General features: G+C 73.7%; 87 protein-coding genes, 2 rRNA genes, 1 pseudogene and 3 riboswitches (1 of these 93 only partly in view). Of the genes and pseudogenes, 48 read left to right on the top strand and 42 right to left on the bottom strand.

The window, feature by feature from the left end:
* From ACWDD9_RS14375 to ACWDD9_RS14315, 13 genes are all read left to right on the top strand, one after another.
* Window positions 1-93 (top strand): 23S ribosomal RNA (locus ACWDD9_RS14375); the annotation flags it as partial.
* Between the two features lie 82 nt (window positions 94-175).
* Window positions 176-292: ribosomal RNA gene (gene rrf / locus ACWDD9_RS14370) — 5S ribosomal RNA — on the top strand.
* A 100-nt stretch (window positions 293-392) separates the two neighbouring features.
* Window positions 393-1,013: a CDP-alcohol phosphatidyltransferase family protein gene (locus ACWDD9_RS14365; RefSeq protein WP_449811755.1), complete on the top strand. Its 621-nt coding sequence runs from the start codon at window positions 393-395 to the stop codon at window positions 1,011-1,013.
* Between the two features lie 124 nt (window positions 1,014-1,137).
* Complete coding sequence (locus ACWDD9_RS14360; RefSeq protein WP_049653268.1) at window positions 1,138-3,633, top strand: mannose-1-phosphate guanyltransferase; 2,496 nt, start codon at window positions 1,138-1,140, stop codon at window positions 3,631-3,633.
* 196 nt (window positions 3,634-3,829) lie between these two features.
* Window positions 3,830-4,909, top strand: a complete 1,080-nt coding sequence (locus ACWDD9_RS14355) for a DUF881 domain-containing protein (RefSeq protein ID WP_449811754.1) — start codon at window positions 3,830-3,832, stop codon at window positions 4,907-4,909.
* Entirely contained in the window at window positions 4,906-5,238 is a 333-nt protein-coding gene (locus ACWDD9_RS14350; protein WP_030062488.1) for a small basic family protein, read from the top strand. Before ACWDD9_RS14355 ends, ACWDD9_RS14350 begins: the two co-directional genes overlap by 4 nt.
* Before the next feature lie 283 nt (window positions 5,239-5,521).
* Window positions 5,522-6,424 carry a DUF881 domain-containing protein gene (locus ACWDD9_RS14345; RefSeq protein WP_449811760.1) on the top strand — a complete coding sequence of 301 codons (903 nt, stop codon included), beginning with the start codon at window positions 5,522-5,524 and terminating at the stop codon, window positions 6,422-6,424.
* A 229-nt stretch (window positions 6,425-6,653) separates the two neighbouring features.
* Window positions 6,654-7,535: an FHA domain-containing protein gene (locus ACWDD9_RS14340; protein ID WP_449811753.1), complete on the top strand. Its 882-nt coding sequence runs from the start codon at window positions 6,654-6,656 to the stop codon at window positions 7,533-7,535.
* A gap of 179 nt (window positions 7,536-7,714) precedes the next feature.
* Entirely contained in the window at window positions 7,715-8,410 is a 696-nt protein-coding gene (gene ftsR, locus ACWDD9_RS14335; RefSeq protein WP_198959445.1) for a transcriptional regulator FtsR, read from the top strand.
* Window positions 8,411-8,507: 97 nt separating this feature from the next.
* Window positions 8,508-8,984, top strand: a complete 477-nt coding sequence (locus ACWDD9_RS14330; RefSeq protein WP_030303568.1) for a bifunctional nuclease family protein — start codon at window positions 8,508-8,510, stop codon at window positions 8,982-8,984.
* 223 nt (window positions 8,985-9,207) lie between these two features.
* Window positions 9,208-9,852 (top strand): MerR family transcriptional regulator, encoded by a 645-nt coding sequence (locus tag ACWDD9_RS14325; protein WP_049653260.1) that lies wholly within the window; start codon window positions 9,208-9,210, stop codon window positions 9,850-9,852.
* 94 nt (window positions 9,853-9,946) lie between these two features.
* On the top strand, window positions 9,947-10,669 hold the full coding sequence (locus ACWDD9_RS14320; protein WP_388046396.1) for a SanA/YdcF family protein: 723 nt from the start codon (window positions 9,947-9,949) through the stop codon (window positions 10,667-10,669).
* Window positions 10,670-10,741: 72 nt separating this feature from the next.
* On the top strand, window positions 10,742-12,169 hold the full coding sequence (locus ACWDD9_RS14315) for a DNA polymerase IV (RefSeq protein ID WP_380742353.1): 1,428 nt from the start codon (window positions 10,742-10,744) through the stop codon (window positions 12,167-12,169).
* 141 nt (window positions 12,170-12,310) lie between these two features.
* On the opposite strand, the gene ACWDD9_RS14310 is transcribed toward ACWDD9_RS14315, so the two are convergent.
* Together ACWDD9_RS14310 and ACWDD9_RS14305 are read right to left on the bottom strand one after the other, a co-directional pair.
* Window positions 12,311-13,807 carry an MFS transporter gene (locus ACWDD9_RS14310; protein ID WP_063780197.1) on the bottom strand — a complete coding sequence of 499 codons (1,497 nt, stop codon included), beginning with the start codon at window positions 13,805-13,807 and terminating at the stop codon, window positions 12,311-12,313.
* Between the two features lie 216 nt (window positions 13,808-14,023).
* Window positions 14,024-15,292 carry a PRC and DUF2382 domain-containing protein gene (locus ACWDD9_RS14305; protein WP_449811752.1) on the bottom strand — a complete coding sequence of 423 codons (1,269 nt, stop codon included), beginning with the start codon at window positions 15,290-15,292 and terminating at the stop codon, window positions 14,024-14,026.
* Between the two features lie 151 nt (window positions 15,293-15,443).
* Window positions 15,444-15,547, top strand: a riboswitch (glycine riboswitch).
* A gap of 1 nt (window position 15,548) precedes the next feature.
* Window positions 15,549-15,681: riboswitch (glycine riboswitch) on the top strand.
* Window positions 15,682-15,784: 103 nt separating this feature from the next.
* Here ACWDD9_RS14305 and gcvP point away from each other — a divergent pair.
* A complete protein-coding gene (gcvP, locus tag ACWDD9_RS14300; RefSeq protein ID WP_449811751.1) occupies window positions 15,785-18,685 on the top strand; it encodes an aminomethyl-transferring glycine dehydrogenase in 2,901 nt (966 codons plus the stop codon).
* 118 nt (window positions 18,686-18,803) lie between these two features.
* Here the strand turns inward: gcvP and ACWDD9_RS14295 are convergent, their stop codons facing one another.
* Both ACWDD9_RS14295 and ACWDD9_RS14290 read right to left on the bottom strand, forming a co-directional pair.
* Window positions 18,804-18,995, bottom strand: coding sequence for a DUF5999 family protein (locus tag ACWDD9_RS14295; protein WP_049659119.1), 192 nt, complete (start codon window positions 18,993-18,995; stop codon window positions 18,804-18,806).
* A 412-nt stretch (window positions 18,996-19,407) separates the two neighbouring features.
* Window positions 19,408-19,980: a hypothetical protein gene (locus tag ACWDD9_RS14290; RefSeq protein WP_449811750.1), complete on the bottom strand. Its 573-nt coding sequence runs from the start codon at window positions 19,978-19,980 to the stop codon at window positions 19,408-19,410.
* Between the two features lie 378 nt (window positions 19,981-20,358).
* Between ACWDD9_RS14290 and ACWDD9_RS14285 the strand changes: the two genes are divergently transcribed.
* Window positions 20,359-21,864 (top strand): glutamate--cysteine ligase family protein, encoded by a 1,506-nt coding sequence (locus ACWDD9_RS14285; protein WP_049655516.1) that lies wholly within the window; start codon window positions 20,359-20,361, stop codon window positions 21,862-21,864.
* A gap of 95 nt (window positions 21,865-21,959) precedes the next feature.
* Complete coding sequence (locus tag ACWDD9_RS14280) at window positions 21,960-22,748, top strand: CPBP family intramembrane glutamic endopeptidase (RefSeq protein WP_449811749.1); 789 nt, start codon at window positions 21,960-21,962, stop codon at window positions 22,746-22,748.
* Here the strand turns inward: ACWDD9_RS14280 and ACWDD9_RS14275 are convergent.
* The 6 genes from ACWDD9_RS14275 to ACWDD9_RS14250 form a co-directional block, all read right to left on the bottom strand.
* Window positions 22,726-23,253, bottom strand: coding sequence for an HAD domain-containing protein (locus ACWDD9_RS14275; RefSeq protein ID WP_375875370.1), 528 nt, complete (start codon window positions 23,251-23,253; stop codon window positions 22,726-22,728). The genes ACWDD9_RS14280 and ACWDD9_RS14275 overlap by 23 nt on opposite strands.
* Window positions 23,254-23,353: 100 nt before the next feature.
* The gene (locus ACWDD9_RS14270) at window positions 23,354-24,616 is read right to left on the bottom strand and encodes an MFS transporter (RefSeq protein ID WP_234348529.1); all 1,263 of its coding nucleotides are present in this window, start codon (window positions 24,614-24,616) and stop codon (window positions 23,354-23,356) included.
* Between the two features lie 163 nt (window positions 24,617-24,779).
* Window positions 24,780-25,481 carry a dienelactone hydrolase family protein gene (locus ACWDD9_RS14265; RefSeq protein ID WP_449811748.1) on the bottom strand — a complete coding sequence of 234 codons (702 nt, stop codon included), beginning with the start codon at window positions 25,479-25,481 and terminating at the stop codon, window positions 24,780-24,782.
* Window positions 25,482-25,538: 57 nt separating this feature from the next.
* Window positions 25,539-26,951: a sugar porter family MFS transporter gene (locus tag ACWDD9_RS14260; protein WP_074004470.1), complete on the bottom strand. Its 1,413-nt coding sequence runs from the start codon at window positions 26,949-26,951 to the stop codon at window positions 25,539-25,541.
* Between the two features lie 117 nt (window positions 26,952-27,068).
* Window positions 27,069-27,806 (bottom strand): FMN-binding negative transcriptional regulator, encoded by a 738-nt coding sequence (locus ACWDD9_RS14255; protein WP_449811747.1) that lies wholly within the window; start codon window positions 27,804-27,806, stop codon window positions 27,069-27,071.
* Window positions 27,807-27,820: 14 nt separating this feature from the next.
* Window positions 27,821-28,492, bottom strand: coding sequence for a pyridoxamine 5'-phosphate oxidase family protein (locus tag ACWDD9_RS14250; protein ID WP_449811746.1), 672 nt, complete (start codon window positions 28,490-28,492; stop codon window positions 27,821-27,823).
* Window positions 28,493-28,526: 34 nt separating this feature from the next.
* Between ACWDD9_RS14250 and ACWDD9_RS14245 the strand changes: the two genes are divergently transcribed.
* Together ACWDD9_RS14245 and ACWDD9_RS14240 are read left to right on the top strand one after the other, a co-directional pair.
* The gene (locus tag ACWDD9_RS14245; protein ID WP_449811745.1) at window positions 28,527-29,864 is read left to right on the top strand and encodes an aminotransferase class I/II-fold pyridoxal phosphate-dependent enzyme; all 1,338 of its coding nucleotides are present in this window, start codon (window positions 28,527-28,529) and stop codon (window positions 29,862-29,864) included.
* Window positions 29,865-30,118: 254 nt separating this feature from the next.
* A complete protein-coding gene (locus ACWDD9_RS14240; RefSeq protein WP_449811744.1) occupies window positions 30,119-31,357 on the top strand; it encodes a GDSL-type esterase/lipase family protein in 1,239 nt (412 codons plus the stop codon).
* 63 nt (window positions 31,358-31,420) lie between these two features.
* Here ACWDD9_RS14240 and ACWDD9_RS14235 read toward each other — a convergent pair whose 3' ends face one another.
* Complete coding sequence (locus ACWDD9_RS14235) at window positions 31,421-32,779, bottom strand: NAD(P)/FAD-dependent oxidoreductase (RefSeq protein WP_049652402.1); 1,359 nt, start codon at window positions 32,777-32,779, stop codon at window positions 31,421-31,423.
* Between the two features lie 182 nt (window positions 32,780-32,961).
* Here ACWDD9_RS14235 and ACWDD9_RS14230 point away from each other — a divergent pair, with 182 nt between their 5' ends.
* The 3 genes from ACWDD9_RS14230 (at window position 32,962) to ACWDD9_RS14220 (ending at window position 34,670) form a co-directional block, all read left to right on the top strand.
* Window positions 32,962-33,717 carry a HipA family kinase gene (locus ACWDD9_RS14230; protein ID WP_049652400.1) on the top strand — a complete coding sequence of 252 codons (756 nt, stop codon included), beginning with the start codon at window positions 32,962-32,964 and terminating at the stop codon, window positions 33,715-33,717.
* Window positions 33,714-34,130, top strand: a complete 417-nt coding sequence (locus ACWDD9_RS14225) for a DUF3037 domain-containing protein (protein ID WP_049652398.1) — start codon at window positions 33,714-33,716, stop codon at window positions 34,128-34,130. Before ACWDD9_RS14230 ends, ACWDD9_RS14225 begins: the two co-directional genes overlap by 4 nt.
* 84 nt (window positions 34,131-34,214) lie before the next feature.
* Window positions 34,215-34,670 carry a MarR family winged helix-turn-helix transcriptional regulator gene (locus ACWDD9_RS14220; protein ID WP_049652396.1) on the top strand — a complete coding sequence of 152 codons (456 nt, stop codon included), beginning with the start codon at window positions 34,215-34,217 and terminating at the stop codon, window positions 34,668-34,670.
* Window positions 34,671-34,710: 40 nt separating this feature from the next.
* Here the strand turns inward: ACWDD9_RS14220 and ACWDD9_RS14215 are convergent, their stop codons facing one another.
* A complete protein-coding gene (locus tag ACWDD9_RS14215) occupies window positions 34,711-36,837 on the bottom strand; it encodes a HelD family protein (RefSeq protein WP_449811743.1) in 2,127 nt (708 codons plus the stop codon).
* 119 nt (window positions 36,838-36,956) lie between these two features.
* Between ACWDD9_RS14215 and purB the strand changes: the two genes are divergently transcribed.
* A complete protein-coding gene (gene purB, locus ACWDD9_RS14210; protein WP_049652391.1) occupies window positions 36,957-38,387 on the top strand; it encodes an adenylosuccinate lyase in 1,431 nt (476 codons plus the stop codon).
* A 7-nt stretch (window positions 38,388-38,394) separates the two neighbouring features.
* On the opposite strand, the gene ACWDD9_RS14205 is transcribed toward purB, so the two are convergent.
* Window positions 38,395-39,876 carry an MFS transporter gene (locus ACWDD9_RS14205; RefSeq protein WP_117492711.1) on the bottom strand — a complete coding sequence of 494 codons (1,482 nt, stop codon included), beginning with the start codon at window positions 39,874-39,876 and terminating at the stop codon, window positions 38,395-38,397.
* A gap of 414 nt (window positions 39,877-40,290) precedes the next feature.
* Window positions 40,291-40,428: riboswitch (cyclic di-AMP (ydaO/yuaA leader) on the top strand.
* A 2-nt stretch (window positions 40,429-40,430) separates the two neighbouring features.
* Here ACWDD9_RS14205 and ACWDD9_RS14200 point away from each other — a divergent pair.
* Both ACWDD9_RS14200 and ACWDD9_RS14195 read left to right on the top strand, forming a co-directional pair.
* Complete coding sequence (locus tag ACWDD9_RS14200) at window positions 40,431-41,411, top strand: M23 family metallopeptidase (protein ID WP_449811742.1); 981 nt, start codon at window positions 40,431-40,433, stop codon at window positions 41,409-41,411.
* A 346-nt stretch (window positions 41,412-41,757) separates the two neighbouring features.
* Entirely contained in the window at window positions 41,758-43,308 is a 1,551-nt protein-coding gene (locus tag ACWDD9_RS14195) for an APC family permease (protein ID WP_380741342.1), read from the top strand.
* Window positions 43,309-43,365: 57 nt separating this feature from the next.
* Here the strand turns inward: ACWDD9_RS14195 and ACWDD9_RS14190 are convergent, their stop codons facing one another.
* From ACWDD9_RS14190 to ACWDD9_RS14175, 4 genes are all read right to left on the bottom strand, one after another.
* Entirely contained in the window at window positions 43,366-44,085 is a 720-nt protein-coding gene (locus tag ACWDD9_RS14190) for a DUF2470 domain-containing protein (RefSeq protein ID WP_049652387.1), read from the bottom strand.
* A 150-nt stretch (window positions 44,086-44,235) separates the two neighbouring features.
* Window positions 44,236-44,664, bottom strand: a complete 429-nt coding sequence (locus ACWDD9_RS14185) for a RidA family protein (protein ID WP_049652385.1) — start codon at window positions 44,662-44,664, stop codon at window positions 44,236-44,238.
* Between the two features lie 28 nt (window positions 44,665-44,692).
* Window positions 44,693-45,442 carry an IclR family transcriptional regulator gene (locus ACWDD9_RS14180; protein ID WP_049652384.1) on the bottom strand — a complete coding sequence of 250 codons (750 nt, stop codon included), beginning with the start codon at window positions 45,440-45,442 and terminating at the stop codon, window positions 44,693-44,695.
* A 31-nt stretch (window positions 45,443-45,473) separates the two neighbouring features.
* Window positions 45,474-46,613, bottom strand: a complete 1,140-nt coding sequence (locus tag ACWDD9_RS14175) for a sugar kinase (RefSeq protein ID WP_388046381.1) — start codon at window positions 46,611-46,613, stop codon at window positions 45,474-45,476.
* Window positions 46,614-46,855: 242 nt separating this feature from the next.
* Here ACWDD9_RS14175 and ACWDD9_RS14170 point away from each other — a divergent pair, with 242 nt between their 5' ends.
* The 5 genes from ACWDD9_RS14170 to ACWDD9_RS14150 all read left to right on the top strand — a co-directional run bounded on the left by ACWDD9_RS14170 (window position 46,856) and on the right by ACWDD9_RS14150 (window position 53,586).
* On the top strand, window positions 46,856-48,157 hold the full coding sequence (locus ACWDD9_RS14170) for an amino acid deaminase (protein ID WP_449811741.1): 1,302 nt from the start codon (window positions 46,856-46,858) through the stop codon (window positions 48,155-48,157).
* A complete protein-coding gene (locus ACWDD9_RS14165; protein WP_449811740.1) occupies window positions 48,157-49,830 on the top strand; it encodes an N-acyl-D-amino-acid deacylase family protein in 1,674 nt (557 codons plus the stop codon). The genes ACWDD9_RS14170 and ACWDD9_RS14165 overlap by 1 nt, the downstream gene beginning before the upstream one ends.
* On the top strand, window positions 49,827-50,504 hold the full coding sequence (locus tag ACWDD9_RS14160; protein ID WP_449811739.1) for a bifunctional 4-hydroxy-2-oxoglutarate aldolase/2-dehydro-3-deoxy-phosphogluconate aldolase: 678 nt from the start codon (window positions 49,827-49,829) through the stop codon (window positions 50,502-50,504). Before ACWDD9_RS14165 ends, ACWDD9_RS14160 begins: the two co-directional genes overlap by 4 nt.
* Before the next feature lie 213 nt (window positions 50,505-50,717).
* The gene (locus ACWDD9_RS14155) at window positions 50,718-52,322 is read left to right on the top strand and encodes an alpha-amylase family glycosyl hydrolase (protein ID WP_449811738.1); all 1,605 of its coding nucleotides are present in this window, start codon (window positions 50,718-50,720) and stop codon (window positions 52,320-52,322) included.
* A 211-nt stretch (window positions 52,323-52,533) separates the two neighbouring features.
* On the top strand, window positions 52,534-53,586 hold the full coding sequence (locus tag ACWDD9_RS14150) for an ABC transporter permease (protein WP_117492371.1): 1,053 nt from the start codon (window positions 52,534-52,536) through the stop codon (window positions 53,584-53,586).
* Between the two features lie 224 nt (window positions 53,587-53,810).
* On the opposite strand, the gene ACWDD9_RS14145 is transcribed toward ACWDD9_RS14150, so the two are convergent.
* Window positions 53,811-54,968 (bottom strand): CaiB/BaiF CoA transferase family protein, encoded by a 1,158-nt coding sequence (locus ACWDD9_RS14145; protein ID WP_449811759.1) that lies wholly within the window; start codon window positions 54,966-54,968, stop codon window positions 53,811-53,813.
* Between the two features lie 68 nt (window positions 54,969-55,036).
* Complete coding sequence (locus tag ACWDD9_RS14140; protein ID WP_449811737.1) at window positions 55,037-56,575, bottom strand: APC family permease; 1,539 nt, start codon at window positions 56,573-56,575, stop codon at window positions 55,037-55,039.
* A 298-nt stretch (window positions 56,576-56,873) separates the two neighbouring features.
* Here ACWDD9_RS14140 and ACWDD9_RS14135 point away from each other — a divergent pair, with 298 nt between their 5' ends.
* Both ACWDD9_RS14135 and ACWDD9_RS14130 read left to right on the top strand, forming a co-directional pair.
* On the top strand, window positions 56,874-57,626 hold the full coding sequence (locus tag ACWDD9_RS14135) for a FadR/GntR family transcriptional regulator (protein ID WP_234348498.1): 753 nt from the start codon (window positions 56,874-56,876) through the stop codon (window positions 57,624-57,626).
* Between the two features lie 140 nt (window positions 57,627-57,766).
* Window positions 57,767-58,528, top strand: coding sequence for a cache domain-containing protein (locus tag ACWDD9_RS14130; protein WP_449811736.1), 762 nt, complete (start codon window positions 57,767-57,769; stop codon window positions 58,526-58,528).
* Between the two features lie 52 nt (window positions 58,529-58,580).
* On the opposite strand, the gene ACWDD9_RS14125 is transcribed toward ACWDD9_RS14130, so the two are convergent.
* A complete protein-coding gene (locus ACWDD9_RS14125; protein ID WP_449811735.1) occupies window positions 58,581-59,363 on the bottom strand; it encodes a (2Fe-2S)-binding protein in 783 nt (260 codons plus the stop codon).
* A gap of 161 nt (window positions 59,364-59,524) precedes the next feature.
* Window positions 59,525-60,139, bottom strand: coding sequence for a hypothetical protein (locus ACWDD9_RS14120; RefSeq protein WP_375875388.1), 615 nt, complete (start codon window positions 60,137-60,139; stop codon window positions 59,525-59,527).
* A 160-nt stretch (window positions 60,140-60,299) separates the two neighbouring features.
* Here ACWDD9_RS14120 and ACWDD9_RS14115 point away from each other — a divergent pair, with 160 nt between their 5' ends.
* Complete coding sequence (locus ACWDD9_RS14115) at window positions 60,300-61,586, top strand: sensor histidine kinase (protein ID WP_449811734.1); 1,287 nt, start codon at window positions 60,300-60,302, stop codon at window positions 61,584-61,586.
* Between the two features lie 63 nt (window positions 61,587-61,649).
* On the opposite strand, the gene ACWDD9_RS14110 is transcribed toward ACWDD9_RS14115, so the two are convergent.
* Entirely contained in the window at window positions 61,650-63,236 is a 1,587-nt protein-coding gene (locus tag ACWDD9_RS14110) for a purple acid phosphatase family protein (protein WP_449811733.1), read from the bottom strand.
* A gap of 88 nt (window positions 63,237-63,324) precedes the next feature.
* Here ACWDD9_RS14110 and ACWDD9_RS14105 point away from each other — a divergent pair, with 88 nt between their 5' ends.
* The gene (locus tag ACWDD9_RS14105) at window positions 63,325-64,017 is read left to right on the top strand and encodes a response regulator transcription factor (protein ID WP_449811732.1); all 693 of its coding nucleotides are present in this window, start codon (window positions 63,325-63,327) and stop codon (window positions 64,015-64,017) included.
* Between the two features lie 343 nt (window positions 64,018-64,360).
* Here ACWDD9_RS14105 and ACWDD9_RS14100 read toward each other — a convergent pair whose 3' ends face one another.
* Both ACWDD9_RS14100 and ACWDD9_RS14095 read right to left on the bottom strand, forming a co-directional pair.
* Complete coding sequence (locus ACWDD9_RS14100; protein WP_449811731.1) at window positions 64,361-66,025, bottom strand: peptide-N4-asparagine amidase; 1,665 nt, start codon at window positions 66,023-66,025, stop codon at window positions 64,361-64,363.
* A gap of 217 nt (window positions 66,026-66,242) precedes the next feature.
* The gene (locus ACWDD9_RS14095; RefSeq protein ID WP_449811730.1) at window positions 66,243-67,145 is read right to left on the bottom strand and encodes a LysR family transcriptional regulator; all 903 of its coding nucleotides are present in this window, start codon (window positions 67,143-67,145) and stop codon (window positions 66,243-66,245) included.
* A gap of 138 nt (window positions 67,146-67,283) precedes the next feature.
* Here ACWDD9_RS14095 and ACWDD9_RS14090 point away from each other — a divergent pair, with 138 nt between their 5' ends.
* Together ACWDD9_RS14090 and ACWDD9_RS14085 are read left to right on the top strand one after the other, a co-directional pair.
* Window positions 67,284-68,276, top strand: coding sequence for a pseudouridine-5'-phosphate glycosidase (locus tag ACWDD9_RS14090; RefSeq protein ID WP_449811729.1), 993 nt, complete (start codon window positions 67,284-67,286; stop codon window positions 68,274-68,276).
* Between the two features lie 3 nt (window positions 68,277-68,279).
* Window positions 68,280-69,158, top strand: a complete 879-nt coding sequence (locus ACWDD9_RS14085; RefSeq protein ID WP_074004488.1) for a carbohydrate kinase family protein — start codon at window positions 68,280-68,282, stop codon at window positions 69,156-69,158.
* Between the two features lie 52 nt (window positions 69,159-69,210).
* Here ACWDD9_RS14085 and polX read toward each other — a convergent pair whose 3' ends face one another.
* Window positions 69,211-70,941 (bottom strand): DNA polymerase/3'-5' exonuclease PolX, encoded by a 1,731-nt coding sequence (polX, locus tag ACWDD9_RS14080; RefSeq protein ID WP_388046358.1) that lies wholly within the window; start codon window positions 70,939-70,941, stop codon window positions 69,211-69,213.
* A gap of 58 nt (window positions 70,942-70,999) precedes the next feature.
* On the bottom strand, window positions 71,000-71,713 hold the full coding sequence (locus tag ACWDD9_RS14075; protein WP_449811728.1) for a sensor histidine kinase: 714 nt from the start codon (window positions 71,711-71,713) through the stop codon (window positions 71,000-71,002).
* A 292-nt stretch (window positions 71,714-72,005) separates the two neighbouring features.
* Between ACWDD9_RS14075 and ACWDD9_RS14070 the strand changes: the two genes are divergently transcribed.
* Window positions 72,006-72,629 carry an ArsR/SmtB family transcription factor gene (locus ACWDD9_RS14070; protein ID WP_449811727.1) on the top strand — a complete coding sequence of 208 codons (624 nt, stop codon included), beginning with the start codon at window positions 72,006-72,008 and terminating at the stop codon, window positions 72,627-72,629.
* A complete protein-coding gene (locus ACWDD9_RS14065) occupies window positions 72,626-74,056 on the top strand; it encodes an MFS transporter (RefSeq protein ID WP_449811726.1) in 1,431 nt (476 codons plus the stop codon). The genes ACWDD9_RS14070 and ACWDD9_RS14065 overlap by 4 nt, the downstream gene beginning before the upstream one ends.
* An 18-nt stretch (window positions 74,057-74,074) precedes the next feature.
* Here ACWDD9_RS14065 and ACWDD9_RS14060 read toward each other — a convergent pair whose 3' ends face one another.
* Both ACWDD9_RS14060 and ACWDD9_RS14055 read right to left on the bottom strand, forming a co-directional pair.
* Entirely contained in the window at window positions 74,075-74,746 is a 672-nt protein-coding gene (locus ACWDD9_RS14060; RefSeq protein ID WP_449811725.1) for a DUF6629 family protein, read from the bottom strand.
* A 6-nt stretch (window positions 74,747-74,752) separates the two neighbouring features.
* Window positions 74,753-75,751, bottom strand: a complete 999-nt coding sequence (locus ACWDD9_RS14055) for a DMT family transporter (protein WP_449811724.1) — start codon at window positions 75,749-75,751, stop codon at window positions 74,753-74,755.
* 268 nt (window positions 75,752-76,019) lie between these two features.
* On the opposite strand from ACWDD9_RS14055, the gene ACWDD9_RS14050 reads away from it, so the two are divergent.
* Window positions 76,020-76,283, top strand: a complete 264-nt coding sequence (locus ACWDD9_RS14050; RefSeq protein ID WP_049655929.1) for a dsRBD fold-containing protein — start codon at window positions 76,020-76,022, stop codon at window positions 76,281-76,283.
* Between the two features lie 167 nt (window positions 76,284-76,450).
* Here the strand turns inward: ACWDD9_RS14050 and ACWDD9_RS14045 are convergent, their stop codons facing one another.
* Complete coding sequence (locus ACWDD9_RS14045) at window positions 76,451-77,224, bottom strand: hypothetical protein (protein WP_449811723.1); 774 nt, start codon at window positions 77,222-77,224, stop codon at window positions 76,451-76,453.
* Between the two features lie 577 nt (window positions 77,225-77,801).
* Complete coding sequence (locus ACWDD9_RS14040; RefSeq protein ID WP_449811722.1) at window positions 77,802-78,776, bottom strand: transposase; 975 nt, start codon at window positions 78,774-78,776, stop codon at window positions 77,802-77,804.
* A 228-nt stretch (window positions 78,777-79,004) separates the two neighbouring features.
* Here ACWDD9_RS14040 and ACWDD9_RS14035 point away from each other — a divergent pair, with 228 nt between their 5' ends.
* Window positions 79,005-79,724, top strand: a complete 720-nt coding sequence (locus ACWDD9_RS14035) for a DinB family protein (protein WP_449811721.1) — start codon at window positions 79,005-79,007, stop codon at window positions 79,722-79,724.
* A gap of 516 nt (window positions 79,725-80,240) precedes the next feature.
* Here ACWDD9_RS14035 and ACWDD9_RS14030 read toward each other — a convergent pair.
* Window positions 80,241-80,519 (bottom strand): annotated as a pseudogene (locus tag ACWDD9_RS14030) (transposase); the annotation flags it as partial.
* Between the two features lie 491 nt (window positions 80,520-81,010).
* Window positions 81,011-81,880: an alpha/beta fold hydrolase gene (locus ACWDD9_RS14025; protein WP_449811720.1), complete on the bottom strand. Its 870-nt coding sequence runs from the start codon at window positions 81,878-81,880 to the stop codon at window positions 81,011-81,013.
* A gap of 170 nt (window positions 81,881-82,050) precedes the next feature.
* On the opposite strand from ACWDD9_RS14025, the gene ACWDD9_RS14020 reads away from it, so the two are divergent.
* On the top strand, window positions 82,051-82,485 hold the full coding sequence (locus ACWDD9_RS14020; RefSeq protein ID WP_049659353.1) for a MarR family transcriptional regulator: 435 nt from the start codon (window positions 82,051-82,053) through the stop codon (window positions 82,483-82,485).
* 20 nt (window positions 82,486-82,505) lie between these two features.
* On the opposite strand, the gene ACWDD9_RS14015 is transcribed toward ACWDD9_RS14020, so the two are convergent.
* Window positions 82,506-83,432, bottom strand: a complete 927-nt coding sequence (locus tag ACWDD9_RS14015; RefSeq protein WP_449811719.1) for an AEC family transporter — start codon at window positions 83,430-83,432, stop codon at window positions 82,506-82,508.
* A gap of 289 nt (window positions 83,433-83,721) precedes the next feature.
* Here ACWDD9_RS14015 and ACWDD9_RS14010 point away from each other — a divergent pair, with 289 nt between their 5' ends.
* Complete coding sequence (locus ACWDD9_RS14010) at window positions 83,722-84,180, top strand: HD domain-containing protein (protein WP_449811718.1); 459 nt, start codon at window positions 83,722-83,724, stop codon at window positions 84,178-84,180.
* Window positions 84,181-84,429: 249 nt separating this feature from the next.
* Here the strand turns inward: ACWDD9_RS14010 and ACWDD9_RS14005 are convergent, their stop codons facing one another.
* Both ACWDD9_RS14005 and ACWDD9_RS14000 read right to left on the bottom strand, forming a co-directional pair.
* Entirely contained in the window at window positions 84,430-84,804 is a 375-nt protein-coding gene (locus tag ACWDD9_RS14005) for an aggregation-promoting factor C-terminal-like domain-containing protein (RefSeq protein ID WP_241853055.1), read from the bottom strand.
* Between the two features lie 531 nt (window positions 84,805-85,335).
* Window positions 85,336-86,859, bottom strand: a complete 1,524-nt coding sequence (locus ACWDD9_RS14000) for a carboxyl transferase domain-containing protein (RefSeq protein ID WP_449811717.1) — start codon at window positions 86,857-86,859, stop codon at window positions 85,336-85,338.
* A 387-nt stretch (window positions 86,860-87,246) separates the two neighbouring features.
* On the opposite strand from ACWDD9_RS14000, the gene ACWDD9_RS13995 reads away from it, so the two are divergent.
* Complete coding sequence (locus ACWDD9_RS13995; RefSeq protein WP_049650667.1) at window positions 87,247-87,579, top strand: ribonuclease; 333 nt, start codon at window positions 87,247-87,249, stop codon at window positions 87,577-87,579.
* A 129-nt stretch (window positions 87,580-87,708) separates the two neighbouring features.
* On the opposite strand, the gene ACWDD9_RS13990 is transcribed toward ACWDD9_RS13995, so the two are convergent.
* On the bottom strand, window positions 87,709-88,527 hold the full coding sequence (locus tag ACWDD9_RS13990) for an MOSC domain-containing protein (RefSeq protein WP_449811716.1): 819 nt from the start codon (window positions 88,525-88,527) through the stop codon (window positions 87,709-87,711).
* A 143-nt stretch (window positions 88,528-88,670) separates the two neighbouring features.
* Here ACWDD9_RS13990 and ACWDD9_RS13985 point away from each other — a divergent pair, with 143 nt between their 5' ends.
* Both ACWDD9_RS13985 and ACWDD9_RS13980 read left to right on the top strand, forming a co-directional pair.
* The gene (locus tag ACWDD9_RS13985) at window positions 88,671-89,348 is read left to right on the top strand and encodes a TetR/AcrR family transcriptional regulator (protein WP_117492341.1); all 678 of its coding nucleotides are present in this window, start codon (window positions 88,671-88,673) and stop codon (window positions 89,346-89,348) included.
* Between the two features lie 256 nt (window positions 89,349-89,604).
* Window positions 89,605-90,129 (top strand): universal stress protein, encoded by a 525-nt coding sequence (locus tag ACWDD9_RS13980; RefSeq protein WP_074004499.1) that lies wholly within the window; start codon window positions 89,605-89,607, stop codon window positions 90,127-90,129.
* Between the two features lie 2 nt (window positions 90,130-90,131).
* Here the strand turns inward: ACWDD9_RS13980 and ACWDD9_RS13975 are convergent, their stop codons facing one another.
* Window positions 90,132-90,878 carry an alpha/beta hydrolase family protein gene (locus tag ACWDD9_RS13975; RefSeq protein ID WP_449811715.1) on the bottom strand — a complete coding sequence of 249 codons (747 nt, stop codon included), beginning with the start codon at window positions 90,876-90,878 and terminating at the stop codon, window positions 90,132-90,134.
* A 268-nt stretch (window positions 90,879-91,146) separates the two neighbouring features.
* The gene (locus ACWDD9_RS13970; protein WP_049650658.1) at window positions 91,147-91,953 is read right to left on the bottom strand and encodes an IclR family transcriptional regulator; all 807 of its coding nucleotides are present in this window, start codon (window positions 91,951-91,953) and stop codon (window positions 91,147-91,149) included.
* 324 nt (window positions 91,954-92,277) lie between these two features.
* Between ACWDD9_RS13970 and ACWDD9_RS13965 the strand changes: the two genes are divergently transcribed.
* From ACWDD9_RS13965 to ACWDD9_RS13955, 3 genes are all read left to right on the top strand, one after another.
* Window positions 92,278-93,588: an extracellular solute-binding protein gene (locus ACWDD9_RS13965; RefSeq protein ID WP_074004501.1), complete on the top strand. Its 1,311-nt coding sequence runs from the start codon at window positions 92,278-92,280 to the stop codon at window positions 93,586-93,588.
* 209 nt (window positions 93,589-93,797) lie between these two features.
* A complete protein-coding gene (locus tag ACWDD9_RS13960) occupies window positions 93,798-94,775 on the top strand; it encodes a carbohydrate ABC transporter permease (RefSeq protein WP_049650656.1) in 978 nt (325 codons plus the stop codon).
* A 137-nt stretch (window positions 94,776-94,912) separates the two neighbouring features.
* Window positions 94,913-95,737, top strand: coding sequence for a carbohydrate ABC transporter permease (locus ACWDD9_RS13955; protein WP_049650666.1), 825 nt, complete (start codon window positions 94,913-94,915; stop codon window positions 95,735-95,737).
* A gap of 98 nt (window positions 95,738-95,835) precedes the next feature.
* On the opposite strand, the gene ACWDD9_RS13950 is transcribed toward ACWDD9_RS13955, so the two are convergent.
* The 3 genes from ACWDD9_RS13950 to ACWDD9_RS13940 all read right to left on the bottom strand — a co-directional run bounded on the left by ACWDD9_RS13950 (window position 95,836) and on the right by ACWDD9_RS13940 (window position 98,158).
* The gene (locus tag ACWDD9_RS13950; RefSeq protein WP_449811714.1) at window positions 95,836-96,447 is read right to left on the bottom strand and encodes a DUF7691 family protein; all 612 of its coding nucleotides are present in this window, start codon (window positions 96,445-96,447) and stop codon (window positions 95,836-95,838) included.
* Window positions 96,448-96,609: 162 nt separating this feature from the next.
* Window positions 96,610-97,395: a VOC family protein gene (locus ACWDD9_RS13945; protein ID WP_416874519.1), complete on the bottom strand. Its 786-nt coding sequence runs from the start codon at window positions 97,393-97,395 to the stop codon at window positions 96,610-96,612.
* A gap of 121 nt (window positions 97,396-97,516) precedes the next feature.
* Window positions 97,517-98,158, bottom strand: coding sequence for an alpha-ketoglutarate-dependent dioxygenase AlkB (locus ACWDD9_RS13940; RefSeq protein ID WP_049650653.1), 642 nt, complete (start codon window positions 98,156-98,158; stop codon window positions 97,517-97,519).
* Window positions 98,159-98,333: 175 nt separating this feature from the next.
* Between ACWDD9_RS13940 and ACWDD9_RS13935 the strand changes: the two genes are divergently transcribed.
* Window positions 98,334-98,852, top strand: a complete 519-nt coding sequence (locus tag ACWDD9_RS13935; RefSeq protein ID WP_074004506.1) for a universal stress protein — start codon at window positions 98,334-98,336, stop codon at window positions 98,850-98,852.
* Window positions 98,853-98,859: 7 nt separating this feature from the next.
* Here ACWDD9_RS13935 and ACWDD9_RS13930 read toward each other — a convergent pair whose 3' ends face one another.
* A protein-coding gene (locus tag ACWDD9_RS13930) for an amidohydrolase (protein WP_449811713.1) crosses the window boundary here: on the bottom strand, window positions 98,860-98,974 show its end. 1,511 nt of this gene lie beyond the right edge of the window; the window shows 115 of its 1,626 coding nt (coding positions 1,512-1,626); the start codon falls outside the window, past its right edge; its stop codon occupies window positions 98,860-98,862.

The raw sequence follows: 98,974 nt of genomic DNA, 5'->3' as shown, positions 1-98,974 counted from the left end.
GGCTCCCAGTAGACGACTGGGTTGATAGGCCGGATATGGAAGCCCTGTGAGGGGTGGAGTTGACCGGTACTAATAGGCCGAGGGCTTGTCCTCAGTTGCTCGCGTCCACTGTGTTGTTCTGAAACAACGACCCGCCCGAAATTTGTCGGGTGTGCGGTTGACAGTTTCATAGTGTTTCGGTGGTCATAGCGTGAGGGAAACGCCCGGTTACATTCCGAACCCGGAAGCTAAGCCTTACAGCGCCGATGGTACTGCAGGGGGGACCCTGTGGGAGAGTAGGACGCCGCCGAACAATTCTTCTAGAGAAGCCCCCGCCGGGTGAACCGGTCGGGGGCTTCTCTGTTGTAGGGTCAACATGCAATTGTCGTCACACGGGACAGGAGGCCCCCCGGGTGGAGGTCCAGGAGACGCGGGTCCAGACCGATCGCGTCCTCACCATCCCCAATATGCTGAGCATGGGCCGGCTGGTCGGTGTTCCGCTCTTCCTCTGGCTCATCCTGTGGCCGGTCTTCGACGGGCCCAACAATGACGGTTGGGCACTGCTGATCCTGATGTTGAGCGGGATCAGCGACTACCTGGACGGGAAGCTCGCCCGCCGGTGGGGGCAGATCAGCCGGGTGGGGCAGCTGCTCGATCCGCTGGCCGACCGGCTGTACGTCCTGTCCACGCTGGTCGGGTTGACGTGGCGTGGGATTCTGCCGTGGTGGCTCACCGCGATCCTGTTGGCCCGTGAGGCATTCATCGCCGGCCTGCTGCCGATTCTGGCCCGGCGCGGTTACGGACCGCTCCAGACGAGTTTCCTGGGGAAGGCCGCGACCTTCAATCTGATGTACGCGTTTCCGCTTCTGCTGCTCGGCAGTGTCGACAGCTGGATCGCTCGGCCGGCCGAGGTGGTGAGCTGGGCGTTCATCTGGTGGGGGACGACCTTGTACTGGTGGGCCGCGATTCTTTACGCGGTCCAGGCGCGGCAGATCGTCCGGGGGAGCACCGCGGGCCCGACGTCCACAGTCTGAGACGTGATCTGAGAGAAGCCCCACGCCTCCTCGGTGCGTCGGACGATACCTTCCGGGTAGAGAACCTTCTGGAACGCTTTGATGGACCTGCCGGTCCACCACCGCGAAGGAGGACGCACCCGTAATGAAAGCCGTTGTAATGGCAGGGGGCGAGGGCACCCGACTCCGCCCGATGACCTCCAGCATGCCGAAGCCGCTGCTTCCGGTCGCCAATAGGCCGATCATGGAGCACGTGCTTCGGCTGCTGAAGCGGCACGGCCTCTCCGACACCGTCGTCACCGTGCAGTTCCTGGCGTCGCTGGTCAAGAACTATTTCGGTGACGGCGAAGAGCTGGGCATGCATCTGACCTATGCCCACGAGGAGACGCCACTGGGCACTGCGGGGAGTGTCAAGAACGCCGAGGACGCGCTCAAGGACGATTCCTTTCTGGTGATCTCCGGTGACGCGTTGACCGACTTCAATCTCTCGGAATTGATCGACTTTCACCGCAGTAAGAACGCTCTGGTCACCGTCTGTCTCACGAGGGTGCCGAATCCACTGGAGTTCGGCATCACGATCACGGACGAGGAGGGGAGGGTCGAGCGGTTCCTGGAGAAGCCGACCTGGGGGCAGGTCTTCTCCGACACGGTGAACACCGGTATCTATGTGATGGAACCCGAGGTCTTCGACTACGTCGCGGCGGGTGAGTCCGTCGACTGGTCGAGTGACGTCTTCCCCCAGCTCCTGAAGGAGGGCAAGCGGGTCTACGGGTACGTCGCCGAGGGCTACTGGGAGGACGTGGGCACCCACGAGAGCTACGGCAAGGCCCAGGCGGACGTCCTGGAGGGCAAGGTCGACGTCGAGCTCGACGGGTTCGAGATCTCCCCGGGGGTCTGGGTCGCCGAGGGCGCCGAGGTGGACCCGGAGGCGGTGCTGCGCGGGCCGCTGTACATCGGGGACTACGCCAAGGTCGAGGCCGGCGTGGAGATCCGCGAGCACACCGTGCTGGGCAGCAACGTGGTCGTCAAGCGCGGCGCGTTCCTGCACAGGGCGGTGGTGCACGACAACGTGTACGTCGGGCCGCAGAGCAATCTGCGGGGCTGCGTGGTCGGCAAGAACACCGACGTGATGCGGGCCGCGCGGATCGAGGACGGCGCGGTGATCGGGGACGAGTGCCTGGTCGGCGAGGAGTCGATCATCGGGGCGAACGTCCGCGTCTACCCGTTCAAGACCATCGAGGCCGGCGCCGTCGTCAACACCTCGGTGATCTGGGAGTCGCGCGGCCAGGAGCACCTGTTCGGGGTCCGCGGCGTCTCGGGCATCCTGAACGTCGAGATCACCCCGGAGCTGGCCGTCCGGCTGGCGGGGGCGTACGCGACGACGCTGAAGAAGGGTGCCACCGTCACCATCGCGCGCGACCACTCGCGTGGTGCGCGTGCGCTCAAACGGGCGATGATCTCGGCGCTCCAGACCTCCGCGATCGACGTCCGCGACCTCGAGAACGTGCCCATGCCGGTGGCCCGGCAGCACACGGCGCGGGGGAGCGCGGGCGGGATCTTCCTGCGGACCACACCGGGTGTGCCGGACTCGCTGGACATCCTCTTCTTCGACGAGCGCGGGGCGGACCTCTCGCAGGCCGGCCAGCGCAAGCTCGACCGCGTCTACGCGCGCCAGGAGTTCCGGCGGGCCTTCCCCGGTGAGATCGGGGACTTGACCTTCCCCTCCAGCGTCTTCGACTCCTACGCGGGAAACCTGCTGCGGACGGTGGACACGACCGGAGTCCGGGAGGCCGGGCTGAAGGTGGTCGTGGACACCGCGCACGGCAGCGCGGGCCTCGTCCTGCCGAGCATCCTGGGCCGACTCGGGGTCGAGGCGCTCACCGTCTCCAGCGGGCTGGACGAGGCGCGGCCGACCGAGGACGCGGAAACGCGGCGGGCCGGCCTGGCCAGGCTCGGTGAGCTGGTCGCCTCCTCGCGGGCGGCCTTCGGGGTGCGGTTCGACCCGGTGGGCGAGCGCGTCGCGTTCGTGGACGAGCTCGGGCGGGTGATCGACGACGACCGGGCCCTGCTGGTGCTGCTGGACCTGGTCGCCGCCGAGCGGCGCAGCGGGCAGGTGGCACTGCCGGTGACCACCACCCGGATCGCCGAGCAGGTCGCCGCGTACCACGGCACCCAGGTCATCTGGACCACGACGACGCCGGACGACCTCGCGAAGGCGGCCTCCGCCGAGGGCACGGTGTTCGGCGGGGACGGGCGCGGCGGCTTCGTGGTGCCCGAGTTCAGCGGGGTGCTGGACGGCGCCGCGGCGTTCGTCCGGCTGGTCGGCCTGGTGGCGCGGACCCAGCTCACGCTGAGCCAGATCGATGCCCGGATCCCGCAGGCGCACATCCGGCGCCGGGACATCGCGACGCCGTGGGCCGCCAAGGGCATGGTCATGCGCTCGGTGGTGGAGGCGGCCGGCAGCCGTCGGCTGGACACCACCGACGGCGTCCGGGTGGTCGAGGCGGACGGGCGCTGGACGCTGGTGCTCCCGGACCCGGCCGAGGCGGTCACCCACCTCTGGGCGGAGGGCCCCGATGACGAGGCCACCGAGGCGCTGCTGGACGAGTGGGCGGCCGTGGTCGACGGAGCGGGACGGTGACGAACCGGGACTGAGCACGATCAGGAGCTGAGCTCGGAACCGCCTCGGACGGCGGGGCGCGCGGCGTGACCCGCGCGCCCCTCTGTCCGTTTTCACATCATTCGGAATATTCCGTCACATTCCGTCATGTGTGCAGCGTGTGTGCAGCTCAGGGGCCGTGCACGGGCCCCCTCGACGACATGGGACGATGGTCTCCATGCCAGCGACGCCGACGCCGAGTGCCCCGAACGGACGGTACAACCGCCCGGACGCCTCGATGTCCTTGCTGACCAACGTGATGGACCACAGCCTGGACGAGGGCTACGCGGAGGCGGCCGCCGCGCGCGGCGGTGCCCGCGACAGCCGGATACCCGGGACCCTGCCGGGGCTGCTGACGCTCGGGGCGGGGCTGGCGCTGGTCGGCGCGGTGGTGACGGTGGGCGCGGTGAACGCGCACAAGGCCGAGCCCTCGCTGGCCAAGGAACGGGACGCGCTGATCCACCGGATCAACGACAGCAACACCTCGGCCGACCGGCTGCAGAAGCAGGTGCAGGAGCTGCGGCTCAAGGTCGACAGCACGCAGCAGCAGGCGCTCGCCTCGGGCGACGCCGATCCCGGCGGGGTGAGCGGGGCCGTGGGCCTGGGCCAGGTCACCGGGCCGGGCGTGAAGCTGGTCCTGGAGGACGCCGCGGGCACGGGCAGCGGCGGCAACGTCGACCCGAGGGCCGGGCAGGGCTTCTCCAACAGCGGCCGGCTGCGGGACCGCGACCTGCAGCTGGTGGTGAACGGCCTCTGGGGATCCGGGGCCGAGGCGATCGCGATCAACGGCCAGCGGCTGACCGCGCTGTCCGCGATCCGGGCCGCGGGCGAGGCGGTGCTGGTGGACAACCGGCCGCTGGTGCCGCCGTACAACATCCAGGCGATCGGGGACGGCTCGAAGCTCCTCACCGTCTTCGAGAAGGACATGGCCGGGCAGTACCTGCGGCTGCTCCAGGAGCAGTACGGCATCAAGTCGACGCTCTCCGTGCAGAAGAACCTGACGCTGCCGGCGGCGGTGGGGGTGACGCTGCGGACCGCGCAGCCGGTGACGCCCGAGGCCTCGCCCCCGGCGACCGCGGGCGCAACGCCGCCGGCCGGAGCCGGAACCCAGGAGAGCCCCGGCGCGTCCGTCTCACCGTCGGCCTCGCCTTCCGCTTCCGCCTCGTCGGCCCCGACCAGCGGTGCTTCCACCGCCAAGCGGCGTCCGCCGACCGGAACCACCAAGACCACGACAGGGACAGGAGCAGCCAGACCGTGATTGCCGTACTGGGTCTTGTGATCGGGGTGGTCGTCGGCCTCTTCGTCCAACCCGAGGTGCCGGACGCCGTCGTGCCCTACCTGCCGATCGCGGTGGTGGCGGCGCTGGACGCCGTGTTCGGCGGCGTCCGGGCGATGCTCGACGGGATCTTCAACGACAAGGTGTTCATCGTCTCGTTCCTGTCGAACGTGGTGGTCGCGGCACTGATCGTCTTCCTCGGTGACCAGCTGGGCGTCGGCTCGCAGCTGTCCACCGGCGTGGTCGTCGTCCTCGGCATCCGCATCTTCTCCAACGCGGCCGCGATCCGGCGCCATGTCTTCCGTGCCTGAGCCGGGCCGCGAGCCCGCGGCGGAGGACGGGCGGGAGGCGGCGGTGGCCGGGGCGGCCGCCGGGAAGCCGGCTGGAGAGCCGGGCGGGAAAGCGGTCGAGAAGGCGGTTTCGAAGCCCGTCCGGGAGGTCGTGGACGCACCTCGGACGGACAGTGCGGCGGACGCGGACGAGGCTGCCGGGACGGCCGGGGAGACGGCCGAGGCCGTGGAGCCCGTCGTCGCCTCGGAGGAGAAGTCTGACGCTAAGGCTGAGCTTGAGGCCGGTTCGGCGCCCGAGCCGACGCTGCGGCTCACGAAGGTCACCGCGCCGGCCCCCGGGGCCGAGCCGAAGACCGGGGCGAAGCCGGAGTCCGCGCCTGCCGCTGAGCCCGAGCCCACGCCCGAGCCCGTGCCGGCCCCGGAGCCCGCGGCGGAAGCGGGGTCCGAGCCGGAACCCGAGCCCGAGCCCGTCGCGGACCGGAGTGCCGGCCGGCGGCGCCTGAAGGCGGCGCTCTGGCCGCCGCGGCTGTCGCGCGGCCAGCTGGTGGTGGCGCTGCTGCTGTTCTCGCTCGGCCTGGGGCTGGCGATCCAGGTGCGGTCGACCAACGACCACCACAGTCAGCTCCGCGGGGCCCGCCAGGAGGACCTGGTGCGGATCCTCGATGAACTGGACAGCCGTCAGCAACGTCTTCAGCAGGAGAAGGCGGAGTTGGAGCAGTCCCTGGCGAAGTTGGAGAACAGCTCCAACCAGGCCAAGGAGGCCCAGGAGCAGACCAGGAAGAAGGCGACGGAGCTCGGCGTGCTCGCCGGCACCGTCAAAGCCACTGGTCCGGGCATCGTACTCACGGTCGATGATCCCCAAGGGCAGGTGAAGGCAGATATGCTGCTGGACACCCTGCAAGAACTTCGAGCGGCGGGGGCGGAGGCGATTCAGATCAACGATGTGCGCGTGGTGGTCAACACCTACTTCACCGACCTGTCGGCCGGTGGGGTGCAGATCGACGGGAAGAAGGTCTCGCAGCCCTACCGCTTCACGGTCGTGGGGAACCCGCAGGATCTGACACCCGCGCTGAACATCCCGGGAGGTGTCGTCCGCACGCTGGAGAGCCACCAGGCGCGGGCGACGATCGCCCAGCAGCAGAAGGTGGTCGTCGACGCCCTCGTGGACCCGAAGTCGCCGCAGTACGCCAAGCCGGCTTCGAAGTGACGGGGCGCCCGGCGAACGGCCCGTCAAGGGCGGGCGGCACCCGCTGCGGGGCGCCGCCGTCACATGGGCGAGACTGGTTCGCACCAGTACGCTCCGGAGCAACAACCGCAGTACCAATCGCCGGAGTACCACTCCAGCGGGCCCGAGCCGCAACGACCGGGCCCGCAGCATGTCCGAGGTTCTCACCCTGCCCCGCGGGCGGGTCTGTCACACGCAAGGGGATTCGCCCGTGAGTTTCTTCTCGAAGTTGTTCGGTCGTAACAAGGGCCGTGACGCCGCCGCCGTCGAGGCGCCCACCGCGCGTCACCGCCGACCGGAGGACGAGCCCGCAGTGCCGGGCATGCGCCCGGCCCCCGAGGCCGCGCCGTACGCAGGTCAGCAGCTGTACCGGGACGGCGGCGCCGCCCAGTACGCGGGGAATCAGGCGGGCTACGGCGCGTCGGTTGACCCCTCCGGCGAGCCGCGCATAGGTTTCCCGTCAGGACCCTCAACCTCTGGTGGAGGGTTTGCCCCGGATCCGTACGCCGGGCACAACCCGTCGGGTGTGCCGCGCCAGGAGGCTGTGAACATGGCTGGCCCCACTCCGTGCCCCAGGTGCGGCAACCGGAACCCGGCCGCGGCCCGGTTCTGTTCCAACTGCGGCGCGGCGCTGCGCGGCGGCCTGCTTCCGGAGGGGGCGGCGGAGACCACGTCGACCATCTCCATCTCCGGCCTGGAGTCGTACGACCCCACCACCACGACCGGCACCGGCGCCACGCCGGCCCTGTCGGCCGAGGTGCTGTCGGCGATCGACGCGCTGCCGCCGGGCTCGGCCCTGCTGATCGTGCAGCGCGGTCCGAACTCCGGCAGCCGGTTCCTGCTGGACTCGGACGTCACCACGGCGGGTCGCCACCCGCAGGGTGACATCTTCCTCGACGACGTCACGGTCTCGCGCCGCCACGTGGAGTTCCGCCGCACCCCGGCCGGCTTCAGCGTCGCGGACGTGGGCAGCCTCAACGGCACCTACGTGAACCGGGAGCGGATCGACGAGGTGCCGCTGAACAACGGCGACGAGGTGCAGATCGGGAAGTACCGGCTGGTGTTCTTCGCCGGCCACAACCGGGGGTACTGAAAACGACGTCGGCAGGAGCCCGAGTGAATACGAATACCCCTTCCTCTTCTCTCGGGGCGGCCACCCCAACCCCGTCCGGTCCGCAGGCGGACCGCGGCGGACGCGGGGTGGTCGCGGGCCCGCGGCAGCCGGTCCGGGCCGAGAGGCCCGTCGGCCGCCGGCGCGGCGGTGACGAGCTGCTGAGCATCGGCGCGGTGCTGGCCTTCCTGCGCGACGACTTCCCCGAGGTCACCATCTCCAAGATCCGCTTCCTGGAGGCGGAGGGGTTGGTCGAGCCGCAGCGCACGCCCTCGGGGTACCGCAAGTTCAGCCCGGCCGACGTCGAGCGGCTGGCCTACGTCCTGCGCATGCAGCGGGACCACTACCTGCCGCTGCGGGTGATCCGGGAGCACCTGGACGCCATCGAGCGCGGTGAGAACCCGCCCGCGCTGCCCTCCGCCGCCGACACCCGGCCCGGGCCGCTGGAGGAGGCGGACCGGGAGCTGGTGGCCGGCGGAGAGGTGCCCTCCGGCGTCCGGCTGGGGCGCGCCGAACTGCTCGCGGCGGCCGAGGCCGGGGAGCCGGAACTGGCCGAGTGGGAGTCCTACGGGCTGGTCGCCCCGGGACCGGACGGCGGCTACGACGGCGAGGCGCTCCAGGTGGCCCGGCTGGTCGCGGAGCTCGGCCGGTACGGGCTGGAGCCCCGGCACCTGCGCGCCATGAAGGCCGCGGCGGACCGCGAGATCGCGCTGGTGGAACAGGTGGTGGCGCCGTTGCGCCGGCACCGGAACCCGCAGACCAGGGCGCACGCGGAGGCCACCGCCCGGGAGCTCGCGACGCTGTCCGTACGGCTGCACGCGGCCATGGTCCAGGCCGGGATGCGGACGCGCGGATAGCGCATGCCGCCCGCGGCGCGCCCTGGCCGCACCGCGCTGACCAGCGGCGTCGGCCCTGCGCTTTCATATCCGGGAGCGGAGCCATAGGGTTGCCTGTGTGAATGAGCTCGACGTCGTGGGTGTCCGAGTGGAGATGCCTTCCAACCAGCCGATCGTGCTGCTGCGGGAGGTCGGGGGAGATCGCTATCTGCCGATCTGGATCGGCCCCGGCGAGGCGACCGCGATCGCCTTCGCCCAGCAGGGCATGACGCCGGTGCGGCCGCTGACGCACGACCTCTTCAAGGACGTCCTGGAGGCGCTCGGCCAGCAGCTCACCGAGGTCCGGATCACCGACCTGCGGGAGGGCGTGTTCTACGCCGAGCTGGTGTTCGCCGGCGGGGTCGAGGTGAGCGCGCGGCCGTCCGACGCCATAGCGCTGGCGCTGCGCACCGGCACGCCGATCTACGGGAGCGAGGAGGTGCTCGCCGAGGCGGGCATCGCGATCCCGGACGAGCAGGAGGACGAGGTCGAGAAGTTCCGCGAGTTCCTCGACCAGGTGTCGCCCGAGGACTTCGGCGGCAGCGGCCCGCAGTAGCGGGGCCCGACCGTGCGGCCTTTCGGCCCATCGTTTTGCCAAAATCCGTCCATCTACCCACACTAGGGGCACGAAAAACCACTCTCCTGAGTGATGTGGTTTGTCTGGCCCGGCGTGGCGATCGTTGACGGGTCATAGGGGACTGCCTACCGTCAGGAGTGGCTGTCCGGGTGGCCGATGCCCGCAGTCGGGTTGCCCGCAGCACAAGTGGACGGAGGCAGGCATGAGCAGCACCGGCGATGACGCGGCCGTGGGAGGCCGGTGCGCCGTGCACATGCCGCGCACCGCTCGCACCGTCACGGATTTCCCCCGGGTCGGCAGGTTCCCGGCCGTACAGGCGGGCCAGCCGGCCATCGAACGGCTGGCCCCGACGTCCGACCTGCTCGGCTTCCGGGGCCCGACGGCCTGTGCGGCGGCCGGCATCACCTACCGTCAGCTGGACTACTGGGCCCGCACCGGACTGCTGGAGCCCAGCGTCCGCACCGCGTACCCGTCGACCAGCCAGCGGCTCTACAGCTTCCGCGACATCCTGCTGCTGAAGATCGTGAAGCGGCTGCTCGACGCGGGTGTCTCGCTGCAGAACATCCGGGTGGCGGTCGCCCACCTCCAGGCCGCCGACCAGGCCGACCTGGCGGGGATGACGCTGATGTGCGACGGCGCGACGGTGTACGAGTGCACGACGCCGCAGCAGGTGGTGGACCTGCTGAAGGGCGGTCAGGGGGTCTTCGGCATCGCGGTCGGAGCGGTCTGGCAGGAGCTGGAGCTCACCCTCGGGCGGCTGCACGCCGAGCGCACCGACACCGGCGAGACGATGGTCGGGCACGACCCGGCCGACGAGCTGGCCCAGCGGCGCAACCGGGCGGTCTGAGCAGGCGTTCGACGGGGCCGCGGGCCCGGACGGGGAACCGTTCGGACCCGCGGCCCCGTCGTGTTCCCCGGTTGACGTGATCGAGGGAGGGCACGTGGGAGTCGGTACCGGCATATCGGGGCTGCTGCGGCGCAGGGCCGGACTGCTGGGGGCCCGGCTGCGGCAGCGGCGGACGCAGCGCAGGGTGTTCCAGGTCGGAACGGTGCTCTGCTCGCTGGCGCTGGCGCCGAGCGCCTGGGTGTGGTTCGCCGCGGGGGACCGGGTGGGCACCGTGGAGAGCGCGCCCGCCGCGCCGGTCGCGGTGGTCTTCGGGGCCGGCCTGTACCAGGGCAAGCCCTCCCCGTACCTGGAGCACCGGCTGGTGGCGGCGGTGGACCTGTACCGGGAGGGGAAGGTGCAGGCGATCCTGGTGACCGGGGACAACGGGCGGGTCGAGTACTCCGAGCCCGACGCGATGTACGACTACCTGACCCGGAACGGCGTTCCCGAGGACCGGGTGGTGCGGGACTACGCGGGCTTCGACACCTGGGACTCCTGCACCCGGGCGCGCCGGATCTTCGGGGTGGACCACGCGGTGCTGGTCAGCCAGGACTTCCACGTCCGCCGGGCGCTGGCGCTGTGCGAGGCGGCGGGGATCCGCTCGTACGCGGTCGGGGTGCCGGAACTGCACGACGCGACCTGGCTGTACGGCGGGCTGCGGGAGGTCGCCGGGGCGGGCAAGGCGGCGGCCAACGCCTGGCTGCGGCCGGACCCGGTGTTCCTCGGACCCCGGGAGGACGGTATCCCGAAGGCGCTGGCGGAGGCCGCGAAGCAGTAGCGACGGGGGCCGGGAGCGGGGCCTCCGGCCCGGTTCGTACGCACTGTCGGACCCGTACGCGATGATCGGCGGGTGCGATCTCTGCCGAGCATCATCCACCTCGACATGGACGCCTTCTTCGCGGCGGTGGAGCAGGCGGCCAAGCCCAGCCTGCGCGGCAAGCCGGTGGTCGTCGGCGGGCTCGGCGGACGCGGGGTGGTCTCCACGGCCTCGTACGAGGCGCGCAGGTTCGGGGTGCACTCGGCGATGCCGATGGCGCAGGCGCGCCGGCTCTGCCCCAACGCGGCCTTCCTGGCGGGGCGGTTCGAGGCCTACCGGCAGAACAGCGAGATCGTGATGGGGCTGCTGCGGCAGCTCTCCCCGCTGGTGCAGCCGCTCAGCCTGGACGAGGCCTTCGTGGACCTGGAGGCCGGCCCGTACGGACCGGCACTGCTGGAGGCGGACCACGAGACCGGCGAACGGCTGGTCCTCGCGCTCGCGGAGGACCTGCGGGCGGACATCCAGCGGTCGACCGGGCTGACCGGCTCGGTCGGGGCGGCCGGGTCCAAGCTGATGGCCAAGATCGCCTCCGAGCAGGCCAAGCCGGACGGACTGGTCATGATCGAGCCCGGGCAGGAGCGGGCCGTGCTCGGCCCGATGCCGGTGCGGGCGCTGCCCGGGATCGGGCCGGCCACCGAACAGGTGCTGCGCCGGGCCGGGCTGAGCACGGTGGCCGACCTCGCGGAGGCGGGGGAGGCGGAGCTGGTGCAGCTGGTCGGGCGGGCTCACGGCGCCGGGATCTTCCAGATGTCCATAGGGCTGGACGAGCGGCCGGTGATCGCCGACCAGGACGCCAAGTCCGTGTCGGTGGAGGACACCTACGAGGTGGACCTGGCCGACCGGGAACGGGTGCTGCGCGAGGTGGAGGCCCTGGCCGGCCGGTGCGTACGGCGGCTGCGGGCGGCCGGGCGCTCGGGGCGGACGGTGGTGCTCAAGGTCCGGCGGTTCGACTTCTCGACGCTGACCCGCTCGGAGACGCTCGGCGGGCCCACCGACGACGAGGCGGTGATCACCGCGACCGCGCGCCGGCTGGCCGAGCAGGTGGAGATCACCGGCGGGGTCCGGCTGCTCGGCGTGGGCGTCGCCCAACTCGCCGACTACACCCAGGAGGACCTGTTCGCCCAGGCGCTGCGGGAGGAGGCCGCGGAGCACGCGGAGGCGGCGGCCGAGGCCGAGGAGGCCGAGGCGGAGCCGGAGGCCGTCGTGGTGCGGCGGTGGGTGCCCGGACAGGACGTCCGGCACGAGGAGTTCGGTCCGGGCTGGGTGCAGGGCAGCGGCGTCGGGAGGGTCACCGTACGGTTCGAGACGCCGTGGGACGGGCCGGGGCGGGTACGGACCTTCGCGGTGGACGACCCGGCGCTCGAACCGTCCCGGCCGCTGCCGCTGCGCCGGGACGAGGGGCCGGACGAGGGGCCGGACGGTGTGTCGGAGGGGAACGGCGGGCCGGGGGAAGGAGCCTGAAACGCGAAGCGGCCCCACCCGGTGGGGGAGTACCGGGTGGGGCCGATCACCGTGCCGGACCCCGTGCGTTCGTGATGCCCTCACGATGTACGGGGACCGGGCCCCGCGCCCTGTCCCTGAGCGCGGGGGCCGGACGCCTCGTCAGGCGTCGGTCTTGACCAGCTCGGGGCTGGAGTCCTGCTGGGCCGAGCCGCCGACGACCGTCGCGGTGGCGGCCGACTTGGTGCCGCGGATCAGGAACGGGACGACACCGGCGACGACGCAGACCACGGCCGCGGTCCAGAACGCGTGCTTGTAGGCGTCCAGGGTGGGCAGCGACAGCGGGATCTGCGGCGGCAGCTTCATGGTGTCGCCGGTCAGGATGGCGGCCATGACGGCGGTGCCGATCGCGCCACCGACCGTGCGCAGCACGGAGTTCATGCCGTTGGCGATACCGCTCTGCTCGACCGGGACGGCGCCGTTGATGTAGGCCGGCATCGCGGCGAAGGCGAGGCCGACACCGAGACCGAAGATCGCCGAGGCGGTGTAGATGTCGCCCTCGTGCCCGTGGCGCACGGCCAGGTAGGCCATCGCGATGGCGCCGAGGACGCCACCGAGGACCAGCGGCAGGCGCGGGCCGCGACGGGCGATCAGCAGGGCGCCGACCGGGGCGGCGACCATCGAGCCGATCGCGGACGGCAGCAGCAGGAGGCCAGCGTGCAGCACGCTGGCGGTGAAGCCGTAGTGGGTCAGCTTCTCCGGGGTCTGGGCGAAGTTGCTGATGACCATGAAGGAGCCGTACATGCCGAAGCCGATGAGCAGGCCGGCCACGTTGGTGAAGGCGACGGCCGGACGGGCCATCATCTTCATGTCCACCAGCGGGTGCGCGACCTTGGTCTCGATGATCCCCCAGATCAGGGCGACCACGGCGGCGACGGCGAACAGGCCGAGCGTCTTGTTGGAGGTCCAGCCCCAGTGGTTGCCCTGGCTGACCGCGACCAGCAGCGCGGAGAGCCAGCCGGCCAGGGTGAGGGCACCCAGCGGGTCGGCGCCGCCCTCCTTGTCGGTCACCGGGTCGGTCGGGACGCGGAAGGCGACCAGGGCGATCGCGATCAGGCCGAAGACCAGGCCCATCCAGAAGATCGACTTGTAGTTCCAGTGCTCCAGCAGGAGACCGGTCGCGACCAGGCCGAGGCCGGAGCCGACGCCCATCGAGGCGCTGATGGCGGCGACGCCGCCGGTCACCTTCTGCTTGGGCAGCTCGTCACGGACGATGCTGATCGCCAGCGGCAGGACGCCACCGCCGGCGCCCTGGAGGACACGGGCGACGACCAGCCAGGTGAAGGAGTGGGTGCTGACCGCCAGCGCCGAACCGGCGACCAGGCCGGCCAGCGAGATCAGCAGCATCGGCTTGCGGCCCCGGAGGTCGCCGAAGCGGCCCAGGAGGGGAGTCAGCACGGCTGCGGAGAGCAGGTTGGCGGTCATCAGCCAGGTGACGCTGGACGCGGAGACGTGCAGTTCCTTGGCCAGCGAGGGCAGGATCGGGACGACCGCGGTCTGCACCACGCTGAACGACAGCATCGCCAGGATGAGGGCCGGCAGGACCCGGGCGCTGCTCTGCTTCTCGGCCGCGGTGGTGGGCTGTGGTGCCTCACTCACGGTTGCTTCCTCCCGTACATAGTGAATGAACTGAAGTAACCATGCAGGGAGATACTTCAGAGTGTCAAATATCGAGTGGTTAAGTTTTGGCAAAGGTGAACGGTCGGGTACGTGACAAGGGCCGTGGTGGGGGTGGCGGGGGCGGGGAGGGGCGTCTGCGGTGGGTGTGCGAGAGGGGCCCCGGACGGTGTCCGGGGCCCCTCTTCGCGGGTGGTGTCAGACGAGCGGGCGCAGTGCGGCCGGGCGGGGTGAGTCGGTGGCGGGGGGTGAGGCGGGGGGCGGGGTCGAGCCGGCCGGGGAGGTGTTCTGGGTGGCGGTGGTGTCGTGGACCTCGACGTGCTCGCGGCGGAGCTCCTCCCGGACCACCTCCTCCGTCGTGTAGCGCTCGACGACCAGGCGGACCCGCTCGACGGGCGCGAGGTACTTGCGGACCACCGCGCGCTCCTCGCGGAGGGTGACCTCCTCGACGGCCTCGGCGATGTCCTTCTCGCTGAGCGTGGCGCGCTCGGCGTCGCTGACCGGCATCCGCTCGACCCGGACGCGCTCGTGGACCACCGGGATGCGGCGCTCGACCTGTTCGGTCGTCACGTACTTGCGCAGCTTCGCGGTGCCGAGGGTGTGCCACTCGGTGGTGACCTCCAGCCGCTCCTCGCGGCAGGTGATCTCGACCGGGCCGCTGGGGGCGGACGGGGCGCCGTCGGCGTGCGCGGCGCCGACGGTCGCCGCCGGGGCGGGCGTAGACGCGGGGGCGGGCTGCGACTGCGGCCTCGGCTCCACGGTGGGTGCGACGGGGGCGGCCGCCGGGGTGGCGGTGGTGGCCTCGGGGGTGCTGAGCATCCGCATGTCGGCCTCCGGGGCGGTTCTGGTGCTGTCGGCGACCGCGGCGGTGACGGCGGCGGTGGGCGGGGCGGTGGCGACGGGGGCTCTGGCCGGGGCGGGCTCGGGAACGGGCTCGGGGGAGCGCTCGGGGGTGTGGAACGTGAGCGACTTCGCCGGGGCCGCCGCGGTCGTCGTGGCGGCGGCGGCCGCCGCCGTGGTGCCGAAGTCGAGGTCGGCCTGCCTGGGCCGGCTCCCGTTCTCGTGGCTCGGGCGGCCGTCCATCGGGGTGTCGAGCCCGTAGTAGCGGTACAGCTGGAGCTCCTGGGCGGGGGACAGGTGCTGGCCGACGCCGAAGTCCGGCGACTCCTTCACCAGCGACTTGTCGTACGGCACCCGGAGCTCGTCGCCGGCGAACTCGCTCGTGGTCAGCGGGACGAAGGCGTCCCGACCGAAGATGCCGGTCCGGACCGCGGCCCACTCGGGCCGGCCGGTGGCGTCGTCCAGGTAGACCTCGTCGACCGTGCCGATCTTGTCTCCGTTGCGGTCGACGGCCTTGTGACCGATGAGGTCCCGGGGGTCGATGTCGGTCTGCACTCTTTCCTCCCGTGCGCTGAGCTTGCGGAACTCCCGCAGGAAGGCGGCCGGAGCACCCGTTCCGTCCGCCACTTCACACCAAAAGCCATGAATCGGACGGACGCGAGCGGGGTGCGCCGGACGGGCTGCGCGCTGGACCGTCCGGGGGACGCGCGTAGACCCCGAACGACCTGACGCACCCGTGATCGGGGGGCCTCCCGCTGGTACCCTGGGCGACGACCGCAGAGCCCGCTCGGGAGAGTCTCCGACTGCGAAAGCCGCTGGTCGGAGCGCCGAAGGAGCAACTCCTCCCCGGAATCTCTCAGGCATCCGTACCGTGTGGGGTAGGTCACTCTGGAAAGCAGGGCAGGAGCGTCGGCGCGGAAGCCGGCGATCACCACCCTCACCGACGGTGCAAGCCGACGGAGCGCCCACAGCGCCCCGTGCGGGTGAAGCTCTCAGGTCCCGATGACAGAGGGGGAGGCCTGTCGGGTCCGCCCGCCCAGGTTCGTCCGCTGTCCGCAGCGGCGAGGCCGGCCGGCGTGCGTACCCCCGCCGGTCCGTGACCAGGAGGCCTCGACCACCATGAACGCCCAGCCGAACGCGGGACGCCCCACCGGCGCCTCGACCCTCACCGAGCTTGAGCTGGCCAGCCCCTTCGAGAACCGCCACATCGGCCCCGACGCCGCCGCGCAGGAGAAGATGCTGGCGTCCGTCGGCTACGGCTCGCTGGACGAGCTCGCCGCCACCGCGGTGCCCGAGGCGATCCGCTCCATCACCGCCCTGGACCTGCCCGCGGGCCGGACCGAGGCCCAGGTCCTCGCCGAGCTGCGCGAGCTGGCCGGCCGCAACCAGGTGCTCCAGCCGATGATCGGCCTGGGCTACTACGGCACCTTCACCCCGCCGGTGATCCTGCGCAACGTCATGGAGAACCCGGCCTGGTACACCGCCTACACCCCGTACCAGCCGGAGATCTCGCAGGGCCGCCTGGAGGCGCTGCTCAACTTCCAGACCCTGGTCTCCGACCTGACCGGCCTGCCGACCTCCGGCTCCTCGCTGCTGGACGAGGGCACCGCGGCCGCCGAGGCGATGGCGCTGGCCCGCCGCGTCACCAAGGTCAAGGGCGGCGTCTTCCTGGTCGACGCCGAGACCCTGCCGCAGACCGTCGCGGTGATCAACACCCGTGCCGTGCCGACCGGTGTCGAGGTCGTCGTCGCCGACCTGTCCGAGGGCATCCCGGCCGAGATCGTCGAGCGCGGCGTCTTCGGCGTGCTGCTCCAGTACCCGGGCGCCACCGGTGTGGTCCGCGACCTCACCGCGGTGATCGAGCAGGCGCACGGCCTGGGCGCGATCGTCGCCGTCGCCGCCGACCTGCTCGCGCTGACCCTGCTCAAGTCCCCGGGTTCGCTGGGCGCCGACATCGCCTGCGGCACCTCGCAGCGCTTCGGCGTGCCGATGGGCTTCGGCGGCCCGCACGCCGGCTACCTGTCGGTGCGCGCCGAGTTCGCCCGCTCGCTGCCCGGCCGCCTGGTCGGCGTCTCCGTCGACGTCGACGGCAACCGCGCCTACCGCCTGGCGCTGCAGACCCGCGAGCAGCACATCCGCCGCGAGAAGGCCACCAGCAACATCTGCACCGCCCAGGTGCTGCTCGCCGTGATGGCCTCGATGTACGCCGTCTACCACGGCCCCGACGGCCTGGCCGACATCGCCCGCCGCACCCACCGCTACGCCACCGCCCTCGCCGAGGGCCTGCGGGCCGGCGGCGTCGAGCTGCTGCACGGCGAGTTCTTCGACACCGTCACCGCCGTCGTCCCGGGCCGCGCCGCCGAGATCGCCGCCGCCGCCCGCGCCAACGGCATCAACGTCCACCAGGACGGCGCGGACCGGATCTCCGTCTCCACCGACGAGACCACCACCCGCGAGCACCTGGCCGGCGTCTGGGCCGCGTTCGGCGTCCCCGCCGTCGAGGTCGCCGAGGCCGCCGACGCGCTGCCCGCCGCGCTGCTGCGCGAGGACGAGTACCTGACCCACCCGGTCTTCCACAGCCACCGCTCGGAGACCGCCATGCTGCGCTACCTGCGCCGCCTGTCGGACCGGGACTACGCGCTGGACCGCGGCATGATCCCGCTGGGCTCCTGCACCATGAAGCTCAACGCGACCACCGAGATGGAGGCGGTGACCTGGCCGGAGTTCGGCCAGCTGCACCCCTTCGCGCCGATCGACCAGGCCCAGGGCTTCCTGACCCTGATCCGCCAGCTGGAGCAGCAGCTGGTCGAGGTGACCGGCTACGACGCCGTGTCGATCCAGCCGAACGCGGGCTCGCAGGGCGAGCTGGCCGGTCTGCTGGCCGTGCGCGCCTACCACCACGCCAACGGCGACACCCAGCGCGACGTCTGCCTGATCCCGTCCTCGGCGCACGGCACCAACGCGGCCTCCGCGGTGATGGCCGGCATGCGCGTGGTCGTGGTGAAGACCCTGGTCGACGGCGACGTGGACGTCGAGGACCTGAAGGCGAAGATCGAGCAGCACCGCGACAACCTCGCCGTGCTGATGGTCACCTACCCGTCCACCCACGGCGTGTACGAGACCCAGATCACCGACATCTGCGCCCTGGTGCACGAGGCCGGCGGCCAGGTGTACGTGGACGGCGCCAACCTGAACGCCCTGGTCGGCTTGGCCAAGCCGGGCAAGTTCGGCGCGGACGTCTCGCACCTGAACCTGCACAAGACCTTCTGCATCCCGCACGGCGGTGGCGGCCCGGGCGTCGGCCCGGTCGCGGTGCGCGCCCACCTGGCGCCGTACCTGCCGAACCACCCGCTGCAGCCGGAGGCCGGCCCGGCCACCGGCGTGGGCCCGATCTCGGCCGCGCCGTGGGGCTCGGCGGCCATCCTGCCGATCTCCTGGGCGTACGTCCGGCTGATGGGCGGCGAGGGCCTCAAGCACGCGACCCAGGTCGCGGTGCTGAACGCCAACTACATCGCCAAGCGCCTGGCGCCGCACTTCCCGGTGCTCTACACCGGTCCGGGCGGGCTGGTCGCGCACGAGTGCATCATCGACCTGCGCCCGCTGACCAAGGAGACGGGCGTGACGGTGGACGACATCGCCAAGCGCCTGATCGACTACGGCTTCCACGCGCCGACGATGTCCTTCCCGGTGGCCGGCACGCTGATGATCGAGCCGACCGAGTCCGAGGACCTGCACGAGATCGACCGCTTCTGCGACGCGATGATCACCATCCGGGCCGAGGTCGACAAGGTCGGCTCGGGCGAGTGGGCGGCCGACGACAACCCGCTGCGCAACGCCCCGCACACCGCCGCCACGCTGGCCGGCGACTGGGCGCACGGCTACTCGCGGCAGGAGGCGGTCTTCCCGGCGGGCGTGAACCCGGCGGACAAGTACTGGCCGCCGGTGAGCCGGATCGACGGCGCGTACGGCGACCGCAACCTGGTCTGCTCCTGCCCGCCGCTGGACGAGTACGGCGTCTGACCCGACCGGGCCCAGGTGGTCCGGGTCGGACGGCAGGGCCCCGGCGGAGTTCTCCGCCGGGGCCCTGCCCGTCTGCGCTGGTCGGCGGCTGCCCCCGCCGTACGGTCGGACCGGGTGGTCAGGCCGCGTGGGCGACGGGGCGGCGCGGGGCGATCACCCGGCCGTCGGGCAGCAGTTCGCCGGTGTCCTCGAACAGGACGACGCCGTTGCAGAGCAGGCTCCAGCCCTGCTCCGGGTGACGGGCCACCGATACGGCCGCCTCGCGGTCCTCGGACTCGGCCGTCGGGCACTCAGGACGGTGCTGGCACATGCGTACCCTCGCTTCGCTCTGCGATCCTCCCCGTGGTGCGGTCGCCGGAGGTGGTGCCGTCCGGGGCCGCCGCGGTGGTCGGATCCTGTCCGCGCGCCGGCCAAGTGTGGGCCGGCGCCCAAGTGGGTAGGACAGGGGGTCCTTCCACGCTGGTTCCCAGTGTCGGCATCCCGGGAGCCGCGCGCAGGGATTTCGTGACATGCGCCACAACTCCCGGGTAGAGATCACCCGTTCAGGTGGGGCCGACGGGAAAAGGCGCACCGGTGGGTCAGTCGGGACATGGCCCGTTGGGGCCATGCCGAATGGCCCGGACGGGTGGTCACCGTTTGGGTGAGGGTTTGGGAGCGGGCGCGCGGGCGCGGTCGAGGGCCGCCGGGCGGGTGGGCCCGGCGGCCCGTGGGGCGTCGGCGGGTCAGGAGGTGCCGAGCAGCAGCGGTCCGGCGAGCGGGGCGCGTGCGAGCAGCGGCAGCAGTTCGGCGGCGGGCCGGGCGCGGTGCGCGGCGACGCCGAGCGGGGCCGGGGCCAGGGGGATCAGGAGGTCGCCGTCCGGGTCGGCGTCGGGGTTGTGCAGCCAGAGCGCCGTGGCGTACTGGCCGGGGAAGGTCAGCAGCCGGGGCTGCCGGCGGGTCCGGGAGCCCTGGGCGAGCTGCCAGGCCTCGCGCAGCGCCCGGACCGTCGAGTCGAGGTAGGGGCCGGCGGTGAAGTGGGAGAAGCTGTGGCCCTCGGCGCTCTGCACCACCTCGGCGGCGGCGGCCACCTCGGCGCCGTCCTTGATCAGGAAGCGCCAGCCGGTGCGGCGGGCGGCCGGCAGCTCCGGGCGCGGGCCGTTCAGGACGTGCACCGCGAGCGGGTGGGCGGGGAGCAGTGGGCCGGTCGGATGGCGCAGTGCTGCGGCGGCGGGCTGGCGCAGCGCGGTCTCCGAGTCGAGCGCGCCCAGGATGGCGCGCAGGGCGCTCGGCGGGGGCTGGGGGGTTTGCAGAGTCATGGCGGGGTCCGCCTCTCCAAGCGAGATCGGCGTGCGAGTGCGGCATACCGGCGTGGCGGGGCGACGCGTCGTCGGTGACGGGGCCGGGCCGTGTCCGGTTGTGCAGGATCGCGGTGCCGGCGCGGTCGCCGCCTCGACGAGGGCTTTCGGGGCGAGGCGGACCGGCCGGAGCGCTGTGCGAATTCGAACAGGTGCGCAGGGTGATCTGTTTATCACAGGCTGTGGTGTCGGGCAAGTCCACAGTTCGTCTGATTTTCCGTCAGATGCCTTGCATTGCAAGCCAGTACGCACGTTCGGGTATCGATCTTCGCGGTGGGCATCATGCTTGCACGGTCGGTCGACCGGGTGCTCGACGGGGTGGCTCTGGAGGAGGGGACCGTGGGCGAGAAGGTCGTGGCGACTCGGGCGGAACTGGCGGACCGGCAGCTCTACCGGCGCAAGCTCCACACGTGTCTGGACGTGCTCGGACGGATGATCCGGGAGGACCGCTTCGACCGGCCGCGGGCGGTGATGGGCCTGGAGATCGAGCTCAACCTGGCCGACGAGCAGGGCCTGCCGGCCATGAACAACGCGCAGGTGCTGAGCGCGATCGGCTCCAGCGACTTCCAGACCGAACTGGGCCGTTTCAACATCGAGGTCAACATCACGCCGCACCGGCTCTGCGGGCACGTGTTCGAGGAGCTGCGCGAGGAGATCGACACCGGGCTGCGCTACGCCGACCGGCAGGCGGCCGAGGCGGGCGCCCGGATCGTCATGGTGGGCATCCTGCCGACCCTGGAGCACGCCCACACCGGGCTGGACGCGATGAGCCACAACCAGCGGTACAGCCTGCTCAGCGACCAGATCCTGGCCGCCCGCGGGGAGGACATCGCGCTGGACATCGAGGGCGTCGAGCACCTCCAGCTGGAGTCGATCACCATGGTGGCCGAGGCCGCCGCCACCTCGCTCCAACTGCACCTCCAGGTGACCCCGCAGCGGTTCTCCTCGGTGTGGAACGCGGCCCAGGCGATCTGCGGGCCGCAGCTCGCGCTCGGCGCCAACTCGCCCTTCCTGTTCGGGCGGGAGCTGTGGCGGGAGACCCGTCCGGTGCTCTTCCAACAGGCCTGTGACACCCGTACGGCGGAGCTCAAGGCCCAGGGCGTGCGCCCGATCACCTGGTTCGGCGAGCGCTGGGTGGACTCGGCGTACGACCTGTTCGAGGAGAACCTGCGGTACTTCCCCGCGCTGCTGCCGATCTGCGACGACGAGGACCCGATGAAGGTGCTGGCCTCCGGCGGCGCGCCCAGGCTCGCCGAGATGCGGCTGCACAACGGCACCATCTACCGCTGGAACCGCCCGGTGTACGACATCGCGGGCGGGGTGGCGCACCTGAGGGTGGAGAACCGGGCGCTGCCGGCCGGGCCGACGGTCGCCGACACGCTCGCCAACGCGGCCTTCTACTACGGGCTGGTGCGGGTGCTGGCCGAGCAGCCCCGGCCGATCTGGACCCGGCTGCCGTTCGAGCGGGCGGACGAGAACTTCCAGCAGGGCGCCCGGTACGGCATCGACGCGGTGTTCCAGTGGCCGCGCTCGGGGCGGGCCGGGCGCGGCGGCGGGCTGCAGACCGTGTCCGCGGTCGACCTGGTACTCAACGAGCTGCTGCCGATGGCCTACCAGGGGCTGGACGAGTGGGGCGTGGAGCCCGCCGACCGGGACCGCTACCTGGGCATCATCGAGCAGCGCTGCCTGCGCCGCACCAACGGCGCGTCCTGGCAGACCGCGACCTTCCACCGGCTGCGCGAGCAGTACGGGATGGACCGGCCGGCCGCGCTCGCGGCGATGACCAGGCGCTACGCCGAACTCATGCGCGGCGGCGAGCCGGTGCACACCTGGCCGGTGGGCTGAGCCCTCCCCGTCGGGGCGGTCCGGCGGCTGTGTCAGGATGATCGCTCCGGCGGTCGGCCGACGGCCGGAGCGACCGCCCGTCCGCTGGAGCCCCCGTGACCACCGTCCCGACCGCGCCGGAGACCGCGAATCCCACCCGTCGGCTGTTCGGCGCGGAGCTGCTGATCGTCCTCGGCCTCTCGCTCGGGGCCAGCGGGATCAGCGCGCTGATCAGCTTCACCGGCTCGCTCACCGAACCGCTCAAGCTCGGCCAGCAGGTCGCCACGCTGAACGGCTCGCGGGCGCCCGGGCGGCCCTGGCTGGACCTGGTGTGGCAGCTGTACTACATCGGGCGCGGGCTGATGCCGGTGGTGCTGGTCGGGTACCTGCTGGTGCGCGAGGGCGTCGCGCTGCGGGTACTGGGCTTCGACCTCGGGCAGAAGCTGCGCGACCTGGGCCGGGGCGCCGCCGTCGCGGCCGCGATCGGCGGGTCGGGGCTGGCGCTCTACCTGGCCTCGCAGGCGGCCGGGTACAACCTGACGGTGGCGCCGTCCGGGCTGCCGGACGTGTGGTGGCGGGTGCCGGTGCTGCTGCTGTCGGCCTGGCAGAACGCGATCCTGGAGGAGGTCGTCGTCCTCGGCTACCTGCTGCGCCGGGTGGGGCAGGTCGGGTGGTCCTGGCCGGCGGCGGTGGCGGCGAGTTCGGTGCTGCGCGGCTCCTACCACCTCTACCAGGGGGTCGGCGGGCTGGTCGGCAACATGGTGATGGGCGCGGTGTTCTGCCTGCTGTACCGGCGCTGGGGGCGGGTGATGCCGCTGGTGGTGGCGCACGCGCTGATCGACACGGTGGCCTTTGTCGGGTACGCGCTGCTGGCCGGGCACGTCAGCTGGCTGCCGACCCCTTGAGCGACCGCGCCCGGCCGCGCGGCGGACGGGCGAGCAGCCGGTCGACGTGTCGGCGCTCCAGGCCCTCGCCGGGGTCGACGGGCAGCAGCAGGCGGTCCCGGCGCAACCGGGAGCGGCGGACCAGCCGCGGCGGGATGACGTCGTCCACCCAGGCGAACGGCCGGCCGGCGGCGTAGCGCAGCAGCGGGGCCCACTTGGCGGCGGAGAACAGCTCCATCAGCGGGACGCGCGGGTCGCCGGGCTGCGGGACGTAGCCGGTGAAGGTGACCACCGGGAGCGGGTCCAGGCCGATCGCCGGGGCGATGTGGGTGTTCGCGTTCTCCTCCCACGTCGTCGCCCAGACCAGGTCGTACGTTCCGGCGAGTTCGCGCAGCCAGGTGCCGTGCCGGGCGGACAGCAGGACGGTGTAGCCGAACAGGGTGTGGGTGTCGAACCCGGCGTCCGGGTGGGGGCGGACCGGGTTGAGGACGCCGTCGACGTCCAGGAACAGCAGTGGCTTCGGCACCGGTGGCCCCTCGGAGACGGTGGTGTTTCCTGACACTTCGGACGTCACCCGCGCACCGGCGGTTGCCCACGGGCGGGCGCACGCGGGGCGCACAGGGGGCTCATGGAGCGGGCGCGGGCTCGCTGACGGGCACCGGTGCGTCCGTCGTGCCCCGACGGCTCAGCCGGCGCACCTGCGGGTCCAGCAGGACGACCGCGCTGAGCACCAGACAGGCGGCGGCGCACGCCCAGAGCGCGCCCGACAGGCCGAGCGCCACGGCGGCGGGGCCGGCCAGCGCGGTGCCGACCGGGGCCAGCGAGTAGGAGCCGAGCTCGTCGTACGCGGTGACCCGGGAGAACATCTCCTCGGGTATCTCCTGCTGGAGCGCGACCATCCAGTTGACGCCGAAGACGGTGACGCCGACGCCGGACAGGAACATCGCGACGACCAGCAGCGGCAGCGGCACCTCGGCGGCGAGGGCCAGGGCGGGCACGCCGAACAGGAAGACCCCCCAGTTGCCGACCAGCAGGATCCGGCGCGGCCGCCAGCGCGTCATCAGCACGCCGGTGGCCACCAGGCCGACGCCGTAGGCGGCCATCGCCAGGCCCCAGGCGCCCGCCCCGCCGAGCCGCTCCTTGGCGGCGGTCGGCCCGTACACCGACTCCACCGCGTTGATGCAGGCGACCAGCACCGAGAACTGGAGCACGATCACCCAGAGCCAGCGGCGGGAGGCGAACTCCCGCCAGCCCTCGCGCAGGTCGCGCAGCATGCTGCTGCCGGAGGACGCGGGGGCCTTCTCCGGCTCCAGGAAGAAGCGGAGGGCGGCGGCGACCAGGAAGCACAGGGCGTCCAGGGCGAGCACCCAGCCCGGGCCGACGAGGGCGGTGAGCGCCCCGCCGAGGGCGGCGCCGCCGATCTGGGAGGCGTTGAGGCCCATCCGGAAGACCGCGAAGGCGCGGGCGGCGTGTTCCTGGGGGACGGCCTGCATGATCATGCCGCCGGAGGCGGGGGAGTAGAGGGCGTAGCCGGCCCCGCCGGCCGCGGAGAGCGCCAGCATCTGCCAGAGCCGGACGTCACCGGTCAGCACCAGGGCGGCCAGGACGGCCTGGGAGACTCCGCTGAACACGTTGGCGGCGACCATGATCAGGTGGCGCGGCAGGCGGTCGGCGAGGGTGCCGCCGACCACCATCAGCAGGACGGTGGGCACCAGCCGGGCGGCGGTGACGTAGCCGACCTCTGTCGTGGTGCCGCCGGTGCCGAGCACGGCGAAGGCGGTGGCGATGGGGGCGCCGGCGTTGCCGAGGCCGCTGACCACGGTGGCGGCGGTCTGGATGCGGAAGTTGCGGCTCGCCCAGGCGAAGCGGCGTGAGGGTGGGGTCGGCACCCGGAGACTATGCCGTGGGGGCGTACGGGTGTCCATCCGGTTGTCGTACCGGGGCGTCGGGAGGGTGGGGTTTCAGCCGAGCTTGCCCCGTCGGCCGAGTCCGCCCCGTCGGCCGAGATGGCCCCGAACGTCGAGGGCTGCCCCGTCGGCCGTTCCGGCCCCGTCAGCCGAGGTGGCCCCAGAGGAAGGTGACGGTGCGGCGCCAGGCGATCCGGGCCTGGAGCGGGTCGTAGGTGCCGATCAGGTTCTCGTCGTTCATGAAGGCGTGCCCGGCCGGGTAGAAGTGGATCTCCGGGCGGACGTCGGTGGCCTCGCCGATCCGGATCGCCGCCTCGTCCACGGCGGCCATCGGGATCGAGCCGTCCAGCTCGCCGAAGTGGCCGAGCACGTGGGCGGTCAGGCCGCGGTAGTCGAAGTCCGGGTCGGGCGGCAGGCCGTAGAACGGGACCACGGCGGCCACCCTGTCGCCGGCCCGGGCGGCCAGCAGCAGGGCGAAGCCGCCGCCCATGCAGAAGCCGACCACGCCGACCGCGTCGCCGACCACGCCGTCCAGCGCGAGCAGGTGGTCGACCGCCCCGGCCAGGTCCTCCACCGCCCGGTCGACCGGCAGCTCGCGCCGGAAGCGGGCCGCCTCGGCGCCGTCGTGGGTGGTGGCGCCGCCGAACAGGTCGGGGGCGAGGACGGTGAAGCCCTCGGCGGCGAAGCGGTCGGCCATGTCGGCGATGTGCGAGGTCAGGCCCCACCACTCCTGCACCACCACCAGGCCCGGTCCGACGCCCTGCGGCGGGCGGGCCAGGTAGCCGTGCGCGGTACGGCCGTTGCTCGGGAAGGTGACGTTCTGCCGGGAGCCGCCCTGGTCAGGCATGGCTTCCTCTCGGTGGGTCGGGCCGCGAGCGGCGGGAGTTCGGCGGGGCGGTCCGGGTCAGCCCATCTCCTCCAGGGCGCGTCCCTTGGTCTCCTTGATGCAGAAGGCCACGAACGGGATGGAGAGCAGCGCGAAGGCCGCGTAGATGACGTACGTCGCGGAGAGGTTCCAGTCGGCGAGGTCCGGGAAGCTGACGGTGATCGCCCAGTTGGCGATCCACTGCGCCGAGGCGGCGACGGACAGCGCCAGCGCGCGGATCCGGTTGGGGAACATCTCGCCGAGCAGGACCCAGACCACCACGCCCCAGGAGAAGGCGAAGCAGAGCACGAAGACGTGCGCGGCGACCAGGGCGACGGTGGCGTGGGTGTTGTCCAGGGTGGCGGTGTCGCCGGTGCCCTCCCGGTAGGAGAACGCCCAGGCGGCGGTGCCCAGTGCGGCCGCCATGCCGATCGAGCCGGCCAGGGCGAGCGGCTTGCGGCCGATCCGGTCCACCAGGGCCATCGCGATCACCGTGCCGATCACGTTGATGATCGAGGTGGAGAGGCTGATCAGCAGCGAGTTGGACTCGTTGATGCCGACCGACTGCCACAGCAGGGACGAGTAGTAGAAGATCACGTTGATGCCGACGAACTGCTGGAACACCGAGGCGCCGATGCCGACCCAGACGATCGGCAGCAGGCCGAAGCGGCCGCCCATCAGGTCCTTCATCCGGGGCTTGTGGCTGGACTCCAGCACCGAGCGGATCTCCGCGACCCGGGCGTCCAGGTCCACGCCCTCGCCCTCGACCTCGACCAGCACCTTGCGGGCCTGCTCCTCGCGGTGGTCGGCGATCAGGAAGCGCGGCGACTCCGGGATGGCGAGCGCCATCAGCCCGTACACCAGGGCCGGGATGGCCTCGACGCCGAGCATCCACTGCCAGGCCTGGATGCCGCCGAGGTGGTTGGTGGACTCGCCGCCGGCGGCCTGGTTGAGGGCCCAGTTGGCGAGCTGGGAGACGGTGATGCCGAGCACGATCGCCATCTGCTGGAAGGAGGCGAGCCGGCCGCGGTACGCGGTCGGGGCGACCTCGGCGATGTAGGTCGGGGCGATCACCGAGGCGATGCCGATCGCGATGCCGCCGACCACGCGCCAGGTGGCGAGGGTCTCGATGTTCGGCGGGAACATCGAGCCGATGCCGCTGGCCGCGAACAGGGCGGCGGCCAGCAGCATCGTGCGGACCCGGCCGAGGCGGTCGGCGAGCCGGCCTGCGATCACCGCGCCCACCGCCGAGCCGAGCAGCGCGATCGCCACCACGAAGGCGGTGGTGCCGTGGCCGACCCCGAAGTGCTTCTGGATGCCCGTCACGGCGCCGTTGATCACCGCGCTGTCGTAGCCGAACAGGAAGCCGCCCATGGCGGCGGCCGCCGAGATGAACACCACGTGGCCGAGGTGGGCCTCGCCGGCCGCCCGTTGGCTGTTGACTGAGGACACGCGCGCTCCCGGGGGTGGACGGGCCCGCTCTGACGCCGAGTGGGCAGGGCTCGTCTCACATTCGAGCAGCGCGGCGGCCGACTTGCCCGAGGGGGCGGCCGACCGGGTGATCCGGGGTCAGTCGGCGGCGCGCGGCCGCTCGGTGCGCCGGTCGACGGTGCGCGGGAGGTCGGCGCGCGGGGCGTCGCCCACGGGGCCGGCGGCGCCCCGCGGCCCGTCGGTGCGCCGCCGGTGACGGCGGAGCAGCTGGGCCCGGGCGGCGGCGTACTGGTCGCGGCCGCGCCCCCGGCCGTCGGCGCGTTCGGCGAGCCGGTCGGCGATCGCGTACTGCGCCTCGGCGGGCTTCTTGTCGTCGTACTTGAACTTGGCCCGCACCTCGTCGACGGTCAGCCGGAGCCCGCGCAGGCCGGGCAGCTGCCGGGCCAGCTCGCCCTCGCCGGGCACCACCCGGACCTCCGGGGTCTCGGGCTGGAAGTGCGCCAGCTGGCGGTTGAGGATCTCGGCCTTGCCGGCCGCGGACTCCACCACCTCGGCGGTGCAGTGGAAGTGGACCGAGGCGTAGTAGCTGGTGGGCGTGCCCGGTGCGCCGCGCCAGTGGCCCGGGGCGAAGGCGTAGCCGTCGGTGACCGCGAGGGTGACCTTCGGGTCGGCCCGGACGGCGGCCAGCAGCGGGTTGGGCGCGGCGAGGTGGAGCAGGATCTCGCCGCGGTCGGCGTCCAGCAGGAAGTGCGTCGGGACCAGCACCGGCCCCTCGCCGGGGCCGCCGTTGGCGGCGAGCAGGCCGAAGTCGCGGCCCTCGGCCAGCCAGGCGCGCCACTCGGCCTCGTCGCCGCGGTCCCAGGATCTGATCAGCACGGGTGGGCCTCCCGTCAGCGGGGGTAGCCGCGCAGGTGCGCGGGGAGCGGGACGGCGGTGCCGGGGTGCGGCTCGGGGGTGCCGTGCACGGTGGTGACCGGGATCAGCCCGGACCAGTACGGCAGGCCGGTGTCCTCCGGGTCGTCGGCGGCGCCGTCCTCCCGGGTCTTGGCCGAGACCTCGTCCAGCTCCAGCCGGACGACGGCGGTGGCGGCGAGCTCCTTGGCGTTGGCCGGACGGACCTCGGCGGAGCGCCCCGGTATCGCGTGGTCGACCAGGGCGGCGAGCGCGACGTCCAGCTCCTCGGGGTCGGTGACCTGGTGCGCGGTGCCGTGGGCGACCACCGAGCGGAAGTTCACCGAGTGGTTGAACGCGGACTTGGTCAGCACCAGCGCGTCGACCTGGGTGACGGTGACGCACACCGGCATGCCCTGCTCGCCGGAGGCGTTGCGCATCGGGCGGCTTCCGGTGGAGCCGTGGACGTAGAGCCGGCTGCCGACCCGGGCGAAGATCGTCGGCAGGACCACGGGGGCGCCGTCGACGACGAAGCCGAGGTGGCAGATGTAGGCGCTGTCGAGGATGGCGTGGATCGCCTCCTGCTCCCAGGTGGCCCGGTCCCGGTAGCGGGTGGGGGTGGTCCTGGGGGTGCGGGAGTAGCTGGGCGACTCTTCCGGGTTGGCCGACATGACATCCTCTATGTACTAGTGCATACTTAGCTTTGTGCTAGGAGACTATCCGCTGAAAGGGCGACGCGCCAGCGAAATCGCGGCCCACGTCGAGCAGGGCGTGAGCAGCGGGCAGCTCGCCCCGGGAACCGCGCTGCCCCCGCTGCGCGACCTCGCCGCCGAACTGGGCGTCAACCCCAACACCGTCGCCGCCGCCTACCGGCTGCTGCGCGACCGCGGCGTGATCGAGACCGCCGGCCGCAAGGGCAGCCGCATCCTGCCCAGGCCCGCGCTCACCCCGCGCGACCAGATCCGCATCCCCGTCCCGCCGCACGCCCGCGACCTGTCCACCGGCAACCCCGACCCGGCCCTGCTGCCCGACCTCGCCCAGGCCCTCGCGGCCGCCGCCGAGGCCGCGCGCACCGACCCCGTGCTGTACGGGCACGCCGGCGTCGACCCGCGGCTGCTCGCGCTCGCCCGCGCCTCCTTCGAGGCCGACGGCCTGCCCGGCGGCCCGATCGCCGTCGCCTCCGGCTCGCTGGACACCGTCGAACGGATCCTCGGCGCCCGGCTGCGCCCCGGCGACGCGGTGGCCGTCGAGGACCCGGGCTGGGGCAGCCTGCTCGACCTGCTGCCCGCGCTGGGGCTGAAGCAGGTGCCCGTCCGGCTGGACGACGAGGGCCCGCTGCCGGGGTCGCTGGCCGCCGCGCTGGCCGAGGGCGTCCGGGCTGTGGTGGTCACCAGCCGGGCGCAGAACCCGACCGGTGCGGCGCTCACCGCGCGGCGGGCCGAGGCGCTCAAGGCCGTCCTGGCCGAGCACCCCGGGGTGCTGCTGATCGAGGACGACCACGGGCACGGCATGGTCGACCAGCCGTACCACCCGCTGGTCGGGGCGGGCACCCGGCACTGGGCGGTGGTGCGCTCGGCGGCCAAGGCGTACGGGCCGGACCTGCGGGTCTCGGTGGCGGTCGGGGACGAGGAGACGATCGGACGGGTGACCGGCCGGCTGCGGCTGGGCGCCGGCTGGGTCAGCCACCTGCTGCAGCGCACCGTCGCGGAGCTGTGGAGCGGCGACGCCGCGCCGGCCGACCGGGTGGCCGCCGCGTACCGGGCCCGGCGGGACGCGCTGCTGGACGAGCTGGCGGCGCACGGGATCGCGGCGCACGGGCGGAGCGGACTGAACGTCTGGGTGCCGGTGCCGGACGAGACCTCGGTGCTGGCGGCGCTGGTGCAGCGCGGCTGGGTCGCGGCGCCCGGCGCGCGGTACCGGATCCAGTCGCCGCCCGGGCTGCGGTTCACCACGGCGCGGCTGGAGGCGGCCCAGGCGCGGGAGCTGGCGGAGGACCTGGCGGCGGTGCTGGGGGCGGGCGGGGGCGGATCGCGGCTGGTGTGAGTCGTGGTCGGGCCCTGGGGTGCGGGGCGGGTGGGGCAGGTGTGGCGGGTGTGAACCGCGGGCGGCGTCCGGGCGTCGCCCGCCCGGTTGGTCTGAACCCGGCGGTAACAAAAGCGGAAACCTCCCGCAGACGCCTAGCGGTGGTGGGCGCGCGCATGTCATCTTCATCGCGCCACCGGCCGGCGGCCCACCCTCACCCAGGCGTCCTCCCGTTCCCTGTTTCCCCGGGAGGACCGAGCCGCAGGAGTTCCGCAGTGCCCGAGAACTGTTCGAGCAGCGCCCGCAGCACCCGCAGTGTCCGCAGCACCGGCAGCGCCCCTCGCCCCGGCCGACGGCTGCTCGCCGCGGCCCTGGCCCTCCCGATCGCCGTCGCGGGCCTGGCCGTCGCCTCGCCGGCCTCCGCCGCTCCGTCCGCTCCGTCCGTACCGGCCGTCCTGCCGTCCGGGCCCACCGCCAGCGTCACCCTCGGCGACAGCTACATCTCCGGGGAGGCCGGCCGCTGGAAGGGCAACGCGGCCGGCACCGGTGGCGGCCGCAACGGCACCGACCGGGCCTGGACCGGCAGTTCGTACGACCCCTCGCGGGTCTACGGCGCCACCGCCGCGAGCGGGTGCGACCGCTCGGACGTCGCCGAGGTGCTCAGCGCCTCGACCGGGGCCCAGAACGAGATCGACCTGGCCTGCTCAGGCGCCGTCAGCGCCAACGTCTTCCGTGCCGCCAACGGCGGGCAGTCGCTCAAGGGCGAGGCCCCGCAGGCCGACCAACTCGCCACCGTGGCACGGCAGAACAACGTCAAGCTGATCACCCTGTCGATCGGCGGCAACGACCTGGGCTTCTCGGACGTCATCTCCACCTGCGTGCAGGACTACCTGATCTGGTACTCCTACTGCCACGACTCCGCGCAGTCCGGGATCGACGCCAAGATGCCCGCCGCGATGGCCGGGGTCGGCAAGGCGATCGACGAGATCCGCGCGGTGATGGCCGGCGCCGGCTACGCGCAGTCGGACTACCGCCTGGTGCTGCAGTCCTACCCGTCGCCGATCCCGCGCGGCGCCGAGATGCGGTACCCGGAGAGCGGCTGGACCCGCTCCAACACCGGCGGCTGCCCGTTCTGGGACGGCGACGCCGACTGGGCCCGCGACTCGATGGTGCCGCAGATCTCCCAGGCGCTGGCGGGCGTCGCCGCCGCCAAGGGCGCGCAGTTCCTGGACCTGTCGGACATGCTGCAGGGCCGCGAGGTCTGCTCGACGGCCACCCGGCAGCCGACCGCGAGCTCCGGCCCGTCCGCGACCACCAGCGAGTGGGCGCGCTTCCTGGACGGCGGCCTCAACTCCACGCAGGGCGTGCTGCAGGAGTCGATGCACCCCAACTACTACGGCCAGCAGGCGGTCGGGCGCTGCCTGACGCTGCTGTGGGCGCGCCCGAGCGGTGACTACGCGTGCCGCAACACGGCCGGGCAGGACGCGAGCGGGATGTACCTGACCGCACGGTGAGCACACGGTTCGACGCCCCCGCGGCCTCGGCCGTGGGGGCGCCGTTCCGCCGTTCCGCGGTGCTCAGCCCTTGGCGAGCAGGGACTGGGCGTGCGCGATGACCTGATCCTTCGTCAGGTACGCGTCGGTGTACTCGAAGTCCTGCAGCCGGGCGGGCTGGCGGGCGAGGAAGCCGGTCCGGACGAAGTCGTCGCCGGCGGTCGCGTTGAGCAGCCAGTTGGCGCCCACCCGGAACTTGGCCGCGTTGGTGCGCATCGCCATCAGGTGGTAGCCGCGCGCCACCAGCTGGGCGGGCACCCCGCGCAGCTCGATGCCGAGCGGCTTGGAGACCGCGTCCTTGCCGCCGAGGTCGACCACCAGGCCCAAGTCCTTGTGGTAGTACGGCTCCAGGGGCTGATTGCGGAGCGAGGCGATCACGTTGTTCGCGACCGCGCGGCCCTGGCGGGCGGAGTGCTGGGCGGTCGGCGGGCAGACCGCGCCGTCGCCCTTGGCGAGGTCGGGGACGGCGGCGGCGTCGCCGAGCGCGAACACGCCCTCGAACTGCGGCACCCGCATCTCCGCCGTCACGGCGAGCCGGCCGCGGACCGTCTCGGCGTCCAGGGTGCCGATCAGCGGGCTCGCGGCCACCCCGGCCGTCCAGATCAGGGTGCGGCAGGGGAGCACCCGGCCGTCGGTGAACTTGACCGTCTCGGCGCCGACTTCGGCCACCGAGACGCCCAGCGACACCTCGATGCCGCGGTCGCGCAGCACCTCCAGGGCGGCCTCGCCGAGCGGGTCGCCGAGCTCCGGCATCAGCTTCGGGGCGATGTCGATCAGGTGCCACTTGATCTGCCGGGCGTCCAGACGCGGGTAGCGGTGGGCGGCGGCGGTGGTCAGGCGCTGGAGGCAGGCGGCCGTCTCGGTGCCCGCGTAGCCGCCGCCGACCACCACGAACTGGAGCCGGGACTCGCGCTCCTTCTGGTCCAAGGTGGCCGAGGCGAGGTCGAGTTGGGCGATCACGTGGTCGCGGACGTAGGCCGCCTCGGCGAGCGTCTTCATGCCGCGGGCGTAGTCGGTGAGGCCGGGGATGTCGAAGGTGCGGGTGACGCTGCCGGGGGCGAGCACCAGGACGTCGTACTTCTGCGCCACCACCTCGTCGGTGATCTTGCGGACGACGCACACCTTGGAGGCCGGGTCCACACCGATGGCGCCGCCGGGGACGATGTGGGTGCGGCGCAGCGTGCGGCGCAGCGAGACGGCCACGGACTGCGGGGTGAGGACGCCGGCCGCGACATGGGGGAGGAGGGGGAGGTAGAGCTGGTAGCTGAACGGCGTGACCAGCGAGATCTCGGCCTCCGACGGTGACAGCTTGTGTTCGAGGCGGCGGGCGCACTCCAGGCCGGCGAAGCCACCGCCCACGATCAGGATCCGAGGTCGTTCCATCGCTCATCCCTTTGCCGTGAAGGTCCCCATTACTGTCCGCCACACTCGCACGGAGCAGCGGGGGCTGCCACCGGGGCGGGGCCGTGGGGGTGGGGTGGAGGAGGGCGGGGAGAAGAGGGAGAACGGGGTGGCGGCGGGAGGGGGAGAGAGGAAAGGGCGGCGACACCGATAGGCTGTCGGCCGTGCTACCCGAGGTGACGGCGATCCGGTACGTGACGCCACTGCGAGAAGGCGGCTCGATGCCGGGCCTGGTCGAGGCCGACGATCGGCGGCTGTACGCGCTGAAATGGGTCGGTGCGGCGCAGGGCCGCAAGGCGTTGGTCGCGGAGGTGCTGGCCGGGGAGCTCGGCCGGCGGCTCGGGCTGCCGGTGCCGGAGCTGGTGACGGTCGACCTGGACCCGGTGCTCGCGCGCAGCGAGCCGGACCACCAGATCCAGGACCAGATGAGGGCCAGCGGCGGGACCAACCTCGGGATGGCCTTCGTCAGCGGCGCGCTCAACTTCGACCCGCTCTGCTTCGAGGTGGATCCGGAGCTCGCCGGGCAGGTGCTCTGGTTCGACGCGCTGATCGGCAACGTCGACCGCTCCTGGCGCAACCCCAACCTGCTGGTGGCGACCGGCGGGCTGCGGCTGATCGACCACGGCGCGAGCCTGATCTTCCACCACAACTGGCCGGGTGCCGCCGCCTGGATCCGCCGTCCGTACGACGCTTCCGACCACGCGCTGCTGGGGGCCCGGCCGGACCTGGCGGCGGCGGACAAGGCGCTCGCGCCGCTCGCCGAGGCGGCGATCGAGGGCGCGGTGGCGCAGATCCCCGAGGTCTGGCTGGTGGACGAGTTCGGCTTCGACTCGCCCGACGAGGTGCGCGCCGCGTACCGGACCCAGCTGACCGAGCGACTGGCCGGTCCGCGCGACTGGCTGCCGGAGGTGCCCGCATGACCGAGTTCACTCTGTCCGTGCTGCCGGCCACCGTGGAGCTGCACGACTACGAGTACGCCGTGATCCGCGCGGTGCCGAGGGTCGAGCGCGGCGAGTGCGTCAACGTCGGGGTGCTGCTGTACTGCCGACAGGAATCGCACCTGGCCGCCCGGACCCACCTGGACCAGGCCCGGCTGCTGGCGCTGGACCCGGTGGCGGACGTGCAGGGCGTGCGGCGGGCGCTGCAGGGGATCGAGGCGGTCTGCCACGGCGGCCCGCAGGCCGGTCCGGCGGCGGGGGACAGCGCCGGGCAGCGGTTCCGCTGGCTGACCGCGCCGCGCAGCGCGATCGTCCAGCCGGGGCCGGTGCACACCGGGCTGACCGCGGACCCGGAGGCGGAGCTCCGGCGGCTGTTCGACCAGCTGGTGCTCTGACACCGGAGGGTTCCGGGGCGGCTCGCGGACGGTTGCCGTGGTCAAAGCTTGAGTTGCTGAAGCACCTGGTCGTACTCTGGCCCCATGGGTTCGACAGCGACGACGACCGTACCGACCAACGCCGAGTTGATGGAGGCGCTGGCCTCCGTCGGTGCCGCGTACTTCCAGGACTTCGCGGCCGCCGCCGCCCGGCACGGGCTCTCCTCCTCGCAGGCCAAGGCGCTGGGCGCGGTGCAGGAGCCGGTGCCGATGCGCGCGCTGGCCGGGAGGCTCGGCTGCGACGCCTCGAATGTCACCGGGATCGTGGACCGGCTGGAGTCGCTGGGCCTGGCCAACCGGGAGGCGGCGGCCGGTGACCGCCGGGTGAAGATCGTGGTGATCACGGCCGAGGGCCGGGAGATCCTGAACCGCATCCGCGGCGAGATGGCCCGGACCCACCAGGCCTTCGAGGCGATGACCGACGAGCAGCGGATCGCCCTGCACTCGATCTGCTCCCAGGTGCTGCCGGTGCTGGCCGGTCGTACGGGCGGCGCGCAGTAGGACCCCGCGCCGCCCGTACGCCACCAGTGCTTCGTCCCGGTCAGAGCAGCCCGGCGAGTTCCGGTGGCAGCGGCCGGTGGTGGAGCAGGGTGAGTGAGCGGGTGGTCCGGGTCAGGGCGACGTAGAGGTCGCGCGGGGCGAGCGCGGCCGGCTCGACCACCACGACCGCGTCGAATTCCAGCCCCTTGGCGTCCGCGACCGTGAGCGCGTCCAGCTCCGTAGCCAGGGCGTCCGGTGCGATCACGCCGAGGGTGCCCGGGCCGACGGGCAGCCGGGCGAGCGCGGCGGCGAAGCTGCCCGCCGGGACGCGGACCGCGCGGGGCCGCTCGGCGCCCGGGCGGATGGACTCGGGCGGCCGGTGGCCGGGTACGGCGGTGCGCAGCACAGCGGTGGCGAGGGCCATGACGGGCTCCGGCGTGCGGTAGTTGACGGTGAGCCGTTCCTCGCGCCAGCGGCCGGGCAGGTGCGGGTCGAGCGTCTCGGCCCAGCTGCGGGCGCCGGCGGGCGAGCCGGTCTGGGCGAGGTCGCCGACGATGGTGAGCGAGGTGGTCGGGACGCGCCGCAGGACGGCGCGCCAGGCCATCGCGGACAGCTCCTGCGCCTCGTCCACGACGACGTGGCCGTACGCCCAGGTGCGGTCGGCGGCGGCGCGTTCGGCGGTGGAGCGGTACGGGCCGTCGTCGCGGAAGCGCTCGGCCAGGGCGGCGGAGTCCAGCAGGGCGTCGTCGGTCTGCCCGGTGATGGTCAACACGCCCTGGGCGAAGGCCAGTTCGTCCGGGTCTTGACCGGTGGGGGCCGAGGGCCCCTCGGCGCCCAGGAGTTCGGCGGCCTCGTCGAGCAGCGGGACGTCCTCGGCCGTCCACTCGGAGCCGGGCGGGCGGAGCAGGGCGGTCGCGTGCTCGGGGGCCGCCCCGGCGAGCAACTCCCGGTCGGTGAGAAGGCGTTCGAGCAGCTGCTGCGGGGTGAGCCGGGGCCAGAGCGGGTCGAGCGCGGCGCGGACGTCCGGCCGCTCCCACAGCTCGCGCGGGGCGTAGTGCGCCTCCTCGTCGTCGTACGGTCGGCCGAGGGTGAGCGCCTGGCCGATCGCGAGGGCGTCGAGCAGGGTGCCCAGGTAGAAGGCGCGGGCCCGGTTGTGCGGCAGTCGCAGGCCGCGGGCGGCGTCCCTGGCCCCGGCGCAGGCCCGGGCGGAGACCCGCAGCCCCTCGCCGAGGTCCAGGCCCTCGACGGGGGCCGTCTGGTGGGCGGCCACGGCGGCGCGGAGCACCCCGGCCATCCAGGGGCCGCCCTTGGCGAAGGCGGCGGCGGGGTCGTCGGTGCCGGTGGCGGCGAGGCCGGGGAGGAGTTCGGCGACGGTGCGGAGCACCACCTCGGTCTCGCCGAGGGCGGGCAGCACCTCCTCGATGTACCGCAGGAAGCCGGGGTTGGGGCCGATCACCAGGACGCCCCGGCGCTCCAGCGCGGCGCGGTGGGTGAACAGCAGGTAGGCGGCGCGGTGCAGGGCGGCCAGCGTCTTCCCGGTGCCGGGGCCGCCCTGGACGACCAGGGCGCCGCGCAGCGGGGAGCGGATCACCCGGTCCTGCTCGGCCTGGATGGTGGCGACGGCGGTGCCCATCCGGCCGGTGCGCTCGCGGTCGAGGGCGGCGAGCAGGGCGGCCTCGCCGACCAGGGCGCGGCGGCCGGACTCGTCCAGCCCGGCGAGGTCGAGCGCCTCGTCGTCGAGGCCGGTGAGGGTGCGGCCCCGGGTGTGCAGGTGGCGGCGGCGCACCACCGGGCCGGGGTGGACGGGGGTCGCGGTGTAGAAGGGGCGGGCGGCCGGCGCGCGCCAGTCGAGCAGCAGCGGTTCGTACGTGTCGTCGGTCAGGCCGGTGCGGCCGATGTAGTGGACGGTGCCGTCGCGCTCGTCGAGCCGGCCGAAGCAGAGGCCGCGCTCGACCGCCTCCAGCCGGGCGGCGTGGCGGGCGGCTTCGCGGGCGCGCACCTCGCGCTCCAGCCGGGCCTGGTGGGTGCCGCCGGATCCGGCGCCGTCGTGGGCGCCGTCGGAGGTGCGGCGGGCCCGTTCGTGCTCGGTGTCCAGCCGGGCGTAGAGCCGGGTGAGGTGGGCCTGCTCGGTGCGCAGGGCCGCGGCGAGGGCGCTGGAGTCCCGCGCGGTCACTGGCGGTTCGCTCATCGGTGTGGTATTCTTGCGGTGAGAAGGCTGCGGGGCGTCATCTGAAAGGCGCTCAATTGACCCAGCCTACCCCACTCCGCCGACGTCCGGCGTGACCTCGGCTGTTACTCTTGCGAAGCGTGAGCGCGAAGCCCCAGATCCCCAATGTCCTGGCCTCCCGGTACGCCTCGGCGACCCTGGCCCAGCTGTGGTCCCCCGAGCACAAGGTGGTCCTCGAGCGCCACCTGTGGCTCGCCGTCCTGAAGGCCCAGCAGGACCTCGGCGTCGAGGTTCCGGCGACCGCCGTCGCCGACTACGAGCGGGTGATCGACCAGGTCGACCTCGGCTCGATCGCCGCCCGTGAGCGGGTCACCCGCCACGACGTGAAGGCCCGGATCGAGGAGTTCAGCGAGCTCGCCGGGCACGAGCAGATCCACAAGGGAATGACCTCCCGGGACCTGACCGAGAACGTCGAGCAGCTGCAGATCCGCCAGTCCCTGGAGCACGTGCGGGACCGCACGGTGGCCGTGCTGGTGCGCCTGGCCAAGCTGTCCGCCCAGCACGCCGAGCTGGTCATGGCCGGCCGCTCGCACAACGTGGCCGCGCAGGCCACCACCCTGGGCAAGCGGTTCGCGTCGATCACCGACGAGCTGCTGGTCGCCTTCCGCCGCCTGGAGGAGCTGATCGCCCGCTACCCGCTGCGCGGGATCAAGGGCCCGGTCGGCACCGCCCAGGACATGCTCGACCTCCTCGGTGGCGACACCGACAAGCTGGCCGAGCTGGAGCGCCGGGTCGCCGGGCACCTCGGCTTCGAGAACGTGCTGACCAGCGTCGGCCAGGTCTACCCGCGCTCGCTGGACTTCGAGGTGCTCACCGCCCTCGTCCAGCTGGCCGCCGCGCCGTCCAGCCTGGCCAAGACCATCCGCCTGATGGCCGGCCACGAGCTGGTCACGGAGGGCTTCAAGGAGGGCCAGGTCGGCTCCTCCGCGATGCCCCACAAGATGAACACCCGCTCCTGCGAGCGCGTCAACGGCCTGGCCGTCATCCTGCGCGGCTACGCCTCGATGACCGGCGAGCTGGCCGGCGACCAGTGGAACGAGGGCGACGTCTCCTGCTCGGTGGTGCGCCGGGTCGCGCTGCCGGACGCGTTCTTCGCCTTCGACGGCCTGCTGGAGACCTTCCTGACCGTCCTCGACGAGTTCGGCGCCTTCCCCGCCGTGATCGAGGCCGAGCTGGACCGCTACCTGCCGTTCCTCGCCACCACCAAGGTGCTGATGGGCGCGGTGCGCGCGGGCGTCGGCCGGGAGACCGGGCACGAGGTCATCAAGGAGCACGCCGTCGCCTCCGCGCTGGCGATGCGCGCGGGCGCCCGGGAGAACGAGCTGCTGGACCGGCTGGCCGCCGACGAGCGGATCCCGCTGGACCGGGCCGCGCTGGACGCGCTGCTCGCCGACCGGCTGTCCTTCACCGGCGCGGCCGGCGCCCAGGTCGCCGAGGTGGTCCGCCAGGTGGAGGCCGTCGCGGCCGCCTACCCGGAGGCCGCCAAGTACGCGCCCGGCGACATCCTCTGACGTCTCGTCAGCCCTGAGCCGAGGGCCCCGCCGCCGGACCGGTGGCGGGGCCCTCGCGCGTCGTGGGGACGTGGCCCGGGTCCAGCGGCGGGGTGGTGGTGCCGCACGGCCAGTCGCAGTTCGGCTCGGCCACCTGCTGGTCGTCGGCGGCGAGCACGTTGCCCCGTACGGTCGCGAGGGCGATCAGCCCGCCGGCGGCCAGCAGGCCCGCGCAGATCAGCATCGCGGTGTGGAAGGCGGAGTCGACCGAGGAGGGCACCCGGTAGGCGTCGCCGCTCAGCCCGGCCAGCGCCGGGAGGGCGGCGACCGCGAGCAGGCCGGCCGCGCGGGCGGCGGCGTTGTTGACCCCGCTGGCGATGCCCGCGTGCCGGACCTCGACGGCGGCCAGCACGGTCGCCGTCAGCGGTGCGACCAGCAGCGTCATGCCGCAGCCCATCACCGTGACGGAGGGCAGCACGTCCACCCAGTAGGAGGAGTCCGGGCCGACGCGCAGCATCAGCAGCACCCCGGCGGCGCACAGCAGGGGGCCGACGGTCAGCGGGATGCGCGGGCCGATCCGCTTGCCGAGGCGCCCGGCGCGCGCGGACAGCAGCAGCATCAGCACGGTGATCGGCACCAGCGCGAAGCCCGAGACCAGCGGCGAGAAGCCGGACACGATCTGGAGCTGCACCACCAGCAGGAAGAAGACGCCGCTGAACGCCGCGTACACGCACAGGGTGACCAGGTTCACGGCGGTGAACAGCCGGGAGGAGAACAGTCCGAGCGGCAGCATCGGATCGGGCGCGCGGCGCTCGACCGCCACGAAGGCGACGCCGAGCGCCACTCCGAGCACCCCGCTGACCCAGACGGCGGGGGACAGGCCCTCGCCGGCCGCCGTCAGCGCGTAGGTGATCGCGCCGAGGGCGAGGGCGGCGAGCACGGCGCCGAGGACGTCGAAGCGGCCGGAGGCGCCCTCGTCCCGGCTCTCCGGCACCGACCGGGTGGTGACCGCGATCACGGCGGCGGCGAGCGGCAGGTTCAGCAGGAAGATCCAGCGCCAGCCGGGGCCGTCCACCAGCCAGCCGCCGAGGAAGGGGCCGACCGCCGCCGACACCCCGCCGAGGCCGGACCAGAGCCCGACCGCCGCCGAGCGGTCGTCAGGGTGGAAGACGGCCTGGAGCATGGCGAGCGAGCCGGGGGTGAGCAGCGCCCCGCCGATGCCCTGGACGGCGCGGGCGGCGATCAGCACGTGGATGTTCGGCGCGGCGGCGCAGGCCGCGGAGGCGACGGCGAACCAGACCACGCCGATCAGGAAGACCTTGCGCCGCCCGTAGCGGTCGCCGAGCGCGCCGCCGAGCAGGATCAGGCCCGCCAGGGTGAGCAGATAGGCGTTCAGGGTCCATTGCAGGGACGCGAGGGAAGCGCCGAGGTCGGCGCCGATCCGGGGCAGCGCGACGTTCACCACGGTGCCGTCCAGCATCGCCATGCTGGAGCCGAGCACCGTCGCCATTAGTACCCAGCGACCCTGCGCGGTGCCCAGGCGCAGGGTGCCGGCCTCGGAGGTGGCCACGGGCGAATCCTGCGCTGCCGAGGCGCACGTGACAAGGGTCACCGGTGGGTGTGTTGGCGGCTGGCGGTGCGTGAGCGGACGGGTGCGCGGCGTGGCCGATCTCGGCGCAGGGTCGTGGATCAGTGGCGGGGGGTGAATGGGTTGTGTACGCACCGTGGGCTCGGGCCTGCGGAGGGTCACTGGGACAGGGGGGATCGTTGCCGTTTCAAGAGATCGACATTGCTTCACCCGAACGGATGGGTTTTAGTTCAGCGACCGCCCGGCCAGTCCGGACGGATCCGCCGGGTGGAACGCCGAGTCCTGCCGCTGCCCGGTGGTTCGAAACGAACTCTGTACGGCAGGAGCGGGGGACCCACAGGTAAGTCGCCGGACCGGAGTTCGCGCCTCAGGGCGCGGGCGTCCAGGACCGGCTTGGGGTGAAGCCGCGCAAGCGGCCGGGCAACTCCAGCCCGAACCCGACAGCTCACCTCGCAGGCGTCGGAGAGGAAAATTCCATGCCTGCACAGGCTCGTCGTATCGCCCTGCCCCGCGCCGCCCGCATCGGCATCGCCACCGCCGTCACCGGTGTGTCCTTCGCCCTCCCGCTCGTCACCGCGATGAGCGCCCAGGCCCACACCCCGGCCGCTCCGGCCGCCGCCTCCACCGAGGCCAAGCAGGCCACGCAGGCCGCCGCTCCGGCCGCCCAGGCCGCGCAGGAGAGCTACCGCGTCGTCAGCGGTGACACCCTGTCCAAGATCGCCGACGCCAAGAACGTCGAGGGCGGCTGGCACGCGCTGTACGAGCAGAACCGCTCGGTCGTCGGCGCCAACCCGAACCTGATCTTCCCGGGCCAGCAGCTCGCGCTGTCCGGCCACGCCGCCGCGCCGGCCGCCGACGCCGCCCCGGCGAAGCCCGCCGCTCCGGCCAAGCCCGCCAAGCCGTCCGCTCCGGCGACCCAGGCCGCCAAGCCGCAGGCCCAGGTCCAGGTGCAGACCGAGGCCGCCAAGCCCTCCGCGCAGCTCGAGACCCAGCTCCAGGTCGCCGTTCCGGCCCAGGCCGTGACCGCCACTCCGGTCGCCGCCGCCACCTCCGGCTTCGTCGCCCCGCTGGCCGGCCCGCGGCTCGGCACCGCCTACGGCGTGGCCGGCTCGATGTGGGCCTCCGGTCACCACACCGGCCAGGACTTCGTCGCCTCCACCGGCACCCCGCTGCGCGCCGTCGCCAACGGTGTCGTGGTCAAGGCCGGCAACGGCGGCGCCTACGGCAACGAGGTCGAGATCAGGCTCGCCGACGGCCACTACGCCGAGTACGCGCACCTCTCCTCGATCGGTGTGAGGATCGGTCAGACCGTCACCGCCGGCCAGCAGATCGGCCTCTCCGGCGCCACCGGCAACGTGACCGGCCCGCACCTGCACTTCGAGATCCGCAACGGCTCGGAGTACGGCTCGGACATCAACCCGGTCGCCTACCTGCGCGCGCACGGCGTCGCGCTCTGACCCCGAGAGCTCCGGGGTACCAGGAACCACCGCCGCTGCGGGCGAACCGATCGCCCGGGATGGTCATGTCGGGTGACCGCTCGACCGGGTGATCGCCGCACGGCGGACATGGGCGCGGGACACGCCCAGGCCGGCCCGGCCGCATGAGGACCTCCTCGTGCGGCCGGGCCGGTCGCTTTCGTTCCCGGGCCCGCCCGGGGTGTTCGATCGATCGAACGAAGCGTCAACTCCGGTGTCCCACAGGGTGGTCGCCGGGATCTCCGGGCGCCTCCGGGGCGCCATGCTGGCGGACGGTCAGTGCCCGGCCGGTCCGGCGGTCGGGCGGGCCGGGAGGCGAGGAGGCCGGATGGCGGTCCGCAGCGGGGGCGTGGCGGGGGAGACGGCCGGGCGGGAGCGGCCCGGGGCGGGCGGGGTCGACCGGCTGAAGGCGGACTCGGTCGGCCTGGTCGGCGTGGTGTTCATGGCGCTCGCCACCGCCGCCCCGATCACCGCGATGACCGGCAACCTGCCGATCATCGTCGGTCAGGGCAACGGCGCGGGCGCGCCCGCCGCGTACATCGTGGCGACCGTGGTGCTGACGGTGTTCTCGGTCGGCTACGTGGCGATGGCCCGGCACATCACCGCGGCCGGCGCGTTCTACGGCTACGTCTCGCACGGGCTGGGGCGGGTGGCGGGGATGGCCTCGGGGCTGCTCGCGGTGCTCGCGTACGTCGTCACCGAGGCCGCGGCCCTCGGCTTCTTCGCGTACTCGCTGCGCGGGCTGGTCCGTTCGCAGCTGGGGGTGGACGTCGGCTGGGGCTGGTACGCGCTGTTCGGGGCGGCGGTGATCGGGGTGATGGGCTGGTTCGACCTGCACCTGACGGCCAGGGTGCTCGGGGTCGCGCTGGTGCTGGAGATCGGCGTCCTGTCGGCGGTCTCACTGGCGGTGCTGCTCTCCGGCGGCGGGCCGGACGGTCTCGCGGCCGGGACCCTGAACCCGCTGAACGCGCTGAAGGGGGTGGGGAGTTCGGGCACCTCGGCGGCCGGGCTCGGACTGTTCTTCGCGTTCTGGTCCTGGGTGGGCTTCGAGTCCACCGCGATGTACGGCGAGGAGTCCCGCGACCCGAAGCGGGTGGTGCCGCGGGCCACGCTGATCTCCGTGATCGGGGTCGGGCTGCTCTACGTCTTCGTGTCCTGGATGATCGTGTCCGGCAACGGCGTCGAGCGGGCGGTCGCGGTGGCGGGCGGCGCGGTGCCGGGCAAGGACGGCAACAGCCTGTTCTTCGACCAGCTCGCCGCGCACTTGGGGGCCTGGGCGGTGAAGGTCTTCCAATGGCTGGTCGTCACCGGCTCGTTCGCCTGCGCGATGGCCTTCCACCAGTGCGCGGCCCGGTACCTGTACGCGATCGGGCGGGAGGGGCTGCTGCACCCGGCGCTCGGCCGCACCCATCCGCGGCACGGCTCGCCGCATGTCGCCTCGGTCACACAGTCGGTCATCGCGGTGGGGCTGGTGGCGGGGTTCCTGGCGGCCGGCATGGACCCGTACGCGCACCTGTACACGCTGCTGGCGCTGCTCGGGACGATGGCGATCCTGGTCGTGCAGACGCTCTGCTCCTTCGCCGTGGTCGGGTACTTCCACGTGCGCGGACGGCACCCGGAGACGGCGCACTGGTTCCGGACGCTGGCCGCGCCGCTGGCGGGCGGGGTGGCGATGGCCGGGGTGGTGGTGCTGCTGGTGCTCAACCGGGACGCCGCGGCGGGGGAGGCGGCGCACACGCTGCTGTTCCGGCTGATCCCGTACCTGGTGATCGGGGTGTTCGCGGGCGGGGTCGGGCTGGCGCTCGCGGTGCGCCGGTGGCGGCCCGGGCTGTACGCGCGGATCGGGCGGGTGGTGCTGGAGGACGCGGTCGAGCGGTGACCGGGCCGGGCCGCGGTGGCCGACGGGCCCGGGCGTTCGCGCCGGGCGGGCCCGGGTTCAGCGCCGGTGGACCGGCAGGCCGTACTGGGCGGCGGCCAGCAGCTCGTGCATCCGGTGGCCGAAGTCGTCGGTGTCCCGGGCGGGTTCGGGGAAGACCAGGCGGACGTCGCGGTGGCCGTGCGAGTGGTCCAGGCGCAGCACCAGGCCGTGGCGGTCCAGGGCGAGCGGGCGGACCTCCGGGGCGTGGGCGAGCACGGCCGGGTCGAGCAGCCGGGTGAGGACGTCGAGCGCCTCGGCGTGGTCGTCGGCGAGGTGGGTGAGCAGCATGGCCTCGTACCGGGCCAGCGGGTCGGGGGTGGCCAGGGCGAGGTCGGCGGCGGTGATCGCGCCGGTGGCGTACGGGGTGGCGAGGACGGCGTGGGCGACGTCCACCCGCAGGTGCACGCCGAGGCCGTCGTCGGTGAGGTGGGCCGGCCGCAGTCGGCCGGCCAGGGTGAGGCGGGCGCGGACGCGGTCGCGGACGGCGACGGGGGCGATGTCGGTGACGTCGAGGACGACGGCGAGGCCCTCGGCGGCGCCGACGGCGGCCGTGGTCAGCGGGTCGTCCAGGGCGGCGCGCAGCCGCAGCCGGGAGCCGTGCACGGAGACCTGGGTGTCCAGGTGGTGGTGCTCGCCCAGGGCGCGGACGGTGAGCGAGGAGGTCGTGCTGAGCAGGCTGTGGATCCGGTCGGCGGTGCTGGGCTCGGGGACCTCGGTGTCGCCGGTGGGCAGGCTCATGGACGGACCTCCAGTTAGTTAGGTGAGCCTAACCTAATGTGCGGCTGGGGGTGTGGCAAGCAGGCGGTGGGGCGAGCGGGCGGGCCCGGGCAGGCGGAAGGGCCCGGACGCGCGGGTGGCGTCCGGGCCCTTCCGTCGGGCGGGGCCGGGTCAGCCGATGACGGCCTGGGCGTCGATCTCGACCAGCATCGGCTCCTGCGGCAGCTCGACGAAGACGGTGGTACGGCACGGCTTCACGCCGCCGGGCTTGATGTTCTCGTCGATGAACTCGGCGTAGACCTCGTTCATCAGCGGGAAGTCGGCGCGCTTGGTGAGGTAGACGCGGAACATCACCACGTCCTCGATGGTGGCGCCGCCGGCCTCGACGATGGCCTTGACGTTCTCCAGGGTGCGGCGGGTCTGCGCCTTCACGTCGCCGTGGTGCAGGTACTCGCCGGTGGCCGGGTCCTGCGGGCCCTGGCCGGAGACCTGGAGGAACGGGCCCTTGCGGACGCCCTGGGAGAACATCCAGGCGGGGGCGGGGGCGCCGTCGGTGCGGATCTCGGTCTTCTCGAAGGTCTGGGGGTGCTCGGCGGACATCGGGTTCCTTACGTTGTGTGACGGTTCGTCAGTTGTGGTCGGGACGGCCGCAGTCGGCCGAGACGGCGCGGGTGGTGGCGAGCAGCTGCGGGAGCAGGTCCAGCACCTGCTCGTACGGCAGGACGACGTCCGGGACGGAGATCGAGGCGGCGGCGACCACCCGCCCGCTGGCGTCCCGGACGGGCGCGGCCACGCAGTTGATGAAGGACTCGTGCTCGGCGTGGTCCTGCGCCCAGCCCTGGGCGGCGACCCTCTCCAGCTCGGCGAGCAGCGCCTCGGGGGAGGTCAGGGTGCGTTCGGTGTGCCGGACGAAGTCGATCCCGGCCACCACCCGGCGCCGCTCCGGCAGCGGCAGGTCGGCCAGCAGCACCTTGGAGACGGCGGCGCTGTGCAGGGCGGCGCGCAGGCCGATCCGGGAGTACATCCGCACCGGGTGGCGGGAGTCGAACTTGTCGATGTAGACCACCTCGCCGCCCTCGTACGCGGCCAGGTGCACGGTCTGGCCGGTGGCGGCGTTCAGCTCGGCCAGGTGCGGGGCGGCGATCCGGCGCACGCCGCGCTGCTCCAGGGCCAGGCCGGAGAGCGCGAAGAGGCCGGCGCCCAGGTGGTAGCGGTAGGCCGCGTCGCGATAGACGAACCGTTCCTCTTCGAGGCTCTGCAGCAGTCGGAGCACGGTCGTCTTGTGGACGCCGAGCACCTCGGCGAGCTGGTCGAGGGAGCGCTCGCCCTCGCCGAGCTCGGCGAGGATGCGCAGGGCGCGGGTGACGGTCTGACTCATCGTGCTCCGCTTCGAGGGCTGGGGTTCCCGCTCATTGTGCCCGGGCCCGGTCGGCGGACGACGACCGGTCGGCGCACGGCGTCCGGTCGGTCGGGCGTGCGACGCCGGCGGGCAGGGACGGGCCGGTGATGCCCTCCGGGGTGACCCGGGTGGCGGCCCACTGGGCGGGGGAGGCGTCGAGCAGGGCGGCCACCACGGCGGCGTCCGGCAGCTCGGCCTGGTCGCCGGGGGCGGTCAGCGCGCAGGCGGCGCTCAGGTGGCCGAGTCGCAGCCGGCGCCGCTGGTCCAGGCCCCGGACGGTGCCGGCCAGGTAGCCGGCCGCGAAGGCGTCGCCGGCGCCGGTGGCCTCGACCACCTCGACCGCGAGGGCCGGCTCGGTGACCGCCGTACCGTCCTGCTCCAGGGCGGTGACCTGCCGGGCCGCGTCCTTGACCACGACGGTGGCCGGGGCGGGGAAGCGGCGGCGGAGCTCGGCCGGGTCGCCGGTGCCGAAGGCGGCCTCGGCCTCGTCGGCGCCGAGCAGCAGCAGGTCGGCGGCGTCCAGCAGCGGCGGCAGGACGGCCGGGTCGCGGTCGAGCCAGAGCGAGGGGCGCCAGTTGAGGTCGAAGCTGACCAGGCGGCCCGGACGGCGGTCGGCGAGCAGGGCGCGCAGCAGGGCCAGGCAGTCGTCGGAGAGCGCGGCGGTGATGCCGGACAGGTGCAGCAGCCGGGCGCCGGCCAGCAGCGCGGCGGCGGCCGGGTCGGCGAGCAGGCCGGGCGAGAGTGCGGCGGCCGCGGAGCCGCGCCGGTGGTAGTGCAGCCGGCTGCGGCCGGGGCCGAGGTCGTGGCGGTCGCCGGTGGTGCCGCCGACCTCCTTCAGGTAGAGGCCGGTCGGGCGGTGCGGGTCGACCGCGACCGCCGAGACGTCCACGCCGCGGGCGGCGACCTCGGCGAGCAGCCGGCGGCCGAAGCCGTCGTCGCCGACCCGGCTGATCCAGGCGGTCGGCACGCCGTGCGCGGCCAGCGCGCCCGCCACGTTGGACTCCGCGCCGCCGACCGAGAGCCGGAAGTTCTCCACCGACTCCAGCGGGCCCGGGCGGTCCGGCAGCAGGACGGCCATCGACTCGCCCACGCACACGGCCGTCGGGGGAGCGCCGGGGCGGGTCGGGCCCTGGGTGTCCTGTCGCGGCATGTGCGGGGCTCCTCGTCTGCGGCCGTTCCGTCGAGAGCGGGCCCACCGGGCCGACTCCGTGGCGCGTGAACGCCGCGTTCGTCCGTGAGCACCGCGTTCTCCGCGAGCACCGCACGTGAGCCGACCCCGTCGACCGGGAGCCCGGTCCGTTGACCGTGATCCGGCGCCGATGCTAGAACCGTGTTGCCAGCATGTGCAACCCTCGTTGCGCATGTTGCAACCTGTGCGGATGGAGGAACACGGTGGAGCAGACCTTCGCAAGCAGCGGTACCGGGCCGGGGATCGCCCGGGGAGCGGTGGCGGCCCTGGCCGACGAACCGCTCGACTGGCGGTTCAAAGCCGCTCCGCCGCAGTCGTGGGGCCGCAGCACGCGGGAGTGGCTCGCCACCGGCCCCACCCTCTCCTCGCTCGGCACCCCGCTGCTCACCCTCGACGGCGCCGCCCTCGACCACAACGTCCGCACCATGGCCGACTGGTGCGCCAAGGCGGGCGTCGCGCTCGCCCCGCACGGCAAGACCACCATGGCGCCCGCCCTCTGGCAGGCGCAGCTCGACGCCGGAAGCCACGGCATCACCCTCGCCAACCTGCCGCAGGTGCGGATCGCCCGGGCCTTCGGGGTCCAGCGCATCCTGCTCGCCAACGCCCTGCTCGACCCGGCCGGACTGGCCTGGCTCGCCGACGAGCTCGCCGCCGACCCGGACTTCGCCTTCCTCTCCTGGGTCGACTCCGTCGAGAGCGTGCGGCTGATGGACGAGGCGCTGCGCGCCGCCGGGGCCGAACGGCCGGTCGAGGTGCTGGTCGAGCTCGGCGGCCCCGGCGGGCGGACCGGCGCCCGCGGTACGGACGCCGCCGTCGAGGTCGCCGCCGCGGTGCTGCGCGCCCCCACCCTGCGCCTGGCGGGCATCGGCGGCTACGAGGGCGCGATCGCGCACGACGCCTCGGCCGAGGGACTGGCCGCCGTCCGCGGCTACCTGCGGGAGCTCGGCGAGCTGCACGGCCGGCTGGCGAGCGCCTACCTGGACGGCACCCCGCCGGTGGTCTCGGCCGGCGGCAGCGCCTACTTCGACCTGGTGGTCGAGGAGTTGGCGAACCTGCCGGAGTCGTTCACGGTGCTGCGCTCGGGCGCGTACATCGCCCACGACGACGGCTTCTACCGGGGCATCTCGCCGCTGGCCCGGGACGGCGGGCGGACGCCGTTCCGCGGTGCGCTGCACGGCTGGGCCCGGGTCGTCTCCCGGCCCGAGCCGCAGCTCGCGCTGCTGGACGCCGGCAAGCGCGACCTGCCCTTCGACGAGGGCCTGCCGGAGCCGCAACGGGTGCGCAGCGGCGCCGAGTTGACCGGAACGGCGGCCCGGATCACGGCACTCAACGACCAGCACGCCTTCCTGCGGGACGCGGGCGACCTCGCGCCGATCGGCGCCGTGCTGCGGCTGGGCGTCTCGCACCCCTGCACCGCCTTCGACAAGTGGACGGCGATCCCGGTGCTGGACTCCGCGGACGCGGCCGAGCCGAAGGTCACCGGCCTGGTCAGGACGTTCTTCTGATGCCCGGGGAGAGAGCGGCCCGCGGGGGCGCGACGGTCTTCCGGGGCGCCACCGTGGTGGACGGCACCGGCGCGGAGCGCTACCGGGCGGACGTCCGGATCGCCGACGGCCTGATCGTCGAGATCGCCAGGACCGGCGAGTCCGGTGAGGGCGGCGGGACCGGCGGGATCGGCAAGGGCCCCGGCACGGCCGAGGTGGTGGACGCCGACGGGCTGGTACTGGCCCCCGGCTTCATCGACATGCACGCCCACTCCGACCTCGCCCTGCTGCGCGAACCCGAGCACCCGGCCAAGGTCACCCAGGGCGTCACCTGCGAGGTCCTCGGCCAGGACGGCCTGTCCTACGCCCCGGTCGACGACACCACACTGGCCGCGCTGCGCCGCCAACTCGCGGGCTGGAACGGCGATCCGGACGGCTTCGACTGGGACTGGCGGGACGTCGCCGGCTACCTCGACCGGATCGACCGCAGCGGCGTCGCCGTCAACGCCTGCTACCTCGTCCCGCACGGCACGCTGCGGATGCTCGTCATGGGCTGGGCCAACCGTCCGCCGACCCCCGGCGAACTCGACCGGATGCGGCAGGTGCTGGCGAAGAGCCTGCTGGACGGCGCGGTCGGCATGTCCAGCGGCCTCAGCTACACCCCCGGGATGTACGCGGACACCGCCGAGCTGGTCGAGCTGTGCACCGTCGTCGCGGCCTACGGCGGCTTCCATGCCCCGCACCAACGCTCGTACGGCGAAGGGGCGTTGGAGGGCTACGCGGAGATGGTGGAGATCGCCCGGCGGAGCGGCTGCGCGCTGCACCTGACCCACGCCACGATGAACTTCGGGGTCAACCGGGGCCGGGCCGGCGAGCTGCTGGAGCTCCTCGACCGGGCGCTCGCCGACGGCGTGGACCTCACCCTGGACAGCTACCCCTACCTGCCCGGCTCCACCACCCTGGCCGCCCTGCTGCCGAGTTGGGCCACCGAGGGCGGCCCGGCCGCGACGCTGGCGCGGCTCGACGACCCCGCGCAGTGCGCGAGGATCCGGTACGAGGTGGAGGAGAAGGGCAGCGACGGCTGCCACGGGGTGGTCACCGACTGGGCGACGATCCAGATCTCCGGCGTCGGCTCGGCCCCGCTCGCCGGGACGGTCGGCCGCACCGTCGCCGAACTGGCCGTCGAGGAGCGGCGGACCGGCACCGAGGTCTTCCTGGACCTGCTGCGCCGGGACGGGCTGGCCACCACCATCCTCCAGCACGTCGGGCACGAGGAGAACGTCCGGGCGATCATGCGCCACCGCGCGCACACCGTCGGCAGCGACGGACTGCTGGTCGGCGCCCGGCCGCACCCGCGCGCCTGGGGTACCTTCCCGCGCTACCTCGGCCACTACAGCCGGGAGTTGGGAGTTCTCACGCTGGAGGAGACGATCGCCCGGATGACCGGCCGCCCCGCCGCCCGGCTGGGGCTGGACCGGCGGGGCCGGATCGCCCCTGGCCACCACGCCGACCTGGTGCTCCTCGACCCCGGGAAGGTCCGGGACGCCGCCACCTTCGAGGACCCCCGGCTGCCCGCCGAGGGCATCGAGTACGTGTACGTCAACGGCAGCGCCGTCGTCCGGGAGGGCCGCACCACCGGCGCCCGACCCGGGCGTGCCCTGCGCCGAACCGACCGAGGAACCCTGGCCACATGACCGAGCTGTCCGCTCCGACCGACCTCTCCTCCGACCCTTCCGTTCCGACCGGGCTTTCCGGACTGCGCGACGAACCGGTGATCGCGGTGGTCCGCGCACCCCGGATCCCGGACGCCGCCGCGCTCTGCGCGGCCCTCGCCGAGGGCGGCATCAACCTGACCGAATTCACCTACACCACACCGGATGTGACGGACCATCTGCTCAGGGCCTCGAAGGCCGGCTGGCGGGTCGGCGTCGGAACGGTGCTGACCGCCGAGCAGGCTCGGCGCGGGGTCGAGGCGGGGGCGTCCTTCCTGGTCACCCCCGGCTGCCGCCCCGAGGTCGCCGAGGCGGCGGCCACCGCCGGGGTGCCGGTGGTGCTCGGGGCGCTCACCCCGACCGAGGTGGCGCACGCGGTGGACCTCGGGGCCGCCGCCGTCAAGATCTTCCCGGCCCGGGCGTTCGGCCCCGGCTACTTCAAGGACCTGCGCGGCCCGTACCCCGACGTGCCGCTGGTGGCCTCCGGCGGGGTGAACGCGGGCAACGCCGCCGCGTTCCTGGCGCACGGCGCGCTCGCGGTCTGCGCGGGGACGGACGTGGTGCCGCCGGACGTGGTCGCGGCGGGGGACTGGGCCGAGATCACCCGGCGGGCCCGGGCGTTCACGGCGGCCTGCGCCGGGGCGGCGGGGGCGTAGCGGGCCGTCGACATCTGCGGTGGGGGCGCAGTCGGGCCGTCGGTGTTCGCGGCGGGGCATCGGCGTCTGCGGCGGGGCGAGGCGGGCTGTCGGGACGGCCGGGATTGGACGAGAATCGGGGGCACCCGGCTCGGCCCCGGCCGAGCCCGTCCCGGCCCAGCCCCTCCCCGCCCGGCCAGCCCCGGGCCCCGGACCCGGCAGGAGGAACCGCCCATGACCTCGACCCGCCCCGGCCCCGACTGGCTCGCCGACGCCGTGCTGTACCAGATCTACCCCCAGAGCTTCGCCGACTCCGACGGCGACGGCATCGGCGACTTCGCCGGCATCGCCGAGCACCTGGACCACCTCGCCTGGCTCGGCGTCGACACCGTCTGGCTCAACCCCTGCTTCGCCTCGCCGTTCCGCGACGCCGGGTACGACGTCGCCGACTACCTCACCCCGGCCCCGCGCTACGGCAGCACCGAGGACCTGGCCGCCCTGGTGGAGGCCGCCCGCGGCAAGGGCATCCGGGTCCTGCTGGACCTGGTGGCCGGGCACACCTCCGACCGCCACCCCTGGTTCCTGGCCTCCGCCGAGGACCCGTCCGACCACCGGTACATCTGGTCCGACCGCCCGGTGGACGGCTTCGTCGCCTCGCCCGGCAGCCGCCCCGGCTGGTACCTGCCGAACTTCTTCGACTGTCAGCCCGCGCTCAACTTCGGCTACGCACGCGGCAGTTCCGAGGAACCCTGGCGGCAGTCGGTGGACGCGGACGGCCCGCGCGCCAACCGGGCGGCGCTGCGCGCGATCATGGCGCACTGGCTCGGCCTCGGGGTGTCCGGCTTCCGGGTGGACATGGCCTACTCGCTGGTCAAGGACGACCCCGGCAAGGTGGAGACCGCCAAGCTCTGGACCGAGCTGCGCGACTGGCTGGACCGCGCCCACCCCGAGGCCGTCCTGCTCGCCGAGTGGGGAGACCCGGCCGCCGCCGTCACGGCCGGCTTCCACGCCGACTTCTTCCTGCACTTCGGCGGCGCGGACCACGGCCTGCCGCTGCGCTCGCTCTGGAACAACAACGGCGGGACGGTCGAGGAGTTCTGGCACCAGGAGGCCTGCTACTTCGAGGCCGAGGGCCGGGGCACCCCGCAGCCCTTCCTGGATGCCTGGCGCTCCGCCGCCGAACTCACCGAGGGCGGCGGGCAGATCGTGCTGCCCACCGCCAACCACGACTTCTCCCGGCTGGCCACCGGTCCGCGCACCGCGGAGCAGCTCGCCCCGGCCTTCGCCTTCCTGCTCACCTGGCCCACCCTCCCGGCGGTCTACTACGGCGACGAGATCGGCATGCGCTACCTGCCGGGCCTGCCCGACACCGAGGGCAGCGTCCTCGGGCCGCGGTTCAACCGGGCCGGCTCGCGCACCCCGATGCAGTGGACGCCCGGCCCCACCGCCGGCTTCTCCAGCGCCCCGCCCGAGCGGCTGTACCTGCCGGTGGACCCGGACCCGCACCGCCCGGACGTGCTCTCCCAGCGTGCCGACCCGACCTCGCTGCTGCACACCGTCCGGCGGCTGATCGCGCTGCGCCGGGCGCACCCGGGGCTGGGCGCGGCCGGCGGGGTGGAGGTCCGGCACACCGGCTACCCGCTGGTGTACACCCGGGCCGGGCGGTACCTGGTGGCGGTCAATCCGCGCCGGGAGCCGGCGTCCGTCCGGCTGCCGGGCCTGCCGGAGGGCGTCCCGTCGGCGCCGGGCGTCCGGCCGCTGGAGGTGCAGGGCGTGCGGGTCGCGGACGGGGAGCTGTGGGCGGACGGGTTCTCGTACGGGGTGTTCGAGCTGGGCTGAGCGCGGGCGGGGCGGTCGGGCCGAATGCGGCTGCGGTAGCCGGGCCGAGTGCGGCGGGGAGCCGGGTCCTGTTCGGGGCCCGGCTTCCGATCGGTGTCGGATAGTTGTAAGCTGCATCGATAGATGGTTGCATTTACCACCCTCATTGGTTGCATTTGCCACCTTCATGATCAAGCTGACAGACACGCCACCGGAGGACGGTACGAACGCCATGAGCACACCCCGGAACCCCGCCGCAGCGCCCACCCTGGGGCACTCGCTCAAGCACCTGGCCATCCACCTGATCACCCCGCTGCTGATGTGCCTGGGCATGGCGCTCGCCTACCAGGGCGCCTTCCACCAGCCCGAGCCCCACCACCTCAAGGTGGCGGTGGTCGGCACCACGCCGCAGGCGCAGGGCCTGGCGCAGGCCATCCAGGGCAAGGCCGGGAACGCGCTCGACGTCCGCACCGTGGACGACCGGGCCGCCGCCGAGCAGCAGCTGCGCGACCGGGACCTGGTGGGCGCCTTCGTGCCGGACGCCAAGAGCCCCGAGCTGATCGTCGCCAAGGGGAACTCGGACACCTCGGTGGTGGCCGCCACGGCGGTGTTCACCAACGTCACCGACCGGCAGGGCGTGCCGCTGCACGTCACCGACCTGACCACCCCGGCCGCGGGCGACCCGACCGGACAGGGCCTGTTCTTCCTGCTGGTCGCACTGAGCATCGGCTCCTACGCCAGCGTCGCGGTGATCGGCGCCGCCGGTGCGGGGCTGAGCATGGCGGTCCGGGCGCTGGTCGGGGTGGCGGTCTCGCTGGCGGTCAGCGTGATCGGCATCGTCACCGCCGGGCCGGTCTTCCACGTGGTCGACCACGACTACGCGGCGATCTGGGCGCTGGGCTGGCTCTACTCGGCGGGCATCGTGCTGATCGGCATCGGCCTGCACAGCTTCCTGAAGAAGTGGACCACTCTGGCCCTGATGGTGCTGTTCGTGATGCTGAACTTCACCTCCTCCGGCGGCATCTACCGGCCCGAGCTGCAGAACGGGTTCTTCGGCGGCCTGCACGGCTTCTGGACCGGCGCCGGCTTCCTGGAGGGCGCGCGCAGCATCATGTACTTCGACGGCGGCGCGGGCCTCGGCGGGCACGTCGTGACCCTGCTGGTCTGGCTGCTGCTCGGCGGTGCGGCGCTGGTGGCCGCGGCGATGTACGAGGGCCGCGGGCGCCGTCCGGTCGAGACGCCGGCGGAGGCCGAGGAGGAGATGGAGGAGGCGGTCGCGGTCTGACCGCGCCCCTCGGAAGGCTTCACCGGGTGCCGCGGGCATCGGCACCGGGTGGGGATCGGCGGCCCGCGCCCGGCCCTGGACAAGCCGGACGCGGGCCTCGGCGTCCCCCCGTACGCGCCTGGCGGTACGCCGCCTGCCCGATGAGGGCCTGGCCGACCACCAGGGTGTGGATCTCGCCGGTGCCCGTCGGGGTCACCCTGGCGTGCGGGTGCGGTGCGGGGTGCTCATGGGCGGTCCTCGGGGTCCTTGTCGTACGGGTCGGTCGGGGCGGTCGGGGCGTCCTGGTCGTGCGGGGCGTGTCGGTCGTACGGGGCGTCCAGCCAGGCGGTGAGCTCGGCGGTGTGCTCGCCGAGCCGGGGCGGGGGCAGGTGGTAGCGGGGCGGGGTGCGGGAGAGGCCGATCGGGTTGGCGACCAGCTCCAGCGGGCGGCCGTCCGGGCCGGGCAACGGCGCCCGCGGGCGCAGGCCGAGCGAGTCGGCGAGGGCGAAGGCCCCGGCCAGGTCGTTGACCGGTCCGCAGGGCACGCCGAGCGGGGTGAGGACCGCGAACCACTCGGCGGCGGTGCGGCGTTCGAGCCGGGCGGTGAGCTCGTGGGCCAGCGCGCCCACGTGCGCGACCCGGTCGGCGTTGGTGGCGAAGCGCGGGTCGGCGGCCAGTTCGGGGGCGCCCACGCCCCGGCAGAGCGCGGCGAACTGCCGGTCGTTGCCGACCGCGACGACCAGCGGGCGGTCGGCGGCGGTGAACACCTCGTACGGGGCGATGGAGGGGTGGCGGTTGCCGAGGATGCCGGGCACGGCGCCGGCCAGGGTGTAGCCGGCGGACTGGTTGACCAGGCCGGAGAGCAGGGTGGAGAGCAGGTTCAGCTCCACCAGCTGGCCCCGGCCGGTGGCCTCGCGCTCGCGCAGCGCGGCCAGCACGCCGACCGCCGCGTGCAGTCCGGTCAGGACGTCCACCAGTGCGACGCCGGTCTTCACCGGCTCGCCGGGGGCCGGGCCGGTGACCGACATCAGGCCGCCGACGGCCTGCACCAGCAGGTCGTAGCCGGGCAGTCCGGCGCCCTCGCCGGAGCCGAAGCCGGTGATCGAGCAGTAGACCAGCCGCGGGTTGAGCGCCTCGGCGCGGTCCGGGCCGAGGCCGTGGCGGGCCATCGTGCCGGGGCGGAAGTTCTCCACCAGCACGTCGGCGCGGCGGACGAGTTCGACGGCGCGGGCGTGGTCGGCCGGGTCGCGCAGGTCGAGGGTGAGGGAGCGCTTGTTGCGGTTGACGGAGAGGAAGTAGGTGGCCTCGCCCTGGGCGTGCGGCGGGCCCCAGGCGCGGGTGTCGTCGCCGGTGCCGGGCTGCTCGACCTTGATCACGTCGGCGCCGAGGTCGGCCAGCAGCATGGTCAGGTAGGGCGCGGCGAGGACCCGGCCGAAGTCGGCGACCAGGACGCCGTCCAGCGGGAGCCCGGTCACGACCGCCCCCTGGCCGCCCCGGCCGCGGCCGTCGCGCCGCCGGTCGCCGGGCCACCGGCCGTCGCGTCGCCCGAGGGGGCGTCGCCGCGCAGGTGCGGGCGGGCCAGCAGGAGGTAGAGGCCGCCGGCCGCGAGCACGACCACCGCCGAGAGCAGCACCAGGTAGTTGTCGTACCAGGCGGCGTCCGGGGTGCGGCCCCAGCAGATGTTGACGATCGCGGCGACGCCGTAGACCAGCGCGCCGATGTTCACCGCCAGGCCCCAGCGGCCGAGCCGGAAGTCCCCGCTCGGGCGCCAGCCGCGCAGCCGGGCCCGCAGGGCGGCCAGCACCACCATCTGGAAGGCCAGGTAGATGCCGATGCTGGAGAAGGAGATGATCTTCGTGAGGGCGCCCTCGGAGAGCGCCGAGGCACCGACGATGATCACGCCGGGCAGCGCCGCGGCGAGCAGCAGCGCGTACGGCGGCACCCGCAGCCGGCCCGAGACGGTGGCCAGCAGCCGGCTGCCCGCGATCATCCGGTCCCGGGCGAAGGAGTAGGCGAGCCGGCTCGCCGCCGCCTGGAGGCTCAGCACGCAGGACAGGAAGGAGATCAGCACCACGCCGATCACCACCCGGGCGCCGGCCGCGCCGAAGGCGTCGTGCAGCACCTTGGCCACCGGGTCCTTGTCGTCGCCGGAGACCACCGCGCCGATGTCCTGGATCGACATCACCAGGGCCAGGCTGACCCCGATCGCCGCCGCGCCGCCGACGTAGATGGTGCGCCGCATCGACTTGGGGATCTGTCGACCCGGATCGGCCACCTCCTCGGCGACGTCGCCGCAGGCCTCGAAGCCGAAGAACAGGAAGACCGCGATCAGCCCGGCGGCCAGGAAGGCGTCGGCGTAGTTCCCGTCGCCGCCCGCGCCGAAGCGGTCGAAGACCACACCGAGGCCGTGGTAGCGGTGCGTCAGCAGCAGCCAGGCGCCGACCGCCAGGGCGCCGAGCAGCTCGGCGGCGAAACCGAACATGGCCGCCGCCGACAGGACCCGGGTGCCGCCGAGGTTGATCACGGTGGCGAGCGCCAGCAGGCCGAGCGCGCACCAGACGGTCGTCGCGGTGCTCGGCTCGACGCCCAGGAGGGCGGCCACGTACGGACCGGCGCCGTAGGAGACGGCCGCGATGGTGGACATCAGCGCCAGCAGGTAGACCCAGCCGGTCAGCCAGCCCCAGGTGCGGCCCCAGAGCCGGCGCGCCCACGGGTACACCCCGCCGGCCACCGGGAACTGGGCGACCACCTCGCTGAACACCAGGGCCACCAGCAGCTGGCCGAGGCCCGCGATCAGGAAGCTCCAGACCATCGGCGGCCCGGCGGTCTGGAGCGAGGTGGCGAAGAGTGTGTACACGCCGACCACGGGGGAGAGATAGGTGAAGCCGAGCGAGAAGTTCGCCCAGAGGCTCATGTCGCGCTTGAACTCGGAGGTGTAGCCGAGGGCGGCCAGCCGTTCGGCGTCCGGGTCGGGGGAGTGGGCGGTGGCACGGGCACTGGCATCGGTCATGACCTGCTCCTGGGAACGTGTCGTGATGCGTCGTCAGGACGCGTCGTTGTGACGCGTCGTCGTGATGCGTGGGGGAGTGCTGCGGGGTGCTGTTCGGGCCGAGGCTGCGGGAGAACATACGAGATTGAGTTTCTAGCGGCAAGGGTGCGCGCTCGACCGGGAGGTACCCTGCGGGAAACATCCGGTCGGACGGTGATCCGGCGACGGCGGTTCGGCGACGGCGGTTCGGAGACGCTCATCCGGAGGCGGGTGATCCGGCGACGGGCGACCCGGCGACGGTGATCGAGGAGGGGGCGGTGTGACGACCATCGGCAGTGCGACCCCGCTGCTCAGCGCCGTCCTCGCGCCGCTCGCCGACCTCGGTCGCGCCGACGCGGTGGCCCGCCGGATCACCGAGGCGATCGCCCTCGGGCTGGTCGCGGACGGGGACCAACTGCCCAGCGAGAACGACCTCGCCGACCAGCTCGGCGTCGCCAACGGCACCGTCCGCGAGGCCCTCGCCCTGCTCCGCGAGGCGGGGCTGATCGAGACCCGGCGCGGCCGCAACGGCGGCAGTTTCGTCCGCACCCCCGCGGAGGGCTCCCAGCACCTCCAGCTCGCCCGGCTGCGCGACCTCGCCACCGTCGACCTGCGCGACCTCGGCGACGAGGAGCTGGCCGTCTTCGGCACCGCCGCCCGGCTCGCCGCCGAACGCGCCCCGGCCGACCTCGGCCCCAGGCTCACCCGGCTGGTGCACGACCTGCGCGACGCCGCCGGGCCCGCCGAGCGGTGCCGCGCCGACGCCCGCTTCCACATCGAACTCGCCGTCGCCGCCCAGTCGGTGCGGCTCACCCAGCTCGCCGTCCGGCTCCAGGCCGAACTCGGCCCGCTGCTCTGGCTGCCCGCCCCGCACGGGCCGGACCAGGAGCGCTTCGCCGAGCAGCACCGGGAGATCCTGGTCGCGGTGCTGGCCGGCGACGCGGCCGGCGCCCGGGCCGCGGCCGAGGCGCACGCGGTGGCCTGCGTCCACCATCTGGTCCGGCGGCACCTGGAGTTGGCGGACGACGGCTGAGCCGGGGCCCGTTGCTCCCGGAACCCGTTGTTCCCGGAGCCCTCCCTCGCCGGAAGTCCGTTCCCGGAGCCGCCCCTCGCCGGAAGTCCGTTGCCGGAAGCCCGTTGCCGCCGGAACCCTCCCTCGCCGCCGGAGCCGTCATGACCAGCGCGTCCAGCCCCGCCCTGCCCGTTGCCCGAGCCCTCGGCGGGCCCGCCGCCGTCGAGCGCTGCGCCCGACGGGTCGCCGCCGCCGTCGACGAGGTGCTCGCCGAATTGGACGGCCTGCGGGCGGCCGCGGCCGACTGCTGGACCCGGGCGGCCGCCGAGGGCCGCCGGCCCGGGGCCGCCGAACTCGCCGCGGTGCGCGGGGCGGTGGGCGAACTGCTGGCGCGGCCCGGCTCGCGCTGGTTCGGCTGCGGAGCGGTCGTGGCACCCGGCGCGCTCGCCGACGCGGACCTGCACGCGGAGTGGTGGTACCGCGGCGCGCGCGGGGCCGGGGAGCGGCGGCTGCGGCTCGTGCTCGACCCGGCGGACGCCGAGTTCTACGACTACCGGGTGCTGCCCTGGTTCGCCCGGCCCCGGGACGAGGGGCGGGCCGTGGTGGCCGGGCCGCAGGTCGACCTGCTCTGTGCCGACCGGTACGTGCTGTGCTGCGCCCGGCCGGTGGTCGTCCCGGGCGCCGGCTTCGTCGGGGTGGCGGCCGGGGACGTCCCGCTGGCCGCGCTGGAACGGCTGCTGGTGCCGCCGCTGCGGGAGCTGGCCGGCGAGGCCGCGCTGCTCGACGGCGAGGGGCGGGTGCTGGCCGCCACCACCCCGGCCCTGCCGGTGGGTTCGCTGGCGCGCGGGCTGCTCGCGGACCCGGCGGCCGGGCGGGCCGGGGTGCCGTCGGCGGCGGTGGACTGGACGGTGGCGCGCGGCTGACGGTTGACCGGACGGTGCCGGCAAGCCGATATGACCTTCATTTGTGAAGGTATTAGTCGTTCCGCTTCCCACGTCCGGGCGGCGTGCTGAAGCAGCAGTCGCCGCAGAGACCGGCGCCCGGCCCCAGCCGGTAGTAGAGGCAGCAGCTGTTCCGGCGGAACGCCGTACCGCGCGGCCCGGTGCGCAGGGTACCCGACCCGGCCAGCGGCGGACGGTCCAGCAGCTCCGCCACCAACGCCCGTGCGGCGGCCGGCGCATGGGCGTCCAGGATCCGCAGCGTCCCGGCCAGCGCGGAGGCGGCGTTGCCGAGCAGCAGGCGGCGGGAGAGCGGGGCGGCCGCCCGGACGGCCGTCGCCAGCGGCTCCAACTGGCCCAGCAGGACGGCCTCGTGCAACTGGTCGGCGAGCGTCCCGGCGTCCTTCCCGGCGGCCGTCCCGGAGGATGGAACGGCGGATGGAACGGCGGGCGGCCGGACGGGCTCCGGCGGGGTCCACAGGTCGAGCGGGCCCTGGTCCGGGATCCGCACCCAGGCGTGCTCCAGGGTCGGGACCGTCCCCAGCAGGACGGCCGAGCCCAGGCCCACCGACCAGAAGCGGGCGGCCAGTCCCAGGTGCAGGATCGAGGCGGCGACCCGGGGCTCGTCGGTGCCGAGTCGCCGCGCCACCACCCGCAGCCGCGCCGCCAACGGCGCGTCCGGCCCGGTGCCGTACAGCTCGGCCAGCGGCCGGAAGCCCTCGGGCGGACGGTCGGCCGGTGCGGTGTCCAGCGCGAAGTACGGCCCGACGGCGGCGAGTCGGGCGTAGTCCGGCGGCCGAAGGCCGGGTGCGGGGTTCAACGGCCGTCCCCTGTGCGGTCGTTGAACCCCGCACCCGCCCGCGGCGGGGTGGTCGGATGGTCGAGGGGCATCGGGGCCTCCAGGTCTGCGGGTGCTCGGGCGACCATGCGCGTCGCCCCGGTCGGACCCGAGCGGCCCGGGCAGGCCTGGTCGGCCGGGTGTCAGCCGCGCACGGAGAAGTCACCACTGGTCGTGCGGATGAACGGTACCGTGCCCTGGCAGTCCGAGACCGGCTGGCCGAAGACGCCCCAGACCCAGCCCATCCGGTCCCCGCGCCGCCCGTTGTCCTCCACCGAGAGCGCGACCTTCTGACCGGTCAGCTCCAGGCCCGGGAACCACGGCGCCTCGCTCTTGGTGATCACCCCGGTGGCGATCGCCTCCCGGCCGCCGACGGCCAGGCAGGTGATGTCGCCCTCGAAGTCGGCGACCAGCCGGCCGTCGGTGTGCACGTGACGGACGTGGAAGTGGCCCGCGGTGCCGCGTGGATCGGTGTTGGTGGAAGTGCGGGCGTCCACCGAGATCTGCACCGGGTCGCCCTCGAAGCCCTGGAAGGCCGTGGTGAGGACGGTGTTGCCGGTGCCGCGCACGCTCACCGGTCCGAAGCCGCCCGCGGGGTCGGCCGGTTCCGCGGCGGACGCCTGTGCTGCGGACGCCTGTGCGGCGGGGACCGGTGCGACGGTGGTGGTCGGTGCGGCGACGGCGGCCGGTGCGGCGGTGGCGGCCGTCGCGGTCAGCAGGAGGAGCGAGACGGCGGCGGTGGCGAGGCGGCGGTTCATGGGGGTGGGTTCTCCTTCGGGCTCGGTCGTTCCGGTGCCACTCAGCATGCTTCCGCCCGGCCGCGCGGGCCTCCCGCTGCGGAGGGGAGTTGAGGGTGGGCCGCTCCTCCCCGGGAAGGAACCGGCCTCCCCCGGGAGAGCTGCCCCCTAGGCTCGGTGGGTGCGCACCGAAGCCCGAACCAGCTCCGCCCAACCCAGCTCCGCCCGACCCCGCTCCGCCCGGATCCGCCGGCCGCTCGCCGCCGTCTCCGCGCTCGGCCTGCTGGCGCCCGTCCTGCTGGCGCAACCGGACGCCCGGGCGGCGGCCGCGCTGCTCGCCCTGACGGCGGCGTTCGCCGTGGTGGTGACGCTGCTGCCCTGGCCCGCCGGGCGGATCACGCTCGGTGCGGCGGTCGGGGCGGTGGCCGGGGCCTCGCTGCTGGTCGACCTGGTCTACCCGGGGCCGTACCGGCTGCCCGCGTTCTGGCTGCCGTTCGAGTGGCTCGCCCTGATCGGGCTGCTCTTCCGGGCCGTCCGCGGGCTGTCCGACCGCCGGGTCGGCCCGGTCGGCGGACTGCTCGGGCTCGCGGCGGTGCTGCTGCCGCTGCGGTTCTCCCTGCGGACGCCGCAGGGCGGTGCGGCCTGGTCGGTGGTCGGGGTGCTGCTCTCGCTGCTGCCGCTGCTCGGTGTCGCGGGGGCGGCCCTCTACCTGCGGGTCCTGGACGCCCGACGGGAGCGGGCGGTCGCCCGGGCCCGGCGCGAACAGCGGCTGGAGGTGGCGCGGGGGCTGCACGACTTCGTCGCGCACGAGATCACCGGCATCGTGCTGGAGGCCCAGGCCGGTCAACTCCCGGACCAGGAGCCGGGGGAGACCGCCGCACTGCTGCGGCGCCTGGAGGAGGCCGGGCTGCGGGCGCTGGACTCGATGGACGAGATGGTCGGCGCCCTGCGCGAGCCGGGCGGTGAGGGCGGCCGGGACGGCCGGTCCGATCCGCCGGGCCGGGAGGAGCGGGAGGAGCGGGCCGATGGGGCGACCACGCGCCGGCTGGGCCTGGCCGACCTCCCCGAACTGGTCACCCGCTTCGGCGCCACCGGTGCCGGCGGCACCACCGGTGCCCCGCGCGCCACCGCCGAGCTGGCGCCCGAGACCGCCGGCCGGCTCTCCGCCGAGGCCGAGGCGACCGCGTACGCCGTCGTCCTGGAGGCCCTCACCAACATCCGTCGGCACGCGCCGCAGGCCACCGAGGTCACCGTCCGGGTGGCCCCCGGCACGGACGGCGCGGTCGAGCTGACCGTCACCGACGACGGCGGCCCGTCCCGCAGGCCGCTGCTGCGCCGCCGCCCCGGCGCCGGCGGCACCGGCCTGGCCGGGCTCACCGCCCGCGCCGCCGCCCACGGGGGCTCGCTGACCGCCGGCCCGGGCATACCCGCGGGCTGGCGGGTCAGCTGCTCCCTGCCGGGGCGCTGAGGCACGCGTCCTGTGGCGTCGGCCGGCGCCGCAGGGCTGCCCCTGCTTCCGGGTGCGTCGCGGTCAGTGGCCCCGGCCGCCGCCGCCCCGGGTGCCGCGCGGGCGGGTCAGGGTGAAGCGGTCGACCGGGACGAGGTCCCCGTACGGCCCGCTGACGGAGTAGTAGGTGACGCCGATCGTGGTCTGCCCGTTGCGCCCGCCCGGGTCGACGTCGAAGGAGGCGAAGCCGTACGGGTTGTCGGCGTCCCGGAAGGCGGACCAGGGGGCGTCCTCGATGACGTACACCGGCGGGCGCTTGCCGGTGGCCGGGTCGACGGCGCCGACGCCGGTGATCACCCGGGCCTTGGCGGGGCTGAAGAAGAGCTGGTTGGACGGGGCCGAGGTGCCGCCGCCGCCGATGACCATGTGGACGGTGCCCTTGGTGGTGTCGATGGTCTCGGTGCCGGTGGAGACCGGGATCGGGGTGCGGGTGTCGGTCGGCTGCTGGCCGCGGATCGGGTGCGAGCGCTCGTAGTGGTGCTCGTGGCCGCAGACCACCAGGTCCACGCCGTACTTGTCGAACAGCGGCACCCAGGCCTCGCGGACGCCGAGGTCGGCGCCGTTGAACTTGTCGGCGGTGGAGATCACCACCTGGTGCATGCAGACCACGATCCAGTCGATCCCCGGGTCCGCGTTGGCCGCGATCAACTCCCGTTCCAGCCAGCGCTGCTGGGCGCCGCCGGAGTAGCCGTGGACGTAGCTGCTGCCGCCGTCCTGGTAGGCCACGTCGTCGTTGTTGAGGCTGATCACCCGCACCGAGCCGGCCGTGAACGAGTACCACAGGCCGCGCGTCTCCGCGTCGGAGCGGGCGTCCGGCAGCTCGAAGTACGCCTGGTAGGCGCCGTAGCCGATCGGGCCGTTGCCCTTCTCGTTCTCGTGGTTGCCGGCCGCGGGCATCCAGGGGCGGTGGCGGGCCGATCGGGTGTTGTTCTCGAACCAGTCGGACCAGGTGCGGACCCGGTCGGTGGCGATGTTCGCGTAGCAGAGGTCGCCGTTGAGCAGGTGGAACAGCGGGGCGATCCGCTCGACCCCGGCGGTGGTGTCGCCGGCGGCGGGGCTGCCGAGGTTGTCGTTCACGTAGCCGTTGGCGGTCTTCTTGCCGAGGGTCGGGGTGCCCTGGTCGCCGAAGCTGGTGAAGGTGAAGGCGGACCGGCCGCGCGGGGCGGTGCGGACGGTGCCGAGTTCGGGGGTGGTGCCGTCGTGGACGGCGGCGTAGACGTAGTCCGTGTCGGCGCGCAGGCCGGTCAGCCGGGCGTGGTGCGTCTGGACCTCGGTGCCGGACGCGGCGTCCCGGTAGGTGCGGGTCGCGGCCTGGACCGTCCGGCCGAAGCCGCCGTTCGAAGTCCCGTACACCACTCGGGGGTTGCCGACGGACCGGGTGGTGTGCCAGGAGACCACCACCTCGCGCGAGGCGTCCGAGCCGAACTGGAGGTGGAGGCCGGCCACCCGCGGCGCGCCGGAGCGGTCCGGCCGCTGCCACAGCACCGGGGAGGCGGCGGCGGGGGCGGCCGAGACGCCGGAGAGGGACACGGCACCGCCGAGGCCGACGCCGGTTGCCCCGGCCAGGAGCCCGCGCCTGCTGACGGGGAGACGTCCACTGGAATCGTTCATGGCGGCCAGCCCACCGGACGAAGGTGAACCGCGCCGGGTCCGCCGCGTGAACTTTCCCGTCCGTCACCCGTGCGTCACACTGCTGGGCGTGACGAGGACGAACGGCGACGGCCCGCGGGTGATCCGCACCCTGATCGCGGACGACCAGGAGGCCGTACGGCGCGGTGTGCGGCGGATCCTGACGGCCCAGCCGGACATCGAGGTGGTGGGCGAGGCGGCGGACGGGCTCGCCGCGCTGGAGCTGGCGGCCGAACTGCGGCCGGACGTCGCGCTGGTGGACATCCGGATGCCGCGGATGGACGGACTGGAGCTGACCCGGCGGCTGGCCGGGCCGGGGGTGGCGGAGCCGGTGCGGGTCGTGGTGCTGACCACCTTCGACCTGGACGAGTACGTGTACCCGGCCCTGCGGCACGGGGCGTCCGGTTTCCTGCTGAAGCGTTCCGGCCCGTCCCTGCTGGCCGAGGCGGTGCGGGCGGCGGCGGACGGGGAGAGCCTGATCAGCCCGTCGGTCACCGTCCGGCTGCTGCGGCACGTGACGGCTCCGCGCCGCCCGGAGCGGCGGCGGCCCGCGCTTGTGGTGCCGCTGACCGAGCGGGAGGTGGAGATCGCCGGGCACGTCGCGGCGGGCCGCACCAACGCGGACATCGCCGCGGAGCTGTTCATCTCGCCGGGGACGGTGAAGACCCACGTCGCCAGCGTCCAGCGCAAGCTCGGGGTGGCGAACCGGGGCGGGATCGCGGTGCACGCCTGGGAGATGGGCTGGGCGGCGCAGGAGCGGTAGCGGCGGTGCCGCGGAGACGGGTGCGCGCCCACGGGGCCGAGGGGATGCTCCGTGGACGCGCGGAACCTACGAGGTGGGGGTGGCCTCCGGACGTGACGTCCTCCGGCCGGTAGTTCGATCGTCGACCGAGGTAGTCATCCAGCGTCGGACCCTGATCCGTCTCGATCCGTCGCCACTGCCTCCTGCGGTCGAACTCCTTCAGCTACCTCGCAGGTCCATCTCCCATCATGCGCCTCCTGCGGGCTGTGCACCAGGGGTGAACGGTATGAATCCAACCAATTTTCGCAACTCGGGCAATCCGGGGTTAATCGGCTGGCGGGGCTGCCGGGCGACAAGACCTCCGTCAGGGGCGCGGCCAGCCGTCCACGAAGGTCAGCGTCCGCTGGTACGGCCCGTCGGGCCCGGTGCTGCGGTACTCCTCCGTGCTGCCGCCGGTCCGGACGGTGCGGTCCCCGTCGTGCCGCCGGGCGGTGGGGCGCAGGGTGTGGTCGACGGTGGAGCGCTCGGTGACGTGGCCGCCGGTCGCCGCGGTGGCCTCGCGGTGGTAGCCGAGCTCCATGGCGGTGGTCTGGTCGGTGTTCCCGGCCGCGTCGCGGCTCACCCGGTAGCTGACGTCCAGCGGTTCGCCCTCGTGCACGGTGGTGGTGCGGTGCGGGCCGCCACCCCAGGTCGCGGTGGTGCGGGTGAGGTCGGTGCCGTTGTGCAGCGTCACGTCGTTGCCGCCGTCGCGCAGCCGCTGGGCGGAGCGGAAGGCGAGCTCGTCGCGGACCTCGGTGGTGATCCGGCCGTGCGAGGTCTGCACCCAGCCCCGGGCGAGGTCGTCGCGGGCGGCGGTGACCGTCCAGTCGCCGCTGCCGCCGCCGTGGTCGGCGAGGTCGGTGGCGACGGTGGCCTCCGGGGCGACCCGGTGGTCGGTGAGCTGTCCGGTGGTGCGGGCGGCGCCGTGGTCGGTCTCGGCGAAGAGGTTGACCTGGCCGGTCCAGACGTCGTTGCTCTGCGCCTCGGCGGTGTTCACGGTGACGCCCACGGTGTGCGGCCGGCCGTCCAGCAGCAGTCCGACGTACGGGGTGAGGTCGAGCCGGTAGGCGGGCAGGTCGAAGGCGAAGACGCCGGGCACGGGCCGCCAGAGCAGCGGGTCCCAGCCGCCGGTGTAGATCACCGGGTACGGCCAGACCGCGCCGGCCACCCGGCCGTCCACGGTGAGCCGCAGTTCGCGGAACGGGCCCTTGCCGCAGATCCCGCTGCCGGGGTTGGCGGCGGCGAAGGCGTCCGGTGCGGAGGCGTAGGCGAACTCCTCGCAGGCGCCGCCGCCCCGGGCGTAGACCTCGGCGGTGAGGCGTTCGAGGTTCTGCGGGAAGACGAGGTCGCGCCCGGCGGCGGGGGTGGCCTGGGTGAGCCCGAACGGGCCGGTGGTGAGCAGCCGGTCGGCGGAGCGGGCGGCCGGCCAGTGCCCGTCCGCGGTGTAGAAGGTCAGCTTCGCGCTGATCGTGAAGACGCCGGTGTAGGTGGCGTCGGTGACGTTGGCGAGGTCGAAGGAGAACTCCTGCGGGCCGCCCGCGAAGAGCGGGGCGTAGCGGGTGACGTCGTGCTCGACGTTCCAGGCGATGCCGTCCTTGGACGGCTCCGGGGTGGAGGAGAGCAGCACCTGGACGCCGCCGACGCGGACGCTGAAGATCCGGTCGAACTGCCGCCCGGCGACCTGTCCGTGGAGGTCCATGACCACCGCGGACCAGGGGCCGGCGCAGTCGGCGGGCGGGGTGAGGGTGGCGTTGTACGGGGTGTCCGGCGGGTTGCCGTACCCGTTGCGGAACTCGCGCTCGTGCATCACCTCGACGGTGCAGGAGCGGGTGTCGGGGCGGGTGAGCGGCTTGGTGGCGGTGACCGGGTCGTGGTAGTCGGTGCCGAAGTCGGCGTGGGCCGGGGCGGCGGCGGTGAGGGTGCCGGCCAGGGTGAGGACGGCGGCGCCGATCAGACCGGCGGTGCGGCGGAGCAAGGGGCGCAGGGCCAAGGCGGGTTCCCGGGGTCGGGCGGCCCGCGGGCGGGTGCCGCGGGCCGGTCGGATGATCCGGGAATCCTTTCGGGGGTGGCATGCCAGCGTCAAGGATTCGCGCCGACCGGATCCGGGCCGGCGGGTGGGTCGGGTCGGGTCGGTCAGGGAGTGGGTCGGGTCGGGTCGCGCCGGTCAGGGAGTGGGTCGGGCCGGGCCGGTCACGGAGTGCGTCGGGTCAGCGGTCCTCCAACTCCGCGGCCTCCTGCCGGATCAGGTCCCGCAGCGAGGCCAGCCGGGGCCGCCGGTCGTCCGTCCGCCACTGCATCTCCAGCGGCAGCGCGGCCCGCCCCTCCAGTCGTACGGTGGCCACGTCCTCGGTGAGGTGGCCGGTCATCGAGCCGGGCACCAGCGAGAAGGCGCGGTTGCGGGCGAGCAGGTAGAGCCGGGAGCCGACGATCCGGGGCGGGCTGACCAGCACCGGCGGGTCCACGCCGTGCTCCGCGCAGAGGCCGAGCACGTGGTCGTAGTAGCGGGGGTGCTGCTCGCGCGGCCACAACAGCAGGGGCAGGTCGCGCAGTTCGGCCAGGCGCAGGCTGCTCCGGCGGGCCAGTGGGTGGTCCCGGCCGAGCACGACCAGCACCGGTTCGTCGGCGATCCGCTCCAGCCGGTAGCCGTCCACCTCGTCCAGGAAGCGGCCGAGCCCGATGTCGGCCAGCTCGGCGGCCAGGGTGGCAGAGACCTGCCCGGTGTCCACGGCCAGTTCGGCGGTGTCGAGCGCGGGCAGCTCCTGCTCGGCCCGGCTGACCACGGCGGGCAGCAGGCGGTTCACCACGCTCGGCGAGGCGACGATCCGGGCGGTGCCCAGCCGGGACTCCTCGTGCAGCCGCACCCGGGTCAGCAGCGTCTCGGCCTGCCGGAGCAGCAGAGTGCTCTCGGCGGCCATCACCTCGCCGGCCTCGGTGAGCGCGACCGAGCGGCGGCTGCGGTCGAACAGCTCGACGCCGACGGTCCGCTCCAGCCGGGCGACCTCCTGACTGACCGTCGGCTGCGAGATGTGCAGCCGCTCGGCGGCCCGCCCGAAGTGCAGCGTCTCGGCGACGGTCAGGAAGACCTGGAGCTGGCGCAAGGTGAAACCCATGGGTGGCAGGGTAGACGAACCAATAGATGATGGCCTATCAGAAACCTCAGTACTCATTCTGGATTCCGATGTGAACCGTCCATACGCTGAGCAGCACGTTGCCCCACCGCAGCGGCAGCCTCACAGAGAGTTCGCATCATGACCGGACTTCTTCCCCCCGCCGCTCCCGCCGTCCAGGTCTCCGAGGAGGTCGCCCGGGCGCTCGAAGACGGCCGGCCGGTGGTCGCCCTGGAGTCGACCATCTTCACCCACGGCCTGCCGCGGCCGCGCAACCTGGCCGTCGCGCTGGAGGCGGAGCGGCAGTTGCGGGCGGCGGGCGTCGTGCCCGCCACGATCGGGGTGCACGCCGGGGTGCCCACGGTTGGGCTGAGCACCGGACAGATCACCGAACTGTCCGCCGCCGACGGCCTGGACAAGGTGAGCCTGCGCGACCTCCCGGTGGTCGCCGCGCTCAGCCGGCACGGCGGCACCACCGTCGCCGCCACGGCCTTCCTCGCCCACCGCGCCGGCATCCGGGTCTTCTCCACCGGCGGCCTCGGCGGCGTGCACTTCGGCGCCTCGGAGAGCTTCGACGAGTCGGCCGACCTGACGGCCCTGGCCGCCACCCCGGTCACCGTGGTCAGCGCGGGCGTGAAGTCCATCCTCGACATCCGGGCCACCCTGGAACGCTTCGAGACGTACAACATCCCGGTCATCGGCTACCGCACCCGCAGGTACCCCGGCTTCTACGTCACCGACTCCGGCCACGAGATCAACTTCAGCGTGGAGTCGCCCGAGCAGGCCGCCGGGGTGATCGAGGCCCGCGACCGGCTCGGCCTGCCGCAGGCCGTCCTGATCGCCAACCCGGTCGACCCGGCCAAGCAGCTGCCGCCGGAGGAACTGGACGGCATCCTGGCCCGCGCCTGGGCCGAGGCCGAGCGGCAGGGCGTCACCGGGAACGCCGCCACGCCGTTCCTGCTCGACTTCATCCAGCGGGACACCGGCGGGCGCAGCCTGGACGTCAACGTCGAGGTGTACCGGGGCAACGTCCGGCTCGGCGGGGAGATCGCGACGGCGCTGGCCTCCGGTGCCTCCGGTGCTGCTGCGGCGGGTGCTGCGGCCTCGGCGGGCGCCGTCGAGACCGGGGCCTGAGCCGTGCTGGGGGTGCTCGGGGACCTCGTCGAGGACATCGTGGTCTGGGCCGACGGCCCGCTGCGGCACGGCACCGACTCCGGCGCCCGGGTCTTTCGGCGGCGCGGCGGCAGCGCGGCCAACGTCGCCTGCTTCGCCGCCGGGCAGTACCCGGCCCGCTTCCTCGGCTGCGTCGGCGAGGACGCGGTCGGGGACGGCGTCGTCGCCGAACTGACCGGCCACGGCGTCGACGTACGGGTCTCCCGGCGCGGCCGGACCGGCAGCGTCGTGGTGCTGATCGACCAGGGCGGCGAGCGGACCATGCTGCCCGACCGGGGCGCCGCCACGCTGCTGGAGCGGGTCCCGGACGCCTGGCTGGCCGGACTGACCCACCTGCACGTGCCGGCCTACTCCTTCGACGGCGAGCCGGTCGGCGGTACGGCGGTGGACGCGCTCGCCCGGGTCCGGCGGGCGGGCGGCACCACCTCGGTGGACGCCTCCTCGACCGGGATGCTGGAGCGCTTCGGCCGGGAGCGCTTCCTGGTCCTGCTGGCCGGGCTGGCGCCGACCTTCGTGTTCGCCGACCGCTCCGAGTCGGCGTTCCTCGGACTGCTGGTCGGCGGTCTGCCGGGGCCGGAGCGGGCCCGGCTGGCGGCCACCACGGTGGTCACCAAGGCGGGCGCCGAGGCGACCGCCGTCGACGTCCCGGGCGAGCCGCTGGTCATGGTGCCGGTGCCGCCGGTGGCGGAGGTGCGCGACCTCACCGGGGCCGGGGACGCCTTCGCGGCGGGGTTCCTGGCCGGCTTCCTGGACACCGGGGACCTCGGGCGCGCGGCCGGCCTCGGGCACCGCAGCGCGGCCCGGGTGCTGGCCTCGCCCGGGGCCTCCTTCGGCGGGGAGTGACGGTTCGGCGGGTGCCCTTCGGCGGGCCCGTCGGCGACGGGCCTGCCCGGGGTTACCTGGGCACCGCGTCCTTGCGGAGGAAGTGCTTCAGCTTCTGCCAGGTCCAGGTGTTGACCACGTCCTCGGCGGTGAGCCAGCCGCGCTGCGCCGTGCCGATGCCGTAGCGCGGGTAGCCGAGCTGGCCGGTGGCGTGCGCGTCGCTGTCGATCGCGAACCGCACGCCGTGCCGCCTCGCCCGCAGGACGTCCTCGTCGCGCAGGTCGAGCCGCTGCGGGGAGCTGTTGATCTCGATCGCGGTGCCGGTGCGCGCGGCGGCCTCGAACACGGCGTCCAGGTCGACGTCGATCGGTCCGCGCCGGCCGATCCGGCGGGTGGTGAGGTGTCCGATGACGTGCACGTACGGGTTCTCGCAGGCGCGGATCAGCCGACGGGTCTGGGCGGCCCGGTCCAGGGCGAAGTGCGAGTGCACGGAGGCCACACAGACGTCGAAGCCGGCCAGGAACTCCGGTGGCCAGTCCACCCCGCCGTCCGGGCCGATGTTCAGCTCGGTGCCGTGCAGCAGGCGCAACTTCTTGTGCCGGTCGGCGAGTTGCCGCAGCTGCTCGCGCTGGGCGAGCATCTTCTCGTCCGTCATCCGCTGCATCACCAGGTCCGGGGCGTGGTCGGTGACGGCGAAGTAGGAGTAGCCGCGGGCGGCGGCGGTGTCGACCATCTCCTCCAGGGTGGCGAGCCCGTCGGTCAGGTCGGTGTGGGTGTGCAGGTCGCCGCGCAGGTCGGACTCCTGGACCAGGTCCGGGAGTCCACCCTCCAGCGCGGCCTCGATCTCGCCCCGGTCCTCGCGCAGCGGCGGCGGGATCCACGGCAGGCCGAGCGCCGCGTACACCTCCTCCTCGGTCTCCGAGACCACCTTGGCGCCGCCGTCCACCTCGAACAGCCCGTACTCGGAGAGCTTCAGCCCGGCCCGGACGGCCATCGTGCGCAGCCGGATGTTGTGCGCCTTCGAGCCGGTGAAGTAGACCAGCGCAGCTCCCCAGTCCTCCTCCGGGAGGACCCGCAGGTCCACCTGTACGCCCTGGGTGGTACGGACCGAGGTCTTGGTGCCGCCGCTGCCGATCACCTCGGCGACGTAGGGGAGTTCGGTGAGCGCGGCCATCAGCGGGGCGGAGTCCGCCGCGGTCGCGAGCACGTCGATGTCGCCCACCGTCTCGCGCATCCGGCGCAGCGAGCCCGCGTACGCGCAGCGGGTGCAGCCGGGGACGGCGGAGAGCGCGGCGACCAGCTGCTCGGCCAGCTCGGTGGCGGTGTCCAGCAGGGTGCGGCCGCCGGACTGCCGCATCAGCTCGATGCCGTGCAGGATCCGCTCGCCGCTGCGCTCGCCGAAGCCGGGCAGGTCGGCGAGCCGCTCGGCCCGGGCGGCCGCGGCGAGTTCGTCCACCGAGGCGATCCCGAGGTCGCGGTAGAGGGCCAGGGCGCGCTTGGGCCCGACCCCGGGGACGGCCGTCATCTCCCGTACGCCGGACGGGACCTCGGCGCGCAGCGCCTCCAGGGCGGGGATGGTCCCGGTGGCGAGGTACCCGGCGATCTTCTCGGCGGTGGACCTGCCGACGCCGGGGATCTGCTGCAGGCCCTTGACGTCCAGGCCGGCCAGGTCCTCGGGGTGGCCGCCGACCGCGCGGGCGGCCTTCTCGTAGGCGCGGGCCCGGAAGGCGTCCCCGCCGGTGATGTTGATCAGGTCGGCGTACTCCTGGAGCAGCTCCCTGACCTGGTCGTTGAGCCGGGGCATGGGGCAAGTCTAGGGTCGGTGGGGCGGGGGCGCCGGGTGTACTTCCTCGTCTACTCCGTCAGTCGTACGCGACGGTCAGCAGCAGGACCATGGTCAGCCCGCCGCCGGGGGTGGGCTCCACCGCGAGCCGGCCGCCCGCGGCCACCACCAGGCGGTGCAGGGCGGGCCCGACCGGGCCGTCCGCCCGCACGCCCGCGATCAGCCGCTCGCGCGCCTCGGGCGGCTCGTAGGAGCCCCGGTCGGAGACCCGGACCTCCACCCGGGCGCGGGTCGCCGCCGTCCGTCCGGGCGCCCGCAGCGCGGACGCGCCGCCCGCCACGTCGGCCCGGACCAGCACCCGGCCGCCCAGCGGGCTGCGCCGGATCGCGTGGTCGACCAGCCCGGCGAGGACGGCCTCCAGCCGGCGGGCGTCCCCGGCCACCACCGGGAGCCCGGGGGCCACCCGGACCGTGACGGCCGCCGCCCGCCCGCCGCCGCGCACCACCCGGCGGACCACGTCGGCCACCTGGACGTGCCGGGCCATCGGTTCGCAGCCGGCCTGCCGGCCGGTCCACCGCAGCCGCTCCAGCTCGGTGCGGTCGAGCGCCCTGGGCGCGGCCATCGCGCCGGGCGAGTACGGGCCGGGGCCCTCCTCGACCCCGGCCGGCGCCGCCGCGCCCACGCGCCCGGACCCGCCCCGGCGCCCGGTGCCGACCGCGCTGACGGTGCCGCCGAACGCGCCGAGCGCCTTGGCTCCCGACGCGACGTAGCCCCAGAGCCTCCCGCGTGCCATCGCCCTGCCCCTCGTGCTCCCCGGCGGCCGTCATCGAATCCGCGGCCGACCGGGGTGGGCCGGCTTCCGGGCCCTTCCTGCCAGCGTGCGCCTCGGCCGCCCGGGTGACAATCCCGCTCCGGGTCGCGGTCCGCTCCGGGGCCCCCGCCGAGCGGCCGGCCGGGCACCCGCCGACCGGCGGGGCCCGGAGGCGTGGCCTACTGCGGATCGAGTAACCGCAAGGACTTCTTCGCAAAAGATCTTTCGCAAAAAACCCTTTGCAAAGAACTCTTTGGGGTTCTAGTCTCCTGCCATGACCGAAGAACGCGGCTGGAAGCACAGCGACGACCCGCACATCGCCATCACCGCCAAGAACATGCGGGCGATGGCGCACCCCGTGCGGATGCAGTTGGTCGGGCTCCTGCGCAAGCACGGCCCGTCCACGGCGACGAGGCTCGCCGAGCAGCTGGGGCTCAACTCCGGAGCCACCAGCTACCACCTGCGCCAGCTCGCCGCCGCGGGCTTCGTCGAGGAGGACGAGGAGCGCGGCAACGCCCGCGAGCGGTGGTGGCGTTCGGCCCACCCGCTCACCGTCTGGACGGTGGACGACATGGCGGACGACGAGCTCGACACGGCCGCCGGCTTCCTGCGGTCCGTCCTGGCCGCGCACACCCAGACCGCCCAGCGCACGCTGGACGCCTTCGAGACCATGCCGCGCGAGTGGCGCCGGGTGACGGACCTCAGTGACCGGGTCCTGCAGCTCACGCCCGCCGAGGCCGAGCAGCTGTCCGGCGAGCTGTTCGAGGTGGTCCGGCGCTACCGGCAGATCGACCACGGCGGGCCCGCGCCGGAGGGCACCGAGCAGGTGGCCGTCGTCGTCCACTTCCTGCCGGACGCGACCGCCACCGCCACCGCAAGCGAGGGGGAGACCGCATGACCACCGGAACCGCCGCCACCGCTGCTACCGCCACCGACGCGCCGGGGCGCAGCTTCCGCCCGCTGGCCGGGGTGCTGACGGCCATGGCCGTCTCCGTGACGGGCACGCGCGTCTCGGCCATCGCCCTGCCCTGGTTCGTCCTGGCCACCACCGGCAGCGCCACCATGACGGGCCTCGTCGCGTTCGCCGAGATGGCGCCGTACGTGGCGGTCAAGGCGCTGACGGGCCCGTTAGTCGACCGGCTCGGGCCGCGCGTGGTGTCCTGGACGACGGACGCGGTCAGCGCCGTCGCGGCCGGGCTGGTCCCGCTGCTGCACGCGCAGGGGCTGCTCCCGTTCTGGGTGCTGCTGGTGATGGTCGCGGTGATCGGGGCGATGCGCGGCCCGGGGGACTTGGCCAAGTCCGTCATGGTCCCGGAGGCGGCCGACCACGCCCGGGTGCCGATGGAGCGCGCCACCGGGCTGTCGGGCGTCACCGAGCGGCTGGCCTCCACCATCGGGCCGGCGGTCGGCGGCGGGCTGGTCGCCCTGATGGGCCCGCTGGCCGGGCTGGCGATCAACGCGGTCACCTTCGCGCTCGGGTCGCTGATCATCGCGGTCGCGCTCCCGCGCGGCATGGGGCGCCCGGCGGTGCCCGCCACGGCCGCGGATCCGGCCGTTGCCGCGTCCGCCGATCCGTCCGCCGATCCGGCCGTTGACGCGTCCGGGGAGGAGCAGCCAGCGGGCTACTGGCGGATGTTCCGCGAGGGCTTCACGTTCCTGCGCTCGGAGCCGCTGCTGCTCACCGTGATCGTGATGATCGGCATCACCAACCTGATCGACGCCGGGTTCATCACCGTCCTCGTCCCGGTCTGGGCGCGGGAGTCCGGCAACGGACCGGCCGCCATCGGCCTGCTGGCCGCCTCCATGGGTGCCACCGCGGTCGTCGGCAGCCTGATAGCGGCGGCCGTCGCCTCCCGGCTGCCCCGACGGACGGTCTTCTTCACCGGCTTCCTGCTGTGCGGCGCACCGCGCTTCCTGGTGCTCGCCCTCGGCGCGCCGATGTGGCTGGTGATCACGGTCTTCGCGATCGGCGGCTTCGGCTCCGGCTTCCTCAACCCGATCCTCGGCGCGGTGCTCTTCGAGCGGGTGCCCCGCCACCTGCTGGGCCGCGTCCACGCCCTCGGCGACTCCCTCGCCTGGGCCGGCATCCCGCTCGGCGGCCTGGTCGCCGGTGCGGCGGTCGCCACGGTCGGCCTCATACCCAGCCTGATCGCGGCCGGCGCCCTGTACTTCGCGACCACCACGCTGGCCGGGCTGCGCCCCGAGTGGCGGGAGATGGACCGCCTCCGTGGCCGCTCGGGCCGAGCGGACAGCGTGGCCGGCGCGAGCGGTGTGGTTGGCGCGGCCGACGCGGCCGTCGAGCCGGAACCGGCGCGCAGCGCGTAAGCCGCCCCCCGGGCGCGGCTAGCGGGCCCGATCGGTGACCGGGCCGGGCTCATCCGCCGGGCGGTGCCCCGCCCAGTGGAGCAGCAACAGGCTGGCCAGGGCGGCGAGGGCGCACCAGGTGGAGACGAAGGCGAGGTGCCAGAGCAGGGCGCAGACGACGGCGCCCGCACCGGTGACGAGACCGAGACGGCGGAGCAGGCGGTCGCCGCTCACCAGGAGGGAGCCGACGGTGGCGAGGAGGTAACCGGCCAGCAGGAGGGCCGGGTACGGGATGCCGACCGCGTAGCCCAGGGTGTGGCCGTGCACGGCGGCCGTCACCGGATGGGAGCCGACGGCCACGGCCAGCGGGACGGCGACCGCCGCACCGAGCAGGGTGAGCGCGGCGAGCACCCGTCGGCGCAGGCCGACGGCGGCGCACCACACGGCGGCCGGGACCAGGACGGGCAGCAGCGGCAGGGCGACCACCGCCCAGGCGGTGCGGGCCGCTCCGGCGAGGCCGTCCGGCAGCCCGCCGTCCGTACCGAGCCAGACCAGCGCCTCGATCAGCTGGTGCACGCCCAGCACCAGGGGGAGCGCGGCGAGCGGCAAGCGCTCGGGCCGGCCGGCCCGACGGGCACGGACCACACACGCCACGCCCGTGACCGCGACCAGCCCACCGGCCACGGCGTCCGCCTGCGCGCTCCAGCACATCGCGGCCTAGCCGGTGCTCCCGGGGCGGTCGTCCCCCTCGGGCCCCTGCTCCGCTCCGTCCCCGGCCTTGTCCTCCGGTCCGTCCCCGGCTTCGTCCCCGGGTTCCTCCTCGGGTTCGTCCTCCGGTGGTGCCCCGATGCTCTCCAGGGTGTCGCGTGCGGTCCCGGGCATCGCCGGATGGCGGCCGATCACGATCACCCCGATCACGATCGCCAACAGCCCGACCGACTGCCACGCCAACGCCCCCGGGGTCACCCGCAACCGGTCACCGAGGAAACCCACCGCGCACGCGATCCCGGCCAGCGGCTGGGCGGCGGTCAGCGCCGGCAGGGACATCCGCAGCGGCGCGGCCTCGAAGGCGCTCTGCACCAGCAGCAGCCCGACCACCCCCGCCACCACCACCGCGTACGGCTGCCAGCTGCGCAGCACCGCGGCCAGGCCCTCGTGGTCGAGGCGCTGGGTGGTGGTCCGGGTCAGCGCGTCCTGGAGGCCGTAGAGCAGCCCGGCGGCGAGCGCCAGCAGGGTCGCCTCCTCGAACAGCGGCAGCCGGCGGGCCAGCGAGACCAGCAGCACCACCAGCCCGACCACGGTGCCCACCACCAGCCAGTGCCGCAGCTCCCCGGCGGGCGGCCCCCCGCCGGTCGGCCGCCCGGCCACGATGAAGGCCGTCACCCCGAGGGCCAGCAGCGCCACCCCGGCCCAGCCGGAACGGCCCAGGGTCTGACGGGTCAGCACCCGGGCCAGGGCCATCGCGAAGATCAGATTGGTGGCCAGCAGCGGCTCGACCAGCGACACCTCGCCCTGGTTGAGCGCGAACGCCGAGAGGATCAGCCCGCTGACCATGAACCCGGTGCCGAGCAGCCACTGCGACATCCGCATCAGGTCCAGCAGCAGCCGCCAGCGCAGCAGATCGGAGCGCGGGGCTTGCTGAGCCGCGTGCTGCTGGAGGACGAAGCCGAGCCCCAGACAGCAGGCCGCGCTGAGAGCGAGGAGGAAGACCGCCACGGAGGGACCACCAGGTTGTCGCTGCCCGCGCCGCGCCGACGAGTCCGAGAGGTGGGTCGGGCGTCGCGGCCGCTCCCGTCAGCCTACCGCCGGGCCGGTGCCCGGGCCGATCGCACCACACGCCCGCGGTGGGGCGGGCCACCAGGCCCTCCGGCAGCGCTTGCCGCCATCGGCAGGGCAGGCGCACGCTGGTGTGAGCGGCCGCCACGGGCCACCGTCCGTGCCGGTCCGGACAGGCGCGACGGGGGCCGCCGCCAGGAGGTGTGGCATGCACAACCAGTGGGACGTGGAGCTGAGGTTCGAGGAAGACGGCGTGCACACGGCGTGTGACGCCAGGCTGACCGGCGCCAGGGCGCCCGGCCTGAGCGCGCACGGCGAATCCGTGAAGAGCGCGGACGACCGTCCGCTCGCCAGGATCGGCGAGGAGGTCGCGGCCTCCCGCGCCCTGGAGGAACTGTCCCGCAAGCTGCGGGCCCAGGCGACCGGGGAGATCGACGACGAAGGACACCGCCCGGGCTACCTGATCTACTGAGCCCCCACCGGCGCCACCCTCCCGTCCCGGACCGCAGCGGCCTCGGGCAGTCCTGTAGCCGTGCGCTCGACGTGGACGGCGCCCACGGAGGCGCGTTCCAGCGAAGGTACGCCATGGCCTCGGAGGGAGGAGGGCCATCATCGGACCGGCCTGTCCGGTCGTCGGCCCTACCGGCGCCACCACGGGGCGCGGAGGACGTCGTCCGGGTCGGTGGCGCAGTTGGTGCCGCTGACCACCTCGTGGGCGGGAACGTCCCAGCCGACGACGCCCGGAGCCTGACGGTCCAGCTCGACCAGCCGGGCGCGCTGCGGGCCGGTGCCCGTGTCGACGTCGCACATCAACACGCTCGTCCAGGACCGGCCGTCGAGGGCGGCGACGACCGAGAGCACCGGAAGCACCACCAGGGAGAGCAGCAGCGCCGCGACCCGGACCGCCTCGACGGCCCGGGGCCCGAAGGCCACGGCGGTCCGGCCGGTGCGCCGGCCGGTGTCGGCCGAGCGCGCGCCCGTCCGGTACTCGGCCACCACGCCGAGCCGCAACAGGTAGCCCAGGACGCCCGCCGCCACACCCCACCACAGCCCGTTGAACGCCCCGACCACCACCCCGAGCGCCCCCGGCAGGATCGCCGCCCGGGCCGCCGTCTCCGCCAGGGCCCGCCCCTGGCGCCGGGCGGCCCCGCCGTGAGCGGCCCGGTAGGCGTAGCCGATGTAGGAGAGCACCGCCGCCAGCACGACCGCCAGCACCGGCTCGGCGAAGAACATCCCGATGACGACGTCCACCCAGTTCGCCGGCCCCATGGCCAGCAGCGCGTCCCGGGCCGCGTCCCCACCCCCGAGCGTCCACGCCAGCTTCAGCACCGGAATGGCGAACACCACCGCCGGCGCCATCACATGAGCCGCACTCACCTGCGCCGCCCCGCCGCCCCGCGTCCTTTCGGTCATCCGGCAACGCTACGCACGCCCCCCGCACCCCCACGCCTCCGACACCCACCCCTGCACCTCGTGGCCTAACCCTCCACCAGCGGCGCCGGCCAGCTGTATCCGGTCCCTGCTCCCGGCCCCCTTCCGGAACGGGGTCCCACATCCTGCCGCCTGGCCGACTTCCTGCGCCGTTACTCAGGTTGATCCTTGACCAACGGGGTGGGGGCGTGCTCACCGGGGCGCTGATCGCTGTGGTCCGGTTCGGTCGCGTTCGATCAGCGTGGCGGGGAGCTTGACGGTTCTGCCTACGTCGCAGGGGGTGGCCTTCGTCCGGTTCGGGATGCCGGGTGGCCGGCCGGGGCCGGGCGTGCTGGGTTTGGGCGCACGGGCCGGACTGGGCAGGTGGGGGTCGGATGTTCCGGAACCCCCGGCGGACGCGGGTCGGCGTCAGCGCGACGCCGGGGCGGCTGGTCTTCTCCCGAGGGCGGCGCTGGTCGGCGGCGAGTGGGGCGGCGAGGCGGAGCGGGGTGTGGGCGATGATCACGAGGTGTGCTCCGGGTCGAATCTGCGCAGGTAGCTCGACCAGATGAAGTCGACGTCATCGGCGGTGGCGCCCGTCTTGGAGGACCACAGCCAGACCGGTGGCGCGTCGCGGTCGCCGGGCAAGTGGTCGACCTTCAGCCGGATCAGGGTGCCCTCGACCAGCGGGAGTTCGCCGTCGTCGCCGATCCAGGCGGAGCGGTGGGTGAGGTAGGGGTGGACCCGGTCCCACGCCGTCGTCTCGGCCTTGCCGTAGCGCGGGGTGTCGTTCCTGGTGGTCAGCGTGGGTTCGGGCCAGGCGGCGGGGTCGGCGAGTGGGAAGCGGGGCCCGCGCTTCGGGGGCCCAGCCCTTCGGGTCGTAGACGTAGGCGGGCTTCGCCAGTCGCAGGACGCGGTCCGAGCGCAGGCGGCCGACGACCTCGACGGGCAGGTCCCGCAGCACGTACGCGAGGCGCATCGGGTCGTAGCCCGCGTCCATCACGATCATGATGTCCGGGTCGCCGTCGCGCCACTGACCCGCGGCGACCAGGCGCCGGACCACCTGCCGCAGCTGGGCGGCGGTCACCAGCGCAGCATCGTCGGTCGGGCCGAGGCGGACCACGTCCAGGACCTGCGTCCACGAGGTCCGGTCCGGGGTGAGCGCGGTGACGAACGAGTAGGGCCGGCCCGGCACCACGTGGTTGGACGCCTGGCCAGCGCGGCCGTGGACCAGGCAGAACAGCCGCTCGGGCGAGCAGGCGGCGTCGGAGCGCAGCCACGGCGAGACGTCCACGGTGAGCACGATCCGGCCCGCGAAGCGGGGCAGTGGCAGCTCGGCCAGCAGGTCCCGCAGCAGCTCGGTGTCCAGACGGCCGTGGTCGAGCGCGCCGTACAGGGAGCCGTAGTCGCGGCGTTGCTCGGCGGTCAGTGACAGCTCCACCGGCGTACGGGTGGGCGCATCCGAGCACAGCAGCGCGTCGGTCGGTTCAAAGAACGCGTCCGCCCGCGCGGACAGGCTGGCGTAGTAGTCCTCCCGGAAGAGTGACAGTTCCACGAACATGTCTCGCCGGGTGGCAAGTCGGAGCACATTCATCGGCACGGCCCCGTCGTCGATTCCTCGATCTCCTCGCAGAGTCAGGATCACGACCGGGCCGTCCCCATGTCCGCCGATCACCCGAACGAGTGAGCCATCGACGAGCACAATCAGGGCCCGATGCCAAGGAACAAGCTAAGTCAAACCGGGGAGGCCGGCTTGTCGGTGCTCGGACCTAGTATGCGGAGCATGACGCGATATATCGACGAGGATCTGCACAGTGCGGAGTTCCGCGAGTGCGATCTGACCGGGGCGCGCCTGATCGGCGTCGTCATGCAGGATGCCGTGATCGACGGGCACGTCACCAACCTCGTAGTGAACGGTGTCGAGGTCACCGAGTACGTCGAGGCAGAGCTCGACCGGCGTCATCCGGTGCGGGTGCTGATCCGCTCCGAGGACCCTGACGATCTGCGCGAGGCATCGCGTCAGCTCAATGCCGTCTGGGCCGCCACGATCGAGCGAATCCGCCGTACGCCCGGCATCGAGCGCCGCAGCGTGAACGACGAGTGGTCGGCGGTGCAGACGCTGCGCCACCTGGTCTTCGTCCACGACTCGTGGTTCCGCCGCTGCTGCCTGGGCTCGACGGAGCTGTTCACGCCGATGGGCATTGGGCCGACTGTCGAGCCCTACCGTGGAGCGCACGGGCTTGACCTCTCGCTCGATCCGGCCCTCGACGAGATCGTGAGCGTGCGTGACGCGCAGGCCGCCGAGCTTGAGGCCTGGCTCGATGAGGTCACCGCCGTGCAGCTCGCAGGGCGAGCGCCGGTGCCCGACGACGATGTCTGGCCGCCGTACGCCCGGGGCCGCTTGGTGCGGCAGTGCCTCGGCACGGTGCTCAAGGAGACCTTCGAGCACCACACCTTCTGCGTTCGCGACCTCGACCTGATCGAGGCACAGGACGCCGAGTAGGGCCGACTACAGACAACGTGCACTCAAGCCGACCCGCCCGGGCCCAGGCCGGCCGGCATCCCGAACCGGACCAAGTCCCCCGCTGCGACGTGGGCAAGACCGTCAAACGCCCCGCCACGCTGATCGAACGCGACCGAACCGGACCGGTCCGCTCACACCCGCCCCGCTAGCGAAACCGAGCCGCACCATAAGGAACAAGCTCAGGTTGAACCCGCCTCGCCGCAGAGGCTGAGAGCCGTCGATCCGCGGGTACGCCCTCGTCGTGCGATACGTGCGCGGCGTCGGTCCACCATCCAGGAGTAAGAACTCCTAACGAAATGATCTTCGATGGTCGGTTCCAGGCGCTGGGGTGCCATCGGGCAGCATGGGGCGATGAACTCGGATGAGCCGGTGCCTCGGGAGTTGAAGGTCCTCGATACGACCTCGCTGGTCAGGCTGGAGGAGCGGGCATGCGAGCTCGGCCTCAACCAGCGGCTGAGCCCGGCATGGGTGCAGGCGAATGCGGCGCCCGATGGAACCCAGGCTCAGGAAGGCCTCGTGGATGTCATCGCGGATCTCCCAGCGGATGCGCAGGTGTCGGGACCAGTGCAGGTGGGCGAAGGCGCGTTCCACGACCCCGTGTTGAGTGCCGAGTCCGGAGCCGGCCGCGCTTGCCGCGAACGGACGGCAGTGCCTGAAGCAGTGGAATGAGCCGGGTGACGTCATTGCGGTTCCCGCCGGTCAGGGGGCGGCGAGCGGGATACCGTTGGCGTCGGTGATCAGGTGGTGCTTACTGCCCGGCCGCAGTCGCTCGCTTCCCGGGCTGAGTGAGTGGCAATTTGCTTAAGTGGAGCGGGAGATGGAGTGAGGTCCGCTCCCGTCGACGGGTCTCGATCGTCACCCTGATCTGCTGCAAACCCGGCGAACAGTCCCGGTGGGACGACGGCCGGGGCAAGCGCAAGGCCTGCAAGAGCTCCGCCCGGACTGATCGCCTCCCTGTCCCGACCGGCCGCCTGTGAAGCGCCTGCTGCCTGGCGAGCGGGTGCGCGAGGGCTTGTCGCGAAAGTGGATCTCGGCGGTGAAACGATCACGCTCCGTGGGACATGGAGATCTGACGAACAGTCAGTTGACGTGGTTTGAACCGTTGCTGCCGCAGGGCATCAAGCCGGGCCGATCGCAGGCGTGGACGCGGCGGAGACTGATAGGCGGCATGCGGTGGCGGATCCGGGCCGTGCCTCCTGGTGTGACTGAGTGGGGGGACGCGAGAAGTCGGATGGGCCGACTTCTCATGCTGCGGGGGTACGTGGTCAGGGGTGGTGGGTGGGGGTGAGGAAGGTGGTGAGGCGGGGGTTGAGGTCGTGGGGGGCGGCCATGGGGAGGTTGTGGTGGGAGGTGGCCGGGATGATGGCGACTTCGGCTTGGGGGAGGGTGTGGCGGGCGGTTCGGGCGACGGCGTGGGGGTCGTGGGTGCGGGTGTGGGCGGCGAGGAGGGTGAGGACGGGGGTGGTGAGGGTGCGGAGGCGTTCGGGGGTGGGGCGGGGGCCGGTGACGACGGGGGAGGCGGGGAAGTCGGCGTAGCCGAGGGCGTAGAGCTCGCGCCAGGCGGGGTCGGGGCCGGGGGTGGTGCCGGTTTCCCAGTCGAGGTAGGCGCGGGCGCGGGCCGGGGTGCGGTGGGGGAGGAAGAGGGGGAGGGCGCGCAGCAGGTAGCCGGGGCGGAAGCCGGCGAAGCACTGGGTGGGGTCGAGCAGGGCGAGCCGGCCGACCCGGGTGGGGGCGTGCAGGGCGTACTCCAGGGCGATCCAGCCGCCGTACGAGTGGCCGCAGACGTCGGCCTGTTGGACGCCGAGTCCGTCGAGGACGGCGTCCAGCCAGCCGAGCAGGCCGGGGACGCCGTCGAGGGCGGCGCCGTCGTGGACGCTGCGGCCCGGGTCGCCGATGAGGTCGACGGCGAGGACGCGGTGTCCTGCTTCGGCCAGGGCGCCGGCGTTGGCGAACCACAGGGTGGAGGTGGCGCCGCCGCCGTGGAGCAGGACGAGTGGGCGGCCGTCGGCGGGGCCGCAGGCGTTGATCCGGGTGGTGCCGTGGGCGGTGCGGACGGTGAGTGCTTCGACCGGGACGGGCCAGCGGGCGAGCAGGGCGTCGTAGGCGGCGAGGAAGGGGGCGGTGCGGGCGGACATGAGGGCCTCCGCGGGTGTGGTGTGATGGCGGCCGAGCCGGCTGGACCACTCGCCGGGCAAGTGTCACGGTGAACGAGTATTACGCTGAACAAGTATCTCGCCGAGCGAGAGAATAGTCGCACATGCCCTCCCCGAGGAAGGACGACAGGGTGTCCGAGGTTGCCGACCCGATGCGGCTGGTGCACCTGCTGCGTGGCCTGACGGTCGAACTCGACCTGTTCGGAGCCGAGTTCGCGGCCCGCAACGGTCTGCATCCGACCGATCTGCGGGCGCTGATCCACCTGCTGGACGCGGCCAGGGCCGGGGAGGTGGTCACCCCGGGCCGGCTCGGCGAGGCGCTGGGGCTGAACTCGGCGGGCACCACCGGTCTGGTGGACCGGCTGGAGCGGCTCGGGCTGATCCGGCGCGAGCGGGACCCGCGGGACCGGCGCCGGGTGCGGCTGCTGGTGGAGGAGCGGGCGATGGAGCTGGGGGAGGGCTTCTTCGGCGGGTTGATCGGCGATCTGGTCGCGGCGATGCGGCAGTTCGAGCCGGCGGAGCTGGACACGGCCCGACGCTTCCTGACGGCGATGACCGGGGTGGTGGCGGCCGCCCGGGAGAACTGAGCGTCCAGGGAGGGCCGGGGCTACGCGGGGCCGAGAGTCCAGCTGATCACCGACAGCGTCGCCATCGACACCAGCGTCGACCAGAGCACCGCGTCCCGGGCGAGGGCGATGCCCTGCCGGTACTCGCGGGCGTAGGTGTACACGTTCTGGGCGGTGGGCAGCGCGGAGAACAGCACCACGGTGAGCAGTTGGTGCGCGGGCAGGTGGAGCAGCGGGCCGGCCACGGCGAGGGCCACCAGCGGCTGGACCAGGGTCTTGAGCGCGACGGTCAGCCCGACCTCGGTGCGGCGCGGACGGCCCTCCGCCGGCGGGCGGTTGTGCAGCGATATGCCGAGGGTGATCAGCGCGGTCGGGACGCCGGCGCCGCCGAGCAGTTCGCAGGAACGATTCAGCTCGGCGGGCAGGTGCAGTCCGGTCGCCGAGGCGAGGGCGCCCAGGGCGGTGGCCAGCAGGATCGGGTTGCGGACGGGAAGGGTGAGCAGCGCCCGCCGCCCGGCCGCGCCGCCGTCCAGGACGGCCAGGACGGTGGGGGTGACCACCAGGATCTGGAACAGCACCACGGGCGCCACGAAGGAGGCGTCGCCGAGGACCTGCATGGTCACGGGGATGCCGAGGTTGGCCGAGTTGACGTAGCCGGAGGCCATCGCGCCGACGGCCAGTTCGCCGGGTTTGCGGTGGAACAGCAGCCGCCCGACGAGCAGACCGAGGCCGATCGTGACCACCGTGCCCGCGGTGAAGGCGAGCATCGAGGCGTTGGCGAAGCGGTCCAGCGGGGTGCGGGCGATCATCAGGAACAGCGCGGCCGGCATCGCCACGTGGAAGACGAACCGGTTGAGCACCGTCTCGGCCTGCGGCCCGAGCAGCCCGGTGCGGCCGACGACGTAGCCGACGCCGGTGAGCGCCCAGATCGGCGCGAAGGCGGACAGCAGGGGGTGCAGGGCTGGCATGGTTCCTCGGATCGCTCGGGCGGATCTGCCGGTGCGACGGGGGTCTCCCGTCGGGGGCGCCGACTCCCGAGCGCGGTGACCCCCCGAAGCCAATGAACCCCCGGGGCAGTAAACCAGTGGCCGTCGGCGAGGTGATCAACGGGCCTGTCGCGGGCACGCCAGCCGGGTCGGGCCGTCGGCGGGATCGGCGGGCCAGGCACGAGGCCGACCGCCAAGGAACGCGGCCGACTGCCAGGAACGAGGCCGACCGCCCGGAGCGACGCCGACCGCCCGGGCCTACGATGAGCCGATGGAGGACCAGTACCTGAGCCTGTCCGAGGTGGAGGCGATCGCGCGCCGGGCCCACCGGGGGCAGGTGGACAAGAACGGCCACCCGTACGGCGAGCACATCGCGGCGGTCGCCCACGGGACGGCGGCGCGCGGCGGCAGCGCGTCGCAGGTCGCGGCGGGCTGGCTGCACGACACCGTCGAGGACGACCGGCTGAGCCGGGAGTGGCTGGCCGGGGCCGCGCTGCCGGAGGAGACCAAGGCGATCGTGGACGCGCTCACCCGGCGCCGGGACGAGCCGGTCGAGGAGTACACGGCTCGCATCCTGGCCACGCCGGGCGCGCTGCTGGTCAAGCGCGCGGACCTGGCGCACAACTCCGATCCGGCCCGCCTCGCCGTGCTGGACCCGGCGACCGCCGAGCGGCTGGCCGCCAAGTACGCGCGGATGCGCGAGCTGCTCGGACTCACCGGCGAGCTGTAGTCCACGAGCTGTAGTCCCCGAGCCGGGGCCCAAGGAGCCGGGCCCAAGGAGCCGGGGCCCGAGGAGCCGGAGCCTGAGCACCTGCGGAGCCCGCCGCCCACGGGCGCCGGGGAACCACAAGAGGGCCCGGACCACGCGGATCGCGCGGGTCCGGGCCCTCTCGGGCACCCCGGTGGTCCCTGTCCGACCCCCGGGGTGAGGGGGAGTGGTCAGGTGACGGTCGGAGGCTGGTGGGCCGATGGGGTCGGCTTAGTACCAGTGGTTGGCCTGCCAGAAGTTCCAGGCGGCGTTCGGGCTGCCGTAGCGGGTGTTCATGTAGTCCAGCGCCCACTTGATCTGGGTGGCCGGGTTGGTCTTCCAGTCCGAGCCCGCCGAGGCCATCTTGGAGCCCGGCAGCGCCTGGGCCAGGCCGTACGCGCCGGAGCTCGCGTTGGTCGCGGACACGTTCCAGCTCGACTCGTGGGCGATGATCTGGCTGAAGGACGCCAGCTGGTTGGCCGGGACGATCTGGGCGGCGATGGCCTGCGGGGAGGCGGTGGCGGCGTTCGCGGTGGCGGGCAGGACACCCGCGCCCAGGGCGGTCAGACCGGCGGCGCCGGCGAGGATCGCGGCGGAGGTGCGCATACGGAGCTTGAAAGCGGGCATAAAGAGCAGGACCTCAATCGGGTTGGGCCGGGTCACTCCCCGCCGCGGACCTCGGCCGGACAGGGGCCGTAACGGTCGCGGGGTCGTGACCCGGCAGCAAGCCGTTCACCGGCGGGACAGGTGCCGGTGCGGCTGACGACTGAGCCATTGTTGGCAGACGGCATCGGCCCCCGCCAAGACCCTCTCGGTACGACCCACGGTCGTACGGAAGGGGCCGCCGTGGATTCGAAGGGGCGGTCGCGCGGAGCGTGCGGAGCGGGGGTGAGCTGCGCGAACGCGGGGGGTGCCGGGGTGGCGCGGGCGTTCCGGGGGTGTCTACTACCGCCCGTCGTGGGTGTTGATCACGTGTGAGCGCACTCACCGTGCGGGGCTCGGCGGGCGTCACTCGCCGGCCCGGTCGAAGCACGGTGGGTACAGACGATCAACCCCGCGTTGAGACCGGCGCCACACCCGAGCGGCGGGATCGGCGCGACATCGCCGCGCCAAGCGGCGGGAGGTGGGAGGCGGGTCCTATCGGAGGTCGCCCAGCCGTCGGTGCCGGACGGCCCGGGCCGCGAGCCGGTCCGTTTCGGTGGTCGCCGACAGGGCGCCGAGCGCCGCGCCGACCGCCTGCTCGAGCCGGGCGCAGAAGGCCGCCGGCTCCTCGGCGGCGTCCGGCAGCTCCGGGACCACCTCGTCGACCAGCCCGACCTCGGCCAGCCGGTGCGCCCCGATCCCCTGGGCGCGGGCCAGCTCGGCGGCGTGCGCGCCGTCCCGGTGGACGATCGCCGAGGCGCCCTCCGGCGGCAGCGGCGCCAGCCAGGCGTGCTCGGCGGCGATCACCCGGTCCGCCGGGAGCAGCGCGAGCGCCCCGCCGCCCGAGCCCTGGCCGAGCAGCACGGCCAGGACGGGGGTGCGCAGCGCGAGCAGGGTGGTCAGGCAGTGGGCGATCTCCACCGCGATGCCGTCCAGCTCGGCCTGGGCGGACAGCTCGGCGCCGGCCGTGTCCACCACGGTGACGAGCGGCAGTCCGAGCTGCTCGGCCAGGCGCGCGGTGCGCCGTACGGCCCGCAGGTCGGCGGCGGTGAAGGGGCGTTCGTGCTCGGGGGTCTGCCGCTGCTGGCCGACGACCAGGACGGGCCGGCCGCCGAGCAGGGCCAGCGCCCGGACCAGTGCGCCGCCGCGCCCGCCGGGGGCGTCCAGCAGCACCAGCTCCTCGGCGGTGTGCCGCAGCAGCTCGCGGGTGCCCGGGCGGTCGGGGCGCCGGGTGCGGAGGACGGAGTCCCAGGCGTCGGGGTGCCCGTGAGTGCGGACGGGCGCGGGGCTCGGAGAGGCGGTGGGGTCTGTAGTAGGGGTAGGGGACGGCGGTGCGGCGGCGAGGACGGCGAGGGTGCGGCGGAGCAGCTCGCGCAGCTCCTGCGGGGGTACGACGGCGTCCACCAGTCCCTGGCCGGCGAGGGTCTCGGCCCGCTGGACGTCCGGCGGCAGTTCCACGCCGCGCAGCTCCTCGTACACGCGCGGGCCGAGGAAGCCGAGCCGGGCGCCGGGCTCGGCGAGGACCAGCTGTCCGAGCGTTCCCCAGGAGGCGAAGACCCCGCCCATGGTGGGGTTGCGCAGGTAGGTGAGGTAGGGGAGGCCGGCGGCGCGGTGCGCCTGGACGGCGGCGGTGATCCGCAGCATGCAGAGGAAGGCCGCCGACCCCTCCTGCATCCGCGTCCCGCCGGAGACGGGCAGGGCGAGCAGCGGCAGCCGCTCGGCGGTGGCGCGCTCGACGGCGCGGGTGATCCGCTCGGCGGTGGCGACGCCGATCGAGCCGCCGAGGAAGCCGAACTCGGAGGCGATGAGGGCGACCGGCCGGCCGTCGATCGAGCCGACGCCGGTGAGGACGGCCTCGTCCAGGCCGGTGCGCTCGCGGGCGCGGTCGAGGGAGGCGCGGTAGCCGGGGTCGGGCCGGTCGACGGCCGGTGGCTCGTCCCAGCCGCGGAAGCCGCCCGGATCGACCAGCAGGCCGATCAGCTGGTGGGCCGTCAGTGCCGTGCCCGAGCCCGTACCCATGCCCACCCCGTCAGAGTCGTTCTGGCGATCGTTCCGGTGATTGCTCCGGCGATCGTTCCGGCGGTCGTCCCGGCCCCGCCGTGATCCGTCCGGCTAGGCGGCACTCTATGCGGCACGGTCCGGTCGGGACAGCTCCGACATGAGTTCGATGGCGGTCGACCCTTGCGCTGGACGGGCGGTTCGTGGGCGTTTCGCGGACGGCTCCGGGAGAGGGGCGCGGGGCTCGGCGTACGGCTCAAGTCCTCGTAGGTAAAGGGTAGTTACTCGCTGGTTAATAGTTTTTCTGAGGGCTTCCGGAGCTGACGGTGTCTCGTCAGACTGGTGGACATGACTCGCACTCTACGCGCGTGGAAGACCCGCGCCGCCGCCGTCACCGCCGTCGCCCTGATGACCCTCGCCCCGGTCGCCGTCGCCACCGAGGCGCACGCCGACGTGAGCGGCTCGGTCTGCCTCTCCGCCCTCCCGTCGCAGGCCACCGACACCCTCAACCTGATCGCCTCCGGCGGACCGTTCCCCTACTCCCAGGACGGGGTGGTCTTCCAGAACCGGGAGGGCGTCCTGCCCAGCGAGTCCTACGGCTACTACCACGAGTACACCGTCATCACCCCGGGCTCCCCGACCCGCGGCGCCCGTCGGATCGTGACCGGGCAGGCCAGCCAGGAGGACTACTACACCGGCGACCACTACGCCACGTTCTCGCTGATCGACCAGACCTGCTGACCGTCCGCTGATCACCCCGGGGCCGTCCCCGGACGCTCCGACACGACGGTGGCCTCGGCTGGCTTCCCCGCCGAGGTCACCGCCGTGCGGCCGTAACCGTAGCCGTAGTAGCTACGGCCGCCCCCCGGCTCAGAGCTCGGACGGCCCCCAGGCGCCCACCGCCAGCTCGTCCCCCACCCGCAGCGTGCCGGGCCGCAGCACCGCGAACTTGCTGCCGAACGCCACCCCGCCCGCCGCCGCCCGGCGGTACCGGGCCAGCGTGCGCAGCGGCTCCGGGCCCGTCTTGGTGCCGTGGGACTGGTCCACCATCGTCACCGCGCAGCGGATCGCGAGCTTGGCGTAGCCCAGTTCGGCCCCGCCCACCTCGATCCGGCGGGCCAGATCCTCGGTGTGCGGTTCGGACCAGCCGTCCACCACCACGTTCGGGCGGAACCGGTCCATCGGCAGCGGCGGAGTGCCGGAGAGCTCGTTGAAGTACTCCAGCGAGGAGTGCGACACCAGGTGCACGGCGCAGCTGTCCGCGTAGCCCGAGGTGCCCGGGACCAGCCCGTCGGTCACCCGGTCGTGCTCCGGCGGCACCCGGACCAGCCGGCTGCGCGCGCCGAGCACCCCGGAGAGCCAGTCGGCGGCCTCCTCGCCCTGGTCGATGCCGAAGAACGGCGCGCCGAACAGCCGCACCTCGCGGCGCGGGCCCCCGGTGTCCACCGGGACCGACACCGGCTCCGCCCCCGGGGCGGCCAGGGTCAGCGAACGGCCGTCCTCCGCCACCGTCGGGCGGACGGTGGCCAGCACCGGGTCCCGGCGCTGGGAGCGGAACACGCCCTCCTCGTCCACCACCATGAACGCCCGGTCGTGGGCCAGCCCGGCCAGGGTGAGCTCCGCCTGCGCGGCCGCCACCCCCGCGCAGCCCTTTACCGGGTAGTACCGCAGTTCCGTCACCGTGGCCATCGTCCTGCTCCCCCTTTGCGCCGGCGTGCCGTGCTACGCCCGCGTACCGTCCATCTCGCGAACCCCACAGGGTAGTTGAGCGGGCCGACGGGGGCGGAGGCGGGACGGGGTGGATCCGCCCGCCGCTTGCTAGGGTCGGGGACATGGCACCACCGAGCAGCGCGAACCCCCCGGGGCGGCTCCGGCGTGACGCGCAGCGCAACCGCGACCTCCTGCTCGCCGCCGCCCGCGACATGTTCTCCCGGCACGGCCTGGACGTGCCGCTGGACCAGATCGCCAAGGAGGCGGGCGTCGGCAACGCCACCCTCTACCGGCACTTCCCGACCCGCGAGGCGCTGATCGGCGAGGTGTTCGCGGACGCCGGGGGCGGCCTGGCCGCCGCGGGCGAGGAGGCGCTCGCCGACGCGGACGCCTGGAGCGGCCTCGAACGGTACTTCGGGCGGATCTTCGAACTGGTCGCCGCCGACCGGGGCATCAACGACCTGGTCACCCAGGCCATCCCGACCATCCCCGGGATGATCGAGATCAGCCGCGGGCACGCCACCACCGTCGGCGCCCTGATCGCCCGCGCCCAGGAGCAGGGCACCATGCGCCGCGACGTCGTCACCATGGACCTGCTCTTCCTGCTCGGCCCGCTCTGTCGAGCCCTGCCGGCCGCCACCGAGCTGCGCCCCGACCTCTGGCGCCGCTACCTTGCCCTGCTGCTCGACGGCTTCCGCGCCCAGGCGACCCACCCGCTGCCGGTCCCGCCGATCGGGGAGGAGCACCTGGACCGGATGTTCGCGGACCTCTGGGAGGCGGAGCAGCCGGAGCCCTCCTGAGCCGGAGCCCGCCTGAGCCTGAGCCCTCCTGAGTCCGAGCCCGCCGCAAGCCCGAGCCCGCCGCAAGCCTGAGCCTGCTTCCGACCGTGCCGCATCAGGGACGCGTACGGAAGGACGGGCCCCGCGTCAGGGCCGCGTCAACGGCCCGTGGCCGTACGGGCGCGGGCCGCTTTGCTGGGGTGGAATCGGCGCGGTCCGGTCCGGCCCGGTGCGAGGGCACCCGGGCGCGCGGGCGGACGGAGAGGCAGGGCGGGCCATGACGGACAGTGGTGCGGACGGGGGCCGGATCGTGGTCGGCATCAGTGGCTCGTTGGGCAGCCTCGCCGCGCTGCACCGCGCGGTGGCCGAGGCCCGTCGCTCGGACGTCGAAGTGCTCGCGGTGCTCTGCTGGACCCCGCCCGGCGACGAACTCGGCTACCGCCGCACCCCGTGCCCGCCGGTGATCGAGGCCGGCCGCGACGCCGCCGTGGCCCGGCTGCGGCAGGCCCTCGACGAGGCCTTCGCCGGACGCCACGCGGGCGTCCGGCTGCGCTGCCAGGCCGTCCGCGGCGACACCGGCCACACGCTGGTGCGGTGCGCGGACCGGCCCGGTGACCTGCTCGTCCTCGGCGCCGGACGGGAGCGCGGCCGCCTCGCCCGACTGGTGCACCCCTCGGTCACCGCCTACTGCGTCCGGCACGCCGCCTGCCCGGTCCTGGCCGTCCCGCGTCCGCCGCTGCAGCGCGAGCTGGAGGCCCTGGAGCGCGGTGGCGGGCTGCGGGAGCCGGCGGCGGGGAACTGACGTCAGGACAGCCCCGCCGCCTCGGCGAGGACGGCGGCGGTCCGCCGGCCGGCGGCCAGGGTGTCGGCGTCGGTGGCCGGGAGGCAGCGGCCGGCCTCGGGGCGGTAGGCGGTCATCACCACGCCGGCGTGGTCGGTGGGCAGTTCGAGGGTCCGTACCGCCGAGTGCTGCTTTGTCAGAGCAGCGCTCAACCGCCGGGTGTGCTCGATGTCCACGATCCCGTCCGCCGTGCCGTGGACCAGCCAGAGCGGGACGGGGGACGGGCCGGCGGCCAGGTGGTCGAGCGGGGCCTCGCCGGTGGTGACGGCCGTGGTCGAGTAGTGCGAGGCGATGCCGACGGCGGCGACGGGCCGTAGCTCGGCGGGGGTGTCCGGGTGGGTGGCCACGGCTATCGCCTCGCGGCCGCCCATCGACCAGCCGGCCAGCACGAAGCGGGCCGGGTCCCCGCCGTGCTCGGCGGCGATCCGGCGGGCCTGGGCCAGCGAGGCGAGCAGTTCGGCGCCGCCGCGGTCCGGCTGCTCGGAGCTCCAGTCCGGGACGAGCACCAGCAGCCCCAGCCCGGCGGCCTCCCGGGCCAGCGGCCGCAGCACGTCGCGCTCGTTCGGGCCGTTGCCGTGCCAGAGCAGGACGACGGGAGCCGGTCCGGCGGTGCCGGCGGCCGGGAGGTGGACGTCCATCAGCCGCCCTTCCGCGTACGGAGCGGCAGTCGGGGCGGCAGGCGGACCGGCCTCGGGTCGAGCGCTCGTCATGCGGGGTTCCCCTCCGGTTCGGTGGATGATCACGGAGCTGGTACTGTACTTCTCGTCGCGAGGGAGGGATTCCTCGTCAGGCGTCAGTGGTGCTACCAGAGCACGTCCTACTTTCAGTAGGAAGAGTCCGTGCGACCCGGGCCTGGCGCTCCAGAGTCGGACAGGGTCCGGTGCCGTTCGTTCGGCGCCGGGCCCTGTCCGCGTTTCCGGGAACAGGGCGACCGCCGGACGACCGTTCAGGACGGGGCGTTCTCGGGACGGGGCGTTCTCAGGACGGCTGGCGGTCGGAGCCCAGCTCGCGGGAGATCCGCAGGCCGACCTGGGCGACCACCGGGCCGAGGGCGCGGACCCGGGCGGCGGTCATCCGTGAGGTGAGGCCGGAGACGGACAGGGCGGCGGTCACCTCGCCGGTGTGGTCGAAGATCGGGGCGGCGACGCAGCGGACCTCGGGCTCGTTCTCGCGGTCGTCGATCGAGTAGCCGCGGGCGCGGATGCGGGCGAGGTCGGCGCGAAGCCGGGGCTCGTCGGCGATGGTCCAGGCGGTCACCGGGCGCAGTCCGGCCGCGACCACCTCGGCGACGGCCTCCTCGGGCAGCCAGGCGAGGATCGCCTTTCCGGTGGCGGTGCAGTAGGCGGGGGCCCGGCTGCCGACCCGGGAGGCCATCCGGACGTTGGTCTCGTCCTCGACCTTGTCCAGGTAGACGATCCCGGGGGCCTGCCAGACGGTCAGGTGGACGGTCTCGCCCGCCTCGCGCTGGAGCCGGCGCAGGTGTTCGGCGGCGACGCTGCGCAGGTCGAGGGTGGTCAGGTAGGCCTGGCCGAGCCGCAGGGAGCCGTGGCCGAGCCGGAACCAGCCGGTCTCGCGGTCCCGGTCGAGGAGGTGCTCGTCCAGCAGGGGGCCGGCCAGTCGCAGCACGGTGCTCTTGTTCAGGCCGAGCCCGTCGGCGAGCTGGGCGAGCGGCACGCCGCGCCCGTCGCCATGGTCGCGGACGTAGCCGAGGACGGCGAGCGCGCGGCGCAGCGAGGAGGACTGGTTGCGTTCGGTCGCGGGTTTCTTGGGCGCCGTCTCCGTCATGGGTCCGTTCCCTGTGTCGTTCTGCCGGTGTTCCCCCGCAGGTCGGCGGCGGTTGTCAGAACGTACCCGGTCGTGACGGGATCGCCTCATCTTCGATACAACGTTGTGCAGTGCAAAACTTTCCCCAACTCCCTCTTGTTGGCGCCGATCGCCCCCGCCTAACGTCCCTGCCATCGAGCAGGCGACGTCGCCCCACCCGAGCGCTGCGCCCTGCCGTACCCCCACCACTTCACCCACCATCGGCCCCGGTCAGGGCCTGCTTCGACGTGCCCGTCCCCGCGGCGGACGTCTCGGCGGCAGCTGTCGGGAGGGGAGGTCTCCACCATGCGACTCATCGGACGGACCGCCGCAGCCGTCGTGCTCGCCGCCGGCTGCCTGGCCGCCACCGCCTGTGCCCCCGGCACCGCCTCGCCGGCGAGCGACAAGGCCGCCGACGACCGGACCGGCACGCTGCAGGTCTGGCTGTACAACGAGGCGGGCAACGCGGCCAAGGAGGCCGTGATCGCCAAGGCCGTGACCGACTTCCAGGCCTCCCACCAGGGCGTCACCGTCAACGTCAGCTACATCGACACCGACGCCTCGGCCCGCGCGGCCAAGATGAAGGGCGCGTTCAACGACCCGAACAGCGCCCCCGACCTGGTCGAGTTCGGCAACACCGACCTGCCCGGCTACGTCGCCGCCGGCGGCCTCGCCGACATCACCACCGAGCTGGACACGTGGCAGGACAAGGGCGACCTCGACCCGGCGATCGCCAAGACCGCCGTGGTGGACGGCAAGACCTACGGCCTGCCCTGGTGGGTCGGCGTGCGCGCGCTGTACTACCGCACCGACCTGTTCACCGAGGCCGGCCTCACCCCGCCGACCTCGTACGCCGAACTGGTCGCCGCCAACCAGAAGATCCACGCCGCCCACCCGGACACCTTCGGCATCGCCGTCGGCGGCAAGTACACCTTCGCCGCGCTGCCCTTCGTCTGGGACGCGGGCGGCGACATCGCCACCAAGGACGGCGCCGCGTTCAAGGCGGCGATCAACTCGCCCGCCTCGCAGGCCGGGATCAAGCGCTACACCGACCTCTTCGGCGCGGACGGCTGCCCCGCCCAGCAGTGCGCGGACCTGACCGGCGGCAAGACCGTCGACCTGTTCGCGGCCGGCAAGTCGGCGATGGCGGTGCTGCTCAACTCCAACCGCAGCAAGGTGGACGCGGGCGCGGTCAAGGGCAAGTACGGCGTGGTCCCGCTGCCCGGCGAGAAGCCCGGCTCGATCGCCCCGGCCTTCGCCGGCGGCAACAACCTGGGCGTGATGAAGGCGGCCAAGCACCGCACGCTGGCCGTCGAGTTCGCCGAACTGCTGGCGAGCCCCGCGTACCAGGAGCAGATGTACGACGCGATGGGCAACCTGCCGACGCTCAAGTCCGTCAGCGGCAAGGTCGCGGCGAAGGACGCGTTCCTGAAGCCCTTCACCGACACCATCGCGGCCGGCACCAGGTTCGTCCCGCTCGACCAGGCGTGGGCGCAGATCGACGCCCAGGCGGTGATCCCGACGATGCTCCAGCAGGTCGTCACCGGTAAGGCGGACGTGGCCAAGGCCTCGGGCGACGCGGCCGCGCAGGTCTCCTCGGCCTTCGCCGCGCACTGACGGCCGACCGCCGGCGGCGGGGGCGCGCCACGACCGCCGCCGCCGGCATGTGAGCCACCGCCACCGTCACCGCCGCCGGCAGCGAGTCACCGGCGCTGCCGGTACCGAGTCACCGCCGCCGGCACCGAGCCACCGGCGCCGCACCGCCGGCCCCCGGCCGCGTACGGACGGCCCCCCTCCCGGTTCGTCTCAGAGAGCAGGTCCCGCACGTGTCCGTATCCACCTCGACCGCCCCGGCGCCGCCTTCCCCGCAGAGGCGCCGTGGGGGAAGGGCGCCGGCCGCACCCCCGGGCGGCCGGCGCCGGCGGCCCCCGCTGCTGCTGCTCCTGCCGGCCGCGGTCATCCTGATCCCGCTGGTCGCCTACCCGATCTACCAGCTCGGCCTGCTGTCCGTACTGGACTTCGGGCAGGCCCAGGCCTCGGGCGGCGCCCCGACCTCCTTCGTCGGCTTCGGCAACTACTCGAAGATCCTCGAGGACGAGCAGTTCTGGACGGTGCTGTTCCAGACCATCGGCTTCGCGGCGTTCTGCGTGGTCGCCACCCTGGCCGTCGGCGCCACCCTCGCGGTGCTGCTCACCAAGGTCGGCCGGTGGCCCCGGCTGGTGCTGACCACCGCGGCGATGGCCGCCTGGGCGGCGCCGGCGATGACCGGTTCGACGGTGTGGAGCTTCCTGTTCGACACCAACCTCGGCCTGGTCAACCACACCCTGGAGGGGCTCGGACTCTCCGGCTTCCACGAGTTCAACTGGTTCTACGACAAGTGGACGGCGTTCCTGATCGTCGGCGCCGTGGTGGTGTGGCACTCCTACCCGTTCGTGATGGTCACCCTCTACGCGGGTATCCGGGCCATCCCGGAGGAGATCATGGAGGCGGCCGCCCTGGACGGCGCCAACACCTGGACCACCTTCCGCCGGATCACCGCACCGATGCTGCGCCCGATCCTGACCATCGTGGTGATCCAGTCGGTGATCTGGGACTTCAAGGTCTTCACCCAGATCTATGTGATGACCGAGGGCGGCGGCATCGCCGGCCAGAACCTCGTGCTCAACGTGTACGCGTACCAGAAGGCGTTCGCCTCCTCGCAGTACGGGCTGGGCGCGGCGATCGGCGTGATCATGCTGCTGATCCTGGTGATCCCGACGGTCCTGTACATCCGCACCCTGCGACGGACGGGGAACGAACTGTGAGCCCGGCGAACTCCCCGGCGAACTCCCCGGCCGTGAAGCCGGCCCGGAACACCGGCGGCCCCCAGGACGGGAGCGGCCCCCGGAACACCGGCGGCCCCCGGAACACCCGGGGTCGGAACACCCGCGGCCGGTGGCGGCTGGCCGCCAACAGCGGCGCGATCGTGCTGGCCGTGGTCACCGCCTTCCCGATCTTCTGGATGGTGCTCTCGGCCTTCAAGCCCAAGGGCGAGATCCAGTCGCTCGACCCCAGGCCGTGGACCGCCCACCCCACGCTGGAGAGCTTCCGTCAGGTGCTCAGCGTGGACGGCTTCGCCCGCTACTTCGGGAACAGCCTGGTGGTCGCGCTGTCGGTGGTGGTGCTGTCGGCGATCGTGGTCTTCCTGGCGGCGGTGGCCGTGACCAGGTTCCGGTTCAAGTTCCGCACCACCATCATGGTGATGTTCCTGATCGCCCAGATGATCCCGGTCGAGGCGCTGACCATCCCGCTGTTCTTCATGTTCCGCGACGCCGGACGGTTCGCCCCAGGCATCGGGCTGAACACCCTGGCCTCGCTGGTCCTGGTGCAGCTGGCGTTCTCGCTGCCGTTCGGGATCTGGATGATGCGCGGCTTCGTCGCGGCCGTCCCGGTCTCGATCGAGGAGGCGGCGCAGATCGACGGGGCGGGCCGGACCCGCATCCTGTGGCGGATCCTGCTGCCGCTGGTGGCCCCGGGCCTCGCCGCGACCAGCGTGTTCTCCTTCATCGCGGCGTGGAACGACTTCGTCTTCGCCAAGACCTTCATCATCAGCGCCACCCAGAACCAGACGCTGCCCTCGGCGCTGCTGGTCTTCTTCAAGCCGGACGAGAACGACTGGGGCGGCATCATGGCGGCGTCCACGCTGATGACCGTGCCGGTGCTGATCTTCTTCATCGCGGTGCAGCGCAAGCTGGTCTCCGGGCTGGCCGGTGCGGTGAAGGACTGATCGCCCGCGCGTGCGGAGCGGCCGGGAGTCCCGTCGTCGTGCGGGACTCCCTGTCGTACGTGAGGGTGGGCGCTCCGGGCGTGGGCGCCGGCACCGGCTCAGGAGACGAAGCCGACGATGTCGGTGCCCTTCCGGCTCCGTGCGATCCGGAGCCAGCCGACGACCTCCGCGACGGCCTCGGCCACCTCGCGCTCCGGCACCGGGGCGCGGCCCTCGCGCCCGGCCCGGTCGAACCGGTCCAGCGCCTGCCCGCAGTCCCCGGCCGACCAGGTGCCGCAGGACGGCACCGCGCAGAAGGGGAGTCCGGCAGGAAGGCCGCCGCCGTACTGGAAGTCCGCGACCGAGACGGCGGTGATCCCGTACGCCTTCAGACCGTCGTCGACCACCTCCAGCCAGTTGCCCCGGAACGGGCCGAAGGAGTCGACCTCCAGGGGTTGCCCGACCAGCCAGCACAGCCGCCGGTACGCGTAGCCGTACTGGAAGGCGTGGTCATCGTTCCCGGAGAAGGGCCCGCCGTGCACCACGGCGCGCAGCGCCTCCAGGGCGGTCGGGGCGCCCTGCGCGATCTCGTCGGCGAAGTGCTCGTCGGACCTGTCCAGGGACGGGCCGAAGTACGCGAGGGCCTCGTCGACCGCTCCGTCGTCGCCGCTGCCGACGCGGGCACGGAGCTCCGCGGGGTCGACCAGGTACGCGCGCAGGAAGGAACTCATATCAGCACGGTAGCGGGCGCAACGGACAGCCGGGTCGGCGGGTCCGGCCGCCCTCGGGCGGTGGGGTCGTACCGAATCTTCTTGCCGTAGAGGCAAGTTGACGGGACGGCAGCGGCCTCGCCGGCTCCCCGGGTGAAGGGCGGGAGCGTCGGCGGCCCGGGCTCAGGCCGCGGCCGCGGAGTCGCTGGCCGGGACGGCGACCAGCACGAACTCCGCGCCGGCGTCGTCCCGGACCAGCGCGGTGCGGCCGAACGGCCCCGGCGCCGGACCGGTGACGACGGCGCCGCCGAGGGCGCGCAGCCGGTCGGCCGCGCGGTCGGTGTCCTCGGTCGCGAAGTGGACCAGCCAGCGTGCGCCTCCCTCCGAACCGGCGCCCGGGCCGGAGGGGCTGGAGGGGTCGGAGGGGCCGATGCTGCACGCGGGCCGACCGGCCACCCGGGCGAGGGTGTGGCCCGCCCGCGGCCGGTCGTAGCTGTAGCCGACGACCCGGCGGTAGAAGGCCCGCGCGGCGTCGGGGTCGGGGGAGAGGTGCTCGTTCCAGGCGAACGCGCCGGGCTCGTCGACCAGGCCGGCGCCGTCGATGGTGCCGGCCCGCCAGAGCCCGAAGCGGGCGCCGAGCGGGTCGACGGCGAGCGCGGCGCGGCCCTGCTCGGGCACCTCGTACGGTTCGCGGGCGAGGCGGCCGCCGGCGGCCCGGACGGCGGCGGCGGTGCGCAGCGGGTCGGGGCAGGCGAGGAAGGTGGTCCAGGCGGGCGGGTCGCTCGGCCGGGCCCGTTCGACGGCCGCGACCTGGGCGCCGTACCGGGTGGCCACCGCCTCGGCGGGGCCGGTCGGGACGAACTCCCAGTCGAACAGCGCGCCGTAGAAGGCCTGCGCCCGTGCGGTGTCCGGCGTGGTGAGCACGACCCAGCACGGGACCCCGGCGCGGTAGTTGCCCGGCTTCGGCATGCGGTCCTCCTGGCGGGCCCGGTGTCCGGCGCCCGGCGTCCGGTGCCCGGAGCAGCGGCCCCACCCGCCAGCCTCCGCGCCCGGCGAACGGGTGGCAAGCGGGCGTCCCCGGCGACGATGCCTAGGACACCCCGTGCGGCCGGAACTGGACGCTGATCCGCGGGCCCACCGGGCGGGCCGTCTTGGGGATCGCGTGCTCCCAGGTGCGCTGGCAGGAGCCGCCCATCACCACCAGGTCCCCGTGGCCGAGCGGGTGGCGGACGACGGTCGTGCCGCCGGACCGGGGCCGCAGCGCCAGGGTGCGCGGCTCGCCGACGGAGAGGATCGCCACCATGGTGTCCTCGCGGGCGCCGCGCCCGATCCGGTCGCCGTGCCAGGCCACGCTGTCCCGGCCGTCCCGGTAGTAGCAGAGTCCGAGGGTGCGGAACGGCTCGCCCAGCTCCCGGGCGTAGTGGTCGCTCAGGGCGGCCCGGGCCAGGCCGAGCACCGGGTGCGGCGGTTCGGCGTGCGCCGGGTAGGAGGCCAGCAGGCGCGGGACGTCGACCGTCCGCTCGTACATCTCGCGGCGTTCGGCGCGCCAGGGCACGGTGGCGGCCAGCTGTTCGAACAGCTCGTCGGCCCCGTGCAGCCAGCCCGGGAGCAGGTCGAGCCAGGCGCCGTCGCCGAGCGGCTGCCGTCGCAGGCCGTCGAGCGGGCCGAGGCGGACGCCGCCGCGGTCGGTGTCGTCGAACAGCGAGGGCTGGAGGTGGACGGTGCCGTGCATGGGGTCAGCGTACGCCCTTGTTCGAACAGGTGCTCGAATATTGCGCCCAGGGCATGGGTATGCCGAGCGATGCACGGTGATATTCAGTTAATGCCTTCGATTTGCAGGCCAAATTGGGAGTGTGGCAACCTAATCGCAGACATTGAAGAGTTTTGACATCGGAAAGTGAAGGATCATGTCGGACGGCGCCCGCGTCATCGTCGGAGTCAGCGGCTCCCTGCACAGCCTGACCGCCCTGCACCGGGCGGCCGAGGAGGCCCGGGTCCGGCAGGCGGTGCTGGTGCCGGTGCTCGCCTGGACGCCGGTCGGCGGCGAGCGCAACTACCGGGCCCGGCCGTGCCCGCCGCTGCTGCGCGCCTGGCAGGAACTCGCCGAGGCGCGGATGGCGAGCGCGCTGGAGCAGGCCTTCGGCGGTCTGCCGATCGGCGTGCCGGTGCGGCCGCTGGTCGTGCGCGGCGATGCCGCCACGGTGCTGACCGGGCTCGCCGACCGTCCGGGCGACCTGCTGGTGGTCAGCACCGGCGAGCAGGGCGGCCTGCGGGTCAGGCTGCGCGGGCTGACGCGCCGCTCGGTCACCCGGCAGTGCCTGGCCCGGGCCCGGTGCGGGGTGCTCGCCGTTCCGCCGTCCACGCTGCACGAGGACCTGCGCGCGCTGCACCGCGGCATCGACCTGCGGGAGCTCGCGGCGGCCTGACGGTTCGTCAACTCCGGTGCGTGGTGCGGCCGTCGACCACCGTGCGGGTGGGGCGGAGGTCGCGCAGTGCGTCCACCGGGCAGTCCAGCGGATCGACCGGCCACACCGTGAGGTCGGCGAAC

It is taken from the genome of Kitasatospora sp. NPDC001119 (assembly GCF_053598475.1).
Note: the sequence above shows the minus strand (reverse complement) of the source record. Positions and strands in the feature narration are given on the sequence as shown.

Coding starts and splice junctions, on each gene's coding strand:
- ACWDD9_RS14195 (WP_380741342.1), top strand. CDS start 41,758: ATGGCGGTCCGCAGCGGGGGCGTGGCGGGGGAGACGGCCGGGCGGGAG.
- ACWDD9_RS14190 (WP_049652387.1), bottom strand. CDS start 44,085: ATGAGCCTGCCCACCGGCGACACCGAGGTCCCCGAGCCCAGCACCGCC.
- ACWDD9_RS14050 (WP_049655929.1), top strand. CDS start 76,020: ATGCACAACCAGTGGGACGTGGAGCTGAGGTTCGAGGAAGACGGCGTG.
- ACWDD9_RS13990 (WP_449811716.1), bottom strand. CDS start 88,527: ATGGCCACGGTGACGGAACTGCGGTACTACCCGGTAAAGGGCTGCGCG.
- ACWDD9_RS14290 (WP_449811750.1), bottom strand. CDS start 19,980: ATGACTCTGCAAACCCCCCAGCCCCCGCCGAGCGCCCTGCGCGCCATC.
- ACWDD9_RS14160 (WP_449811739.1), top strand. CDS start 49,827: ATGACCGAGCTGTCCGCTCCGACCGACCTCTCCTCCGACCCTTCCGTT.
- polX (WP_388046358.1), bottom strand. CDS start 70,941: ATGCCCCGGCTCAACGACCAGGTCAGGGAGCTGCTCCAGGAGTACGCC.
- ACWDD9_RS14200 (WP_449811742.1), top strand. CDS start 40,431: ATGCCTGCACAGGCTCGTCGTATCGCCCTGCCCCGCGCCGCCCGCATC.
- ACWDD9_RS14070 (WP_449811727.1), top strand. CDS start 72,006: ATGACCGAAGAACGCGGCTGGAAGCACAGCGACGACCCGCACATCGCC.
- ACWDD9_RS13950 (WP_449811714.1), bottom strand. CDS start 96,447: ATGAGTTCCTTCCTGCGCGCGTACCTGGTCGACCCCGCGGAGCTCCGT.
- ACWDD9_RS13945 (WP_416874519.1), bottom strand. CDS start 97,395: ATGCCGAAGCCGGGCAACTACCGCGCCGGGGTCCCGTGCTGGGTCGTG.
- ACWDD9_RS14110 (WP_449811733.1), bottom strand. CDS start 63,236: ATGAACGATTCCAGTGGACGTCTCCCCGTCAGCAGGCGCGGGCTCCTG.
- ACWDD9_RS14015 (WP_449811719.1), bottom strand. CDS start 83,432: ATGCCAGCCCTGCACCCCCTGCTGTCCGCCTTCGCGCCGATCTGGGCG.
- ACWDD9_RS14215 (WP_449811743.1), bottom strand. CDS start 36,837: ATGAGCGAACCGCCAGTGACCGCGCGGGACTCCAGCGCCCTCGCCGCG.
- ACWDD9_RS13940 (WP_049650653.1), bottom strand. CDS start 98,158: ATGCACGGCACCGTCCACCTCCAGCCCTCGCTGTTCGACGACACCGAC.
- ACWDD9_RS13965 (WP_074004501.1), top strand. CDS start 92,278: ATGCGACTCATCGGACGGACCGCCGCAGCCGTCGTGCTCGCCGCCGGC.
- ACWDD9_RS14250 (WP_449811746.1), bottom strand. CDS start 28,492: ATGTCGGCCAACCCGGAAGAGTCGCCCAGCTACTCCCGCACCCCCAGG.
- ACWDD9_RS14205 (WP_117492711.1), bottom strand. CDS start 39,876: ATGGCGACGGTGCTCGGCTCCAGCATGGCGATGCTGGACGGCACCGTG.
- ACWDD9_RS14060 (WP_449811725.1), bottom strand. CDS start 74,746: ATGTGCTGGAGCGCGCAGGCGGACGCCGTGGCCGGTGGGCTGGTCGCG.
- ACWDD9_RS13995 (WP_049650667.1), top strand. CDS start 87,247: ATGACCCTCGCCCCGGTCGCCGTCGCCACCGAGGCGCACGCCGACGTG.
- ACWDD9_RS14095 (WP_449811730.1), bottom strand. CDS start 67,145: ATGGGTTTCACCTTGCGCCAGCTCCAGGTCTTCCTGACCGTCGCCGAG.
- ACWDD9_RS14155 (WP_449811738.1), top strand. CDS start 50,718: ATGACCTCGACCCGCCCCGGCCCCGACTGGCTCGCCGACGCCGTGCTG.
- ACWDD9_RS14065 (WP_449811726.1), top strand. CDS start 72,626: ATGACCACCGGAACCGCCGCCACCGCTGCTACCGCCACCGACGCGCCG.
- ACWDD9_RS13975 (WP_449811715.1), bottom strand. CDS start 90,878: ATGACGAGCGCTCGACCCGAGGCCGGTCCGCCTGCCGCCCCGACTGCC.
- ACWDD9_RS14140 (WP_449811737.1), bottom strand. CDS start 56,575: ATGACCGATGCCAGTGCCCGTGCCACCGCCCACTCCCCCGACCCGGAC.
- ACWDD9_RS14005 (WP_241853055.1), bottom strand. CDS start 84,804: ATGCGCACCTCCGCCGCGATCCTCGCCGGCGCCGCCGGTCTGACCGCC.
- ACWDD9_RS14150 (WP_117492371.1), top strand. CDS start 52,534: ATGAGCACACCCCGGAACCCCGCCGCAGCGCCCACCCTGGGGCACTCG.
- ACWDD9_RS14220 (WP_049652396.1), top strand. CDS start 34,215: ATGGGTTCGACAGCGACGACGACCGTACCGACCAACGCCGAGTTGATG.
- ACWDD9_RS14000 (WP_449811717.1), bottom strand. CDS start 86,859: ATGGGTACGGGCTCGGGCACGGCACTGACGGCCCACCAGCTGATCGGC.
- ACWDD9_RS14010 (WP_449811718.1), top strand. CDS start 83,722: ATGGAGGACCAGTACCTGAGCCTGTCCGAGGTGGAGGCGATCGCGCGC.
- ACWDD9_RS13980 (WP_074004499.1), top strand. CDS start 89,605: ATGACGGACAGTGGTGCGGACGGGGGCCGGATCGTGGTCGGCATCAGT.
- ACWDD9_RS14045 (WP_449811723.1), bottom strand. CDS start 77,224: ATGACCGAAAGGACGCGGGGCGGCGGGGCGGCGCAGGTGAGTGCGGCT.
- ACWDD9_RS14175 (WP_388046381.1), bottom strand. CDS start 46,613: ATGCCGCGACAGGACACCCAGGGCCCGACCCGCCCCGGCGCTCCCCCG.
- ACWDD9_RS13935 (WP_074004506.1), top strand. CDS start 98,334: ATGTCGGACGGCGCCCGCGTCATCGTCGGAGTCAGCGGCTCCCTGCAC.
- ACWDD9_RS14180 (WP_049652384.1), bottom strand. CDS start 45,442: ATGAGTCAGACCGTCACCCGCGCCCTGCGCATCCTCGCCGAGCTCGGC.
- ACWDD9_RS14185 (WP_049652385.1), bottom strand. CDS start 44,664: ATGTCCGCCGAGCACCCCCAGACCTTCGAGAAGACCGAGATCCGCACC.
- ACWDD9_RS14090 (WP_449811729.1), top strand. CDS start 67,284: ATGACCGGACTTCTTCCCCCCGCCGCTCCCGCCGTCCAGGTCTCCGAG.
- ACWDD9_RS14025 (WP_449811720.1), bottom strand. CDS start 81,880: ATGTCCGCCCGCACCGCCCCCTTCCTCGCCGCCTACGACGCCCTGCTC.
- ACWDD9_RS14075 (WP_449811728.1), bottom strand. CDS start 71,713: ATGGCACGCGGGAGGCTCTGGGGCTACGTCGCGTCGGGAGCCAAGGCG.
- ACWDD9_RS14235 (WP_049652402.1), bottom strand. CDS start 32,779: ATGGAACGACCTCGGATCCTGATCGTGGGCGGTGGCTTCGCCGGCCTG.
- ACWDD9_RS14295 (WP_049659119.1), bottom strand. CDS start 18,995: ATGTGCCAGCACCGTCCTGAGTGCCCGACGGCCGAGTCCGAGGACCGC.
- ACWDD9_RS14265 (WP_449811748.1), bottom strand. CDS start 25,481: ATGCCTGACCAGGGCGGCTCCCGGCAGAACGTCACCTTCCCGAGCAAC.
- ACWDD9_RS14325 (WP_049653260.1), top strand. CDS start 9,208: ATGAGCAGCACCGGCGATGACGCGGCCGTGGGAGGCCGGTGCGCCGTG.
- ACWDD9_RS14020 (WP_049659353.1), top strand. CDS start 82,051: ATGCGGCTGGTGCACCTGCTGCGTGGCCTGACGGTCGAACTCGACCTG.
- gcvP (WP_449811751.1), top strand. CDS start 15,785: ATGAACGCCCAGCCGAACGCGGGACGCCCCACCGGCGCCTCGACCCTC.
- ACWDD9_RS13970 (WP_049650658.1), bottom strand. CDS start 91,953: ATGACGGAGACGGCGCCCAAGAAACCCGCGACCGAACGCAACCAGTCC.
- ACWDD9_RS14120 (WP_375875388.1), bottom strand. CDS start 60,139: ATGAACCGCCGCCTCGCCACCGCCGCCGTCTCGCTCCTCCTGCTGACC.
- ACWDD9_RS14360 (WP_049653268.1), top strand. CDS start 1,138: ATGAAAGCCGTTGTAATGGCAGGGGGCGAGGGCACCCGACTCCGCCCG.
- ACWDD9_RS14035 (WP_449811721.1), top strand. CDS start 79,005: ATGACGCGATATATCGACGAGGATCTGCACAGTGCGGAGTTCCGCGAG.
- ACWDD9_RS14145 (WP_449811759.1), bottom strand. CDS start 54,968: ATGCTGCTGGCCGACCTCGGCGCCGACGTGATCAAGGTCGAGCAGCCC.
- ACWDD9_RS14225 (WP_049652398.1), top strand. CDS start 33,714: ATGACCGAGTTCACTCTGTCCGTGCTGCCGGCCACCGTGGAGCTGCAC.
- ACWDD9_RS14165 (WP_449811740.1), top strand. CDS start 48,157: ATGCCCGGGGAGAGAGCGGCCCGCGGGGGCGCGACGGTCTTCCGGGGC.
- ACWDD9_RS13985 (WP_117492341.1), top strand. CDS start 88,671: ATGGCACCACCGAGCAGCGCGAACCCCCCGGGGCGGCTCCGGCGTGAC.
- ACWDD9_RS14355 (WP_449811754.1), top strand. CDS start 3,830: ATGCCAGCGACGCCGACGCCGAGTGCCCCGAACGGACGGTACAACCGC.
- ACWDD9_RS14130 (WP_449811736.1), top strand. CDS start 57,767: ATGACCAGCGCGTCCAGCCCCGCCCTGCCCGTTGCCCGAGCCCTCGGC.